Annotated in this window: 93 protein-coding genes and 1 riboswitch (2 of these 94 cut by a window edge); of the genes, 70 read left to right on the forward strand and 23 right to left on the reverse strand. The window is 42.7% G+C overall.

The genetic code is table 11. The annotated features are described in order from the left end of the window. The 4 genes from NST24_RS01570 to NST24_RS01585 form a co-directional block, all read left to right on the forward strand. Positions 1 to 651, forward strand: the 3' end of a protein-coding gene (locus NST24_RS01570) for an AMP-binding protein (RefSeq protein ID WP_056703083.1). 858 nt of this gene lie to the left of the window's left edge; only the last 651 of its 1509 coding nucleotides appear in the window; its start codon lies beyond the left edge, outside the window; its stop codon occupies positions 649 to 651. A 67-nt stretch (positions 652 to 718) separates the two neighbouring features. Further along, entirely contained in the window at positions 719 to 2101 is a 1383-nt protein-coding gene (locus NST24_RS01575) for an amino acid permease (RefSeq protein WP_017358611.1), read from the forward strand. A gap of 100 nt (positions 2102 to 2201) precedes the next feature. Further along, positions 2202 to 2567: a VOC family protein gene (locus NST24_RS01580; protein ID WP_008342155.1), complete on the forward strand. Its 366-nt coding sequence runs from the start codon at positions 2202 to 2204 to the stop codon at positions 2565 to 2567. Between the two features lie 113 nt (positions 2568 to 2680). Further along, on the forward strand, positions 2681 to 3541 hold the full coding sequence (locus tag NST24_RS01585; protein ID WP_017358610.1) for an alpha/beta hydrolase: 861 nt from the start codon (positions 2681 to 2683) through the stop codon (positions 3539 to 3541). Positions 3542 to 3580: 39 nt separating this feature from the next. On the opposite strand, the gene NST24_RS01590 is transcribed toward NST24_RS01585, so the two are convergent. Then, positions 3581 to 5008 carry an alanine/glycine:cation symporter family protein gene (locus NST24_RS01590; RefSeq protein WP_017358609.1) on the reverse strand — a complete coding sequence of 476 codons (1428 nt, stop codon included), beginning with the start codon at positions 5006 to 5008 and terminating at the stop codon, positions 3581 to 3583. A gap of 33 nt (positions 5009 to 5041) precedes the next feature. After that, positions 5042 to 6022, reverse strand: coding sequence for a glutaminase (locus NST24_RS01595; RefSeq protein ID WP_008342152.1), 981 nt, complete (start codon positions 6020 to 6022; stop codon positions 5042 to 5044). A gap of 517 nt (positions 6023 to 6539) precedes the next feature. Here NST24_RS01595 and NST24_RS01600 point away from each other — a divergent pair. The 3 genes from NST24_RS01600 (at position 6540) to NST24_RS01610 (ending at position 10054) form a co-directional block, all read left to right on the forward strand. Continuing rightward, positions 6540 to 7826, forward strand: coding sequence for a sensor histidine kinase (locus NST24_RS01600; RefSeq protein WP_277519298.1), 1287 nt, complete (start codon positions 6540 to 6542; stop codon positions 7824 to 7826). A gap of 4 nt (positions 7827 to 7830) precedes the next feature. After that, complete coding sequence (locus NST24_RS01605) at positions 7831 to 8769, forward strand: response regulator (RefSeq protein WP_041508188.1); 939 nt, start codon at positions 7831 to 7833, stop codon at positions 8767 to 8769. Positions 8770 to 8962: 193 nt separating this feature from the next. After that, a complete protein-coding gene (locus NST24_RS01610; protein WP_024719014.1) occupies positions 8963 to 10054 on the forward strand; it encodes an SEC-C metal-binding domain-containing protein in 1092 nt (363 codons plus the stop codon). 48 nt (positions 10055 to 10102) lie between these two features. On the opposite strand, the gene NST24_RS01615 is transcribed toward NST24_RS01610, so the two are convergent. Further along, positions 10103 to 11143, reverse strand: coding sequence for a DUF4352 domain-containing protein (locus tag NST24_RS01615; RefSeq protein WP_135010205.1), 1041 nt, complete (start codon positions 11141 to 11143; stop codon positions 10103 to 10105). Positions 11144 to 11641: 498 nt separating this feature from the next. Between NST24_RS01615 and NST24_RS01620 the strand changes: the two genes are divergently transcribed. Beyond that, positions 11642 to 12571, forward strand: a complete 930-nt coding sequence (locus tag NST24_RS01620; RefSeq protein ID WP_007498377.1) for an aldo/keto reductase — start codon at positions 11642 to 11644, stop codon at positions 12569 to 12571. Positions 12572 to 12607: 36 nt separating this feature from the next. On the opposite strand, the gene NST24_RS01625 is transcribed toward NST24_RS01620, so the two are convergent. Both NST24_RS01625 and NST24_RS01630 read right to left on the reverse strand, forming a co-directional pair. Next, complete coding sequence (locus tag NST24_RS01625) at positions 12608 to 13573, reverse strand: GHKL domain-containing protein (protein ID WP_342462213.1); 966 nt, start codon at positions 13571 to 13573, stop codon at positions 12608 to 12610. Positions 13574 to 13584: 11 nt separating this feature from the next. Continuing rightward, complete coding sequence (locus NST24_RS01630; RefSeq protein WP_342462214.1) at positions 13585 to 14286, reverse strand: LytTR family DNA-binding domain-containing protein; 702 nt, start codon at positions 14284 to 14286, stop codon at positions 13585 to 13587. 160 nt (positions 14287 to 14446) lie between these two features. Between NST24_RS01630 and NST24_RS01635 the strand changes: the two genes are divergently transcribed. The 3 genes from NST24_RS01635 to NST24_RS01645 all read left to right on the forward strand — a co-directional run bounded on the left by NST24_RS01635 (position 14447) and on the right by NST24_RS01645 (position 16659). Further along, the gene (locus NST24_RS01635) at positions 14447 to 15187 is read left to right on the forward strand and encodes an ATP-binding cassette domain-containing protein (protein WP_007498365.1); all 741 of its coding nucleotides are present in this window, start codon (positions 14447 to 14449) and stop codon (positions 15185 to 15187) included. Then, on the forward strand, positions 15187 to 16368 hold the full coding sequence (locus tag NST24_RS01640; RefSeq protein WP_342462215.1) for an ABC transporter permease: 1182 nt from the start codon (positions 15187 to 15189) through the stop codon (positions 16366 to 16368). The genes NST24_RS01635 and NST24_RS01640 overlap by 1 nt, the downstream gene beginning before the upstream one ends. Positions 16369 to 16467: 99 nt before the next feature. Then, entirely contained in the window at positions 16468 to 16659 is a 192-nt protein-coding gene (locus NST24_RS01645; RefSeq protein ID WP_234799375.1) for a hypothetical protein, read from the forward strand. A gap of 380 nt (positions 16660 to 17039) precedes the next feature. On the opposite strand, the gene NST24_RS01650 is transcribed toward NST24_RS01645, so the two are convergent. Both NST24_RS01650 and NST24_RS01655 read right to left on the reverse strand, forming a co-directional pair. Further along, complete coding sequence (locus NST24_RS01650) at positions 17040 to 18395, reverse strand: IS1182 family transposase (protein ID WP_342461942.1); 1356 nt, start codon at positions 18393 to 18395, stop codon at positions 17040 to 17042. A 98-nt stretch (positions 18396 to 18493) separates the two neighbouring features. Further along, positions 18494 to 19555, reverse strand: a complete 1062-nt coding sequence (locus NST24_RS01655) for a DUF4352 domain-containing protein (protein WP_024719008.1) — start codon at positions 19553 to 19555, stop codon at positions 18494 to 18496. A gap of 539 nt (positions 19556 to 20094) precedes the next feature. Between NST24_RS01655 and NST24_RS01660 the strand changes: the two genes are divergently transcribed. Continuing rightward, the gene (locus NST24_RS01660; RefSeq protein WP_008342138.1) at positions 20095 to 20523 is read left to right on the forward strand and encodes a cell wall hydrolase; all 429 of its coding nucleotides are present in this window, start codon (positions 20095 to 20097) and stop codon (positions 20521 to 20523) included. Positions 20524 to 20635: 112 nt separating this feature from the next. Further along, entirely contained in the window at positions 20636 to 21418 is a 783-nt protein-coding gene (locus tag NST24_RS01665) for a glucose 1-dehydrogenase (RefSeq protein WP_342462216.1), read from the forward strand. Between the two features lie 19 nt (positions 21419 to 21437). Here the strand turns inward: NST24_RS01665 and NST24_RS01670 are convergent, their stop codons facing one another. Next, positions 21438 to 22478 (reverse strand): acyltransferase family protein, encoded by a 1041-nt coding sequence (locus NST24_RS01670; protein ID WP_017366554.1) that lies wholly within the window; start codon positions 22476 to 22478, stop codon positions 21438 to 21440. Between the two features lie 213 nt (positions 22479 to 22691). After that, positions 22692 to 23684 (reverse strand): LLM class flavin-dependent oxidoreductase, encoded by a 993-nt coding sequence (locus NST24_RS01675; protein WP_342462217.1) that lies wholly within the window; start codon positions 23682 to 23684, stop codon positions 22692 to 22694. Between the two features lie 417 nt (positions 23685 to 24101). On the opposite strand from NST24_RS01675, the gene NST24_RS01680 reads away from it, so the two are divergent. The 15 genes from NST24_RS01680 to NST24_RS01750 all read left to right on the forward strand — a co-directional run bounded on the left by NST24_RS01680 (position 24102) and on the right by NST24_RS01750 (position 39273). Beyond that, on the forward strand, positions 24102 to 24704 hold the full coding sequence (locus tag NST24_RS01680) for a TerD family protein (RefSeq protein ID WP_008342134.1): 603 nt from the start codon (positions 24102 to 24104) through the stop codon (positions 24702 to 24704). 20 nt (positions 24705 to 24724) lie between these two features. Then, the gene (locus NST24_RS01685; protein WP_008342133.1) at positions 24725 to 25306 is read left to right on the forward strand and encodes a TerD family protein; all 582 of its coding nucleotides are present in this window, start codon (positions 24725 to 24727) and stop codon (positions 25304 to 25306) included. Between the two features lie 41 nt (positions 25307 to 25347). Then, positions 25348 to 25926 carry a TerD family protein gene (locus tag NST24_RS01690; protein WP_007498343.1) on the forward strand — a complete coding sequence of 193 codons (579 nt, stop codon included), beginning with the start codon at positions 25348 to 25350 and terminating at the stop codon, positions 25924 to 25926. Between the two features lie 140 nt (positions 25927 to 26066). After that, positions 26067 to 26846, forward strand: a complete 780-nt coding sequence (locus NST24_RS01695; protein WP_008342130.1) for a TerC family protein — start codon at positions 26067 to 26069, stop codon at positions 26844 to 26846. Between the two features lie 82 nt (positions 26847 to 26928). Further along, on the forward strand, positions 26929 to 28122 hold the full coding sequence (locus tag NST24_RS01700; protein WP_282746507.1) for an HpcH/HpaI aldolase/citrate lyase family protein: 1194 nt from the start codon (positions 26929 to 26931) through the stop codon (positions 28120 to 28122). After that, on the forward strand, positions 28106 to 29437 hold the full coding sequence (locus NST24_RS01705; protein ID WP_342462622.1) for a phosphoribosyltransferase family protein: 1332 nt from the start codon (positions 28106 to 28108) through the stop codon (positions 29435 to 29437). The genes NST24_RS01700 and NST24_RS01705 overlap by 17 nt, the downstream gene beginning before the upstream one ends. Continuing rightward, positions 29430 to 30539: a cysteine protease StiP family protein gene (locus NST24_RS01710; protein ID WP_284564859.1), complete on the forward strand. Its 1110-nt coding sequence runs from the start codon at positions 29430 to 29432 to the stop codon at positions 30537 to 30539. Before NST24_RS01705 ends, NST24_RS01710 begins: the two co-directional genes overlap by 8 nt. Continuing rightward, positions 30536 to 31351: an HAD family hydrolase gene (locus NST24_RS01715; RefSeq protein ID WP_034647502.1), complete on the forward strand. Its 816-nt coding sequence runs from the start codon at positions 30536 to 30538 to the stop codon at positions 31349 to 31351. Before NST24_RS01710 ends, NST24_RS01715 begins: the two co-directional genes overlap by 4 nt. 70 nt (positions 31352 to 31421) lie before the next feature. Next, a complete protein-coding gene (locus NST24_RS01720) occupies positions 31422 to 33038 on the forward strand; it encodes a YceG family protein (RefSeq protein ID WP_039166379.1) in 1617 nt (538 codons plus the stop codon). Between the two features lie 14 nt (positions 33039 to 33052). After that, a complete protein-coding gene (locus NST24_RS01725; protein WP_024719000.1) occupies positions 33053 to 34147 on the forward strand; it encodes a toxic anion resistance protein in 1095 nt (364 codons plus the stop codon). A gap of 400 nt (positions 34148 to 34547) precedes the next feature. Continuing rightward, positions 34548 to 35813, forward strand: coding sequence for a glycine/proline betaine ABC transporter ATP-binding protein OpuAA (gene opuAA, locus NST24_RS01730; RefSeq protein WP_017358586.1), 1266 nt, complete (start codon positions 34548 to 34550; stop codon positions 35811 to 35813). Positions 35814 to 35823: 10 nt separating this feature from the next. Continuing rightward, on the forward strand, positions 35824 to 36669 hold the full coding sequence (gene opuAB / locus NST24_RS01735) for a glycine/proline betaine ABC transporter permease subunit OpuAB (RefSeq protein ID WP_024718999.1): 846 nt from the start codon (positions 35824 to 35826) through the stop codon (positions 36667 to 36669). Further along, entirely contained in the window at positions 36669 to 37550 is an 882-nt protein-coding gene (locus tag NST24_RS01740) for a glycine betaine ABC transporter substrate-binding protein (protein ID WP_072367522.1), read from the forward strand. The genes opuAB and NST24_RS01740 overlap by 1 nt, the downstream gene beginning before the upstream one ends. A 39-nt stretch (positions 37551 to 37589) precedes the next feature. After that, the gene (locus NST24_RS01745; RefSeq protein WP_342462218.1) at positions 37590 to 38465 is read left to right on the forward strand and encodes an alpha/beta hydrolase; all 876 of its coding nucleotides are present in this window, start codon (positions 37590 to 37592) and stop codon (positions 38463 to 38465) included. Between the two features lie 85 nt (positions 38466 to 38550). Beyond that, positions 38551 to 39273 (forward strand): SDR family oxidoreductase, encoded by a 723-nt coding sequence (locus NST24_RS01750; RefSeq protein WP_017366560.1) that lies wholly within the window; start codon positions 38551 to 38553, stop codon positions 39271 to 39273. Between the two features lie 47 nt (positions 39274 to 39320). Here NST24_RS01750 and NST24_RS01755 read toward each other — a convergent pair whose 3' ends face one another. Continuing rightward, the gene (locus NST24_RS01755) at positions 39321 to 40448 is read right to left on the reverse strand and encodes a M20 peptidase aminoacylase family protein (RefSeq protein ID WP_281215641.1); all 1128 of its coding nucleotides are present in this window, start codon (positions 40446 to 40448) and stop codon (positions 39321 to 39323) included. Positions 40449 to 40601: 153 nt separating this feature from the next. On the opposite strand from NST24_RS01755, the gene NST24_RS01760 reads away from it, so the two are divergent. From NST24_RS01760 to NST24_RS01770, 3 genes are all read left to right on the forward strand, one after another. Next, a complete protein-coding gene (locus NST24_RS01760) occupies positions 40602 to 42032 on the forward strand; it encodes a YfcC family protein (protein ID WP_007498311.1) in 1431 nt (476 codons plus the stop codon). A gap of 217 nt (positions 42033 to 42249) precedes the next feature. Further along, positions 42250 to 43197, forward strand: coding sequence for an L-lactate dehydrogenase (locus NST24_RS01765; RefSeq protein ID WP_007498309.1), 948 nt, complete (start codon positions 42250 to 42252; stop codon positions 43195 to 43197). 43 nt (positions 43198 to 43240) lie between these two features. Next, a complete protein-coding gene (locus tag NST24_RS01770) occupies positions 43241 to 44863 on the forward strand; it encodes an L-lactate permease (RefSeq protein WP_342462219.1) in 1623 nt (540 codons plus the stop codon). A gap of 51 nt (positions 44864 to 44914) precedes the next feature. On the opposite strand, the gene NST24_RS01775 is transcribed toward NST24_RS01770, so the two are convergent. After that, a complete protein-coding gene (locus NST24_RS01775) occupies positions 44915 to 45904 on the reverse strand; it encodes a LacI family DNA-binding transcriptional regulator (protein ID WP_342462220.1) in 990 nt (329 codons plus the stop codon). 109 nt (positions 45905 to 46013) lie between these two features. On the opposite strand from NST24_RS01775, the gene NST24_RS01780 reads away from it, so the two are divergent. The 6 genes from NST24_RS01780 to NST24_RS01805 all read left to right on the forward strand — a co-directional run bounded on the left by NST24_RS01780 (position 46014) and on the right by NST24_RS01805 (position 51726). Next, positions 46014 to 47339: a DegT/DnrJ/EryC1/StrS family aminotransferase gene (locus NST24_RS01780; protein ID WP_342462221.1), complete on the forward strand. Its 1326-nt coding sequence runs from the start codon at positions 46014 to 46016 to the stop codon at positions 47337 to 47339. Beyond that, positions 47314 to 48180 carry an HAD-IIB family hydrolase gene (locus NST24_RS01785; RefSeq protein WP_326111454.1) on the forward strand — a complete coding sequence of 289 codons (867 nt, stop codon included), beginning with the start codon at positions 47314 to 47316 and terminating at the stop codon, positions 48178 to 48180. Before NST24_RS01780 ends, NST24_RS01785 begins: the two co-directional genes overlap by 26 nt. After that, a complete protein-coding gene (locus tag NST24_RS01790) occupies positions 48177 to 49223 on the forward strand; it encodes a Gfo/Idh/MocA family oxidoreductase (RefSeq protein ID WP_007498302.1) in 1047 nt (348 codons plus the stop codon). Before NST24_RS01785 ends, NST24_RS01790 begins: the two co-directional genes overlap by 4 nt. A 57-nt stretch (positions 49224 to 49280) precedes the next feature. Further along, positions 49281 to 50468 carry an MFS transporter gene (locus NST24_RS01795; protein WP_342462222.1) on the forward strand — a complete coding sequence of 396 codons (1188 nt, stop codon included), beginning with the start codon at positions 49281 to 49283 and terminating at the stop codon, positions 50466 to 50468. 125 nt (positions 50469 to 50593) lie between these two features. Beyond that, positions 50594 to 51223: a LysE family translocator gene (locus NST24_RS01800; RefSeq protein ID WP_024718986.1), complete on the forward strand. Its 630-nt coding sequence runs from the start codon at positions 50594 to 50596 to the stop codon at positions 51221 to 51223. Between the two features lie 119 nt (positions 51224 to 51342). Then, on the forward strand, positions 51343 to 51726 hold the full coding sequence (locus NST24_RS01805) for a UPF0715 family protein (RefSeq protein WP_024718985.1): 384 nt from the start codon (positions 51343 to 51345) through the stop codon (positions 51724 to 51726). On the opposite strand, the gene NST24_RS01810 is transcribed toward NST24_RS01805, so the two are convergent. Then, a complete protein-coding gene (locus tag NST24_RS01810) occupies positions 51721 to 52002 on the reverse strand; it encodes a DUF2651 family protein (protein ID WP_024718984.1) in 282 nt (93 codons plus the stop codon). The two genes, NST24_RS01805 and NST24_RS01810, sit on opposite strands and share 6 nt — an antisense overlap. A gap of 229 nt (positions 52003 to 52231) precedes the next feature. On the opposite strand from NST24_RS01810, the gene NST24_RS01815 reads away from it, so the two are divergent. Beyond that, positions 52232 to 52990 carry a YqcI/YcgG family protein gene (locus tag NST24_RS01815; RefSeq protein WP_024718983.1) on the forward strand — a complete coding sequence of 253 codons (759 nt, stop codon included), beginning with the start codon at positions 52232 to 52234 and terminating at the stop codon, positions 52988 to 52990. On the opposite strand, the gene NST24_RS01820 is transcribed toward NST24_RS01815, so the two are convergent. Then, entirely contained in the window at positions 52985 to 54334 is a 1350-nt protein-coding gene (locus tag NST24_RS01820) for an amino acid permease (RefSeq protein WP_024718982.1), read from the reverse strand. The two genes, NST24_RS01815 and NST24_RS01820, sit on opposite strands and share 6 nt — an antisense overlap. An 82-nt stretch (positions 54335 to 54416) precedes the next feature. Between NST24_RS01820 and NST24_RS01825 the strand changes: the two genes are divergently transcribed. From NST24_RS01825 to NST24_RS01865, 9 genes are all read left to right on the forward strand, one after another. Continuing rightward, positions 54417 to 55013: an urea carboxylase-associated family protein gene (locus NST24_RS01825; RefSeq protein ID WP_039166482.1), complete on the forward strand. Its 597-nt coding sequence runs from the start codon at positions 54417 to 54419 to the stop codon at positions 55011 to 55013. 195 nt (positions 55014 to 55208) lie between these two features. Beyond that, positions 55209 to 56030 carry an ammonia-dependent NAD(+) synthetase gene (gene nadE / locus NST24_RS01830; protein WP_007498287.1) on the forward strand — a complete coding sequence of 274 codons (822 nt, stop codon included), beginning with the start codon at positions 55209 to 55211 and terminating at the stop codon, positions 56028 to 56030. Positions 56031 to 56354: 324 nt separating this feature from the next. Further along, on the forward strand, positions 56355 to 57212 hold the full coding sequence (locus NST24_RS01835; protein WP_286068355.1) for a citryl-CoA lyase: 858 nt from the start codon (positions 56355 to 56357) through the stop codon (positions 57210 to 57212). Next, on the forward strand, positions 57209 to 58642 hold the full coding sequence (locus NST24_RS01840; protein ID WP_135010171.1) for an aldehyde dehydrogenase family protein: 1434 nt from the start codon (positions 57209 to 57211) through the stop codon (positions 58640 to 58642). The genes NST24_RS01835 and NST24_RS01840 overlap by 4 nt, the downstream gene beginning before the upstream one ends. 9 nt (positions 58643 to 58651) lie before the next feature. Then, positions 58652 to 59425, forward strand: coding sequence for a type I 3-dehydroquinate dehydratase (aroD, locus tag NST24_RS01845; protein WP_135010169.1), 774 nt, complete (start codon positions 58652 to 58654; stop codon positions 59423 to 59425). A 38-nt stretch (positions 59426 to 59463) separates the two neighbouring features. Then, positions 59464 to 61224, forward strand: a complete 1761-nt coding sequence (locus NST24_RS01850) for a thiamine pyrophosphate-binding protein (protein ID WP_047945860.1) — start codon at positions 59464 to 59466, stop codon at positions 61222 to 61224. A gap of 23 nt (positions 61225 to 61247) precedes the next feature. Next, positions 61248 to 61628: a cupin domain-containing protein gene (locus NST24_RS01855; protein ID WP_342462223.1), complete on the forward strand. Its 381-nt coding sequence runs from the start codon at positions 61248 to 61250 to the stop codon at positions 61626 to 61628. 87 nt (positions 61629 to 61715) lie between these two features. Further along, positions 61716 to 62918, forward strand: a complete 1203-nt coding sequence (locus NST24_RS01860) for a CoA transferase (RefSeq protein WP_017366576.1) — start codon at positions 61716 to 61718, stop codon at positions 62916 to 62918. Positions 62919 to 62963: 45 nt separating this feature from the next. Then, on the forward strand, positions 62964 to 64274 hold the full coding sequence (locus NST24_RS01865) for an MFS transporter (RefSeq protein ID WP_008342087.1): 1311 nt from the start codon (positions 62964 to 62966) through the stop codon (positions 64272 to 64274). A 241-nt stretch (positions 64275 to 64515) separates the two neighbouring features. Here the strand turns inward: NST24_RS01865 and NST24_RS01870 are convergent, their stop codons facing one another. Beyond that, positions 64516 to 65877 carry a hypothetical protein gene (locus NST24_RS01870; RefSeq protein WP_342462224.1) on the reverse strand — a complete coding sequence of 454 codons (1362 nt, stop codon included), beginning with the start codon at positions 65875 to 65877 and terminating at the stop codon, positions 64516 to 64518. Positions 65878 to 66020: 143 nt separating this feature from the next. Between NST24_RS01870 and NST24_RS01875 the strand changes: the two genes are divergently transcribed. From NST24_RS01875 to NST24_RS01895, 5 genes are all read left to right on the forward strand, one after another. Then, positions 66021 to 66794 (forward strand): IclR family transcriptional regulator, encoded by a 774-nt coding sequence (locus NST24_RS01875; protein ID WP_100325507.1) that lies wholly within the window; start codon positions 66021 to 66023, stop codon positions 66792 to 66794. 85 nt (positions 66795 to 66879) lie between these two features. Further along, on the forward strand, positions 66880 to 67437 hold the full coding sequence (locus NST24_RS01880; RefSeq protein ID WP_007498270.1) for a shikimate kinase: 558 nt from the start codon (positions 66880 to 66882) through the stop codon (positions 67435 to 67437). A gap of 403 nt (positions 67438 to 67840) precedes the next feature. Then, complete coding sequence (locus NST24_RS01885) at positions 67841 to 68788, forward strand: dihydrodipicolinate synthase family protein (RefSeq protein WP_045034606.1); 948 nt, start codon at positions 67841 to 67843, stop codon at positions 68786 to 68788. Between the two features lie 77 nt (positions 68789 to 68865). Beyond that, on the forward strand, positions 68866 to 69873 hold the full coding sequence (locus tag NST24_RS01890) for a LacI family DNA-binding transcriptional regulator (RefSeq protein WP_342462225.1): 1008 nt from the start codon (positions 68866 to 68868) through the stop codon (positions 69871 to 69873). 120 nt (positions 69874 to 69993) lie between these two features. After that, positions 69994 to 71370 (forward strand): MFS transporter, encoded by a 1377-nt coding sequence (locus tag NST24_RS01895; RefSeq protein WP_024718969.1) that lies wholly within the window; start codon positions 69994 to 69996, stop codon positions 71368 to 71370. 229 nt (positions 71371 to 71599) lie between these two features. Here NST24_RS01895 and NST24_RS01900 read toward each other — a convergent pair whose 3' ends face one another. After that, entirely contained in the window at positions 71600 to 72373 is a 774-nt protein-coding gene (locus tag NST24_RS01900; RefSeq protein WP_342462226.1) for a class I SAM-dependent methyltransferase, read from the reverse strand. Positions 72374 to 72491: 118 nt separating this feature from the next. Here NST24_RS01900 and NST24_RS01905 point away from each other — a divergent pair, with 118 nt between their 5' ends. Beyond that, positions 72492 to 73397 carry a LysR substrate-binding domain-containing protein gene (locus NST24_RS01905; RefSeq protein WP_342462623.1) on the forward strand — a complete coding sequence of 302 codons (906 nt, stop codon included), beginning with the start codon at positions 72492 to 72494 and terminating at the stop codon, positions 73395 to 73397. Between the two features lie 196 nt (positions 73398 to 73593). On the opposite strand, the gene NST24_RS01910 is transcribed toward NST24_RS01905, so the two are convergent. Next, on the reverse strand, positions 73594 to 74379 hold the full coding sequence (locus tag NST24_RS01910) for a carbon-nitrogen family hydrolase (protein ID WP_342462228.1): 786 nt from the start codon (positions 74377 to 74379) through the stop codon (positions 73594 to 73596). Positions 74380 to 74589: 210 nt separating this feature from the next. Between NST24_RS01910 and NST24_RS01915 the strand changes: the two genes are divergently transcribed. Further along, the gene (locus NST24_RS01915; RefSeq protein ID WP_098680996.1) at positions 74590 to 75552 is read left to right on the forward strand and encodes an acetylxylan esterase; all 963 of its coding nucleotides are present in this window, start codon (positions 74590 to 74592) and stop codon (positions 75550 to 75552) included. A 70-nt stretch (positions 75553 to 75622) separates the two neighbouring features. Here the strand turns inward: NST24_RS01915 and NST24_RS01920 are convergent, their stop codons facing one another. Next, positions 75623 to 75937: a hypothetical protein gene (locus NST24_RS01920; protein ID WP_008342068.1), complete on the reverse strand. Its 315-nt coding sequence runs from the start codon at positions 75935 to 75937 to the stop codon at positions 75623 to 75625. Between the two features lie 60 nt (positions 75938 to 75997). Between NST24_RS01920 and NST24_RS01925 the strand changes: the two genes are divergently transcribed. From NST24_RS01925 to NST24_RS01945, 5 genes are all read left to right on the forward strand, one after another. Continuing rightward, a complete protein-coding gene (locus tag NST24_RS01925; protein ID WP_342462229.1) occupies positions 75998 to 76801 on the forward strand; it encodes a nucleotidyltransferase domain-containing protein in 804 nt (267 codons plus the stop codon). Between the two features lie 160 nt (positions 76802 to 76961). Next, the gene (locus NST24_RS01930) at positions 76962 to 77879 is read left to right on the forward strand and encodes a proline dehydrogenase (protein ID WP_268430360.1); all 918 of its coding nucleotides are present in this window, start codon (positions 76962 to 76964) and stop codon (positions 77877 to 77879) included. 23 nt (positions 77880 to 77902) lie between these two features. Further along, positions 77903 to 79450: an L-glutamate gamma-semialdehyde dehydrogenase gene (gene pruA, locus NST24_RS01935; RefSeq protein WP_342462230.1), complete on the forward strand. Its 1548-nt coding sequence runs from the start codon at positions 77903 to 77905 to the stop codon at positions 79448 to 79450. 125 nt (positions 79451 to 79575) lie between these two features. Then, positions 79576 to 80808 (forward strand): helix-turn-helix domain-containing protein, encoded by a 1233-nt coding sequence (locus NST24_RS01940; RefSeq protein ID WP_008342058.1) that lies wholly within the window; start codon positions 79576 to 79578, stop codon positions 80806 to 80808. Positions 80809 to 80937: 129 nt separating this feature from the next. After that, on the forward strand, positions 80938 to 82236 hold the full coding sequence (locus NST24_RS01945; RefSeq protein WP_061417860.1) for an arsenic transporter: 1299 nt from the start codon (positions 80938 to 80940) through the stop codon (positions 82234 to 82236). A 31-nt stretch (positions 82237 to 82267) separates the two neighbouring features. Here the strand turns inward: NST24_RS01945 and NST24_RS01950 are convergent, their stop codons facing one another. After that, complete coding sequence (locus NST24_RS01950; RefSeq protein WP_096880980.1) at positions 82268 to 82945, reverse strand: amino acid ABC transporter permease; 678 nt, start codon at positions 82943 to 82945, stop codon at positions 82268 to 82270. A gap of 12 nt (positions 82946 to 82957) precedes the next feature. After that, positions 82958 to 83830, reverse strand: a complete 873-nt coding sequence (locus NST24_RS01955) for a transporter substrate-binding domain-containing protein (RefSeq protein ID WP_008347852.1) — start codon at positions 83828 to 83830, stop codon at positions 82958 to 82960. Positions 83831 to 84011: 181 nt separating this feature from the next. Here NST24_RS01955 and NST24_RS01960 point away from each other — a divergent pair, with 181 nt between their 5' ends. Next, positions 84012 to 84341: a YckD family protein gene (locus NST24_RS01960; RefSeq protein WP_024718960.1), complete on the forward strand. Its 330-nt coding sequence runs from the start codon at positions 84012 to 84014 to the stop codon at positions 84339 to 84341. Positions 84342 to 84387: 46 nt separating this feature from the next. On the opposite strand, the gene NST24_RS01965 is transcribed toward NST24_RS01960, so the two are convergent. Next, positions 84388 to 85152, reverse strand: a complete 765-nt coding sequence (locus NST24_RS01965; protein ID WP_342462231.1) for an MBL fold metallo-hydrolase — start codon at positions 85150 to 85152, stop codon at positions 84388 to 84390. Between the two features lie 115 nt (positions 85153 to 85267). Here NST24_RS01965 and NST24_RS01970 point away from each other — a divergent pair, with 115 nt between their 5' ends. Further along, positions 85268 to 85687: an Lrp/AsnC family transcriptional regulator gene (locus NST24_RS01970; protein WP_342462232.1), complete on the forward strand. Its 420-nt coding sequence runs from the start codon at positions 85268 to 85270 to the stop codon at positions 85685 to 85687. 24 nt (positions 85688 to 85711) lie between these two features. Continuing rightward, positions 85712 to 86518 (forward strand): AAC(3) family N-acetyltransferase, encoded by an 807-nt coding sequence (locus NST24_RS01975; RefSeq protein WP_342462233.1) that lies wholly within the window; start codon positions 85712 to 85714, stop codon positions 86516 to 86518. Between the two features lies 1 nt (position 86519). Here NST24_RS01975 and comJ read toward each other — a convergent pair whose 3' ends face one another. The 3 genes from comJ to NST24_RS01990 form a co-directional block, all read right to left on the reverse strand. Then, positions 86520 to 86906, reverse strand: coding sequence for a competence protein ComJ (gene comJ, locus NST24_RS01980; RefSeq protein WP_039166300.1), 387 nt, complete (start codon positions 86904 to 86906; stop codon positions 86520 to 86522). Between the two features lie 137 nt (positions 86907 to 87043). Further along, positions 87044 to 88741, reverse strand: a complete 1698-nt coding sequence (locus NST24_RS01985; RefSeq protein WP_342462234.1) for a methyl-accepting chemotaxis protein — start codon at positions 88739 to 88741, stop codon at positions 87044 to 87046. A gap of 126 nt (positions 88742 to 88867) precedes the next feature. Further along, positions 88868 to 89296: a NucA/NucB deoxyribonuclease domain-containing protein gene (locus NST24_RS01990; protein WP_007498233.1), complete on the reverse strand. Its 429-nt coding sequence runs from the start codon at positions 89294 to 89296 to the stop codon at positions 88868 to 88870. A 368-nt stretch (positions 89297 to 89664) separates the two neighbouring features. Here NST24_RS01990 and NST24_RS01995 point away from each other — a divergent pair, with 368 nt between their 5' ends. From NST24_RS01995 to NST24_RS02030, 8 genes are all read left to right on the forward strand, one after another. Further along, complete coding sequence (locus NST24_RS01995) at positions 89665 to 91734, forward strand: hydantoinase/oxoprolinase family protein (RefSeq protein WP_342462235.1); 2070 nt, start codon at positions 89665 to 89667, stop codon at positions 91732 to 91734. Continuing rightward, positions 91724 to 93709, forward strand: coding sequence for a hydantoinase B/oxoprolinase family protein (locus NST24_RS02000; RefSeq protein ID WP_342462236.1), 1986 nt, complete (start codon positions 91724 to 91726; stop codon positions 93707 to 93709). The genes NST24_RS01995 and NST24_RS02000 overlap by 11 nt, the downstream gene beginning before the upstream one ends. Continuing rightward, the gene (locus NST24_RS02005; protein ID WP_342462237.1) at positions 93706 to 94791 is read left to right on the forward strand and encodes an ABC transporter substrate-binding protein; all 1086 of its coding nucleotides are present in this window, start codon (positions 93706 to 93708) and stop codon (positions 94789 to 94791) included. Before NST24_RS02000 ends, NST24_RS02005 begins: the two co-directional genes overlap by 4 nt. An 8-nt stretch (positions 94792 to 94799) precedes the next feature. Further along, positions 94800 to 95891 (forward strand): ABC transporter ATP-binding protein, encoded by a 1092-nt coding sequence (locus NST24_RS02010; protein WP_041508232.1) that lies wholly within the window; start codon positions 94800 to 94802, stop codon positions 95889 to 95891. After that, complete coding sequence (locus tag NST24_RS02015) at positions 95891 to 96760, forward strand: ABC transporter permease (protein ID WP_285529083.1); 870 nt, start codon at positions 95891 to 95893, stop codon at positions 96758 to 96760. Before NST24_RS02010 ends, NST24_RS02015 begins: the two co-directional genes overlap by 1 nt. Further along, positions 96753 to 97556, forward strand: a complete 804-nt coding sequence (locus NST24_RS02020) for an ABC transporter permease (protein ID WP_008347828.1) — start codon at positions 96753 to 96755, stop codon at positions 97554 to 97556. Before NST24_RS02015 ends, NST24_RS02020 begins: the two co-directional genes overlap by 8 nt. A gap of 368 nt (positions 97557 to 97924) precedes the next feature. Then, positions 97925 to 98017: riboswitch (cyclic di-GMP riboswitch) on the forward strand. 147 nt (positions 98018 to 98164) lie between these two features. Beyond that, a complete protein-coding gene (locus NST24_RS02025) occupies positions 98165 to 108880 on the forward strand; it encodes an amino acid adenylation domain-containing protein (RefSeq protein WP_342462238.1) in 10716 nt (3571 codons plus the stop codon). A gap of 19 nt (positions 108881 to 108899) precedes the next feature. Further along, on the forward strand, positions 108900 to 115343 hold the 5' portion of the coding sequence (locus NST24_RS02030; protein ID WP_342462239.1) for an amino acid adenylation domain-containing protein. It continues 4251 nt past the right edge of the window; only the first 6444 of its 10695 coding nucleotides appear in the window; it begins with the start codon at positions 108900 to 108902; its stop codon lies beyond the right edge, outside the window.

The following is a 115343-nucleotide window of genomic DNA, read 5'->3' on the forward strand; positions in this document are numbered from 1 at the left end:
TTAATTAAAGATTACAAAGAAGTAGGCATTCAGATGATGCATGGCTATGGAAGTACGGAAGCGTGGGTTGTGAGTGCGTGGCATCCAGCGATGGGCGAGGATAAGATGGGCTCTGCTGGTAAAGTGGATCCGGATGTAGAAGTCAAAATCGTGCATCCTGAGACAGAGGAGGCGCTCCCAGCTGGAGAAATTGGTGAGGTCGTCATGAGAAGCCCATTTTATTTCTTAGGCTACTATCATCAACCTGAAGCGACAGAGAAAGTGCTCAAAGATGGCTGGTTCCATATGGGGGATGCAGGCTATCTGGATGAAGACGGTTTTCTTTACATCACGGGGAGATACAAAGATGTGATTCTATACGGTGGGGATAATATTTATCCTGACCAAGTGGAAGAGGTCATTGATCAAATTCCAGGTGTAATTGAATCTGCTGTCATTGGGGTACCAGATGACTTATATGGTGAAGTACCAAGTGCGTATATCGTAAAAGACGAATCTGTCGATTTCTGCGAAGAAGATGTGTTGAATTACTGTAAGGAACGTTTAGCAGATTACAAAGTGCCATCTATTCATTTCACGCAGGATCTGCCAAAAAATAAACTTGGTAAAATCATGAAGAAAGATTTACGTGAATTGGTTGTGAATGCGTAGGACCTATTCTGCTATAATGAAATTTGAATGATTTTTTTGTTTTTCTAACGTTTTGGAGGGAAAGGGTTTGCGACATATACTTCGTAAGAAACACATTCACGATTTGTTAGAACAGAGCAGACAGCAAAAGGTAAAGAAAACACTGGGCGGGCTCGATCTCACGCTCCTTGGCATAGGGGCTGTGATTGGGACGGGGGTCATGGTGTTAACCGGAATTACAGCAGCTAAAGATGCAGGACCGGCTGTTATTTTCTCCTTTGCGATCGCAGCGATTGTGTGCAGTTTAGCAGCACTTTGTTATGCAGAAATGGCTTCCGCGCTGCCTGTGTTCGGCAGTGCGTACATTTATTCATATACCACAATGGGTGAACTCGTAGGTCATCTCATGGGATGGACGTTATTATCTGTTTATATGCTGACTGCTTCAGCTGTAGCGAGTGGCTGGTCGAGTTATTTTAACAGCCTGCTGGAGGGGTTTGGAATCTCAATTCCACATCAATTTTTAGCTGGTCCAGAACAAGGCGGATATATGAATTTGCCAGCAATTATCATTGCTTTACTCATTGCGTGGATCCTATCTAGAGGAACGAAAGAAAGTAAAAAATTCAATAATATCATGGTGTTTGTGAAACTTGGCATTATTGTTCTTTTCATTGTAGTAGGTGGTTTTTATGTAGAGCCAGCCAATTGGCAGCCGTTCATGCCGTTTGGTACGGAAGGGATTATTGCTGGAGCCGCTGCTGTGTTTTTTGCCTTTTTAGGATTCGATGCCATTTCGGCTTCTGCAGAAGAGGTGAAAAATCCACAGCGGAACCTGCCAATTGGCATTATTGGTTCATTGCTCATTTGTACGATCATTTATATTGTCGTTTGTTTGGTCATGACAGGCATGGTGCACTATACGAAGTTGAATGTGACAGAGGCGATGTCTTATGTATTGCAAAGTGTCCATCAACATAGCGTGGCTGGTATTATTTCTGTCGGTGCTGTGATTGGATTGATGGCTGTGATTTTCGCCAATAATTATGCGGCAACTCGAATTGCTTTTGCGATGGGGCGGGACGGGCTCTTGCCTAAAGTGTTTTCTAAAACAAACAAAAGTGATACACCTGTTGCAAGTATATGGGTGATTGGCGGGATGACAGCTGTTATTTCAGGGTTTATTGATTTGAAGGATCTGTCCAACCTAGCCAATATCGGTGCATTATTAACGTTTGCGATGGTGAGTTTATCCGTACTCATTTTGAGAAAGACACATAAACAGCTGGAAAGGGGATTCCGGGTTCCGTTTGTACCGGTTTTGCCAATTATCTCGATGGGCTGTTGTGTGTTTCTGATGCTCAATTTACCAGGCCGGACATGGCTGTACTTCGGGGTTTGGCTGATGATCGGTGTCGTCATGTACGCAGCATATTCTAACAAACACAGTGAATTAGCGAAATCTGCTTGAGAAAAAGGTGCAAATCCATTGACGATTTGTGCCTTTTTTCATACGATTTGGGATAAGCTATATAAGAGATAATGAACGGAACAAGAGGAGGATGAGGGAAATGATCAGCGTTAGTCCATATATTGTTGTAGAAGACGTCAAAGAATCTCTTCAATATTATCAAGGAATTTTTGGCGGAGATATTCGTATCTTAAATGAACATCAAGACCGTGTATTGCATGCTGAGCTGCACCTTGGAGAATCACTGCTCCACTTTTCAGATACATTTGGCCGCACACCAAAACCGGAGAATCTTCGATTGATCATGCAGTTTGACAATGAGGAAGAGTTAAAGGCTGTATACGAGGCGCTTGAAGCTGACGGAGATGTCCTTGTGGAATTACAGGATACGTTTTTTGGCGCACTTCATGGACAAGTACAAGATCGGAAGAATGGTCTGATATGGGTGCTGAATTATATGAAATAAATAAAGACCTTCACCCTTGTGAAGGTTTTTTTGTGAGTGTTTTTATTTTCTGAAAAATGGAAAATATGCTATGTTGGAAGAATGATAAGACATGGGGAAAGGGTGGAAAAGGAATGGATCAAGTTGAGTTTCAATATATTCAAACAAACGGCATAAAACTCCATACGGCAATGGCTGGTCCTGAAGATGGCCCACTGCTGGTTCTGCTGCATGGATTTCCTGAGTTTTGGTATGGTTGGAAAAATCAAATCCGCCCCCTGGCTGAGGCAGGGTATCGTGTCGTTGTTCCTGATCAAAGGGGATACCATCTGAGTGACAAACCAGAAGGAGTCGAATCATACGTCTTAGACAAATTAAGAGATGATATCGTGGGATTAATTAAGGCGCTGAGCCCAAATCAAAAGGCTATTGTCGGCGGACATGATTGGGGCGGAGCGGTTGCTTGGCACCTTGCTTCAACCCGTTCTCAATATGTAGAGAAATTAATCATCGTCAACATGCCGCATCCTCGTGTGATGATGAAGGTCCTTCCGTTTTATCCGCCGCAGTGGAAGAAGAGCTCTTATATCGCGTTCTTTCAGCTTCCAAATGTACCAGAGGCAGCCCTTCAAGAAAATCACTTTCAAAGACTGGATGAAGCCATTGGACTGTCTGCTAGACCTCATTTGTTCACGAAGGAAGATGTCTCAAGCTATAAGCTGGCATGGACGCAGCCTGGAGCCATTACGTCCATGTTGAATTGGTATCGAGCGATTAAAAAAGGCGGCTTTGAAAAACCGATTTCCAAACGAATTCTCGTTCCTGTCCGCATGATCTGGGGAATGGAGGACAAATTTCTAAGCAGAAAGCTCGCAAAAGAAACGATCAAGATTTGCCCAAATGGACAACTGATTTTTGTCGATGATGCGACTCATTGGATCAATCATGAAAAACCAGATGTCGTGAATAAGCTCATTCTCGAATTTTTAGCATAAAGGAAAAAGCTCTGATCATATGACCAGAGCTTATTTGTTTTATCCGATTTGATTCTTTTTCAAGGAAACAGGTTCGTCGTCCCAGCATTCAATCTCTTCATTGTTTGGAACGGCATTTTTATAGAAAACAGGATCTTTGCCTTCTTTTTTCTGTCGCATGTAATCCTTCAGTGCTGCAAAGGCGACTTTGGACAACATGGTAATGGCAATGAGGTTGACGATGACCATGAGACCCATGAATAAGTCAGCTAGACCCCAAACGAGAGGAACAGTGGCAACAGCTCCGAATAGAACCATGCCAATGACAGCAACACGATAGATGTTGAGCCAAATTTTATTCGCTCCCAAGAACTCAATGTTCGTTTCACCATAGTAATAGTTACCGATTAACGTACTAAAAGCGAATAAGAAAATCATAATGGCTAGGAATCCAGAAGCCCAAGGTCCAATGTGCTGGCTTAATGAAGCCTGAGTTAGCTCAATTCCTTCCAGATTGGTTGTTTTATACGCATCAGAGAACAAGACGAGAAAGGCTGTACTTGTACAAATAATTAACGTATCTGTTAACACACCAAATGCTTGGATTAACCCTTGTTTGACTGGGTGGCTCGTGACAGCAGTTGCTGCTGCGTTAGGGGCACTACCCATACCGGCTTCGTTTGAGAAGAGACCGCGTTTAATCCCTTGTAACAATGCTCCACCTAATGTACCGCCGGCAAACTGTTCAAATCCGAAAGCGTGTTTCACAATCGTACTGATGACACCTGGTAGTTCAGTGATATTTGTGATAATGACAAAGAAAGCAATCCCGATGTAAGCAACGGCAAGAAAAACGACAATATATTCAGATGCTTTTGCAATCGCTTTGATCCCTTTGAAGATAATGAACGCAAAAATAACAGCCATAACGATTCCGACAGTTAAACGATCTAGGCCAAAAGAGTTTTTAAAAGCGACGGTGATTGTATTTGATTGCACTGCGTTAAAGACAATCCCAAAAGAGATCGTGATCAGGATGGCAAATAAAATCCCCATCCAGCGCTTATTTAACCCTTTTTCCATGTAATAAGCAGGTCCACCGCGGAATCCTGTTTTATCTTTTACTTTATACACCTGAGCTAGTGTACTTTCAACAAAGCTTGAAGCAGAACCGATAATTGCGACGATCCACATCCAGAAGATTGCGCCAGGTCCACCGATCGCAATAGCGATGGCAATCCCTGTGATATTCCCTGTTCCTACACGTGCTGCCATACTGATGGCAAAAGCTTGGAACGGTGAGATCCCCTCTTTTTCTTTTCTTCCTTCTTTTAGAACACGCAGCATTTCTTTGAGCATTCTGACTTGCAAGAAGCGTGATCTATATGTGAAGTAGACCCCTACTCCAAGTAACAGAGCAATGATTAGATAAGTCCAAATAAAATCATTTGTAGTTGTTAAATAAGATAGCAAAGCTTTTTCGTTCATAACATCACCTCTTCGAATTCATCACTGTTCTTTTTAAAAAATACTGAGATCCCACTCTTTGGCGAGTTTCTTCAGCATCATGACACCGGTAATACTATTTCCACAATCGTCAATGGCAGGACCATAAATGCCGATACCGCAGCCTGTCTGAAATGGGAATTCTCTTCTTGCGCTTGGCGGAACGCAAGCCATGATTCCTCCAGACACACCACTTTTGGCTGGAACGCCTACGAAAGCGGCAAAATTACCAGACGCATTGTACATGCCGCATGTCAGCATCAATGCCTTTGTTAGTCTTGCGATATCTTTTGGGATGACTTGGACTTGTTTAAAGGGATGGTAGCCATCACTTGAAATAATCAGTCCAATCAAGGCGATGTCCTCTGTTGTGACCTCAATGGAACATTGCTTTAAATACACTTCTAACGTGTCCTCGACATCTGATTCTAAGTAATTGGTTTCTTTTAAATAATAAGCAAGTGCCCGGTTGCGGTGTGCAGTTGCCCATTCTGATTGATAAACCTCTTCATTAACAGAAGGACGCTTCCCTATTAAGTTTTCGATTAAATCGAAAATATATGCTAGCTTTTCTGTAGAAGTCTTTCCAGGAAGGATGGAGGATACGGTAATAGCTCCAGCATTAATCATTGGATTAAAGGGCTTCCCTGGTTTATGCATCTCAAGGCGGTAGATGGAATTAAATGCATCACCAGTTGGCTCTACATCTACCCGATCCAAGACGTACGGAACGCCTCTTCCTAAACAGGCAGCTATAAAGCTGATGACTTTTGAGATACTTTGCAGGGTAAAGGGAACGTCCCAATCACCATAACGTACAGATGATCCATCTGGGCCTATCACGCTGATACCAAGTTGAGAGGAATTTACTTTTCCGAGTGCTGGAATGTAGCCAGCGTTCTGCCCGTTTTTGTAATACGGACGTATTTCTTCTGCCCATTGATCAACAGAAGACTGGCATGCGTGTTGTGTATTATTAGAAATTGCTGTTTTCATACGATTCCTCCAATCAAAAATCAAAAAGTACCCTATTGAATTGGCGGATGACAAAAAATGCGATCAAATAGGCACGAAAACATGTTACACATCTTCAAAGAACTTGTCATGCGCTGCTTGTACCACTCCTTTACACCTAAATATATGTTCAAATGAAGGCTTTGGCGGCGAAACAACAAAAAGGGTTTTTAGTGAAAATTCAGAAAACGCTTACATATAGTTTCACTAAAATTGTTCATTCAATTTATCTTGGAAACTACACAATCTGACGAAAATCTACAGAAAAACTTATAAATAAAAATCAGTCTGCATGTAATTGTCTAAACAATTCCTATTATTGTAGACAATCTCCAAATCGTAGAATAGCTGAAAGGTCACCATGCCTTCTCGGAGAATAGTCATAAAAAATGATTTTGAAGAGAGAAGTAGCCGTGAAAATAATTTTTTTGCTCATTGTGAAGCAAAGAGTCTCCTTGTATACTGTGGCTATGTAAACAGGGGAAGGGATGTCAGTCATTTGAGTTTAAACCAGCTTGTCAAAAAAGACGCATTTATTTTGATTTTTATGATCGTCATTGTGCCGCTTGCGGGAGAGCTGAAGTTTTATCCTGTGAATGAAACATTTCGTATTAGTTTTGGGGCACCTGCGTTTTTCTTTTGCTTATTACTTTTAAGAAAATCAAGACCATTGCTGCCAGGGTTTTTAACAGGCGCAGCCATTGTCCTATTTCGGGTAGGTTTAGATCTTATTCAGCAAAAAGCTGATCTGGCTCTGTCATTTTATCAGCAGTTTCCGAGCTTCTTTTTTTACTTTACTTATGCTTTTCTTTTCTTTGTTGTCCGTACAGGCCGTTTCAAGCAGCGTTCCATTTTTATTGGGCTGATCGGACTGATGATTGAACTGCTGGCTGATTTTGTTGAGCTGTTTGTACAATTTTTAGTGTTTGATACAACCATGACTTTCTCAAAGCTGAGTGATATGATCCTCATTGCATTTGCTCACAGCTTCGTGGTCATCAGCTTTTTTAATATGATGAGGCTGTATGAGGCACAATCAAGAGAGAAACAAATCATGAAGCAAAATGAGCATATGATGATGGTCATTTCAAATTTATATGAGGAAACAGTTCATTTAAAGAAAACGTTAAATCATACAGAGCACATAACGCAAGAATCCTATCGGCTCTATCGTCTGCTGAATGAACATGAGGCAGGAAAGAAAGTGAGTCAGGAGCTGCTGAAGCTTGCAGGGGAAATACATGAAGTTAAAAAGGACAATCAGCGTATTTACGCTGGGCTTTCAAAGCTGATTTCAAAGGAAAACATGCAAGATTATATGAGGGCAGAGGATCTTGTTCAAATCGTGATTCGCATTCAAGAGAAATATGCGCTATCTCTCGGGAAGAACATTTCCTTTACATCTAATATAAAAGGCATTCACTTGCATGAGTATCATGTTTTCATTTTCTTATCGCTGATTAATAATTTAATGGCAAATGCAGTTGAAGCAATCAAGGATGATGGAGCCATCTCACTCGTATTAAAAGGGAGTCATGATAAAATAGAGATTCGGGTCGAGGATGATGGACCGGGTATCCCTGAGAAATTGAGAGAGATTGTATTTGATCCTGGATATACCTCAAAATTTGATGCATATGGAACACCGTCAACTGGGATTGGCTTATCCTATGTGAGAGAGCTGGTTCAAGAGCTGGACGGTCAAATCCAGATTGAGCAGAAAGAAACGAAAGGAACAGCTTTTCAGCTTGTTCTTCCGATAAAAAATTTAATACAGAGAGGGTGAGTGTATGCGATTTTTCATTGCAGATGATGATCGTGCAATACGCTCGATTTTAGGTCAGATCATTGAGGATGAGGATCTAGGAGAGGTCGTGGATGAAGCTGATGACGGCATTGGATTAGAAGCGCATTCATTGAACCTGAAAAAAGTAGACATCCTTCTGATTGATCTTTTAATGCCAGCTAGAGACGGCATTCAAACCATACGTCATATTCACCCTGAATTCAAAGGAAAGGTCATCATGATATCTCAAGTAGAAGCAAAAGAGATGATGGCAGAAGCCTATGAACTTGGAATTGAATATTATATTCATAAACCCGTCAATCGAATTGAGATTGTCAGTGTCATTCGAAAGGTCATGGAGCGGATCAAGCTCGAAAAATCAATTTACGATATTCAAGCTTCTCTTCGGCATGTGCTGCCATTAGAGCCAGTGATTTCTCATGAGACAGGTACTGGATCAAAGCGAAGAACGATGAAAGAGGCAGGGGAATTCCTCCTATCTGAATTAGGAATTGTCGGAGAGAGTGGCTCTAAGGATTTACTAGAGATATTGATCTACTTACATGAAACGCAGACAGCCAATTCTCATGAGGTGAATTTTCCGCCATTAAAGCAGCTATTTATCAAAACGGCGGAACGAAAGCTTGGTCGTGGTGCGGTGGATGTGGAAGTGATGCGGGAAGTGAAAGCAGCAGAGCAGCGAATTAGACGAGCCATCCATCATTCCTTAAATCATTTCGCATCACTTGGGCTCACAGATTTTTCAAATCCTAAATTTGAGCACTATGCGTCGAAGTTTTTTGATTTCACTGATGTCAGCCAAAGGATGAAAGAAATGCAGAAGACTTCTTCATCTGCAGGGTCAACAGGCAGAGTCAATACGAAAAAGTTTGTGCAAATCTTTTATTTTGAAGCAAAGCAGCTATTCGAAGGGATGAGCTGAGGGAAATCTATTGGAATGATTGGAGAAAATAAACAGATACAGAGTGCTTTTGACTATGAGCCGCCTTGCTCTTTTAGACGTCTTTGTTATTTATCTGATCATTCTGATTTTTCTTTTTTCTTGAAAATAAAACTCTCCTGTGCAATCGTTTGTTAAAATAGTGAGGTTAGACTAGAATGTCGGAGGTTTTATTTTGGGAAAAATTAAACGAAATGCGCTCTGCCCATGCGGAAGCGGAAAAAAATATAAACATTGCTGTGGTCAAAAGTCAGGCGGAGAACAAACGTCTGAGCTTGTGTTTAAGGAAGCTGTACAAGTTCAAAAGGATTTAATGAATTATGCGTTCTCTAAGCATCAGAGAGCGATCAATCAATTCATTAATGAGTTTTCTTTCCTAGCAGATATGGATAAAGAAACGCAACAAATCTCAGTCTTTCATTTGAGTGTATGGGGCATTTTCTTCCGCCCATTAACAGATAAGAAAGAGACTATCTTCCAAGAATTCCTGACAAAAAAAGCAGAAGATATTACCCGTCCTAAAACAAGACAAGTGGTTGAATCTTGGACAGACATGGAGCCATCTTTGCTTTTATTAAATGAAAAAACGGACGAGTCTCTTTACTTTGAGAATATGGTGACAGCTGAGAAGGTTGAAGTTGATGTGAAGCCGGATCAAACCGTGCTGCCAGAGAAAGGTAGTCTTGTTCTAGGTTTCCCTGTTCAGTTTGAAGAAAAAGCAGAGTTTTTCATTCAATATACGATGTTCGCGAAAGAGTTTACTGATACGCTTCTTCTTCAGGTTCGCCAGCTCGTTGAAGCACATGAGGCAAACGGAGGAGCACGTAGTACATTTATGAGAGAAGCCTTCCCTGAAGTGCTGAAGTGTATGTTTGCGAAGCAAGAAGTTGAAGAAACAGAAGCGCCTGCTCAAACAGAAGGAAGTACAGTAGGACTATCAGCAGATCGGATGGACTGGGCTAGTGACGTTCAGCTGGAAACAGCCAAGCTGATTGAAGACGGGATGAAAGAGCACGGTGACCAAAGCCTGACAGATGGCGCTTTAACAGTTTGGAAAGCTTACTGTGATCAGAAAGCACCTGTGATCCGTAAAGCGGCGTCATTTGCTGCTGGAATCGAATATTATATTCATTCACTTGCAAGCGATGCCCCGCTTTCTCAAGCACAAGTTGCTAAAAAGTATGGCATTAGTGCGTCCACTGTATCGAGCCGATTTAAAGACATTGAAAAAGCGGTCAAAGAAGAGCAAGAGACGACTGTATCATAGCATGAAAAAAGACGCGGCACCTTTCAAGGAGCCAGCGTCTTTTTTTCATCATCTTGTTTTAATAAAACCACTCATGTATTGCTCTGTATTATAATCATTGAGGTCAATTTTCCACTGACCATCTCCGTTACGTTTCATTTTCACTTCATACTCAGCAGGGCTTGAGACTGGAGGAAGCTTTTCAAACTCAGATGCGTACATATTCAAGCTTTTCTTATACAATTCTTCTTTCGAACGGATTTTGCCGTTGTAAAACTCATCTCTTTGTTTGTCTAGTTTGTCTTTTAAGTTAGAAGCATCAATACCGGTTACTTGAGCGACAACCTTCGCTTCGTCATCTGAGATGGTTTTCACACTTGTTTCCACTTTCGCTTTATCCTTCATTGTATTTTGCATGCGTTTGTACATGGATAAAATATCGCGGTCACTGACTTCGTTTCCATATATGCCTGCACTTCTCTTAAAGTCTTTCACAAACATTTCGTGATATTTATTAACGACATCTGATTGATTGTCACCTGTTAATTCTGAGAATTGATCATTCTTTTTGTCAAAAACAATGATATCTGTATAAGCAGATAGTGCTTTTGCTGGGTTATCTAGCTTTTTCGCTGAATCCAGTATCTTTTCGCCATCTAGTTCCATTTCGATCGAATCGCTGTTTTTCTTGATGCTATCTTGGTACACGAACTGATATTTTTTGCCTTTATCTACTAGGAAATAAAGCGCTCCTGATAGTGATTTCCCTTTGTTCAATGACCCAAGATCAAGGCGGTCTTTACTGCCGTAGAATTTTAAATCAGAGACTTTGGCATCGTCCTGATAAAGGGTGAAATCAGAGTTGTATAGTGAAAGGGCTTTGTCACCTTTGTTGGTGATCGTCAGGTTGACTTTTAACACCAATTCATTGTCTCGCAAGGTAGTTGTTGAGTCTTCTGGTAACGTATATTCGTAGCTATTCACTTTTACCTCTGCTGTTTTTGTTGATTTTTGGTCAGCCTTTGTTGATTTTGCTGAGCTCTGGCAGGCTGCAGAGATGATCATCACGAATGAAATCATGAGGAGTGCACTTATTTTTTTAAGATTCACAGTTGATGCTCCTTTGCTTTTCTTTCGTCATTTTCTTCCCGCTATCTGACTGAGAAAAAAGAAACAGATAGAATGGTATATTCGGGTGTTAAAGGGGAAAATCTCCTAATGACGATTTGCACTATTCATTCTATCGAATTTCATTCGTGATGAGGAATAGGTTGTATTCCCTATCTTTGATAGATTTTTACACAAATACCTATAAAAAACGGAATTTAATAAGTAAAATATACTAGTTAATAAGAATTAATTTATCCATTTATCATGAGTTTTAAATGTTTTGTGTATAAAAATCTTGAAATGGAGGTAGTTTTCATTTCAAAAGATGTGTTAATATTCACATCGCAAAGCTTTTCGTTTAAGTATATCTTCATCATACGAATCTGTTTCTTTCAAAGCGTCCACCTCCAGATTGATTTTCAGAGAGCAGAATACTTGAATGTTGAAAATGATTCATGGGAAAATAAGGATGATTAAGCAGATAAGGGAGATGAGCTTTTGAAAAAAGTAACGCTTGGACGAACTGATTTACAGGTGAATCCGATAGGGCTTGGAACAAATGCAGTAGGTGGCCATAATTTATTCCCGAATCTGAGTGAAGATGCAGGGCGGGAGCTAGTAGAAACTGCTCTTGATCATGGTGTCAATTTCTTAGATTCTGCTTTTATTTATGGGCTGGGCCGTTCAGAAGAATTGATTGGCGAGATCATTGCCAAAAGAGGCGGCAGAGACGAACTTGTTCTTGCGACAAAAGGGGCTCATAAAGAGGTAAACGGGCAAATTGAACTGGACAATAGCCGTGATTTCTTAAGACAGCAGGTCGAAGACAGCCTGAAGAGGCTCCAAACCGATTATATTGATTTGTACTATATGCATTTCCCAGACGGCCGCACGCCGCTGGATGAAGTGGCAGGTACTTTAAAGGAATTGAAGGATGAGGGGAAAATCCGGGCAATTGGGGCATCAAACCTTGATTTTGAACAGCTTCAAACCTTTAATCGAGATGGATACCTAGACGTGCTTCAATCAGAGTATTCTCTGCTGAAACGTCAGGCCGAGCAAGACCTTCTCCCATACTGCGTGGAGCATGGGATTTCCTTTATCCCTTATTTTCCATTGGCGTCAGGCCTGTTGACTGGGAAGTTTACAAAGGATGCGACATTTGATGATATTCGAGCAAAGGACCCGCTTTTCCAAGGAGATGCTTTCCTTCAAAACCTCGAAAAAGTAGACAAACTGAAGGCCATTGCGCAATCAAAACATGCCGAAACAGCCCATGTAGCGCTGGCGTGGCTGTTGGCGCAGGATGGCATTGATGCCATTATTCCTGGTGCAAAACGAGCCGAGCAAGTCTTACAAAACTTGAAAACAAATGATGTTCAATTAACAAAAGAAGAAATCAACGAAATCGATCAGATCTTTTCATAATATAAAAAATAAGGTGCCAAGTAGCACCTTATTTTTTTATACCATTGTGAGAGGAATCTTGATCACGAGCCTCAGGTTTGGAGAACGATACGTAAAATCAAGCGTGCCGTCTGCCTTTTCAACAAGCTGATGAATGATATAAGTACCCATACCTTGATGATCACCGCCTTTTGTCGAGCAGCCAAACGTCTTGAACAGATGATCTAATACGTGTTTTTCCATGCCCTTAGTACTGTTTTCACAATGAATCAAAAAGAGCCCGCTCCGGATGGAAGTCGTGATCGAGATGCTTCCCTCGTTCCCAGCTTGCTTCGCTTCAATAGCGGCGTCTAATGCGTTATCAAGCAGGTTGCCAGTAAAACTCACCTGATCCGCCTTAGAAAAAGGAAGAGAAGAAAAGGGTGCTTGAAGATCTAGTGAAAGGGCAATGTCCTCTTTTTCAGCCCGCTGGAAAAAGGAATGAAGGGTGGAAGCCAAATAAGCATTTTCCCCTTTGATCCAAGGGAAATGTTTCACGTATTGCTGAATCAAATCTTTGATCTCATGCTCGTCATTCGATGCGGAAAAGGCATTTAAATGTCTAGCTGTTTCATGATGTTTACTTCGCAGCTCAAGCAGCAAGTCATTGGTCCTCGACTCAGCATGAATCAGCTCTTGAAGCCGTCCATTTAATCGTTGCTCCGTTTGCATCATCTTGAAGGAAAGGAGATCGGCTGTCAAAATGATGATGACAGTTAAAAGATGGCTTAGTCCATTTCCGTGCGTGAGAAAAAGTGAAATGCCTGAACAGGTAATGAGCACAAAAGCGCCTAATATCACGTAACCACTCATACCTAGCCAAAACCTTTTGTAAATGAAAAAGGTGTAAAGGCACATGATGCAAAAGGTCAGAAGCCACACCATGCTTGATGACAAAGGCAGAACAGCTTTAGCAGCAGCTTGAACTGCAAGACCGAGCCAGATGAGCGTATATATGCGAAATCCAAGATAGAAAGCGTTCACGTTCGTTCTCCTTAAAAGTAGTATTTCTTAAAGTATTCTAATTGCTGCTTCGTCATCATGGCTTTTTTATCAGTCCCTTCAAAAGACACGATAAATGAATTTTTGGCATACGCCGAAAAGTTCTTAATGTAATGAATATTGATGATAAACGAGCGGTGGGAGCGGATAAAGTCTTTCTCAGCTAAATCACCTTTTAACTCGTTGAGAGTTTGGTATGTTTGAATATCTCCTGTTGTTGTGACAATGGTCGTCGACCTGCCAGTACGTTCAACAAAGATGACATCCTTTTTTTGCAGTACATGGATATCTGATTGCTGCTTGATGAGAAGCCGTCCGTGAATGCTTTTCTCCTGCTTGGTGGACATGTAGCGCTCTAAGGATTTGGCGATTCGATCAGCTTGATAAGGCTTCATAATATAATCATGGACATTCAAATCAAAGGCATGGACAGCATACCCACTGTTTCCCGTCACAAATACAACATCCACATTCAGTGCATGAGAGTGAATAAGATCTGCTAATTCATAGCCTGACATGCCAGGCATCTCAATGTCTGCAAACAATAGATCAATGTCGCCCTGTTTGACCTTATCATATGCATCCTCCGCTGACTGCGTCACAAAAACGATGTCAACGGCATCCATTCTGCCGACAATGGCATGCAGCTTTTCTAAATCCACTCGGTAATCATCGACAAGACCTACTTTTATCATAAAAATCACCTATGACTCTTCTTATTATTTGTCTATTTTACCATTTGTTTTTTAAAATGGATCATTTCAAGACAGAAAAAGGACGTTTCACGACATTTTTATGTCAGACAGGCGGTATTTTTTCTATCATAGACGTAGATAGTCGAAAGGGGCGAACCAAATGATTACTCTCAGCGATTGTAGTTGCTGGTTTACAGATAAGAAAAAAGTCGTAAAGGCGATGAAACATATGACGTTCTCCGTGAAGGAAGGAGAAGTCGTCGGCATCTTAGGAGAAAATGGTGCGGGGAAAACCACATTATTACGCGCCGTTGCGACATTATTGGAGCCTACTCATGGAACAGTCAATGTTGCAGGCTTTGATACAGTCAAAGAAGCAACTGAAGTGAAAAAGCGAATTGGTGTCTTGTTTGGCGGTGAGACGGGACTTTATGACCGTTTGACGGCTCGTGAAAACCTTGAATACTTTGGGAAATTATATGGCTTGGATCAGCATGAGATCAAAGCAAGAATTGAGGATTTAGCAAAGCGATTCGGGATGAGGCAGTACATGGATCGCAAGGTAAAAGGATTTTCAAGAGGGATGAAGCAAAAGGTGGCGATTGCCAGAACATTGATTCATGACCCTGACATTATTTTGTTTGACGAACCGACAACAGGTTTAGATATCACATCGAGTAATATTTTCAGAGAGTTTATTCATCAGTTGAAACAGCAAAATAAAACGATTCTATTTTCAAGCCACATCATGGAAGAAGTCAGCCTGCTTTGTGACAGTGTCATGATGATTCATCAAGGGGAGCTCGTGTACAAAGGAACGCTTCCAGAATTATATGCACAGGAACAAAGTGAAGACTTGAATTACATCTTTATGTCGAAGCTCGCAAGGGGGAATGCATAATGTGGAAAACCGTCTTTTTAAAAGAAATGACAGATTCGCTCAGAGACAGGAAAACGTTGCTCTTAACAGTGTTGATCCCTCTTTTGACGATGCTCGGACTCGTGTTTTTCTACGAAAGCATGATCGCTGATCCAGGCGATAAAACGTATACAGTCGCAATCAATGAAAAGCTTCCGTCCGATATGAATGACATGATCAAAGAAGTGAAAAACCTGAAACTTGAAACATTTGATGACCCGCAGCAAGCCGTTAAAGACGGTGAGGCAAATGCTTATCTAGAAATGCCAAAAGATGCAGGCGACATGCTTCAGCATCAAACATCGTTTGCCATTAAAGTCCATGGGTATCCAACAGATGATGATTCCGTGATTGCGGTTCAAATGCTGCAATCATTGCTTGAACAATATCAAAATCAAGTCGTAGAAAAGCGTTTAGCACAGGATCAGATCAAATCGTCAGTGATTCATCCGTTTGAGGTGCAATCAGTTGATGTGCAAGAAGGAGAGGACGGGGATGGAGAAAACGGGGTGACCACCATGCTGCTGTCGATTCTCCTTCCAATGATTTTAGTGACGTCCGTGATCTCAGGTGCTTTGCCAGCTGCGCTTGATATCGTAGCAGGTGAAAAGGATAGAAAGTCAATTGAAGCTTTATTCCTGACACCGGCCAGCAGACTTCAGCTTTTAATTGGAAAATGGCTAGCTGTTTCTATGTTTGGTATATTAAGTGGCATTGTGGCGATTGGCATGCTGCTGCTCTCTACATTGCTCTTTACTGAAAAACTGAAACAAGCGCTGAACTTCGGAGATCAAGTGTGGAGCATCATCGGCGTTATGTTAGCGGCATTAATTATTTTCTCATTCATGGTATCAATGATTGAACTGCTGCTCAGTGTCGTTTCAAGCTCAGTGAAAGAAGCACAATCGTACATGTCCATGATCATTACACTAGGTGTGATTCCGATGTTTTTCACCATGAGAGCAGGCGCTACGCAGCTAGATACGTATTACTTTGCGATCCCATTCCTTAATATTCATGCACTATGTAAGCAATTGATGTTTGGCATCGTTGACCCAATGTCAATTGCCCTGACGCTCGGCTCTTCGGCGCTGACAGTGATGATCTTGTTTGTCATCGTGAGAAATTTGTTTATGAAAGAGAAATGGATGCTTGCGAAATAGAAAGAACATTTCATTGATAGAAATGAAGAACTTGTAGATTTTTTCTACAAGTTTTTTGTTTTGTATGTTTAAGTGAGTGATAAAAAAGGGCTGATAGAATTGAGAAATGCAATTGATAGAGCTTTAGGTTCTGTTGCACATTTATTCCAATCTGACTATGAAGGCGATGAGCAAAGGTTCGAGAAATTAATCACTCCTTATGTAGAGGAATACATACAAGAAGATGATGCAGTTGATCCGATTGACATCATAAAAGGATATGATGCTGAAAAGGGGAATTCATCTTCATAGTATATTGTATCCTTTTGTCAGTATACGCCTTACAATAAGGAGGTGCGAAAATTGCCCGCAGCTTTCAGTTATGGGATCACCTGTTTCATCGCTTTTCTACTAATCATTTTCGTTCTCACCCATAAAAAACTAGAAAAAAAACTAGATCTCACAATTTTGATCGTAGTAGCCACCACAATATTGATGGTGAATGTCTTGTGGGTGTGGGTCACCATTTTCTTCCTTACTTGCTTGTATGTCGGAATCAAATATAGACATCAATCAAAAAAAGACTAAAGAAAACCCCCGGGAACCGGGGGTTTCAGACCGTAGACAAACCCCACCTTTATTTCAAGTAAAAGTGGGGTTTTCACTTATTTTGATAAAATTGATAAGTTACTTTACGCTGGGCACGGCTCTTTCCATGTCCAGTTTGCTAATTTCTTAAGATTCATGGCAGCGAAAGTAAGCATCGCCTGCATCGAAACTTTTTTCAGTCCTCGAAGTTTCGTCCATCGCATTCCATGCTTTTCTTTTGCATCCGCAAAAACGCGTTCGATCGTTTCTTTCCGTTTTGCATAGATGTTCTTATTCATTTTAGTGAGTCTCAGATGGTCTGCTTCGTCTAGGTAGTCCTGCCAAATATGTCGGTGAATCTGTTTGATGTGATTTTGACTTTGTGTACAGTTATCTAAAAACGAGCAGGATTTACATACCTCTGAATCAGACGCATATTGCTTATATCCCTCTCTAGTTGTTGTACGATAAGAGAGAATTTGCCCGTTGGGGCAAATGTAACAATCAAAATGTGCGTCATATACGTATTCATTCTTTTTCAAGTAACCAACTTTTGTTTTCGGGCGAGTGTAAGGCATGACAGGTCTTATCTTTTGATCCATTAAAAACTTGGCGATATAAGGTGTTTTATATCCAGCATCTACTGCGACTACATTGGGTTTTCCGACTTTCTTTGTCACCTTTGATACGAGTGAATCTAACATACGACTATCATGAACATTTCCACCAGTGACCAGTGTTCCTAAAATAAATCCTTTTGAATCACAAGCCGTATGAAATGAATAAGCAAATAACTTTTCACGTTCATCCTTTACATAGTAGCCACTCTCTGGGTCAGTTGTACTGACCTTGATTTCTTTTTTCTCTTCTTTATTCTGTAGGGGTAACGGCTTTTTTCCATGTTCCTCACGATCAACATTGATCTCCTCATGAAGCAGATTTTGATAACTTCTCGTTTCTACTCGAACAATTTTCTTTTCAAGTTTTTTCTTATTGGCGTTCGCTTTTACATGAGTTGAATCAATGAAAGCAATAGAGGGATCAACAAGGCCTTTTTTCATCGCTTCTCTTAAGATTCGATAAAAAATTTGTTCGAATAAATCTGTATCATGAAAGCGTCTCACGTAGTTCTTACCGAAGGTAGAAAAGTGCGGAATTTTCTCAGAAAATCCATACCCAATAAACCAACGATAAGCAACATTGGTTTCAATTTCTTTAATGGTTTGACGCATAGAGCGGATGCCGAATAGGTATTGGATCAAAACCATTTTAATAAGAACAACGGGATCCACACTTGGTCTGCCGTTATCAGAACTATAATGATCTTTGACAAGATCATAAACGAAATCAAAATCGATCGCTTGATCAATTTTTCGTACGAGATGATCTTCAGGCACTAATTCATCTAAGGCCACGACTTCTAATTGATTTCTTCTTTCTTCTTCACGATTCGATAACATATTTATCCCCCACAGAAATGTGTTATTACCCTTATTATACAAAAAAGCTTGTAGACTTTGTCTACAAGCTGAAACCCCCGGGAACCGGGGGTTTTTCTTTAGTTCTTGATGAACTTTTCAACCAATGAGCTTGTTTTGTAGTCGTTCAAATCAAGTTTCCATTGGTCGATATCGTTTTTCTTCATGTTCACTTCTACTGTTTCTTCAGAAGATGATGGTCCTAATTTTTTAAATTCATCTGGATAGATAGAAAGTAGATATTTCTGTGCATCATCATAAGATGCTGTACGGTTTTTGCTGTAGAATTCAGTTGCTTTTTCTTTTAAACGATCGACAAGCGGGCTTGCATCAATTGGTGTAAGTGTCACAGTCACGACAGCTTTATCACCGCTGATTGATTTTGTTTTCGTTGATACCTTTGATTTTTCAGCTAATGTTTCTTTCACAGCTTTTAGAAGCTTATCAAGGTTTTCGTCTTTTGCTGAGCTAGATGAAATACCAGAAGAAGAAATGTAGCCTTGTTTGAATGATTTATCAAATTCGTTTACGACAGTTGATTTGTTATCACCTGTTAGTTTTTCGAAATCGTCATTTTTCTTACCAAAGATCATGACATCAATATAAGAAGAAAGGGCTTTTGCAGACGCTTGAAGTGTATCTGCCTTTTTCATCAAGTCTTTTCCTTTAATATCGAATTCTAGTGTTTTGTCATCTTTTTTCGATCCAGTACCAGGCTCTGTGTAAACCAATTGATAGTCTTTTTCTTTATCAACCACAAAGAAAAGTCCACCTTTTGATACTTTACCTGCATTTAGAGAGCTTGAAGATAATACTTCGTTGTAGTCATCAGGAGAGATGGTAGACACCTGAGCGTCATCTTGGTAAAGCGTAAAGTTGCTTTTATCCACATTCAATGGTTCTTTGCTGATGTTTTTTACAGATACATTCACTTTTAGGACATATTGATCATCCTGAACAGATGTATCGTATTGAGGTGGTAAAGTGTACTCAGCACTTTCTACTTTTACTTCAGCTGCATCAAGAGATTTTTTTGTATCGCTTTCTTTCGCAGCAGTTTTGTCTTTTCCACCACTACAAGCAGCAGCGACAACAGTTACACACAAAATCAGAAGAAACAGGGATAATTTCTTTTTAAACATGAGATGTTTTCCTCCTCGGGTTTTATGGTGAAATTCATTGGAAAGCTTTAGTTCATATCGTTCTTTTTGCACAAAAAGAAAAATACTGTATGTTTTTTACTGTAGAATGAAGCGAAAGTACTGTCAATACCTCAGTGCGTTCGAAAGGTTCATCCACTTCAAGTAGTAAAAATGACACTATGTTGAGAGGAGAAATGTGTATTTTATTGTTTGAAATCTCCTGTAAAAACTCAACATTTTATATTTTAAGGTTTTGAGTCGGATTATTGAATAGGTTCAAATGACTGTTTTTGAAGAAGATGTAGCAAATAGAAGGATTTTTATGACTTGTAAACGAGTCGTTAGTAATGAATATTTTTTCCTGTGATGTGTATGATCACTAGGTTTGTGTGTTGTTGACATAGAGACACTTGTCCAGCGAAATGTTGAGGTATTTAGACAGGCTCTCGACACGGAATGTGTCTTTTCCCTTCAAAATGGCAGTCATCTACACAGAAACCCTACATAAAATAAAAGAGAAATGAATGGGAGGTGGATGTATGGCAGTGGTAAGAGCGACAAGCTCTGATATTGATTTAATGGCCAGACTGCTGAGAGCCGAAGCGGAAGGTGAAGGGAAACAAGGGATGCTGCTTGTAGGAAATGTAGGCATCAATCGTTTGCGTGCCAACTGTTCTGACTTTAAAGGGCTGCGTACGATTCCACAAATGATTTATCAGGAGCATGCGTTTGAGGCAGTCACGCATGGCTATTTTTATCAGCGAGCACGAGAAAGTGAAAAGACACTTGCACGGAGGAACATTAATGGTGAACGATTTTGGCCTGCGAAATTCAGTCTTTGGTATTTCAAACCGCCTGGAAATTGTCCATCCACTTGGTACAATCAGCCGTTTGTGGCAAGATATAAGTCACATTGCTTTTACCAGCCCACAGCTGAAACTTGCGAGAATGTTTATAACACCTTTTAGCTTGATGAACAGCACAATCCTTTGTATTCAAGAGGATTGTGTTTTTCTTTTTTTCAAAATGGGTAACCATTGTGTATCAACAAGATGAAGCACGTGATTGGAGGAAATGAAGATGTATCAAGATTTAAAAGGGAAAACAGCCATTGTGACAGGTTCTTCTAAAGGGATTGGACAAGCCATCGCCTTGAGGTTTGGACAAGAACAAATGAACGTGGTTGTGAATTATAAAGGTGATGAAGAGGGTGCTGAAGAAACAGTACAAGCCATTCAACAGCATGGAGGTAGGGCGGTGAAAGTACACGCAGATGTCTCCAAAGAGGAAGGGATTCAGGCGTTAATGGATGCCGCGCTGGAGAATTTTAACGCACTAGATGTGTTCGTCAATAATTCGGGATTTAATGGTGAAGAAGCAATGCCGCATGAAATGACGTTGGAACAATGGCAAAAGGTCATTGATGTGAATATCACAGGCTCATTTTTAGGAGCAAAGGCAGCGATTGCCTATATGATGGAGCATGATGTGAAAGGATCAATCTTGAATATATCCAGTGTCCATCAAGAGATCCCGCGTCCGTTCAATGTTCATTACTCTACTTCTAAAGGAGGAATGAATATGATGACGAAGACGCTGGCTCTTGATTATGCCGAAGCGGGTATTCGGGTCAATGCGATTGCACCAGGTACGATAGCAACGGAATCAAATGACGACCTTCAAGATGAACAAAAAAAACAAAAGCAGCTTGAGAAAATTCCAATGAGAACGTTTGGTGATCCGAAGGAGATTGGATCCGCCGCTGCATTTCTCGTATCGAAAGAAGCTGCCTATATTACAGGTACTACATTATTTGTTGATGGAGGAATGACACTTTATCCATCTCAATTAAATGATGAATAATAGAAAAACATCCGCCCCATTAGCCGGCGGATGTTTTTTCTTTGTAGCGGTGTGCTGACTTTGCTGGTTTGCCGAGCAGCATAGGATACTTGCTCAAGAAAGAGATACATGGCACCATGAGCAGCAATGTACCGATCGTATAAAAGAGCGTCCAAGAAAGCTGCGTTGTATCAGAGATATTGATGCCTAGTCCGTAATAAACAAATGCCTTCATGATATCGATACCGGCAAATTGCAGGACGAGAATCACAATGGAATGACGTCCGAGATACGTCAATATCGTGGACGTTTTCAATTTGAAGCTTAAATAAATAACAGCAGCTGAACCGAGCAGTGCACAAGCATAAAAAATGAATAGATCCCCATAGTCATTGACCCGCATATCAATTCGTGAATTAAAGCTTTGCATATATGCAGTCAGTACAAGCAGACCTGTACATAACAGAAGGGTAGGGTCTGTTTTTAATTCCACAAACCATTGTTTTGCTAAAAATCCGATTGAATAAAACACAACAGCCGTTAACGCAACGTTGGCATTCCAAGGGAGACTCTGGTTTAACAATAGCGTGGAAGCATATCCGGCTCCGCCGCAAAGGACGGTCAGTAAAATCAATACAGCTGGTTTTCCTTTTGTCAGACGATGCATCAAGAAAAACAACATTTCCACTAAAAAGAGCGTCGTTAAAAACCAGATGGCTGGGTTATGCGTCAGTCTTGCTTCATCGGCATTTGAAATGAAAATTCCCGTAAATGGAACGAAGGGATCAATATCTGTTTGCCCCTTAAAGGCGAAAAATCGGGTCACCGTGAACCAGAAAACGTACGTAATAATGGAGAAATAGAGATAAGGTAAGAGCAAGCTTTTCGCTTTTTTCTGTATAAATGACATAGCAGGTTGTGAGGATGATCGAAACATCATACCTGATAGTAAAAAGAAGAGTGGCATATGAAAAGAATATATAAATTGCTTGAATGAATCAGGAATGGGTACATGTGCCATAACGACGAGCAGAATGCCGATTCCTTTAGCCGCATCCACCCAGTCGAGTCGCTTATTCAAGGCCAGTCATCTCCTTCCTTCTCAGCATTGTAAACCGTTACTTCATATGTACCTCTACTATATAAAAGGTACACCTACCATGCGTTTACAGTTCGCTAACGATTAGAAGACACATTTGCGATCAGATGACAGAAGGAAGCGTTTTGACATCTCGATGTTACATTTCCCATTTTTTATGACAATGTAAAAAAAGAAGCCAATGTAAGATTGGCTTCAAAATAGTTCTGCGATTCGTTCAAAGGAACGCTGTTTTTCCATTGGATCAAATGAATTGTTTAATATCATGATCTCGTCCGTTTGATAGCGGTCCATTAAGATTTGTAGCTGTTCTTTCACTGTTTGCTTTGAGCCAACAATCATTCGCTGGCGGTTTTGTAACACTTTTTTCTTTTCTTGCTCAGTGTAATGATAGTTCTCTGCTTCTTCTATAGAAGGAATGCGGCTGTCCAGCCCTTTTTCAACCCGAAGTAGCCATAAATCTGTACTGGTGGCAATGCGGCTTGCTTCCTCGTCTGTGTCTGCGCAGATCACAAAGACAGCAAACATAGACTGAGGCTGACGTGAGAAAACGGATGGAGAAAAGTGTGACCGATACGCTTCAAAAGCTTGCCTGCCTCGTGCAGGATGAATAAAATGTCCGAAAATATAGTTGATTCCAAGTGATGCCGCCTGGATGGCACTGTTTTCCCCGAGTCCAAGCAACCAGACTGGCGGATAAGAATCAACGAGCGGAGCCGCTTTCACTCCTGCATGCCGATGACCAGAAGGCAGGCTGTCAGATAAGTAAAAAAGAAGGTCCTCCAGCTGGCGGTCAAATTGAGATAGTTCTTTCTTCACGCCGTCTGTCAAAGCAAGTCTCGTCCGTTCAATTCCGCCTGGGGATTTACCAACCCCGATCTCAATCCGCCCAGGGTAAAGGGCTTCAAGCTGGCGGGTGACTTCTGCTACTTTAAAAGGGCTGTACTGCGGGAGTAAAATCCCCCCAGAGCCTGTACGCAAAGTCGATGTGTGTGAAGCAATATGTGCCATTAATATTTCAGGCGCTGTACTCGCGAGTCCTCTCGTGCTGTGGTGTTCAGCAAACCAATACCTCTCATACCCCAGTGTTTCCGCAAGCTTGGCCAGCTCTGTCGTATGAACCAATGTTTCTTGTGCGGATTGGTCTTTAGGGATGGCGACTTGATCTAATATATGAAGTGATGGCATCATCAACACCCTTTCATCAATACGTTGAATTCTATCCATAAGTATAAAGAAAGTCATGAACGGAAGGAAATGAAAGGGTTTATCACAGCTATGTACATGAATTTTCTATATCAACATATGAAGTGGATGCGCGCCCTGTTTTTAAGCGAGAGGCTGTGTAACGGGAACATTCGACAATGTTTCACATGAAACACTTCTTTTACGACATGAATCATTTTTGTCATGGATCTTTCTTTAAAAAAATATCATCATATTGAAACCTCTTTTATACATAGATCGTATATACTAGTAAATAGAAAAAAGAGTAAGAGGCTCCAATGTCATTTCATGAATTTTGTCGAATTTTCATGTATGATGATTTTAATAGGGTCCATCGCTTAATAAATAGATTTTTATTATGCTGGAGGAGTGATTGATTTGGCGATTACATTAGAAAAAGGTCAACGTATTGATTTAACAAAAGGAAAAGCAGGACTAACCAATATTCTAGTTGGACTTGGCTGGGACCCTGTGTCACAAGGCGGCGGTTTTCTTGGAAAGCTGTTTGGCGGCGGAGGCGGCGCTGATATTGATTGTGACGCTTCAGTGCTGATGCTGAAAAATGATAAGTTTGTTGAAAATAAAGATTTGATTTACTTTGGTAACTTGAAAAGCAAATGCGGTAGTGTTGAGCATACAGGTGACAACCTAACAGGTGAAGGAGACGGAGATGATGAACAAGTCCTCGTCAACTTAAGCAAGGTGCCAGGCAATGTGAATAAATTGGTGTTCGTTGTGAACATTTATGATGCACTTAGAAGAAACCAACACTTTGGTATGATTCAAAATGCTTACATCCGAATTGTTGACCGTTCAAACAATCAAGAATTAGTGAAATATAATTTGAAAGATGAATATGCAGGTAAAACATCATTAATCGTTGGAGAGCTTTATCGCCACGAGAATGAGTGGAAGTTTGTAGCTGTAGGAAATGGTACAAACGATGCGAAGCTTGCCGATATTACGAGAAACTACATTTAATTAGAAGGGAGAGGTTCCTAGTGGGAATTTCTTTAGCGAAAGGTCAAAAAATTGATTTAACAAAAACGAATCCAGGTTTAACAAAAGTAGTCGTAGGTCTTGGCTGGGATGTAAACAAGTATGATGGCGGACATGACTTTGATCTAGACGCAAGCGTATTCCTTTTAGATGCAGCAGGGAAAGCAAACTCTCCATCTGACTTTGTCTTCTACAATCAAACAACTGGCGGTGGCGGAAGTATCGTACATACAGGCGATAACCGTACAGGTGAAGGAGACGGAGATGACGAGCAGGTCAATGTTGATCTTTCAACTGTACCAGCAAGTATTGAGAAAATCTCCTTCGTCATTACAATCCATGATGCAGAAGCACGCAGCCAAAACTTTGGACAGGTGTCTAACGCTTACGTCCGCATTTTAAATGCGGCATCAAATGAAGAGCTCATTCGCTATGATTTGGCAGAAGACTTTTCAATTGAAACAGCGATTATTGTAGGTGAATTATACCGTCATGGCGGAGAGTGGAAATTCTCAGCTGTTGGATCAGGCTATCAAGGCGGACTTGCCCGCATTGCAACAGACTTCGGCTTAGATATCGGGTAACGCCCGTTTTCATATTTTCAGGAGATAGGAGAGATACGAATATGGCGATTCAGCTTTCAAAAGGACAACGTGTCGATTTAACGAAAACCAACCCAGGGCTGACAAAAGTGATGATCGGACTTGGCTGGGATACGAATAAATATTCAGGCGGAGCCGAATTTGATTTGGACGCTTCGGCTTTCTTAGTAGATGCAAACAATCGTTGTCAACAAGATACAGACTTTGTGTTCTATAATAATCTGCAGCATCCAAGTGGCAGTGTCACTCACACCGGTGATAACCGTACGGGTGAAGGAGATGGAGATGACGAGCAAATTCTCGTTGATTTCTCGAAAATTCCTGCTAACATTGATCGTATCGGAATTACAGTTACGATTCATGATGCAGAGGCACGCAGCCAGAATTTTGGACAAGTCTCTAATGCATTTGTTCGTGTTGTAAATGAAGAGGGCGGGGAAGAATTGATTCGTTTTGATTTAGGCGAGGACTTCTCAATTGAAACAGCTGTCGTTGTATGCGAACTATATAGACACGGCAGCGATTGGAAGTTTAACGCAATCGGAAGCGGATTCTCTGGCGGACTTGCAGCTCTTTGTCAAAATTATGGGTTAGAAGTGTAAAGAGAAGAAACAACTTCATTCAAGAGGCGCTGCCAATGACTCATATGAGGGTATTTTCCAAAGTGAGAAAGAAACAGCGATCAAGAATAACAGCAGGCGAAAGCCTGCTGATGCTTCTACACTTATAGGAGGAAAACCAGTTGGACATTTTGAAACATATGTTGGACACGTATGCCTCGTTTTTTGATTGGCATATGTGGGCAGAGGTATTAACAGACCCTGTCTCTTGGGGGCTTATTGGGACCCTTGTCGTGCTTGAAGGTTTGTTGTCAGCGGATAACGCACTTGTATTAGCTGTTATGGTGAAACATTTACCTGAAAAGCAGCGTAAAAAGGCATTAACCTACGGATTAATTGGCGCTTATTTCTTCCGTTTTCTATTTATTGGCGTAGGGATGCTGCTTATTAAGTTTTGGTGGATTAAGGTACTAGGCGCTGCATACTTAGCTTGGCTGGTCATTAAGCACTTCTGGTTAGGTGACGGAGATGACGAAGCGAAGGAATTGAAAAAAGAAGGCTGGATGATTCGGGTATTTGGCGTCTTCTGGGCAACTGTTATTTCTGTAGAAATTATGGACCTTGCCTTCTCGGTAGACAGTATTCTTGCTGCATTCGCTGTATCTGAGGAAGTATGGATTCTTCTTTTAGGTGGAATGCTTGGAATTCTCATGATGCGTACAGTGGCACAATTATTCCTTGTGCTCATCGACCGTATACCAGAGCTTGAGAATACGGCATTTATTCTCATTGGAATTATTGCCATCAAAATGGGCTTAAGTGCTGCTCATATTGAAATCCCGCATCTTGCATTCTTTGCGATTATTATCCTAGCGTTTATCGGAACGTTTATTGTTCATAAAATCAATAAGAAGAAGCATCAAGGTGTAACAAACGAAGCTGCGGCTTCAAAAGAAGAATAGGACGATCAAAAAGGAATGGAGTTGACTAGCGGCTCCATCCTTTTTTGAATCATCAAGTCATTACAACAGGAGGTGGCACTGCATGCGATATTTTCGTTTTTTATCAGAGACGAGGCAGCACGATATTTTTTTTAAGCGGCCGGCGGCAGTTCATTCATTGACGCCAAGGCATGTACTTGCGCATGCATTAGGTGCTACTTTGTATATGCCTGCGACAAGACAGGATGTAGCAGACATGCTGCTTTCGCAGAAATATGAAGCGCTTTGCTCTGTTGTGTTTTGCTTGGAGGACGCCATTGGTGATCAGGAAGTGGACATGGCTGAACAGAATATAGTGGCACAATTGACCTGCCTTTCTGAGACAATTCATCACTCTCCAGAAATAGCTGAGCATTTGCCGCTTTTATTTATTCGGGTTCGTTCGCCCAAACAGTTGCTCAAAATGGCAGATTTGCTCGGTCCCTCTCTTCATTTACTGACTGGTTTTGTGTTTCCAAAGTGCTCCGTTCACAATGCAAAGGAATATGTGGACAGTTTGAAACAGGCTTCAGCACAAACTCAGAAAACACTATACGGAATGCCCATTTTAGAAACACCAGATTTATTAGAAAAAGAAACGAGATATCAGGTGTTGTCTGAATTAAAGCAGATCATGCTGAATGATGAGGAATATATTTTGAATATTCGCATTGGGGCAACGGATCTGTGTGGATTATACGGCATTCGCCGTGATCGCGAGACCACCATTTATGAGATCAGAGTCATTGCTGAGTTGATCACAGATATCATCAATTATTTTGGTCGTTCTTTTGTGATATCAGGAGCTGTATGGGAGCATTTTGGACCGGCACGAAAAGAACAAAATCCATTCATCCGTGCAATTTCTAAGAGCGGTGAATCTTCCTCATCTGAACTCGATCATATGCAAGGTCTGCTCAAAGAGACAAGGCTGGATGTGGTAAATGGTATTCATGGCAAGACAGTCATCCATCCAACACATCTCAAGCCAGTTCAAAGCATGTACGTTGTCACAAAGGAAGAGTACATGGATGCATTAAGTATTTTAGAACATGCAGATGGTACAGTCGGTGTGATGAAGAGTACCTTCTCTAATAAAATGAACGAAACGAAGCCGCACTATCGCTGGGCGGAAAACATTTTAATGAAGTCAGACATTTACGGGGTGTTTCATGAAAATAGAAGCTATATCGACATACTCACAGAATCAGAAGCCGCATACGCTGAACATCTTGGAACATATGGAGGTGGAGCTTAACCTCAAAGAGGGTACGCTTCAGCTTGAAAAAGAACATCTTTTTGACATGGCGGCACGGGTGAACAAAAAGAGAGCCTTTTTATTTGTTAGTAAGGTGCTCGGGAAACATATGCCTGTTCACCCGTTGAAACCACTCCTCGTCTCAGGTCTTTTGGCAATGGCTTATGCAAAAGAACAAACAGGCAAGACGCCCCCGCATCAAGACGATATAGTAGATGCACTAAAAACGAATGATCATGTTAAGTTAACCGAAGCCTATGCTGTGCTCAAAAAAGAGAAGCTTTCTGCGGTAAACGAGCCGATTGTGATCGGCTTTGCTGAAACGGCAACTGCGCTTGGTCATGGTGTGTATGACGTCATAGAAGGAGCATCTTACATTCATACGACACGTGAACAGCTGTTGGATCTTGATCCTTCACTCGTATTTGAAGAGGAACATTCTCATGCGACAGATCAGCTTTGCTACGCAGACGACGCCTTACTTCGGACGGATCGCCCGATTGTGCTAGTAGATGATGAGGTCACGACAGGCCGGACAAATATGAATATCATTCGGGATCTGCACGCAAAGCACCCTAGATCCTCTTATACGATTCTATCCATTTTAGATTGGAGAACAGAGGAGCACGAGGAAGCAATGCTTCAGCTTCAAGAGGAGCTAGGTATAAATATCACATCATTATCTTTATTAAAAGGGCAGATGATGTTTCGGGGGACAACGCTGGATGAGCCTGCTTATTCGTATGAAATTGCTGCGCAAGAGAAAAGACCTGAACTCTCTTTTCATTCTCTTCAATCATTCTTTAAGCAAGTGCCATATTCACTTTCCCATGCAGTCAATCCGGCAGGGCATTCGCCGTATATCCATGAAACAGGTCGTTTCGGTTTAAGCGCAGCGGACACGGACGCCATTGATCAAGCAGCTGCTGAGGCTGGGCTGAAGCTTCAGCGAAAACGAAAAGGAAAACAGACACTCTGCTTAGGAACAGGAGAATTGATGTATGTGCCGATGAGACTTGCAGCTCATATGGGCGAAGGTGTCCTTTTTCATTCGACGACAAGAAGTCCGATTCATCCGGTTGAAAAGGAAGGGTACGCCGTTCAAAACGGATTCGCATTTTTGAGTCCGGAGGATGCCCGCATTCAGCACTATGTGTACAATATCCCTAAAGATCAGTACGATGATGTCTTTTTGTTTTTTGAGAAAAAGGTGTCTCAAGAAGCTTTGATGCCGCTGATCCACTTATTTGCTGAGCGGCATGTGAAGCATGTGCATATTGTGACTTTATCAGATGAGGTGAAGGTGAATGGCTAACGTGTATACAAAGATGGGAAGCTATCCAGAGCAGGACGTAACCTTCTTACTCAAGGATTTATCGTCGATTGAGATGGAGAAAAGTACTGAGGAGCGGGAGCGCTCTATTCAGAGCGGTGCCCATTACTCAGAAATGCTGCCAATTGAATATAAGCCGACGGCATCTTATATGGACTTATTCTATCAATCTCTTGAAGAAAGTAAGCAAAAGGTAGCGGAAGCCGTAGCGGTTGTCGCAGAACAAATTGTGAAAAAGCGAGGTTTTCAAACCGTTCTGTGCAGCTTGGCACGGGCTGGGACACCAATCGGGGTGCTCATTAAACGGTATATCAGAAAGACGTATGGTCTCGATTTGCCGCATTATAGCATCTCTATTATTCGTGACCGCGGAATAGATGAAAATGCGCTACATTATATACTCAAAGAACATCCAGGTTTTGAGATTGCCTTTATTGACGGTTGGACTGGAAAGGGTGCTATTTCCAAAGAGCTTCAAAAAGCGGTGCTTGATTTTGAACAGAAATATGGAATTCGTCTTTCGAGTGAGCTAGCTGTGCTTGCTGATCCTGGTTATTGTACGAGTGTTTACGGAACGAGAGAGGATTTCCTCATTCCAAGTGCCTGCTTGAATTCAACCGTCTCTGGCCTAGTTAGTCGAACGGTGCTAAACAACCGCTGGATCCATGCCGATGATTTCCATGGGGCCAAGTATTATGAAGAGCTCATTGATGAGGATGTCTCTAATCTGTACGTGAATACAATTGAAGAAGCATTTTCTGAACTTAAGGCAAATATACAAGAGAAAGCAGAGACCCTGCTCGCACAAGGAACGCCTCCTGACTGGCGGGGGATGACCTCCATTGAAGCTATTGGTCAGGAGTTCCAGATTGACAATACGCATTTGATTAAGCCGGGTGTCGGTGAGACGACCCGTGTGTTGCTCAGAAGAGTCCCTTGGAAAATACTTATTCAGCCTGGATCTCGGGAAAAGCTCAAGCACATTTTACTACTCGCAGAGGACAGAGGCGTGCCCGTCGTTGAATATGCCAACATGTCCTACACATGCTGCGGACTCATCCGCCCGATGGAGCAATCGTCATGAAGAATATCGCATTTGCCAGTGATTTAGACCGGACACTGATATACTCACATCGAATGCTTGAGCAGTATGCATACAAGGGAGCATACGAATTAATTGAGGTGCTGGACGACCGGCCGCTTTCCTACATGTCTATTGAAACGAAAGCATCCTTACAGGCAATTCATCAAGCAGGCTGGTTTATCCCAGTGACGACAAGAACGACAGCACAATTTGAACGAATCACTCTCTTTCAGCAAGAGATCAAACCAGAGTATGCCGTCACGACAAACGGCGGCTGTATCCTTCATCACGGCAAGCCACTTGAGGAGTGGCAGGCGATTGTAGATGAGAGACTGCAAGAGTGTATGCCGGTGAGAGATATGCTGCGGGCGATCTCTGAACTTCCGGTTGCCGCTTGGGTGAAACGTACTCGAACAGCTGAGGGAAGATTTCTTTATTTAATTATGAAAGACGAGTTTCTTTCTCATATTCCGCTCGCTGAATTAAGGCTGTGGGGTGAGGAGAGAGGCTGGCAAGTTTCCCTTCAGGGTCGAAAGCTGTATTTTATTCCAAAGCCGCTCAATAAGTGGGCTGCTGTTGCTTTTCTAAAAGAAAGGCTACACCTTGAATATGTATATGGTGCGGGCGACTCCTTGTTAGATGCTGATCTCATACGTCAAGCGGATAAAGGCTTCGCTCCGAGTCATGGGGAAGTCTTAGATGTTGATCTATCGCTTGAACCGACGACAGCCTCTGGCATGGCGGCGGCAGACGAAATCGCCGCTTCTGTCGCAAAGAAGATGAACACAGCAAAAAAGCCTTCGATTCGATAGCAGAAGTAGAAGGCTGAATGATATGATAGTAGTAGCTTTCGAGAAAATATAGGAGAAAGGAAGGAGCGGCGTGAGCTATAAAGAAATCAACGTAACCCAGACACGGGCGAAACAGGAAGCCTGGAAAAACCTGCTGAAAAAGCCGCTCCCTGAACGAGACGGCTACGTCAAGGACGAGCACACCTTATCCTTGCCGCGTCTCGCCGCCCGTGTCCTTGGAACTCCGCATGATGCAACCGATTATTTTATTTATTTGCATGAATTATACGAAACTGACGGCATGCATATTTTAAGTGAAACCCTCAACCGGCATATTGAGCCGGAGCACTTTCAAGCGCTCCAGCGGATTCATATGATCAATCAGGAAGAAAAGGGATTGTCCGTGAATCGATTTGTGGCTTTCTTAGACGGTGAACAGCTCATTGTCCGTCATCCAAACCCAGTGATGAACCGGCATATCCGCCTTTCGTTAATCCAGGTGTTTGAACATTTCAAGCAGCTGCATGAAGGGGGATTCCAGCATCCTGATTTCCGCCGTGTGTTGCTAGATGTGGTGAAGTTTTCAAATAATCATCTAGGACCATGGCTGAAGGAAGGCAATATGGAAGAAAAAATGCCAGCTGTCATTTGGTATGGAGAGGCGAATAAAAGTCAGCTTTATTTTCTTTACTATGTCATGCTGATTGGCTGTGATGTGGTGCTGTTTCATCCAGAAGGCAAGGATCAATTTCGTGAATTAGATCCAGAAGAAAAGCTGACTTTTATTGATCAGTATCCAGGGACGTCAAAGCTTGAACCGTTCCCTACTGAAAAGCCTGAGAGGAAATCAACGGTGGCGTACCGTTCGACAAGAGAGCTTGAAGAGGTACTTCACACAGAAGATTCCATGCTATATAAGCCATGGCAATTCAGAGATCATACCCCTCATTCTATTACGCTAAAGACAACGTATGATGAGCTGTTTTTAATTGCAAAGGAACGGTCGTTTATCCGCCCGAATTTCAAAGCAGACCGTGACACCATACAGATTCCGAATCTTTTTGCGAAGATGATGGGGGTGACGAGAGACAAGCGAGAATATTGGGACCGTATCCATACGCTAATGGAGGGGAAAGAAACGAAAACGATCCGTCATTTCCCTTTCACACAAGAAGTGTCTTCGAATTATCAATTTCATTATCAGCATGCACTCTCTAAAGCAGGAGAGGTTGACCCTGGTTTGTTAATGAAAAGCAATGTGTGGCAGTTCTCGCATTTATATGAGGGCACGCAGCGTGCGATCGCAGAGGCCATTTCTCGAATTTGTCAGCATCCGAAGCTGTTAAAAGAAGGTCATGAGACCGAATTAGATGTGCGTATTTATTTATTCAAGCAGCTTTTGCATATGAACCAAGATGTAATTGAACTCATTCAAACCTTTGATTATGCCCAGACTGTACCGAAAGTGATTTTATACCATACGGAATATAATGGTGAGCTGACTCGTTCTGATGCGGCTGCCCTGATTTTCCTAAATGAAATGGGTGTGGATCTCTTCGTCTATCATCCCGCCGGCTATCAGTGTATAGAGCGGTATATAGACGATCAATTATTTGATACACATTGGCTTGATGAAATGGTCATGAACCAAGAGTTTAAAGAGCCGTCCATTGTGAGAAAGTTATTTCAATCCATTAAAAACCGATAAGGAGATCAAAGCTTATGACAAATACAAACGGAAATGACATCATTTCAATTGATAAAGAGGAAATCACGATTGAAAAGGCAGACGATATTCGCGTTCAGCTGCGCAATGAACCAGAAGTCCAAAACATTGCGAGACAGATTGATGCCAAAAATCAGCTTGAACTGCTTGAATACGGAAAACAGCCGGCTGTCGAAATCTCTAAGTTTTCTGACCGTATCCTCTCTATGATGCGTTCAACAAGTGTCACAGACTCTGGAACGATGCTTACACAGCTTGGAAAGATCATGGATCGTTTTGATAAAAATGATTTTGACGAGCCTAAGGGCGGTTTGTTATCAAAAATCTTTAAACGCGGTGGCAGCATGATCGAGAAGATTTTCAGCAAATATCAAACGCTCGGTGCAGAAATTGAAAAAATCAATGTGGAAATCAGTAAATACAAAGATGAAATGACCAAATCGACGGTTACGCTTGAAGAAATGTATGAGCATAACATTCAATACTATATGGAGCTTGAAAAGTATGTCGTCGCAGGGCAAATGAAGATCGAAGAATTAAAACAATTGGTTCCTTCTTATGAAGAAAAAGCGGCGGGGGGAAACCAGCTGGCACAAATGGAGCTAGATACGCTTCGTAATGGGATTCAAGCGCTTGAGGAACGTGTATATGATCTTGATATGGCACGGATGGTGGCACTTCAAACGGCACCACAAATCCGTTTGCTGCAGCGTGGTAATACGAAATTAATCGGGAAAATTAACTCTGCCTTCATCATTACGATTCCAATTTTCAAAAATGGAATCATTCAAGCGGTAACAGCGAAGAGACAAAAGCTTGTGGCTGATTCCATGAGTGAGCTGGACAGAAGAACGAATGAAATGCTGAAACGAAATGCTGAAAATATCTCAAGTCAAAGTGTTGAGATTGCTAAATTATCAGGTCGTCCAAGCATCGACATTGAAACGATCGAATCATCCTTTAATACGATTGTACAAGGGATGAAAGAGACGAAGCAGATTGAAGAAGAAAACAAACGATTACGTGAGGACGGAACAAAACGTATGCTTGAACTTCAAGATAATATTAAGAGAGCTGCCCTAGAGTCCTAAAAAAACAGGCTGTCTGTAACGAAAGTTGCAGGCAGTTTTTTCATGAATTTGATTAAAATTTGAGAAAAAAGGTTTTTATGTGACCTTTTTCGGGTAAATCCTGTTCAGGGGCATGGTTCACCCATGAAAGAAAAAGCCCGCTACCACAAGGATTCGACTTATTTTTTAGCACAATAAGGGATTTTCAGTAAAATATTGTCTGGTGAGAGGAAATACCCCGTAAAATATGTAGTTTATGAAGCATTCTATAGGATTTACGAGTAATACGGCGTATAAACTGTAATCACCAGACCTCTATATGGAATTCATACATATTGTACGGAAATAAGCGAATTCTAAAGATTGTTCGCATCATAACGCTTATGTTACGGTTATAAAGATGCTAATTTGGAGGGAAAAAATGAATTCTGAAGAGAGAAAGATCAAAATCAAGATAAATAATGTATCTAAAATTTTCGGTAAAAATGCTAAAAAAGCATCTCAAATGCTTGAAAAAGGGAAGACAAAAAGAGAAATCCTAAAAGAGACCGGCGCAACAGTTGGTGTCAATCGAGCAAATTTTGATGTGTATGACGGCGAGATATTTGTCATCATGGGGCTATCAGGGAGCGGAAAGTCCACACTTGTGCGGCTGCTGAATAGGTTAATCGAACCAACCTCCGGCGAAATTTATATTGATGGGGATATGATAACAAATATGTCAAAGGATCAATTGCGTGAAGTCAGACGGAAAAAGATCAGCATGGTCTTCCAAAACTTCGCATTGTTCCCGCATCGTACCATTCTGGAGAATACAGAATACGGGCTTGAATTGCAAGGTGTAGAAAAAGAACAGCGCCGCTCTAAAGCGCTTGAATCTTTAAAGCTTGTTGGACTTGAAGGTTTTGAAGAGCAGTACCCAAATCAATTAAGTGGCGGTATGCAGCAGCGTGTTGGATTGGCACGTGCACTAGCTAATGACCCCGATATTTTGTTAATGGATGAAGCATTCAGCGCACTAGATCCATTAATTCGTAAAGACATGCAGGATGAATTGCTTGAGCTTCATACGTCTGTAGGAAAAACAATTATTTTCATCACGCATGATTTAGATGAAGCGCTTCGTATTGGCGACCGCATTGTCCTCATGAAAGACGGGAATATCGTTCAAATCGGAACACCAGAAGAAATTCTGATGAACCCATCGAACGAGTATGTTGAACGTTTCGTTGAAGATGTAGACCTTTCTAAAGTATTAACCGCTGGTCATATTATGAAACGTGCAGAAACAGTTCAGATTGATAAAGGGGCACGTGTTGCGCTCACACTCATGAAGAACCTTGGTATTTCGTCTATCTATGCAGTAGATAAGAAAAAGCATTTATTAGGTGTTATTTCTGCACAAGCAGCGAAAAAAGCGGCAGAAACGGGTGCGTCGCTAGAAACTGTTCTTGATAAAGAATTTACGACAGTATTGGAATCAACGTATTTAACAGAGATCTTTGACGCGGTGTCTGATGCGAACATTCCAATTGCCGTTGTAGATGAGAAAAACAGAATGAAGGGTATTGTGGTCAGAGGTGCATTGATTGGTGCATTATCAGGTAATGATGAATATATCAACATGTCTTCTAACAAGCTAGAGGAAATTAAAGCACAAGAGCCTTCTGCACAGGAGGTAGAATAAGATGTTTAGTATGAGTGATTTACCTAGAATTCCGTTCGCGGATTATATCGATCAATTTGTTGACTGGTTAACATTAACCTTTGGTGGTTTCTTTGATGGCATCACAAATGGATTAGCTGGAACAGTAAATGGTATTGTAGCTGCACTTGGCGTCATTCCATCCATTATTTTAACGCTTATCTTTGCCGGCATTGCTTGGTGGATCAGTACAAGAGGAGTTGCTCTTTTCACACTTATTGGATTCTTACTGATCGACTATTTAGGCTACTGGCAGCCAATGCTGCAAACACTTGCGCTCGTTCTGACAGCTGTGGTCATTTCTATCGTGATCGGGGTTCCGATCGGTATTTGGGCATCACAGAAGGAAACAGTGCGTAAAATTGTCACACCTATTTTAGACTTAATGCAGACAATGCCTGCATTCGTTTACCTTTTACCAGCGATCTTCTTCTTTAACATCGGAGTAGTACCTGGCGTTGTGGCATCGGTTATTTTCTCTATGCCGCCAACGATTCGTATGACCATTCTCGGGATTAAACAAGTACCATCTGATTTAATTGAAGCAACAGAAGCTTTTGGTTCAACGACATTCCAGCGTTTGTTCAAAGTTCAGCTTCCACTTGCTACAAAAACCATCTTAGCTGGGATTAACCAAAGTATCATGCTTGCTCTATCCATGGTCGTCATTGCGGCAATGGTTGGTGCACCAGGACTTGGTTCGGAAGTATATAGTGCAGTAACGCAGCTGAAAACAGGGATTGGTTTTGAGGCTGGTATTGCCATTGTTATCGTAGCGATTACACTGGATCGTATTACACAAAACATTAAAACGAAAAAAACCAGGGGGAATGCTTAATGTGGAAAAAGTCTCTCTACATTGGGATGACCGCCCTGCTTGTCTTTTTACTAGCCGCTTGTGGTGCACAATCAGATTCAAATGCAAGTGCAGCACAGCAGGTCAATAAAACGATTATCGGGATTGATCCGGGTTCAGGTATTATGGCGCTGACGGATCAAGCGAAAAAGGATTACGGTTTAGAGGATTGGACGGTTGTATCTGCCTCAAGTGCAGCGATGACAGCGACATTGAAGAAATCGTATGACCGTAAAAAACCGATTATCATCACTGGCTGGAATCCTCACTGGATGTTTTCCCGCTACGATTTGAAATATTTAGATGATCCGAAAAAATCATATGGTGAGGAAGAAGAAATTCACACCATTTCTCGTAAAGGATTTGCGAAGGATCAGCCGGAAGCAGCCAAAATGCTCAGTCAATTTAAATGGTCTCAAGATGACATGGGTGAAGTGATGCTTGATATTCAAGATGGCGTCAAACCAAAGGATGCTGCTGTTAAATATGTGAAAAAACATAAAGATCAAGTAGCGAAATGGACAAAAGGCGTGAAAAAGTCAAACGGTGACAAAATCAATCTTGCCTACGTTGCGTGGGATAGTGAGATTGCAAGTACCAATGTGGCCGCAGAGGTATTGCGTGAGCTTGGTTTTAAAGTGACCTTGACTCAGGTTGAAGCAGGCCCAATGTGGACAGCAATTGCAACCGGAAGTGCTGATGCATCATTATCTGCATGGCTTCCAAATACGCATAAAACGTATGCAGCGAAGTTTAAAGGAAAATATGATGACCTCGGTACAAGTATGAAGGGTCTTCGCATGGGTCTCGTTGTTCCGACTTATATGAAAAACGTCAACTCAATCGAAGATTTGAAAAAATAGCCAATTGTATAACAGTTCCCTTATAATAGAAGGGAGCATATGGAAAAAGCAGTCTGCTCAAAAAGCGACTGCTTTTTCTTATATATAAGGATGGTGGATGAGTTGTCGATGGTGGAAAAACCAATGATGATTTTCCTGCACGGTGGAGGCGTAAGCAGCTGGATGTGGCAGGAGCATATGGAAATATTCAAGGAAACGTATGAATGCTATACCCCTGATTTTATCGGTCACGGGACAAGAGCAAATGAAACGTCGTTTTCCATGCGAGAAAGTGCTCTTGAAATCATTTCATGGATAAAGGAACATGCACATGGTCGTACAGTCATTCTAATTGGCTTCTCTCTAGGTGCTCAGGTAGCCGTTGATGTGTTATCGAGAGAGCCAGACATCGCAGACATCGCCATCATCAATAGCGCCCTTGTGTTGCCATTACCATGGCTCTATTTGATGGTAAGGCCCATTTTACCTCTTACATATCCGTTATTAAAGAAAGATTGGTTCATCCAGCTACAAGCAGAAAAGATGGGACTACCAAACGATGTACTGGATCATTATGCAGCGGATTCCAAACAATTGCAGAAGAAGACGTTGCTTACGATGTTTCAAGAAAATCTTCATTACAAGCTCCCTGAGACGTTTCAACAAGCGAAGGCACGGATTCTTGTGACAGTGGGAGAAAAGGAAAAGAGCATTATGACTAGGTCAGCAGAAAAAATCACGAATGCACACCCGAATGCAGCCGGGTTCATCGTTCCTGACATTGGACATACGTTTACTTTTGAAAAGAAAGAACTTTTTGTCAACATGATCAAAAGCTTTATAGAAGAGCGTGCGTTACCAGCGGAATTAAAGGAAATAAGGAAGCTAGGCCATTTAGAAAGTGAAGATGAGCATAAAAGGGGCAGGCATGTATAAGACATTGTATGATATAGGTATAAAACGCTTACAGATGAATGGGTGTATGGATGGAAGCTCGTAAGTGAGCCATGAAGGAGGAAGCATGAGTAAAAACTATATCATATTTGGTGCGAGTCAAGGATTAGGGGATGCCTTTGTAAAAGGTCTTCCTTCAAGTGGAGATACAGTATGGATTGTGTCACGAAGCGAACCAAGCAGTTTGAACATAGACGATGGAGTGCGTAGAATTTGGCTGAAGATCGATTTATCAAGCCAAACCCATATCCCTTTTATGCTCGAAGCATTGAAGAATCAGACAATTGATGTACTCATTTATAACGTAGGTTTATGGGAGAAACGCGGCTTTGAAGATGATTATTCTTTCGATCATGATCAACCGGAGGATATCGCTCATTTAATCAATGTGAACGTTACCTCAACGATTACCTACATCCAAGCTCTGCTTCCGCACGTAAGGACATCTGAGAATGGAAAGATCATCGTCATTGGTTCTACTGCGGGACTTGACCATACGAATTTGTCTCAGGTGTCTTTTGTTGCTTCTAAATTTGGGCTTCGTGGTATTGTGAACGCACTAAGAGAGCACGTAAGGAAAGATAAAATATCCGTTACCTGTATCAATCCAGGAGAGTTGGCGGCAGAAGTTCCGTACGAAGATGGCGCTGAAAAAGCCATTGCTCTGTATGATGAAACGAGAATACCTGTACAAGATATTGTCGAGCTGGCAAGGTGTGTCATTCATCTATCCAGGGTGTCCTGTGTGAAAGAAATCAATGTACCGGCAATGACAGATGTGAATGCGTAAAATAAAGGAGACCACCCGCTTCAGGAAAGACGGGTGGTTTTTTTATTTTACGATGAATGCTGCTGAAGTGTTTTGTATACAGCTTCCGTCAAAATCTCAATGCCGGTAAAAATGGCAGAGCGATCGAATGTCATATAAGGGTGATGAAGCCCAGGTTTTAAATCACAGCCTAAACCGAGCATCGTCGATTTCATATGAGGAAGCTTTGCTGCATAAAAATGAAAGTCCTCTCCACCTGTCGTCACGATCGGTGGATCGAGCTGTTCTTTGCCTAGCACTTGCTCTATAGCATGTGACATGATCTCCACAGCTTCTTCATTTAATGTCGCAGCTGGAAGACGATGATCAGTTGAAAGTGTGATAGAGGCGCCAAAAGCATCCGCTACAGAATGGCATGCTCTTTCAATTTCCTTTTCTAATTCATCCATCACTTCATTTGTCTGTGCCCGAACGTCGAGTGTAAAAGAGGCCTTGCCAGGGATGATGTTGGAGCTGCCGCCGCCTGCATTTAAATTGGTCATTTTCACAGAATGGGCGACTCGTGGATCGACATGGATATGTGCCAGTCTCTGCACAAGCGTAGATGCAACTTCAATGACGTTGACCCCAAGGTGCGGGCGTGCACCATGTGCTTCCTCCCCTAGAATGGTTCCGACGTAATGATTACTTGATCCGTGCAAAATGGCAGGAGCGCAGCGTCCGTTTAAGGTTTCTTGTATTGGGCGCACATGCACCCCGTATAAATAATCGACGTCAGCTAACACACCTTTTTCGATCATCTTTAAAGCGCCGCCTCCTCTTTCTTCGGCAGGCTGAAAAATGAATCGGATCGTGCCACTTGGAAGTTCTTTTTCTTTCAATGCCATGAATGTCCCAAGTGCCATCGTCATATGTGCATCGTGTCCGCATGAATGGTTGGCTTGAAATACGCCATCTACTTCCTGCCACAGTGCGTCAATATCGGCTCTCACAGCAACCACTGGTGCGCCTTCCCCAATTTCACCGATTACCCCTGTACAGTCTTCAAATGTTCTCGTTTTACAGCCTAATTTCTTTAATAGAGCTTCAATATAAGCTGTCGTATTTGTCTCTTCCCAGCTGATTTCTGGATGGGCGTGCAGATGTTCAAAGATGTCTGTCACGGTTTGTTTCATCTCGTTTGTCAAAGTTGTCATGAGAAGCCTCCTTGCTGACAGATAATCTGCCAAAACATTCTTTTAGTGAAATAATATTGATCTTAAATATCATCAGTGTTTATAATATAACACATCATTTGATTATTCAGAAAATTAAGTGAAATTCCGATCGGGACAAAGGGGTTTTGACAGATGAAAACAGCAACAGTATCAGCACCTGAGAAACAAAAAAGAAAACTTCAGATGCCGGATGCGTATGTACTCTTATTTATGATTGCTTTAATTTGTACGATCGCAACGTATTTTGTACCAGCCGGTGAATTTGATCGGAAAACGTCAGGAGAGATCACAACAGCTGTTCCTGGCAGTTATCACCGTATTGATCAATCACCAGTTAGTCCGGTTGGTTTTTTTACAGCGATTCAAGAAGGGATGGTTGGTTCATCCTCTATTATTTTTCTGATTCTTTTTACTGGCGGAACCATTGCAATTTTGGAAAAGACAGGTGCCATTAACGGGATGATTCACAATGTCATCAGCCGGTTCCAAACGAAACAGCTATTGTTTATTTGTATTGTTGGCGGATTGTTTTCTGTACTTGGGACGACCGGAATTGTGGTGAACTCGGTCATTGGCTTTATTCCTATTGGGATCATTGTGGCACGTTCTTTAAAGTGGGATGCAGTGGCTGGAGCGGCGGTTATTTACATCGGCTGTTATGCAGGTTTTAACGCAACTATTTTGTCTCCATCTCCATTAGGTTTATCACAAACGATTGCAGAACTGCCGATTTTTTCTGGTATTGGGCTGCGTGTCATCATTTATCTTTGTTTTCTCCTATCTAGTATTGTGTACATCTATTTATATACAAAACGCTTGAAAAATAAAGAAAAGGGAAGCCTGCTTGGTGACGAGTGGTTTCCAGCTAAAGGGCTAGGAGGAGCTGATGCGGAATCTGTGGACAAGCCTGAATTCACCGGTAGACATAAGCTGATTTTAGCGGTGTGCGGTTTGTCGCTTGGGGGGTTCTTATATGGTGCGCTTCAGCTTGGCTGGACCGATAAGGAAATGGCTGGTGTGTTCATTTTCATGGCAATTGCTGCTGGCCTGCTTGGGGGATTAGCTGCCAATGATATTGCAAAAACGTTTATTGTCGGCTGTCAAAGCCTTGTATACGGCGCACTCATTGTCGGCATGGCACGCTGCATTTCAGTCATTTTGGAAAACGGCAAGCTGCTTGATACTGTGGTGAATGGGCTTGCGAGTATGCTGACAGGGTTTAGTCCAATCGCTGGTGCGATCGGCATGTATATCGCCAGTGCGCTCCTTCACTTTTTGATTTCATCAGGATCAGGAGAAGCGGTTGTCTTTATACCGATTCTTGCGCCGCTTGCTGATTTAATGGGTATCACGAGACAAGTAGCGGTAGAAGCAGTGATGCTCGGTGAAGGGGTGGTCAACTGCGTGAATCCGACTTCAGGTGTGTTGATGGCTGTCTTGGCTGCAAGTGGGATTCCTTACGTGAAATGGCTGCGTTTTATGGTGCCGCTTGCGCTCATTTGGTTCGTCATCGGCCTTGTCTTTATTTGTATCGGTGTCATGATCAATTGGGGACCTTATTAAATAAGAGAGAAGCTGCCAAAGAGTGTTTGGCGGCTTTTTTCTTATGAGAAAATGTATGGGGACAGCGGTTTAAAACCACAATAAGAGTGTTCACAAAATGGCTACATTATTTTTTTGAGCAATCCCCTTGCAAAAATTTGTGAAGTATTGCACAATAAGAATGTGAAATACTTCACATAAGAAAAACAACCTAGTTTTACTCAGGAGGATGAGATAAATGACAAACGAAAAAGTAAACAAAGTAGCACTTATTGGAGCAGGTTTTGTCGGCAGCAGTTATGCCTTTACATTAATAAATCAAGCGATCACAGATGAATTGGTAGTCATCGATTTGAATCAAGACAAAGCAATGGGTGATGTCATGGATTTAAACCACGGGAAAGCATTCGCCCCGCATCCTGTGAATACTTGGTATGGAGATTATGAGGATTGTCAGGATGCTGACATTGTATGTATCTGCGCTGGTGCAAACCAAAAGCCAGGTGAAACGAGACTTGATCTTGTTGAGAAAAATTTAAATATATTTAAAGGCATTGTAGACAATGTGATGAAAAGCGGATTCGATGGTATTTTCTTAGTTGCTACGAACCCAGTTGATATTTTGACATATGCGACTTGGAAATTCAGCGGACTGCCAAAAGAACGAGTGATTGGTAGTGGAACAACGCTTGATACGGCAAGATTCAGATACATGCTTAGTGAGTACTTTGAAGCAGCGGCGCACAATGTGCATGCGTACATCATTGGAGAGCATGGGGATACAGAGCTTGCTGTTTGGAGCCATGCGAATATCGGAAGTGTACCAATCACAGAATTAATGAAGAGAAATGATCAATACAAACAAGAAGATTTAGACGATATCATGGAAAATGTCCGTCATGCTGCTTACCAAATCATTGAGAAAAAAGGCGCGACTTATTACGGCGTAGCGATGAGTTTAGCCCGTATTACTAGAGCTATTTTACACAATGAAAACAGCATTTTGACTGTCAGCACTTATTTAGATGGAGAATACGGAGCAGAAGATGTCTACATTGGTGTACCTGCCCTTGTGAACCGAAATGGTGCAACAGAAGTAATGGAGCTCGCACTGAACGACACAGAAAAAGAAAAGTTCGCACACAGTGTGAATGTGTTAAAAGAGATTTTAGCTCCTCATTTTTAATCAATCAAAGGCAACCTATCTGAGCAGAAAAGGATGAATCACTATGTGGCAGCAAATATATGATCCGTTTGGTAATGAGTTCGTCAGTGCATTGGTGGCCATGCTTCCAATCTTGTTTTTCCTACTAGCATTAACTGTATTTAAGTTAAAAGGGGTATTAGCCGCTTGTTTTACCTTGATCGTCAGTTTTGTAACAGCTGTTTTCTTCTTTCATATGCCAATTGAAAAAGCATTATCTGCTGTGGTGCTCGGTGTATCTAATGGGCTGTGGCCGATTGGATATATCGTCATCATGGCCGTATGGCTCTATAAAATTGCTGTGAAGTCTGGAAAGTTTGATGTCATTCGTTCTAGTATTGCAGGAATTTCTCAAGATCAACGGTTACAGCTCTTATTAATTGGTTTTAGTTTTAACGCATTTTTAGAGGGAGCCGCTGGATTCGGTGTACCGATTGCGATTAGTGCCGCTCTTTTAACAGAGCTTGGGTTTAAACCACTGAAAGCCGCCATGCTCTGCTTGATTGCAAATGCTGCGTCTGGCGCTTTTGGTGCAGTAGGTATTCCAGTTATTACTGGAGCACAAATGGGAAATATGACGCCGCTTGAGCTGTCTCAAACCCTTGTGTACACCATTCCGTTTATTTCTTTCTGTATCCCGTTTCTGCTTATTCTCATTGTAGACGGCTTTAAAGGGATCAAAGAAACACTTCCAGCCTTGCTTGTTGTAAGTGGAAGCTATGCGATTCTACAGGCTGTTACAATGGTCACGATGGGCCCTGAGCTTGCCAATATTATTTCAGCTTTAGCGAGTATGGGAATTTTGGCTTTATTTCTACGAAAATGGCAGCCGAAACATATTTATCGTGAAGAAGGGGCACCAGCCATTGAGAAGAAACAAACGTATAGCGGGGTTGAGGTGCTGAAAGCATGGTCTCCGTTTTATATTTTAACTGCCGTCATTACTGTATGGAGCCTACCAGCTTTTAAAGCATTATTTGCTGAAGGAGGACCGCTCAACTGGACAACCATTTTAGTGAAAATGCCGTTTCTACATCAGCAAATTGTGAAATTACCACCTATTGCTCAAACAGAAACACCGATTGATGCGAACTTTAAAATTGATGTTATTAGTGCAACAGGTACCGCCATTCTAATTGCAGTGATGCTAACAGGATTGTTCAGCAGACATATTACATTAAAAGAAGGGGCTGCCTGCTTAAATGCAGCGGTCAAAGAGCTTTGGGTTCCTGTTCTTACGATTTGTTTTGTCATGGGCTTTGCCAACTTGGCGAACTTTGCAGGTCTAAGTTCTGCTATCGGACTAGCGCTTGCTAAAACAGGCGATTTATTCCCGCTTGTCAGCCCAGTGCTTGGCTGGATCGGCGTGTTTATTACGGGATCTGTTGTGAGTAACAATGCCTTATTCGGCAACCTTCAAGCAGTCACCGCTTCTCAAATCGGCTCTCAGGCAGGTTTGTTAATCGGGGCAAATACGACCGGTGGTGTGATGGCGAAATTAATTTCTCCACAATCCATTGCCATTGCAACAGCAGCTGTTGGAGAAACAGGTAAAGAATCTGAGCTCTTCCAAAAAACAGTGAAGTACAGCTTCATTTTGCTCGGCATCGTATGTATATGGACATTTATTCTTGCTCAATTTATATAGGTTGATCGATTGATTGAAAAATGGAAGACTGAGAGATTTCTCAGTCTTTTTTTATGTGGATTCTCGTGTGACAAGCCGAGTAGGTAGCTGAATATGTTCACGTTGTAATGGTTTTTGATCTTGTAGCAGCTGAATCATTTGTTTTACAGACTGCTGGCCAAGCTCGACGATGGGGATGTCGATGGTCGTGATCGTTGGTGCTGTCACCTCGCAAATGTCTTGATTGTCATAACCGATCACCGCTAAATCCTTAGGAATGTGATATCCATATGAAATGGCTTGTTTAATGAGGCCTGCTGCCACTTGATCATTGCCGGTGAAAATCGCATCCGGCGCATCCGGCATCCGGTGGATTAAGTCCATCAAACGAAAGCCGTCCTCAATGGTAAAAGCCTCGCCAAACAGCCAATCTTCTTTAAGCGGCAAATCGTGATCAGAAAGCGCATCAAGATAGCCTTGCTTTCTTTGTTTTTGCGCTTCACTGCTTTCTGTATCAAAGCAAAATCCAATGGATGTACGCCCTGATTGAATCAAGTAGTCAACCGCTTTATAAGCAGCTTCCCGCTCATCATATCCGATAATCGGAATGTCTGCTGTTTGATGAAATTCATTTGCCATGACGATCGGGCCGTTTGCTAAAAATGGCTCGATTGTTTCCCACTTATTTTCTAACGCCCCCAATATGACACCATCTACTTCTTTTCTTTTTAATAATTGAAGCCCTTCAAGTTCTGCTGATTCTTGATAAAACGTCTGGAGCACGATGGCTTTATACCCTTGATCCAGCGCTTCCTTTGAAATGCCTTTAATCAATTGTGCAAAAAAAGGATGGTCCACAGCTGGAACAGACACAGCAATGGTTTTTGTCTGATGTGACCGAAGGGTGCGGGCTGCTGAGCTTGGTGTATACTCCATTTCCTTCATCACCTGTAAAATGTGCTGGCGTTTTTCTTCGGATACATATGGATGGTTGTTCAGCACCCGAGAAACAGTGGTCGTTGAAACCCCGCAGCGTTTGGCAATTTCATAAATTGTACACATATTAACAAATCCTTTACACAAAGTTATTGTTCTGAAATCGATAACATCATTTACAATGTGAAACAAGTTAAATATTAACAAATGGAATTGATTAATTGGAGGGAATGGAATGCAAATATTGACGAAGATATCAGGTAAAAGCAAGGATTATCTACCGTTGCTGGATATGATCAATCAAGGTGTTCAAGTAAAGGCTGATTCAGTTGAAAAGAATCTAGCGAATGATAAGCTTGCTGCGTTCCTTGAGCAAGATATTGCGCGTACAGGTTTGGAAAAAATTCTCTTCCATTATAAACAAAATAAGGAAAAAAAGATACCGTTCCTGCCGGTCGATAAACTGATTTCGGAGGATGAGATCGATGACATTATGCAGGTGCTGAAAGAAGTATTAAGTTCAGGTCGTTTTACATCAGGCCCTTATATTCCAAAGTTTGAAAAGACGCTCGCAGCATACTTAGGGAAAAAATATGTCATTGCCACATCAAGTGGAACAGATGCCTTGATGATCAGTTTAATATCAGCAGGCGTCCATCCTGGAGATGAGGTCATCCTGCCTGCCAACAGCTTTGCTGCAACAGAAAATGCAGTGCTTGCGATTGGTGCGGTTCCAGTCTATGCCGATATTGATCCAGACACCTACTGCCTAGCGCCGAATGAAATAGAAAAGCATATCACAGATAAGACAGTATGTATTCTCCCGGTTCATTTGTATGGAAAGCAAGCGGATATGAAGGCCATTTCGACAATTGCGAAACGGCATGGTCTATCGATCATTGAGGATGGCTGTCAGGCGATTGGCAGTAGCGAGCTTGGGGCATTTGGGGATGGACTTGTTCTCAGCTTTAATCCTTACAAAAACCTTGGAGTTTGCGGAAAGGCAGGAGCCATCGCGACAAATGATGAAGCCCTAGCCGAAAAATGCATGGAAATCAGCTATCACGGCTTTGAAGCAGGAAAGAAAAACGTGAAGCGCAGTGACTATGGCTTTAATTCTAAGATTGATAACTTACAGGCCGCAATCGGGCTAGAACGAATGAAATATTTAGGTTTACAAAACTTTAAACGCTTTTACTTGGCAAAGAGATACATAGATCAGCTGCAAACGCTGGAGGACGAAGGCTACATAAAGCTTCCGAAGCTAACAGAGGATCATGTATGGCATCTATTCCCGATCAGAGTGGTGAAGGGAAGCCGAGATGAGCTGGCAGAGAAATTACTGGAAATGGGCATAGAAACAGACGTCTATTACCCAATTTTATCGCATCAGCATCAAACGAATCTTGTTTCTCAAAAGTATAAACAAACGGCACTTCCACATACGGAAAAAGCCGTACAGCAATTACTCCATTTGCCGCTTTACCCAGGTATGCCGCTGCAAGATCAGGAGAAAGTCATCGAGGGGGTCCATCATGTTATCAAATCTTCCATTCAATAAAAAGCTTGTGCATCAACCACAACATCCGCAGTGGATCGTCTTCTGTGATTTCGATGAGACCTATTATTCTCACGGAATGACCGAGGAGCAGAGAGAGGATGTAAAACGGCTGGAAGCTTTTGTGGCAGAAAAGAGCGAAGCCGGCCAGCTCATGCTGGGCTGGGTGACGGGAAGCAGCCTCGATTCTGTTACGAGCAAAATGGAGAAAGGCGGTTTCTATCAATTCCCGCATTTTATTGCGTCGAATTTAGGAACTGAAATCGTGTATACATCAGATGGGAAATTTGGACAGCCGGATGCAGAATGGATGAAACGGCTTGATGCACAGGGCTTTTCAGACGAAAAAATTGAAGATATTCTGCAAGCCGTGCGTGAAAAGGGGATCACCCTTAGGCCGCAAACGCAGCTAGGCAGCTCTGGGTATAAAAAGAATTTCTATTATCAGGAGCAGGATGAACGAACAGATCTCCATCATCTATCGTTCATCCAAACACTTGCGAAGGAGCGGGGAGTGGCGGTGAACATCAACAAATGCAACCCACTTGCGGGTGACCCTGCGGATTGTTATGACGTTGATTTTTTACCAGTGGGAACAGGGAAGGATGAAATCGTTCGGTTTATGCTGAATCAATATAACCTGTCAAAAGATAAGGGCTTTGCTTTTGGTGATAGTGGGAATGATCTGCGGATGCTTCAATCCGTCACGCACGGCTTTCTTGTCCAAAATGCAACAGATGAAGCCAAACGGCACCATCATCAAATTTGTCATCATGGGTATGCAAAAGGAATCTATGAAACATTGAAAACAGTGATGTATAAACATGAGGAGGCACATTCATGAAGAAAATTGGAATTGTTGGAGCAGGGAATATTGCAAAAGCACATGCTAGAGCATTATCAACGATCAAAGGTGCAGAATTATCTGGGGTCTATGACTTGCACGAATCCGTCGCACAAGGATTTATTAAACAGTACGGCGGACGGGTGTATGCCAGTATCGAAACACTAGCGGATGCATCAGATGGATTGATCATTGCTTCCCCTAACTTCTGTCACAAGGACCATGCCCTTCAGGCGCTTAGAGCAGGACAGCCGATTTTATGTGAAAAACCGATGGCTGTATCGTTAAAAGAAGCGAAGGAAATGGTGGAGACAGCCAAACAGTTCCAGGTTCAAGCCAGTATGGGCTTTAACTATCGCTATTTATCCTTTGTGAATATTTTGAAGAACTTGATCGCCAATGGTGAATTAGGACGCGTTTTGACAGTACGGACACATTTTAAGAAAAATAGTGCCCTTAGAAGAAAGACATTTTCGTGGAGAGACAGCGGCGAAAGTCTGCGTACAAGCGGTGCATTAGGAGATTTAGGGATTCATTTGATTGATATGCTGTGGTACTTATTTGGCAGTGAAATGAAAAAAGAATCCCTTAATACGAAGATGCTGACACATGTAAAGGAAAAAGAAGAGAAAAAGGTACAGGTTGATGACCATACCGAAATTTTTGGGCAAATGGAGAATCAAGTGTTCTTTCATTTGGTGACGTCCAAAAGTACGCAGCCGGAGGAATGTGGATTTAGTGTAGAAGTGGTGGGGCATGACAAGGTTTTTAAATACCATACAAACATGAAAAACGAATATGAGATCAGTGATGGCTTGTGTGTAGAGCGTCATCAAATGCCGCAAACATTGCTGACAGATCCGCCGAATGAATTTTATGGATGGTCTGATACATTCCGTGATCAGCTGATGCATTGGGTAAATACAAACTCATATCCATCTCATATGAAGGTAGCTGATTTTGAAGATGGTTATCGCGCGCAGGCTGCGCTGAATACGTGCTTCGAGAGGGAAGAGGCTGTCGTCTCTGCCCGCGCATATTAATGAAGAGGTGGAGCGGAGGATATCATGACTCCGCTCCTTTTTAGAGGAAGTGAAAAGATGAAAAAGGTGTTTTATTTTGGCTGTATCTTTTATTTTTTTATTGGGACCATTCATGTGTTTTTTGGCAGTTTAACGCCTTATTTGCTGTCTAGTTATGATAAGGGTCCTGGGGAATTATCTTCTTTAATCTTCTTTCAGTTTATTGGCTTTTTGACAGGCGTTCTTTTGTCGCCCATTCTTGTGAGGAAAAAAGGTTACGGCGCTGTTCTGACGATGGGATTGCTGCTGATGATCGGAGCGCTTCTTCTTGGCCTTTTGGTACCAGGTTGGACGATTCTTGTGGTGGCAGGTTTTTTCCTTGGGAGCGGTGCTGGCAGTCTTGAGACAACGGCCGGGGCGTATGTCATTTCAATGGCAAACAGTGCAAAGCGAATCAGCATCATGGAGGTCTTTTTTGGATTAGGTGCATTATTATTTCCACTATTGATTCTGCTGACTGTGACAGAGGAAACGTGGCATTATGTATTTTTATTTCAAGTCGGTGCACTGACTTTTTTCCTTATGCTGTGGCTTACTTTTATGAATAAACTCCCTCACGGACAGATGGCAGCTCCTTCTCAAGACATGAAGAAACCATCTTTGCTGTTTGATCGAGGGAATCGAATGATTGTGGTGATTATGATCTGTTTTGCGTGTTTCTACGCAGGAATTGAAACGAACTTTGCGAACTTTTTACCGTCGATCATGCTAGAAAAAGGGGGAGACAACTGGGGTCTTTTTGCGGTCTCTACTTTTTGGACAGCGATCGTCATTGGCAGAACTGTCATTGCGAGAAAAGCCGATCAGCTGCATCCGCTTCGTTTTTTAAAGTTAAGCGCAGCGCTGATGATTGTGCTACTCGCCGTATTTGCTCTAGCCACCCACATCGCCGCGCAGCTAATTCTTATCTTTTTCATCGGTCTGTGCGCAGCTGGCATGTTCCCCATTGCCTTGACGGCTTCTGCATTAATGATTGAAAATGCCATCGACGAGGCCACGAGTTATTTTATTGCCGCCGCTAGTTTAGGTGGAGCTTGTTTGTCCTTTTTGATTGGGTTTAGCCTTGAGTGGGCAGGTGCGGCAAGCGCCGTCTTTGTTTTCGCCTTTTTAGCTGTTCTCCTTTTTGCGGCTGCCATTCAAATGAATCGATCTCGGAAAAAAGAAACCATACCCACACAGCCGCCGGCGATGAAAGCCGATCGATAAGCAGCTGCTCTGGTGGCTCCTCCTTTTGTATAGCATATCTTCAGAAAAGGTGACGAAGGACTTGTACTAAAACAACGAAAGCGTGAATAACATGTACAAGTCAGCATCAAAAGGAGGACGTCTATGTGGCGGTGTTTTTTGGTTATATCTTTTTAGGGTTGTCACTTTCAGCGCCTGTTGGGCCAGTCAATGCAGCCCAAATCGACAGAGGGATTAAAAGTGGATTTTGGCACGCTTGGATTTTTGGTGTGGGGGCTATGGCTGCGGATATTGTCTATATGCTCCTCATCTATTTTGGTGTCGCCCAGCTTTTGACTGCACCTCTTGTGAAAACCTTTTTGTGGCTGTTCGGCTTTTTCGTTCTAACCTATACCGGTATTGAAAGCCTTCGTAAAATCAATTTGCAGGAAAGTCCAAAGAAGGATGGAGGAAACACGTCGATCGGGCATTCATTCATGACGGGCTTTTTCATTTCTCTTTCCAATCCGCTTAGCATTTTATTTTGGCTTGGAATCTATGGCAGTATTTTAGCCAATACGATCGAAAAGTATGGAGCATCTCAAATGCTGATGTATAGCGTGGCTATTTTTATCGGCATGCTCTTATGGGATTTCTGTATGGCGCTACTCGCCAGTACGTTTAGACGGTATTTAAATGAACGAATGTTGCACGGCTTATCCGTTCTGGCAGGTCTCTCTTTACTTGGCTTCGGTGCCTATTTTGGATATCAAGGGATCATGGCGCTCATTGGATAGAATGGTTGATAAGAAAAAGGGCTAAAATCTAAATCATTTTAGCCCTTTTTCATATTTGACAGAAATAGGACACTCTTCAATAATGATGGAAGATACATAAAATTGAAGGAGTTTTTGCCATGCGTATGTTCCTGCCAGCATTCAACTATGTGTGTATGCTGATTTTGTCTGTGATCACAGCGACATTTGTTTATACCATGTTGTTTGCCCCACCTGAATCCAGATTCAGTTATGTGGAGGTCACCAGTCTTTTCATTTTGATCGCTTATGTCCTATTTGCTACACCTATCCAAATGGTTTTACACCGTCATCCTGAGAAGTTTCGACGCCGTGATTTATTGGTTTATTTTATCGGGGCGTGGGTGGTTTGTACGGCGCTCGCATTATGGATTGATTATGGTGTTGTCGTCTTTATTAGCTACAAAGTTTATCTATTTAGCTTTTGTGCGGCCTTTATTTATTGGCTGCTTGATTCCGTCTTTTTAAAGAAGAAACAATCATAAAGGCTTTTCCCGTTTTTTCTCTTGAACATGAACGTGTATGACCTTCGAGAGTCCGCTTGATACAAAAGCAAGAGCCGTCATCAGAAGGACCCAATATAGATTGCTAAGGTCAAATCCAGTATAAGCGAAGATGAAAATCATCGAAATCACGGACGTTAATATGAGGACAGGCCATATCCGTTTAAATAGCAGATAACCAACAAATCCCCAAAGGAAAGCCATCACTGGTAGTGTAAATAAGATCAGATACATCGGATGGAGAAAAAGAAGACGCATGTCATTCACCCATTTCTTTTATAATGACCAACTCTATTAGATAGAGGCGGCTAAATGATGATATGCAGAAGCATACTCATACATGATTAGATAAATGGAAGTGAATTCCTGCTTCATCCGGCAAATCAATCACCTTGTGAATGTCCAGTGAAAGTCGTTGAAGGACAGTCACCACAGCTTTTTCCTCCTCATAGGCTATGGAGAAGACGCTAAAACGAGGTGGAAGAAAATGGCCCAGCTGTATGCAAAAAGTTGCCTTGATCAAAATCTACGATCACTGGAAGAATGGAAGCAGGATGCCTTCACGCAGTTTGGAGAGATGGTAGGGGATGAGGCAGATACATTTCCGTGTGTACCAGGCAGACAAGGATTTTTTCTCGATCATTTGCGTTATGGATTTGTCGGTGATCCGCGGGGAGAAGAGGCCGTGAATGAATTAGCAGAGCTTTTAAGGGAATACCAAAGCTGCTCTAGGGAAACCGGTCAATATGCTTCGTTCATTTGCTTTTTTGAAACACCGCAGGATATGAAGGAGTATTCGCTCGAAGAGTATGAGGAGCAGTTTTGGTCGGTTGTTCAGCAATTACATCAAAAGGATGAAATGAAATGGCCAGAGGAAATTCCATCAGATCCTGAAAATCATGAATGGGAATTTTGTTTTCATGGGGAGCCTTATTTTATTTTATGCGCGACACCAGCGCATAAGCTAAGAAAAAGTCGTCACTTTCCTTATGTGATGTGGGCCTTTCAACCAAGGTGGGTGTTTGAAAAGATGAACGGTTCCACCACATTTGGTCAAAAAATGAGTAAACTCGTTCGGAAGAGGCTGAAGGCGTATGATCAAGTAGATGTACACCCAGCATTAAAATGGTACGGGGATCAGAAAAATTTAGAATGGAAACAATATTTTCTCTCAGATGATGAGGCGGAGAAACCAGCCTCCGCCAAATGTCCATTTACTGCTTTAAAAAACATGATGAAATTATGATGCGGCCTGATCCTGTTTCCACTTTTTTCTCATAAAGAGTACCATGATGCCAATCACGGCGATGATCCCAAGGCTTATAAAAAAGCCGGGTCGTCCGCTTGCCTCTGTCAGAGTGCCTGTAACGGCCGCACCGATTAAGAGCAGGGCAAGAACCGTTTCACACGTTTGACGAGTAGATGGTTTTGACAGCTTTTTACTTGATAGCAGAATAAACACCCATGTGTATAAAAGAGTTAAACCGGCTGCTGTTGTGAGATGCTCATATATGTGTTTGGACAAAAAGAGTGCCAGCAAAATCGAGACAATCAATCCAGCAGCAGTTAACAAGATCGAAGACCATCTGACATGAGATGGTTCTTTTTGTTTAAAACAAGCAGGTGCATCGTGATGTTCCGACATCGTGCCAAGCAGCGTCGTGACTGCATAGAGGGAGGCAACCAATGTGGAAAACCCAGCAATAATGAAAATGCCATTAAAGATATGAAGGAAAATCGATAAATGAAATGGCTCCAGTGATGTAATAAATGGACTGCTATTCTCGTTAAAGGCTGTCACTGGAACAAGCAAAAGCGCAAGTCCGATGGAGACGATATAAATGACAGCAAGAATGATCAGCATCACACGTCCAGATTTTGCGGCGTCTTTCGGGTCTTTTAAATGAACCGCCATCAGCCCCATGACTTCAATTCCCCCGAAAGCATAAAACGCATAAATCAGCCCATTCCATAGACCGAGCGGGCCGAGCGGCATCCATTCATGGTCTTTATTTGGCAGGTGGAGGGTGGGCCTATGCTCTGTGAGAATGCCGCATAAAACAAGAACGGCAAGGACGACAAACAATAGGATCGCCCCGGTTTTCAGCACGGCAAGGACATTTTCCGTCTTTTGAAAAGAAGAAAGCCCAATGATAATCACAAGCAGGGCAAGAGCGGAATAAATCGCTGAAAACACCCATAGTGGAATGGATGGAAACCAGTGACGAGTAAAAAGAGAAATCGCCGTCAGTTGACTCCCTGTGATCAGCATTTCTGAAAACCAATACACCCAGCCATTACTAAAACCCGCCCAGCGCCCATAGGCTTTTCGGGCATAGGAACAAAATGATCCCTTATCTGGGTTCTCGGCTGTCATCGCAGCCAGGTGTTTAAAGACGAGATATGTGCCGACTGCCGCAAGCAAAAATGAAATGCAGACGGAATAACCGGATTTTGTAATAGCGATGCTGGAACCAAGGAAGAAACCAGTGCCGATTGTACAGCCGACTCCGATAAGTGAAAGCTGCCACCAAGATAAAGATTGTTCTTCTTTCAATGCATGTGCAACACCTTTCTGATTCAATAGCATTAGCTTGTGACCGCCTCTTTTTTTTATACATGATCAAGAGGACGTTTTGGGCATACTGTCAACATGGAAAGGAGTGCATGTGATGAACGGAGAATACGTGATTTTACCAAAGGATGGGCTTGGTTTTCGGTTAGGAAAAGGACAATGTATGCGAGTGGTTGATGTCGAAGGGCAGCAAGTAGCAGACGTGATGGCCTATCATGAAAAGGATTTTTATGAAAAATTTGATCAAGGCGCTACAATGGACAGCCTATTCTCTTCCAAGGTGAAAAAGGGAGATCAGCTTTATTCTAATTTATATAAGCCAATGTTTACGGTCATTGAAGATACAGTCGAATGTCATGATTTATATATGCCTGCGTGCCGGCAAGAAATGTATCAGCTCTTATACGGCAGGACGCACCTAGAGGTCATGCATACATGCTACGATAATCTCAGAACGGCTTTTGAGCCATTCGGGATTCCAAAGGAAGATATGTATTATCCTTTTAATGCGTTTATGAATACAGTCATTGATGAAAAAGGAAAGCTGTCTGTCGAGCTGCCAAAATCGCTCTCCGGTGATTACATTCGTCTGCGTGCAGAAATGGACCTCATTGTCGCGGTGTCTGCATGTCCTGCCGACATTGGAAAATGCAATGGCTCAAGCTGTACATCCATCCGGGTGGAGATTGATTGAAAAGGAAAGACCAGTCAAAACGGCTTGGTCTATTTCGTTTGTGAATGTTTGATCATTTATGAAAAAGGGGAACGTCTAAAAAATATCTTTTTTCAAAACATGATATAATAAAGTGGCTAAAATCGTAGGTAAATCAATTGAAATGGAAGTAAAACCTGTTCTCTTCATGTAGAGGATGCTTAGGAGGAAAAGTGTATGAGTTTGCAGAAAAAAATCAGCCAAGAGTTGCATGTGCAGCCCTCAATTGACCCAAAGCAGGAGATCGAAAAACGGGTTGGATTTCTAAAGGCTTACTTGAAAAAGACCGGTGCAAAAGGATTCGTTCTCGGTATTAGCGGCGGACAGGATTCAACGCTTGCCGGCCGTCTCGCTCAGCTCGCTGTAAGTGAGCTTCGTCAAGAAGGAAAAGAGGATGCTGTCTTTATTGCAGTCCGCCTTCCGCATGGCACGCAGCAAGATGAAGACGATGCGCAGCTGGCTCTATCATTTATTCAGCCGGACAAGTCTTGGAAATATGATATCGCACCTGCCGTGACGGCATTCAGTGAACAATATCAAAAGGAAACAGGCGGTGCGCTGTCTGATTTTAATAAAGGGAACGTCAAAGCACGCATGAGAATGATCGCACAGTATGCCGTCGGTGGACAGGAAGGCTTACTTGTCATTGGAACGGATCATGCAGCTGAAGCTGTGACGGGCTTTTTCACGAAGTATGGTGATGGCGGTGCAGATGTTCTTCCGCTCACAGGTTTAACGAAACGCCAAGGACGGTTGCTGCTTGAGACCCTTCAGGCGCCGGAGCGATTATACTTAAAGAAACCGACAGCCGATCTGCTAGATGACAAGCCTCAGCAAACGGATGAAACAGAACTTGGTATTACGTACAATGAAATTGATGATTACTTAGAAGGAAAACCAGTTTCAGATCAAGCAGCAGAAGCGATTGAAAAACGCTATGTTCAATCAGAACATAAACGTCAAGTACCAGCTTCTATGTTTGATGACTGGTGGAAATAAAATAAGTGACCTCTCCAGTAGATGGAGAGGTTTTTTTATGTCAAATTTCAGCTGAATTTGACAGAATGAAACGAAAATGGTTCATTAATTAGTAGAACGATCTACATAAGTCTGTTTGACTAAATAAAGGATAAATTGAAGAAGAAGTGGTGAAATAATTAGTTCGATTCACTTAATTTCTCATCAAAAGACAGTATTTTCAGAAAAAATGATTGACGATAAAAACGAATGCGCTTACAATGAAAACACATTCCAAAAAGTGAAATTGAATTCCACTAGACGGAATAAAAGGAGTCGTTCATCTCCAAATAAGTGGCTAAAGGAATGATTCACACAATGAAAAATCGAAGTGCACTGGAAATATACAAAGAAGGAGGCGCTTGGTGGGAGACTGAGATTAGTCATATTCAAAAAAATTCAATTGAACTTCGGGGCTATCCAATTGAAGAGCTTATTGGTCAATTATCGTATCCACAGATGCTTTATCTACTGCTTGTTGGTGAATTACTAGATGATTCGAAGGCAGCTCTTTTTGAAAGTGTTCTTGTCGCAGGTGCGGATCATGGGCCAAGAGCACCGTCTATTGCAGCGGCAAGAATGGCGGTTACGTGCGGCATTTCGTTTAATTCTTCTGTTGCAACAGGGGTGAATCTATTAGGTGATATTCATGGCGGAGCTGGTGAAAAGGCGATGCGTATGTTATACGAAGCCAAAGCGGTTTATGATGCACAAAAAGATATGAAGTATGCTGCAAAGCAAGTATGTCAGACATGGTTAGCTCGCAAGGAAAAAATTCCGGGAATCGGTCATCAGCTGCATGATGATGATCCTAGAGTGAGACGGCTGTATGAGCTGAGTCAAACATATGTGCAGCAAGGTGATATCAGCGGAACGTACTTACGGTTAGCTGAGGCGATTAGACATGAACTTGAACAATTAAAAGGGAAAAAAATCACGATGAACATAGATGGTGTATCTGCTGCGATCCAATGTGAATTAAACATTCCAGCTGAAGCGGCAAAAGGCATCTTTTCCTTATCCAGAGGAATGGGCATCGTGGCGCATGCATATGAAGAGCTGACAAAAGGTGCCCTAGTGAAAGGTCCTTGTCCGAATGAAGAAAGACTTGTTCGTTATGCGGGGGTCGGGACGCGTCACTTGAAGGAGGGTGAGAGAATTTGAGTGAATTGAAAGCGTTGTCATATATAAACGGCGAATGGCTGGATGCAAACCATGTCAAAGAAGACATTATCAATCCATACTCTGGGGAAATGATCGGTACATCCTATCTTGCATCCTCAGAAGATATAGAACAGGCGCTTTCTATTGCGCAGCAAGCTAAAAAACAATTAGCGGCAATATCAGCATTAGAACGCTCAACGCTTCTAACAAAGGCAGCTGCCTTATTGGAAGAACAAAAAGAGCATTTTGCAAAACTCATTTCTTTAGAATTAGGCAAACCGCTTAAAAATACAAGAGATGAAGTCTCACGATCAATTGAAACGCTGGCGCAGTCAGCCGAAGAAGCCAATCGACTAATCGGTGAGACCATTCCTGGCAATGTATCTTCCCGTGGACAGAGAGCAATGGCGATGACATTTAAAGTACCGGTTGGGGTTGTGCTGGCGATTACGCCTTTTAATGCGCCTCTCAACTTAATTTGTCACAAAATCGGTCCAGCTTTTGCGGCAGGGAATGCCATTATTTTAAAGCCAGCACCGCAAACATCAGCTGTTGCCACAGCGTTTGTTAAGCTCCTGCTTGAAGCAGGGTTTCCAGAAAAGAGCCTGCAGCTTGTGATTGGAGGAGTAGACGCCGGCAGACAGTTAGTCACTGATGAAAGAACCAATCTTGTTTCTTTTACTGGCGGTGCGGTGGGCGGAGAACATATTTCAAACTCTGCTGGATTAAAAAAGGTACTGCTGGAACTCGGAGGAAATGGAGCGACGATTGTTCATCATGATGCAGATATCGAGCAAGCCGCATCTCTTTGTGCCAAAACGGGCTTTAGCAACTCTGGTCAAAGCTGTATTTCTGTTCAAAGAATTTATGTTCACAAGCAAATTATGTCGACATTTACTGAGACACTTAAACAAAAAGTAGAACAGCTCGTCGTTGGAGATCCGCTGTCTAGTGAAAGTGATATCGGCTGTATGGTTGATGTACAGGCAGCAAAACGTGTGGAGGCTTGGATACAAGAGGCAGAGAAAATGGGTGCCGAGCTTCTATCTGGAGGACAACGAAATGGCGCAAGCATCACACCGGCTATTTTGCTAAACCCGCCAAAACAAGCCAAGGTCGTCTGTGAAGAAGTGTTCGGTCCAGTTGTCAGCATTCTCCCATATGAGGAGCTGGATGAGGCAATCAAAGAAGCAAACGATAGTCGATATGGTTTGCAGGCAGGTGTCTTTACGAATCAGCTAGATATTGCGTTACACGCAGCAAAAGAGCTTGAAACTGGCGGCGTAGTCATCAATGGGACATCGAATTTCAGACTAGATCACTGGCCATATGGCGGGATTAAACGAAGCGGTATTGGAAGGGAAGGCCCACGTTTCGCCATCGAGGAGATGACCGAAACCAAAATGGTTGTGCTGCCAAATGGGCTATAAAGGGGGCAGATGGATGTGAATGTCTTTCAGCAAAAGTTAAAAAATGTGCAAAATGGCGGTCAGCCAATGATTTGTACGCCGCTCATTGGACAAACAAAGGAAGAATTGTTTCTTGAAGTTGAGGTGTTAGCTGAGAAAAAGCCTGATGTGATAGAGTGGCGAGCGGATTTTTTCAATCACCTCAATGACAAGGAACAAGTCATCGACACCCTAAAAGGGATGATCGAAAAGGCAGATAACATCCCATTTTTATTCACCATTCGTTCTGAAAAAGAGGGCGGCGAACGCATCTCACTCTCAGAGGGTGAAAAGGTTTCCCTGCTTGTTGAGCTTTGTGCCACTCAGCTTGTGGCTGCCGTTGATTTTGAATTAATGCATGATGTCTCGCATATCCAGCAAGTCAGTCAGGCGGCTAAGAGAAACGGGGTCATCTTGATTGTGTCGTACCACGATTTCCAGCGTACCCCTGCGGCGGATCGGCTTGTGGAGCTATTCACCCATGCAGAATCGGTTGGCGCCGATATCGCAAAGATCGCCGTCATGCCGCATTCCTATGAGGATGCATTGACACTGCTTTCTGCGACGGGCAAGGCGAACAAGCATCTGTCCATCCCCGTTATTTCGATGGCGATGGGGGAATATGGCGCCTTCACAAGAATGGTAGGTGGACTCTTTGGGTCTATCATGACCTTTGCTGTAGGGAAAGAAAGCTCAGCACCTGGACAAGTTGCGATACAGGATTTGAATACCGTTCTATCGATTGTGTTTTCAAAGAATCAGTGAGTAGCAGATTCATAGCTGCACCGTGAGAGGAGAGAAACATGAAGAAGAATATATCTACACAGGTCATTCAGTATTTAGAAAATCGAGGAGTTGAGCATATCTTCGGTCTGTGCGGTCATACGAATATTGCTTTTTTATCAGCGCTAGAAAAAAGCCGTATTCAATTTGTGAATGTCAGACATGAACAGATAGCGGCGCATGCAGCAGACGGTTATGCACGAGCGAAAAAACAGACGGCTGTTGTGCTCAGTCACTTAGGTCCTGGACTCACCAATGCGGCAACAGGCGTAGCGAATGCTGCACTCGATTCCATTCCAATGGTTGTCATTGCAGGAGATGTTCCAAGTCATTACTACGGAAAGCACCCACACCAAGAAATCAATCTTCATTCCGATGCTTCTCAATACGAAATTTATCGCCCGTTTGTGAAAAGAGCATGGCGAGTCGACATTCCAGAATTATTTCCAGAAATTTTATCAAAAGCGTTTCAGTTAGCTGAAAGCGGCCGCCCTGGGCCAGTCCTGATTTCAGTTCCGATGGATGTGTTCTCAAAAGACTTAGATGTGTCGTTATTTGAACAAATCGCTCATCATACACACACCGTTGAAAAACCATCTATTGATGATCAAACAGCGAATCGGATATTAGATCGATTGCTGCAGGCAGACAAACCGCTCTTATATGTAGGGGGAGGCATTTTACTAGCCGATGCAGCAGAAGAGTTAAAGGCATTTTCTGACCATTTGAGTATCCCTGTTGCCCATTCTTTGATGGGGAAAGGGGCGATGCCAGATGATCATCCAATGACCCTTGGGATGACAGGGTTTTGGGGGACGAAATTTATCAATGATCAGTGTAAAGCAGCGGACTATATATTGGCTTTAGGCACCCGTTTTGCTGAAGCAGATGCGAGTTCGTGGGAATCGGAGTATACGTTCAATTTCCAATCAACCAAGCTCATTCATATTGACATTGATCCGAATGAAATTGGCCGAAATTATCCTGTGGAAATTGGAGCGGTAGCAGATCTCAAGCAGGCGTTGACCGTACTCAATCGTGTGGCGAAAGAAAGGCTGCCAGAAGGTCTGGATCGCCCTCAATTGAAAAAGGACATTGCGGTATATCGTGAGGAATTTCAGAAGAGCAATTTGACGAATATTCAAGACGAGTCTTTCCCGATGAAACCACAACGTATTTTGCAGGAAGTGCGGGAAGTATTGCCGCCTGATGCCTTCATTACAACCGATGTTGGCTGGAATAAAAATGGGGTCGGACAGCAATTTCCTGTATTCACCCCAGGCACTATTTTAACCCCAGGTGGTTTTGCGACGATGGGATTTGGCGCTCCCGCTGCACTTGGAGCAAAGATTGCCCAGCCTGACCGTGTCGTTGTATCACTTGTCGGGGACGGCGGATTCGGTCAAAATCCATCTGTTCTCGCAACAGCTATGGAAGAAAACATTCCTGTCGTGTGGATTGTGATGAACAACAGTGCGTTTGGGACGATCGCCGGCTTGCAAATGGCACACTATGAAACGACATACGGCACTGTTTTTAGAAAAGATGGAGAAAGCTATTCGCCTGATTTTGCAGCCATTGCAAGAGGTTATGGGATGAAGGGAATCAAAATTACGGCGGCTTCTGAATTCAAAGAAGCTTTGGCTGAAGCGATTGCTTCTCAGGAACCATGTGTCATTGATGTAGCGATGAAAAATGATCCTGTGCCTACTGATGGACATTGGAACATTAATGATATTTATTCACCAAATACAAAACGTTCACATGTCAGTGTGAACTAAACATGACTAGGGAGGAATCAACAATGAAAATTAAAGTGTTAAATCCATTTCAAGACGGTCATCCATTATGGTTAGGTTTAGATCATCCAGAAGAGAACATGATTCGGAAGGTGTTTCAAACGATCACACCAGATACCGTTGGATCAGAGCATATGATGGCAGGTCTCACTATTTTTGAGCCGGGAGAAGCAAGCTCGGTGCACAATCACCCAGGTTCAGAGGAATTTGATTATGTGATTAAAGGGTCTGGCGAAGTCATTTGCGATGGAGAAAGAAAATCATTTAAACAAAATGATTTTATGTTTATTCCAGACGGTGTCTCGCATCAGCATGTGAACACAGGGGACGAACCTTTATGGCTGATTTGGCTCTATACACCGCAAGGGCAGCTGCCGAAGGACTAAAGAAACCTTGCACGAGAGAAAGAAGAAAAGGGGCTAAAATAGAAAGCATTTTAGCCCTTTATCAATTGAACGAAAGGGAGTCAAGCAATGAATAAGAATACACCACTTGAAGGAATCAAAATATTAGATGTTTCAACGATGATTGCTGCACCATACGGCGCGGTGCTTCTAGGAGATTTCGGTGCAGAGGTCATTAAAGTCGAGATTCCTGGAAAAGGGGATACACTGCGGCATGTTGGCCCTTTTGCAGATGGTGAACCTTTGAGATGGTCAGGGCTTTCAAGGAATAAGAAATCTCTTACACTCGATCTACACAAAGAAGAAGCAAAAGACATTTTTAAAAAGCTTGCAGCGCAGGTTGATGTGATCATTGAAAATTTTCGTCCGGGCACACTTGAAAAATGGGACGTTGGGTACGATGTATTAAAAGAAATCAACCCTCGTTTAATTATGATTCGTGTTTCGGGTTATGGGCAAACCGGTCCATTTAAGGACAAGGCGGGGTTTGGTACACCTGCGACGGCATTTAGCGGCTTTACATATATTCAAGGGTTTCCAGATCGGCATCCAGTCAGCCCTTCCTTTTCCCTTACGGATTATATCGCAGGAATCTATGTGGCGTTTGCCACTGTGACAGCGATGTATTACCGTGACACACATCCAGAAGGAACAGGGCAAATGGTGGATTTGGCTCTCTATGAATCTGTGTTCCGCATGTTAGAATTTTTGGTTGCTGAATATGACAAGCTAGGGAAGGTGCGTGAGCGTTCACCAGGGTTAAGCGGTCATTCAAGCCCTGCCGGCACCTATGAGACAAAGGACGGGCATTATTTGGTTCTTGTGACGAGTACAGATTCGACCTTTAATCGATTGGCAGAGGCGATGAATCGATTAGATTTACTAGAGAACGAGAAATTCTCTGTGAATGCAGCCAGGCTGAAGCATAACGATGAAATGGATGCGATCGTCTCGCAGTGGATTGCATCCAAAACAAGAGATGACGTCCTAGACATTCTAGATACACATGGTGTGCCTGTGAGTCCGATTCTAAGCATTCGGGATATCTTTGAGCATCCGCAATTTAAAGCACGAGAAAATATTGTCGAGGTGCATCATCCGCGTCTTGGAAAAGTGAAGGTGCCTGGAATCATTCCGAAGTTTGAAAAAACCCCCGGCCGTATTCGCCATATTGCGCCTGATTTAGGTGAACATAATTATGACATTTTAACGAAAATGCTTGGCTTCACAGAAGAAGAGTGTAAACAGTTAGAAGAAAAAGGGGTCATTTAAGACACTCAACCGATCCGCACGCTGCGGAAACAAAGGAGGATGGTTATGAAAGTGCATTCAGAACTGAAGGGGAACGACTTGCGGCCTGCTTATGCGAAACCAACAAAAGCTCGTTTCGGCATCTTGATTCTGTTGTTTTTTATTACCGCTATTAACTATATTGATCGAGCCAGTGTATCCATTGTTGCACCTGCGATTCAGTCTTCATTGCAATTAAACCCTGCCTTATTAGGCCTCATCTTTTCAGCATTTAGCTGGACCTATACAGCCATGCAGATCCCTGGCGGCTTTATTCTTGATAAGTTTGGATCAAAGGTAACGTATGGAATATCACTCATTACTTGGTCTATTTTCACCGGTTTACAGGCGTTTGCGAACAGCTTTGCCTTCTTATTTGGCTGCCGTTTGTTTATCGGAATTACAGAATCTCCCGCATTTCCTGCGAATAATCGCATTGTGACCACATGGTTTCCAAGGCGGGAACGCGCATTTGCAACAGGGGTATATACCGCTGGAGAGTATGTGGGGCTTGCATTTGCGACACCTCTTCTTTTTTGGATCATGACAACTTTCGATTGGAGAACCGTCTTTATCACTGCTGGTGCGCTCGGTATTATATTTGCTTTCTTTTGGTACAAGTATTATCACGAACCGAAAGAGCATCCGAAGATCAATGAAGATGAATTAGAATTGATCCGTCAAGGCGAAGGACTGACTGTGGCATCACAGGAGAAACTGAAATGGGCAGACTTTGCCGCACTTTTAAAATATCGTAAATTGATTGGACTCTATATTGGTCAATTTTCTGTTGCGTCTACCCTCTTTTTCTTTTTAACATGGTTTCCGACCTATTTAGCAGAGGCGAAAAATATGGCCTTTCTCAAAGTGGGTTTTGCGGCATCCCTGCCATACATCGCTGCATTCTTTGGAGTGCTGTTTGGAGGCTATGTGTCTGACTGGCTGCTTAAAAAGGGTGTATCGGTCAATGTAGCGAGAAAGCTGCCGGTTGTGGTCGGTCTGCTTCTGACAAGTACCATTGTTTTAGCGAATTTTACAACGAATATCCCGCTTGTGCTGACTATTTTATCCATCGCGTCCTTTGCGCAAGGACTGTCTAATATCTCCTGGACTATGCTGTCTGAGGTAGCACCAAGAGAAATGGTCGGGCTGGCTGGCGGCGTATTCAACTTTTTTGCTAACTTATCCGGCATCATCACCCCGCTGATTATCGGATTCATTGTATCGGCGACAGGCTCTTACAACGGCGGTATTTTATTCGTCAGCTTAGTGGCATTAGGCGGAGCGTTGTCGTATATCTTTATTGTAGGTAAGATTGAGCGGATTCAATTAAAATAATAGAGAGCAAGAAAAAGAGAACTCATTGGGTTCTCTTTCAGCGTGTAGACAAACCCTCGCATTCGGTGTCAGTTCTGTGTGCCGGTGCTCACGAATGTCAAATTCGCTCCGCGCCGGTACTCGTCCTTCCTTGACTGCAAAGGTTTTCTATCACACTGAAAAAAAGACAAAGGGCTAAAATCAAGTTCATTTTAGCCCTTTGTCAACAATCTTGAAAGAGAACTCATTGGGTTCTCTTTTTCTATGAATAAAAGATGACGGTGATGATCGTTGCACATGCGATACCCATGCTGATATAAAAACCAGCAAACCAGATATTCCATCGAGTGATTCGGTAAGGGTTGACCTTCATCAAATCGGCTAATAGGGAGACAGATACATTATATGGGCTAAACATGACCGTTGAGGTTCCAGCGATAATGAGCATGATTGCGATGGGAAGGGCAGGCAATTCATGAATGACAGGTGCCATCAAGCTCACTAATAGAGCAAGCGAAACGAGCGGGTGGAAACCGCAAAGAGCGGTGATGAGAAAATACAACCCGACGACCCCATAAACCCAAATGGCATGATCTGATATACTGACGATAAATGCTTGAATCGGCTGCAAGCTGTTTGTGACAAGCAGCATATCGACAAAGAAGCCCGCGCTTAAAAATAGACACATATAATTGGAGAGCTGGCGGGTTCGTTCTTTCCAATGGGGAATAGAGACGGCTACATATTGTTTTCGTTTTTTGATGATAGACGAGAATAATAGAGCGAAAGGAATAATCGTCAGCACAACAGCGAACAGATAACCTTTCCCAATCCAGGCGTCAACAAGCGAAACGACTGTCATAAAACTGAGCAGCATGAAAGCAAGCTGAATGGTTTTTCTCTTGATGCGATGAGGGTTGGAGTGAGCTTCTGCCGGCTGGATGATATGCGGCAATCGTTTGCTTTGACGAGAAAACAGCAACCAGTCCGTCAACAGCACAAGCACCATTAAACAAAAGGTAACGGGTGCAATCTGATAATATTTCAATTTGGTTGCATCAATGGTGACACTCACCAGTACTTCGACAGGACTCCAGCTAAGACATAGCGCATATGACCTTAAAAGATTGCGCGTATAAAGGTGCTGTTTGACTTGTTCCTGAAGGGCGTTCAGCGACGGTTTTAAGGATGTATATAATAAGGGAATCGTTGCGATATTTAAAAACATGCCAAGAACATGAGTGACAAATGAACTCTTGCGATAAAGCTGATTTGTACTCGTTGTATGTAAGGTAAGCAGTTTATTTAATTGAGTATCGAAATGTCCAACATGTATGAGAGAATGAATAAATGGCAGCATGAAAAATAAAGAGAGCAAGCCTAGCATGGAATGAAAATGAAGAAAAAGCGTATGCAAAGGCTGTTCTGACCAGAAAAATAACACCAATCCAATCAAGAGAAACATAGCACCCGTTTTCAAATAAAGCCCATTGGCCTTCTTAAAGGAAATGGTAAGCGAAGCAGCCGCCAGCAGACCAACCAAATAGGAGAGAATGGGAGCAGGGAATAGTTGATGAACGATGTATAAGCTAATAAGAAGTGTGAAAATGAGCAGGTAGATCATGATATCTCCTCCATCAAAACATCTATCGGTTTTATTCCGTACAGTGGAATTTGTTTTCTTTTAATGGAACATTTAAAATGGATTATAGCAAAATTGGTTAATCATGTCGATAAGAAATCAAAGGGGAAAAGGAGAAAGTGAACATGGCTGACAAAAAGTCAAAAGAAGAATCAGGATTGCGTACCGTTCAGCGCGCTTTGGATATTCTTTCTTGTTTTAGCGAAGAACGTCAAGAGTTGACGCTAACGGACATTTCAAAAGAGATGAACTTAGCAATGTCTACCACAACGAGACTGCTCAAGGCACTTGAAATGAATCATTTTGTGGAAAAGAACCAAGAGACAATGAAGTACCGGCTCGGTCAAAGACTTTATCTTCTCGGTTATATTGCTGGGAAGTCCATCAAATTGAGGGAACTGGCAAAACCGCTCATGTACACACTTCGTGATGAAACAAAGGAAACCGTCAACCTGTATGTGCTCGATCACAAAAGCAGGGTATGTATTGAACAAGCCGAAGGGCTGCAATCGATTCGGCATCTTGTGAAAATCGGTGAGAAGCTGCCGTTATACGCTGGTGCTGGTGGAAAGGTGCTGCTTGCTTTCCAAAGCGAAGAGTTTCAACAGCAAGTTTTCGCATCTGAGGCTGATCACATGACGATGGAGGAATGGCAAAAAGAATGTCGTCATATTCTTGAAACGTATACCGCTTGCAGTATTGATGAACGGGAAGTCGGATCGGCGGCTGTGGCGGCACCGATCTTTAACATTCATGGGGAAGTGCAGGCATGTTTATCCATATCTGGACCGACCCAACGATTTACTGAAGATGTCATCCCTCAGCTGCAGCAAAAAGTGAAAGAGCATGCCGAGAAGCTCTCCGAACAGCTCGGTTACGTCGTCAAACACAATTTTTAAGAATGCCTATCTTTTCTCAGTCCATTTATCATATAATAGAAACATTATGTAGCATTCCTTGTCGTAAGGAGGACGTGTCACGAACATGAAAAACAATAGAGAGATTCCTGTGAGACAGCGAAATATTGTCCTCATTGGCTTTATGGGCGTTGGGAAAACAACCATTGGGCAGCTCGTTGCCAAAAAGTTATATAGAGATTTTATTGATGTTGATCAGGAGATTGAGAAAAAGTACAACATGACGATTCCAGAAATGTTTCAGCAAAAAGGAGAAGCGTTCTTCAGACAGGCTGAAAAGGACTATATCGTCGATTTATGTGAACATACTCAGCTAAAGATCGTGTCTCTTGGAGGCGGTGCGTTTAAACAGGAAGAAATCAAACGATCTTGCTTAAAGCATTGTACGGTTCTTTTCCTTGACCTATCTTGGGAGAATTGGAAACAGCGGCTGGATATTTTAATTGAAAACCGTCCTGTTCTTCATAACCGCACGCTTGACGAGATGAAAGAACTGTTTGAAGAGCGCCGGGAAATTTATTCCCTTCATAACTCAAGAGTGGAAACAGATCATCTAGAAGCTGAAGAAGTCGCCAATTATATTGTCGACACACTCAAGCTTGGCTGGGATCTATATTCGAAATAAAAAAGTCTATCCTAAGGGGGTAGACTTTTTCTATTAGATCAGGAGTAGTCAAAGAAATCACAGTCTGATGGATGAAAAAAAGAAGAAAAGATGTTTTTTCCTTCGTCATTATATCAAAATGTATGCATCCTTTATGTGGTGTGTCTAGCCGTTTGAAAAAAGTGGTGATCAGACTACAACTAGGTCAAGATGATGAGGTTTTTTGATTGATGTGGGAAACGAAATATATCTCTCATTTTCTTTTTTTGAAAAAATAAAATAGTATCTAAATTCTAATAATCGTTTTTTGAATTATTATAATTTTTAAAAATATTGTTGACACCTTTGGTTAGATCATTCTATGATTATTAACGTAAACGCTTACCGTAAACGTTTACTATAACGGATGGGGAGGAATTTGTTGATGAAAAATAAAGAAAAATGGAGCGGTGTATTCCCGGCAGTCTTAATTCCTTTTAAAGATGACTATTCAATTGATGAACCTGCTTTTCGTAAGCTTGTTCGCTGGGTGGCGGAGCACGAAGGGATTAATGGGATCGTTGTCAATGGACATACTGGCGAGATTATGACTTTGCTGCCACATGAACGAGCTGAAGCTGTGCGTATTGCAGCCGACGAATTAAAGGGAGAAATTCCTGTCATTTCTGGGGTTTCTGCTGAAGGGACAATTGAAGCGATCCAGCATGCAAAAGCAGTGGAGGAAGCTGGTGGAGAAGGTATTCTTCTTATGCCGCCACATTCATGGCTGAGATTCGGTATGCAGCCTGAGTCACCTGTCCAATTCTTTCAAGATGTTGCAGAAGCAATTGATATTTCAATCATCGTCCATCAATATCCAACATGGACAAAAACCTCTTATACAACCAGTCAATTATTAGAAATGTCGGAGATTCCAAACGTTGTCTCATTTAAAATCGGTCAAAGAGACATGGCGCAATATGAAGTCGATGTGCGCGCACTGAAAAAGCATGCACCAGATGTATCATTGCTCACATGTCACGATGAATATTTATTGCCAACATTAGTTCAAGGAATTGATGGGGCGCTTGTAGGTTTCGGCTGTTTTGTCCCAGATTTGATTGCTGAGCTTGTGAAATGTGTGGAAGAACAAGACCTTGTAGCGGCTAATAAAGTGTACGATAGAATCTTTGAATTAAAGCATGCTGTGTATAAAATGGATGAACCTTCTTCTACCTCTCATCTGCGAATGAAGGAAGCGATGTTCCAGCGAGGTTTGATCAGCAGTTCGCTTGCGAGGAAGCCAGTATTACCTTTAACTCAAAAGGAAAAAGAAGAGATTCGTCAGGGCCTTCAAAGTGTTGGTTTACTTAAGGAAAACGTTAGTAAATAACAGACCATTGATTTCATGATGAAGGTGAGTCAGGTTATAATAGAGTATAAAACAACAGACTCCCGGAGGTATGAAATGTGTCAGTAAGTATTAAAGATGTCGCATTGAAAGCTGGAGTATCTATCGCCTCTGTTTCCCGAGTATTAAGTGGCAAACCAGGAGTAGGTGCTCAAACGGCTGAAAGAATTAAACAAGTGATTGATGAATTAGGCTATCGCCCTAATTTAGGAGCTAGAGGGCTCGTTAAAAGAAAGACTGGCAATATTGCTGTCGTGGTTCCTCGTGGTTCATATATTTTGAATAATCCATTTTTTTCGACGATTTTAGATGGGATAGCGAAGGAATTAGATGAGACTGAATTTAATATGTTGATGTCATTTACATCTGTGCAGCAGCAGCGATTACTGGAAACGCAAGCTGTAGATGGTGCCATTTTATTTTCTCCAAGAAATGAAGAATTGAGCATGGATTGGTTAAAAAGTTTAGCTATTCCCATTATCGTTGTCGGAAGTTACTTAGAGGATTCTCCATTTCCATGTGTCAGGCCAGATGATGAGGAAGGTGTGTGTCAATCTGTCACGGCCTTATTTGATAAAGGTCATCGAACCATTGGACTGGTCAATGGTCCAATGAGTTCGATGCATAGTGTGAGGTATTACAAGGGGTATGAGCGTACACTGAAAAGTTTAGGATTAACAATGAACAAAGAGCTTGTGTTTGAGTTAGATGAATTTGATGGGGGAAAAGTAGTAGAAGTGGTTTCTCAATTTCTCCAAGGAAACCAGCACATGACTGGAGTTGTTTGCTCTTCAGATTTTTTGGCGATAGGGGTCATGAAAGCGGCAGATATCGCAAATGTGTCAATACCTCATGATTTGTCTGTCGTTGGTGCTGATGATGTGCCCATTGCAAGTTTTCTAACCCCTTCTTTATCTTCTGTTCATGTTGATTTAGTTGGAATGGGAAGAAAAGCGGTTTCTTTACTAACGCAGTTAGTAGAAGGAGAACAGTTAAAGAAGATGGAACATATCTTCCCGATGTACTATGTAGATCGTGGCACCACGGGAACGCCAAAAAAGAAATGATAGATGCTGAAAACTCATATGATCGCTTTAGAATGTCTCTTCATTTAAAATGTAAGCGATTTCTTTTGTGCTCATCAGCATGTACTTTTGCATCATTTCCTCTATTAAGGAGGAGATATCATGACGTTAGAACTCAGCGGAAATTCAAATTCTCATGATGAGCAAGTTGTTGATAGAGCTTCACAACTATTGACTAGGATGGAAAGTGTACCTTTTTCGAGATGGCATTTAAAACCTCGTATCATTATGGGATCTGCTACCTTTTTTGATGCTTTTGATGCACTATCTTTAGCGTTTGTTCTCCCAGTTCTCATCGGCATGTGGAATTTATCACCTGCTCAAATTGGTCTTCTTATTGGGTCTGGTTATATCGGACAAGCGATTGGTGCTATTTTCTTTGGGTGGTTAGCAGAAAGACGTGGCCGAGTATTTAGTGCAAAGTGGACTGTGTTTCTCATGTCTATTATGAGTATCGCATGTGTATTTTCAGGTAACTTTATGGCCCTTTTTATTTTTCGTTTTATACAGGGGATTGGAGTAGGAGGAGAAGTGCCAGTAGCGGCCTCATATATCAATGAGTTGTCCCGGGCCCAAGGCAGAGGGAGATTTTTTATGCTCTATGAGATGATTTTTCCATTAGGATTAATGATCTCAGCTCAAATTGGTGCATTTGTTGTACCTAGCTTTGGGTGGAAATGGATGTTCTTGATTGGTGGAATTGGCGGTTTAATCGTCTTTGTCTTCTTTTTCATGTTACGCGAGTCTCCAAGATGGCTTATTTCAAAAGGCAGGTTAGATGAAGCCGAAAGAATCATTGAAGAGATTGAAGCTAGTACAGACAAACGAATGCCTGTTGCAAAGCAAGTGTCCAGCAGCACTGAAAAAGGCGACTGGAAAGAGCTCTTTTCTACTTTTTATCGTAAAAGAACATTGATCGTATGGGGACTATGGTTTTCTGCCTACTTTGTATCGAATGGATTAAATAACTGGTTACCGAGTCTTTATAATACGGTTTACAATTTGCCAGTTGGAGATTCATTAAGGGCAGCCTCTCTCACAAATATTTTACAGACCATAGGGGTATTCGCTTGTGCATTTTTAATCGATAAAGTAGGACGGAAGCGCTGGGCAACCATTGCATTTATCGTAACAGGTGCTTTATTAACGGCTTTATGGATCAGCGGAGCAAATTCTCCAGAAAGCGTTATTTATTTAGGGTCCGCTGCCTACGGAATGATGGGGACAATTACAGTTCTTCTCTATTTATATACACCTGAAATCTATCCAACCCGTATGAGGGTAATTGGTACGGCATTTGCTACAGCGTGGCTTAGGCTGGCCTCAGCGATTGCTCCTATTATGATAGGTTTTATTTTAGAGGTGAGCGGTGTTTCAACTATTTTTATTCTTTTTGCAAGTGTGACTGTAGTGGGAGCAATTCTTGCTTTTAAAATGATCGAAACGAGAGAGAAAGTATTAGAGGATATTGCACCGTAAGTGATGCATGCAATGAAGAACTTATTCTAAAGAGGGTAGGTTCTTTTTTTATTCAGAGGATTTACGTACACTTTTGAAAAAGCCTAACCTACCTCAGTTCAATTATCTTATAATAGAAACATTATCAGCACTCCTTGTCACGAACATGAAAAGTAATATCTATCAGATAGTGGAAATGTATATTCATAATTTAAAAGTCTACCGGCTAGGGTAGACTTTTTCGATCAGTTTAATGTTTGATCCCTTGAAGCAGTGCAGCTTTTAGGCAAAAGGATGTTGGCTGACGATGTTCGTCGAATTGCAGTTGAAACAGCTGTTTCGTTTCATCGTCTGCAGCATGAAGGTGGGCAACGATTTCCTTTTGAACATTTTCTGGTGTACGTCCTCGTATGATCCAGTCCTGATAATCAATATGCAGATCCCAGTAACGGATATCTTCTTTCGTCAGATGGTTGTCAGCGAAAAGCTCTTTCCATTCTGATAACGAGCTTTCTCGCACATGGGAGGGATCTCTCAGTCTATTTAAATGATTAATAAAGTCATCCTGTGCTTGGTTTTCAGGTGCATAATGATCGACAAGTAGAAATTTGCCGCCTTTCTTTAAGACTCGGCTGATTTCAGACATGGCTGCCGGGAGATGTGGGAAGTGATGAGCAGCAAATCGGCATGTGACGAGATCAAATGATGCATCAGAAAAGGGCAATGCGTCTGCGGATGCCTGCTCAAACGTAATGTGGTTCAGCTGTCGCTCTTCCGCAAGTGCTGTAGCAACCTCGATCATTTTGTGTGTGACATCAATCCCGATTCCTTTAGAGATGACGTCTGAAAAGGAGAAAACGGTATGACCTGCCGCGCAGCCGATATCAAGTAGATGCTCATCGCCCTTTGCCTTCGCCGCCGTTTTCATCCATTCAAGTTCTTTTCCAGCTGCAAAGATGGGTGAATCTCGGTAGTTCTCTGCATTTTGTGAGAATTGTTTCTCGGCTTTTGAATATGGATTCATTCCTTTACCCCCTTTTTGTTGTTTCTTTATCGTAGGGTTCTTCCCGTGATTTGTCTAAGACCTAAAAGATATGATATGAATAGTTAAAACCTATGAGGTGAGAGAAGTGGATATACGAATGATGGAATATGTCATGGAAGTGTACCGGCAGCAAAGCTTTACAAAAGCAGCGGAAAAACTTCACATTGCACAGCCCTCGTTAAGTCAGCAAATTAAAAAACTTGAGGAGGAATTAGATACTCCTCTGTTTATTCGGAAGTATGGACAAGTCACTCCTACACCTCAAGGAAACCGATTGATCAAAAGAGCAGAGATCATTTTGAAGGAACGAGATGATTTATTGCGTGAGATGGGGGAAGCTGCTTATGAGGTAGGGAAAGAACTGATGATCGGTGCGCCAGCTGTCACAGGGGGATATGTCCTGCCAAGTTTATTAAAAGCCTATTGTCAAACGTATCCGCACGTTCACGTTCATTTGATAGAAGAATCGCCTCGTGAGCTAGAAAGACGTTTACTCGCTGGGAAACTGGATCTGGCGATTCTTTCTCTGCCTGTCGAGCATGAATCATTGAAAACAAAACAAATGCTGACAGAGCCGCTTCTCCTCGCCATTCCGCAAACGGCTCAACCGTGGTTGACGGATGAACTGAATGAAATCATCAATCAAGCGGAACAAGAAGGGTCTGTCCCGTTTCATCTTCTGAAAGATGCCCCATTTATTATGCTGAAAGAGGGATATGGCTTTCGGCAAGTGGTCACGGAACTGTGCCGTCATCATGGCTTTCGGCCGAGGATTGCATTTGAAACAAGTCATATTCAAACAGCTCAGGCATTGGTTGAAAATGAGCTAGGTGTGACGGTGGTGCCAAAAATGGTGGCACAAGAGGAAAGGAAAGCAGTCACTTATTTACACATTGATTCATGCCCAACCCGTACTCTTGTGTTTGCATATGTGGAAGAAAGATATTTAACGAAAGCCGCTCAAGCCTTCATGGACCTTCAACAGAATCAAGGAAAAGCTTAAACAAACGTTTAATTAAACGTAAAAAGCAGGGGAGTCCCCTGCTTTTACCTTTTTTCAGCGTGATAGAAAACCTTTGCAGTTTAGGAAGGACGAGTACCGACGCGGAGCGAATGTGACATTCGTGAGCACCGGCACGCAGGACTGACACCGAATGCGAGGGTTTGTCTACACGCTGAAAGCAGGGGGCCCCTGCTTTCTAATATAAATCCAGCCGCTGATCTGTCATGACGGGGATTTGTTGTCTCACTTCATCTACGAGCTGAAGATCAATGTTTGCATAATAAATGTCTTCTTCATCATTTGTCTCAAGTAGAATGCGTCCGAGCGGGTCAATCACCATGGAGTGACCAGGGAATTCAGTGTCTCTGCTTGTGCCCGTCCGGTTCACCGCAATCACAAATGACTGATTCTCAATGGCTCTTGCGATGAGCAGACTGCGCCAATGGTCCACTCTTGCTGACGGCCATTGAGCGGTATTAACAAGCACCTTTGCCCCTTTGTTCACGAGCGTCCTAGAAAGCTGAGGGAAGCGGAGGTCATAGCAGATCATCGCACCAATCTTGACATCTTCACCATAGTCAAATAAACCAAGCTGATCACCAGCGGTTAAATAGTTATGCTCATCCATTAAGCGGAATAAATGAATTTTATCATAATCTAACAAAAGCTCACCTTGGCGGTTAAAGACATACATTGTATTGGTGATGTTTTCATCTTCTGTCCTCTTATTTAAAACACTGCCTGCGATGAGATACACTTGGTGCTTGTGGGCAAAGGAAGAGAAGAGTTGTTTTGTTCGCTCGCCATCTGCATCGGCAAGCTCATCCGCTTGCTCTAACGCATAGCCGGTATTCCACATTTCAGGTAGAATAATCAAATCAGGCTGTTGGCGGATGGCTTCTTCTAAACATGCTTCTGCTTTCTGAAAGTTTACATCAGGTTCTCCTATTTGTACGTCCATTTGAATCAGGGCGATGTTCATGTCGGTCTGCCTCCTTTATTCGTTTCATGCAATGAATGGTTCGGGTGATATTGCCTGAAGCATCTAGTCTTCAAGCCAGTTTCTTTATCATAAAGCTTTCCGCCATCTTTGCCAATAGAAATGTCAGAAGGTTTTGTTAAATGACTTTCTCAATCAAGAAATGAGTGGTATGATACTCATAACTAATAAAACAAAGGGGAATAGTATGATATGCAATTGTTCGATTTATCACTAGAAGAGCTAAAAAAATATAAACCAAAGAAAACAGCACGTCCTGATTTCTCAGACTTTTGGAAGAAATCGCTCGAAGAACTGCGCCAAGTGGAGGCAGAGCCAACACTTGAATCTTATGACTATCCAGTGAAAGGCGTCAAGGTGTACCGCCTGACGTATCAAAGCTTTGGACATTCTAAAATTGAAGGCTTTTATGCTGTGCCTGATCAAACTGGTCCGCATCCAGCGCTCGTTCGTTTTCATGGCTATAATGCCAGCTATGACGACGGCATTCATGACATCGTCAACTGGGCGCTGCACGGCTATGCAACATTTGGTATGCTCGTCCGTGGTCAAGGTGGCAGTGAAGACACATCAGTGACGCCAGGCGGGCATGCATTAGGATGGATGACAAAAGGCATTTTATCGAAGGATACGTACTATTATCGAGGCGTTTATCTAGATGCTGTTCGTGCACTTGAAGTCATTCAGTCTTTCCCCGAAGTAGATGAACATCGTATCGGCGTGATCGGTGGAAGTCAGGGGGGTGCGTTAGCGATTGCGGCCGCAGCCCTTTCAGACATTCCAAAAGTCGTTGTGGCAGACTATCCTTACTTATCAAATTTTGAGCGTGCAGTTGATGTTGCCTTGGAGCAGCCTTATTTAGAAATCAATTCATACTTTCGCAGAAACAGTGATCCAGAAGCTGAAGAAAAGGTATTTGAGACATTAAGTTACTTTGATTTAATCAATTTAGCCGGCTGGGTGAAACAGCCAACATTGATGGCGATCGGTCTGATTGATCAAGTGACACCGCCATCCACCGTGTTTGCGGCATACAATCATTTAGAAACAGATAAAGAGCTGAAAGTGTACCGATATTTTGGGCACGAGTTTATTCCTGCTTTTCAAACAGAGAAGCTGTCCTTTTTACAAAAGCATTTGCTTCTATCAACATAAGAGCATGACAAAGAGCTAAAATGACATTCATTTTAGCTCTTTGTCTTTTTCAGCTATTGGAGCGATCAGCTTAATAACTGGTGTTCTGTCTTGTTTTTTCATCAGGCACTAATGCTGTAACGATCAGTGCAAGGGCTGTGATGATGTGAAGGATGAATCCGAGAATCGGAATCCATGCAAGGCAGGATGTGACAATTCCAATGATACTTCCAATCATTGGTCCCTGGTCTCGCTTCGATAAGACGAGTGTGATAATATGCAGAATAAGCATGACCATGAGCGGTGAATAGCCATTGCTGATAACGAATAGACCTCCGATCACAGGGATAGCAAGGCAAGCTTCAAAAATCCCAGTGATCCATTTCATAATGCGAGATATAGACATCAGATCCAACTCCTTTTTCATATATGTCTTATTCGTATTTTCCCAAAAGGTGAAGAAGTCATGCAGAATTCTATAGAAAGAGTTGATGGACACTTGAGAGAGAGAATTAAGGAAGAGCTGAAAATCATCGAAGAAACGCATGACGTCAAGATTTGTCTTGCCGTTGAATCGGGCAGCAGGGCATGGGGTTTTCCCTCGACCGATAGTGATTATGATGTTCGCTTTTTATATGTTCCCCGGAAAGAATGGTATTGGGCGATGGAAGAGCATCGTGATGTCATAGAACGACCGATTGATGACATGCTTGATATCAGCGGCTGGGAGCTTAGAAAGGCACTGCGCCTATTCAATAAATCAAATCCGTCCATTATGGAATGGCTGTCTTCTGATATCATCTATGCTGAATCTTTCTCTTTGGCAAAGGAGCTAAGAGAATTAAAGGATCGAGCGTTTTACCCTGCGGCTTTGATGTATCATTACCTCAATATGGCGAAGCGGAATGAGAGCCGGCATTTACGAGGAGAGCAGGTGCGAATCAAGAAGTATTTCTATGTGCTTCGTCCGCTGCTTGCCTGTCAGTGGATTGAACGTTACCGAACAGTTCCACCAATGGACTTTCATGAATTACTCAAGGAGCTAGTGGAGGAAGGTCCGCTGTTAGCAGAAATTCACGAACTGCTCAAACGTAAAATGGACGGAGAAGAAATGGATGTAGAGAACCGTCTCGCTCATGTCCATCCATTTATTGATCAAGAGCTGGCGCGTTTTGATGAATTGGTGAAAAGCTACAATCAGCCTAAAGACAATCTGATGCAAGAATTAAATGAGCTTTTGCAGTCTACCCTTGATGAGGTGTGGGCGTAGGAGGGGAGAGTCAGCCGGTTAGCGGTAGGCTCTTTTTTATCTCTTATTGTGATAAAACCACAAAAAAAGTCAGAATTTTTGTCATCTTCAAATATTGTAGTGGACAGCTCATGAGCCTTACAATAAAGACATAGCTTACAAAGAGTGGGAGGTGCCCTTTATGGAGTCGGTCACAAGAAATTTCTTCTTGTTTTTGTCAAAGAGCAGTCTCTTGAACCATATTGCTCGTAATTGGGGAAGTGCTGTTGCATCAAAGAAAATCATCGGTGGGAAGGATTTTGAGAGCGCTATCCCTGTCATCAAACGATTAAACGATCAAGGTATGGCCGTAACGGTTGATCATCTCGGTGAGTTTGTCACAAAGGCAGAGATTGCAAATGAGCGGACGAATGAGTGTATTCAAACCATTCAGCGAATTGCAGAGGCGGGACTCAATTCCCACGTGTCACTTAAAATGACATCGCTTGGCTTAGATATTGACGATGACCTTGTGTATCGCAATATGAAAAGCATTTTAGATACGGCAGAGAAACACCGTATTATGGTGACAATTGATATGGAGGATGAACAGCGCTGTCAAAAAACGCTGGACATTTTTAAAGAAATGAAATCTCAATATGAGTATGTCAGTACGGTTTTGCAAGCGTATTTGTACAGAACAGAACAAGATCTTGATGACCTAAATGAGTTGCAACCATTTTTAAGACTTGTAAAGGGTGCCTATAAGGAATCCGCCGAAGTGGCGTATCCAAACAAAAAAGACGTCGATCAGAATTACAAGAATCTGATCGAAAAGCAATTACTCTCAGGGAACTATACAGCCATTGCGACACATGACGATCAAATGATCGAATTTACGAAACATATTGTGAAAAAACACAATATACAGACAAGTCAGTTTGAATTTCAAATGCTGTATGGCATGAGATCAGAAACGCAGCAAGCACTCGTGAAGGAAGGCTATCAAATGAGGGTCTACACCCCGTATGGACGAGAGTGGTATGGCTACTACATGAGACGTCTTGCAGAACGACCGGCAAATATTGCATTTGCTTTAAAAGGGATGACGAGAAAATAATTTGAAACGGGAGCGTGACAAAGATGACAACACCTTACAAGCATGAACCATTCACGGATTTTAGCCAGGAAGAAAATCGCCAAGCGTTTGAACAAGCATTAGCCAAAGTAACAGAATCACTTGGGCAAACCTATCCGCTTGTGATTAATGGAGAAAGAATCGAAACAGCAGACAAGATTGTCTCGATCAATCCGGCGAAGAAGGAAGAAGTCGTGGGTACCGTATCAAAAGCTGGGAAAGAAGAGGCAGAGCAAGCGATTCAAGCTGCGGCAAAAGCGTTTGAAACATGGCGCTACACGTCTCCGGAAGAAAGAGCCGGCGTCTTATTCCGCGCTGCGGCAAGCATTCGCCGTAAAAAGCATGAGTATTCAGCCCTTCTCGTAAAAGAAGCAGGGAAGCCTTGGAATGAAGCGGATGCAGATACAGCAGAAGCCATTGACTTCCTAGAGTATTATGCCCGTCAAATGCTAGAGCTTGCGAAAGGCAAACCGGTGAACAGCCGCGAAGGGGAACGCAATCAATATGTGTACACACCAACTGGCGTGACGCTTGTCATTCCACCATGGAACTTCTTGTTTGCGATCATGGCAGGAACAACCGTTGCACCAATCGTCACAGGGAATACAGTCGTATTAAAGCCAGCAAGTGCGACGCCTGTCATTGCTGCCCGCTTTGTAGAAGAACTGGAGCAAGCAGGTCTTCCGAAAGGTGTTGTCAACTTCGTGCCAGGTAGCGGAGCAGAAGTTGGAGATTACTTAGTAGATCATCCGAAAACAAGCCTTATTACATTCACTGGATCAAGAGAAGTGGGCACACGTATTTTTGAACGTGCGGCAAAAGTACAGCCAGGACAACAGCATTTAAAGCGTGTCATTGCTGAAATGGGCGGTAAGGATACAGTCGTTGTAGATGAGGATGCAGATGTCGAATTAGCCGCTAACGCCATTTTCACATCAGCCTTCGGGTTCTCAGGTCAAAAATGTTCAGCTGGATCTCGTGCTGTCGTCCACGAGAAGCTGTATGACCAAGTCGTTGAGCGAGTGAAAGAAATCACAGAAACGAAAACAACAGCGAATCCGTTATCAGCTGATGTGTACATGGGACCTGTCATTGATCAAGCTTCCTTTGACAAGATCACGGAATATATCGAAATTGGTAAGCAAGAAGGCCGTCTAGTCACTGGCGGAACAAGTGATGATTCAGAAGGGTACTTCATTCATCCAACCGTGTTTGCAGATCTAGAGCCAACATCTCGTTTAATGCAAGAAGAAATCTTTGGACCTGTCCTAGCTTTCTCAAAAGTCTCAAGCTTTGATGAGGCGCTTGAAGTAGCCAACAACACAGAATACGGGTTAACCGGTGCGGTCATTACAAATAATCGTGATCACATCAACCGTGCGAAGCAGGAGTTCCATGTCGGGAACCTTTACTTTAACCGTAACTGTACGGGAGCGATTGTGGGATACCACCCATTTGGCGGCTTTAAAATGTCAGGAACTGATTCAAAAGCAGGCGGACCAGATTATCTTGCTCTGCACATGCAGGCCAAAACGATTAGCGAAATGTTTTAATATGGAAAAGCATGAACTCGTGCAGGCGAGTTCATGCTTTTTTTACCTGTCTACGACTTGTTTCTATACAAATATGACTGGAAAGAAGTATGATAAATGTATCACTTATTCAGGGAGCTATCGGGATGGAAGAGATATTAGAAAAGCTTCATACATTTTTTGATGTCGATAAATTAATTGCATTTATTAGTGGGTATTTAAAAAAACCAGTCATTTTAGAAAGTACTGAATGTCAGCTGCTTGCTTATAATTCTTACAGCATCCAGCAGTTCGACCCAGTCAATCAGCAAACCATTTTCTCAAAGGAATGTCCGGGAGCTGTGGTGGATTGGTTAAAAAAAACAGGGGTCATTGAGCAGCTATATACAGATTCAAATCCTTTTTATGTGAATGGTCATGAGGAGCTCGGGTTTAATCGACGAGTGGCTGTGAGCGCCAAGCACAAACAAGAGGTTGTCGGCTTTATTTGGGTGCAGGACATTGAAGATTCTCTCTCTCAAGAGGAGCTGCAATTTTTACACGAGGCATCGTTTCAAGTTGGAAAAGTTATTTATAAAAATAAGAAACAGTTGGAGAAAAAGGAAGGCAAGATTGAAGAGTTCTTCAAAAAGGTCATGGATGATCATTTTTATACAGAAGAAGAGCTGAAATGGGAAGCTGAGAATTTAAGCATTCCACTGCCAGCTGTCTTTACTGTGATGGTTGTTCATGCCGCCGATAACAAAAGTGAGACGGCAGAAGATGTGAAGGATATGATTAGAACCTATTTACAGCTAGAAGACAAGGTCAATCACGTCTACTCTGTGCAAGCAGACATCGTCGTGATATTAGGCAGTTTGTCAGATCGCCACTCACCAAAAGCGACCGCTGCGGATGTCGTCGCCCATCTTCAATCGAAAACGCATACACACCCATCTCCTTTATATATTGGGATGGGAAGAGAATATCGAGATGTCATGAAAATGAGCACAAGTCGATTTGAAGCGATAGAAGTCGTGAAAGCAGTGAAGATTGTCGGCGGACAGGAATTGATTCCATACGATTACGAGCATTTGGGGGTCTTCCGGTTCTTAGACTCGATTTACAGTCACCAAAAAAAGAAAAACGACTTTAATCCAGATTTGTTGCGCCTAAAGGAAAAAGACCGTGACAGCCAAACATCATTTTTAAAAACCTTAGAGGTCTACTTATTGAATAATTGCAAGCTAAAACCAGCTGCAGAGCAGTTGTTTATTCATCAAAATACACTAAATTATCGAATGAAACAAATTTTTGAAATGACGTCTATTGATTTAAGTCATTTTAGCCAGCGATGTGAGTTATTTATTGAATTGATGCTGATGAAAAAAGATCAATAGGCGTGGACTCCGCAGGTGCAAAGGATGACCTGCGGATTTTTATGCGAGATCATAAAATGGCATACAATTGCCTTATTTCGTTGTATGATAGATAAAGATTTTATGAGGAAAGTGAAAGGAGGGCCACCTTTGGGATCAGTCACCTTGGCCATTTTAATTTTCATCATGACCCTCGTCCTTGTCATTTGGCAGCCAGGACGTTTAACCATTGGATGGTCAGCGTGCGGGGGAGCGATTCTTGCTCTTGTTTTTGGGGTCGTTCATTTGGGCGATGTATGGGAAGTTACCCAAATTGTCTGGAACGCCACCTTTGCATTTATTGGAATTATCATCATTTCATTGATTTTAGATGAGATTGGTTTTTTTGAATGGGCGGCACTTCATATGGCAAAAGCCGCAAGAGGGAACGGGGTCCGCATGTTTATTTATTTAACATTGCTCGGCGCTGTGGTAGCAGCTTTTTTTGCCAACGATGGAGCAGCACTTATCTTAACCCCGATCGTTTTATCTGTGGTCAGAGCGCTGAAGTTGGATGAGCGTATGATCCTGCCATTTGTCATGGCAAGCGGCTTTATTGCAGATACGACGTCTTTGCCATTTGTCATTAGTAACTTGGTCAATATCGTATCAGCCGATTATTTTCATATTGGCTTTCTTGAATATACAGCAAACATGTTCGTCCCAAACCTTGTATCGCTTGGCGCTAGTATGCTTGTGCTGTATGTGTTTTATCGGAAACTCATCCCGAAAACGTACGATGTTTCGCAGGCGAAGGAACCAGCTTCGGCCATTCGTGATCTGCGCATGTTCCGGTTATCTTGGTATGTGTTAGGGTGCTTGCTTGTTGGATATTTTGCTGGGGAATTGGCAGGCATTCCGGTGTCAATCATTGTAGGAGGCATTGCCATTGCTTTCTTATGGCTGGCGAAACGGAGTCCACAAGTAGCGACAAAACGAGTCGTCAAAGAAGCACCGTGGTCGATTGTGTTTTTCTCTATCGGCATGTATGTCGTGGTGTATGGGCTGAAAAATGTCGGCCTGACGGAAATTTTAGCGGCGTGGATTGAACAGGGGGCGTCACACGGTTTACTTGCGGGAACGATGTTTATGGGGGTTCTGGCAGCAGTGCTATCTTCTGTCATGAACAACCTCCCAACCGTTTTAATTGATGCGATTGCCATCGGTCACACAGATACAGCAGGTGTGATGAGAGATGCACTGATTTATGCCAACGTCATCGGCTCAAACCTTGGTCCAAAAATGACCCCAATCGGTTCATTGGCGACATTGCTGTGGCTTCATGTCTTGAAGAAAAAAGGTGTGCATATTTCTTGGGGAGCATACATGAAAGCTGGAATCATTCTAACCATACCGACGCTGATCATCACGTTATTGGGGTTGTATGTGTGGTTATGGTTGATACATTAAAAAGCAGATCCAATGGATCTGCTTTTTGTTGTTATAGATATTTTGCATAGTGTTTTTCCAAAAAGTCTTGGAGCAATGAGACCACACTGCATATGCCCCAGTAAATCAAGGCAACCAATATATACATGGTCATATAATCGAATTCTCGTCCACCCACAATTTTTGCTTGCTGGAAGAGTTCGGGCACAGTAATCATTGCCGCTAGTGAGGAAGCTTTGATTAAATCAAGCATGACGTTGGTCAGGGGTGGCAGTGCAATGCGCACGGATTGAGGCAAAATGACTCCACGCATCGTTTGCCAATAGCTGAGACCGAGTGATTTGGCGGCTTCCACTTGACCACTTGGAACAGAGGAGAGAGCCGCCCGGTTAATTTCGGCAATGTATGCAGCACTATTGAAGCTGAATCCAATAATAGCAGCAGTGACAGCTGTAAATTCAATGCCGATGTAAGGGAATCCGAAATAAAGGATAAACAAAATGACCAGAATGGGAACCCCTCGCATGAATGAAATATACAGCCGTGCAGGCAGCCGAAGGAACCACGTATTTGCCATTCTAGCAAGGGCAATAAAAAAACCTAGAATCGTACCAAAAAACATGCTCACAAAAGAAATGAGCAGCGTCAGCCAGATGCCTTTCATCACAAACGGAAATGACGCTTTTGCCAGTGCAGGATTAAAGATATATTCTAAATGAATATCTCCCACGTCTGCGGCTCCTTATTTAGAAATGTCGACATCTTCGACATCAACATCAATTTTTTTTGAGACGTCAGCATGATTAAAGAATTTCTCTGAAATCTTTTTCATGGTTCCGTCTTTTTTCATCTCTTTTAATACACGATTTAATTCTTTTTGAAGCTCTGTATTGTCTTTTTTCATCACAAACCCTTGTTCATTCGGCATGTATTTTAAGTCTGGATGGATCGTAATATTTAGCTTAGGGAATGCAGCAAGCGCCAGTGTTTGTAAGTAGTAGTCATTTAAAATGACATCTGTACGGCCATTTGCGACATCCTTTAAATATTGCTCGTTTGTGGCATTATCATAAATGACTTCTTTTGCACCATACTTACGGGCAACATCCATATAGATGGTCGTTGCAGCACCTGCTGCTTTCTTTCCTTTTAAATCCTTTAGCGTTTTAATACCTGACAGATCATCTTTTCTGACGATAGCGGTTCCATAGGAGTATTTATAAGGTGTTGAAAAGGCGAACTTATCTTTCCTGTCATCTGTGATGTCGATATCGTTTGCAGCGGCATCCACCTGACCTGAATTAATGGCACTGAGCATACCGTCATAACCCATTTCTTTAAATTCTACTTTTACGTCAAGGCGCTTAAATGCTTCTTTGACGACTTCCACTTCATAGCCAGTCAATTGATCCTTGCCGTTCGATGTATCATGGTAAGACGTAGGATACAAGGTGCCTGAAGTAGCGACCACGATTTTCCCTTTCTTTTGAATCTGATCCCACTTTGATTCTCCAGACTGAGATGAGCCTGATTGATTGCAAGCAGACATGACAAGCATGAGAGCAGACACAACAAGCAGCACCCATATAGGTTTTCTATGATAAAAACGACTCATTTAAGAATCCTCCTCTATTTTTTATACAAAACAAAACATAGCACGCTTTTTCAGTTAGGACAACGTTTTCAGATGAAAAGCGAAAAAGTAAGAATATTATGTGCAATTTGATGCTGTGAATAATGTATAAAAAAGGAAAGAGTGTGCAAATTAAAATCGAATAAAGGAGGGAACGACAGTGATGAAAAAAACAAGTGGTTTGATCTTACTAACGATGGTGCTATTATTTGGTTTTCAGGTGAATACGGCTCATGGAGAAACACCCCAAATGGAAAAGCGCCCCGTCACGCATCAAGTAAAATTAACGACAGAGCAACAAAAACAAATTGAAGTACTTGAACAGCAAATTTTATCTAAACGAAAAGAAGTGATTGAAAAATACGTTCAGTATGGTGTGTTAACGAAGGAACAAGGCACGCACATCACAAAACGAATGGATGAACATTACAATCACTTAAAAAATAACGGGTTTGTTCCATTACTAAAAAAACCACAGCACCATCGACCATAAGTTGAAGAAAACCGGCAGCAAGGTGCCGGTTTTTATTGTTTATGTGTTAAAAGGTCAGCGTCTCGCCATCTTGAGGGACAAAAATGGCCTGATCTGCATGATTCTCTTGAATGTAAGATGTTAATGCGGCTCTTGTTAATAAGCAATGATTCACGGCTTCAAGGTGACAGGCGATGATTTGAGCTTGTGGTTGAGTATGGTGAATGTCTACAATCTCTTCCTTTGTCATCGTAATTGGGTCTCCCTCTAAAAATTGGGCAGCTCCACTATTGACCACAATAATATCTGGCTGGCATGTATTCACAACCTCTTTCGGCTCATCACACCAAATGGTATCTCCTGCAATATAAAGAGTAGGCTCATCAGGATGAGAGAAAACAAAACCGCTCACTTGTCCCATCCGTTTAGCGGTTTCTCCTGTCCCGTGCTGCCCGCCAGTTCGTTTCATATGAACACCGCAAACATCCATTTCATCTTCAATGCATGTAACATGTTGAAATCCAGCTTCTTTCACTTCCTTGCGATCTTTCTCTGATTGAGTATAGATCGGCAAAGTTTGCGCTAATCTCTTTTTTGCCTCGTCGTCAAAGTGATCTACATGTAAATGAGTGAGGAGGACAGCATCAGGCTGTAATATCTTGTCCAAATCAATGTTTGCAGGCAGCTCCACAATTGGATTGTTTACATGTTGATTGGCAGTATGCGGGAACGGTGGATAGGTTCCTTTTGCTGCTAAAAAGGGATCGATTAAAAATGTTGACGGACCATATTGAAGGTATAAAGTAGCATTACGAATGAGTGTTATTTTCATTAGAAGGCCTCCTTTTTTTCTCATTAAGTTTACAGTATATTAAAAGAGCTTCATGTGACAGAGGATCATGAAAGTCTTTCAGCGGAACGACTTGATTTTTGAAAGAGGTGAGCCAATGCTAGACAAAACAGATATGGATATATTAAAAGAACTCTCAAAGAATAGCCGATTGACGATGAAAGCACTTGGTGAAAAAGTCCATTTAACCGGTCAAGCTGCTAAAAATAGAGTTTCAAAGCTTGAAGAAGAGGGGGTTATTGAAGCCTATACCATTTCAATTAACTGGCGGACACAGCAGAACATCCAAACATTTTTACAGCTCTTTACCCGAAGTCATGATCATAAACCGCTTTTATCGTTTCTCCATCAAAAGGAAGAAATCAAAAACCTGTTTAAAATAAGTGGAGAGGGCTGTTATATGGCTGAAGGACATTTCTCCAGTCATGATGAGCTTGATCAATTTTTAACGGAGCTAACAAAGCATGCAAATTATAAATTGTCTATCGCTGTGAAACGTCTCACTCATCAAGAATAGATGAGGCGCAGGAGGAAATAACCGATGAAAAGATTAATTGAACATCAGGCTGAACCGATCACAAAGGAAAGAATCAAAGCGGATTTGGTTCAACTTGGTGTAAGGAAGGGCATGATCTTATGTGTCCACTCATCCTTGTCATCTATTGGCTGGGTGAATGGAGGAGCTATAGCCGTTATACAAGCTATGATGGATATTTTAACAGATGAAGGAACACTGATTATGCCGGCACAAACATTAGAGCTGTCGGATCCTGCTGATTGGATCAATCCGCCTGTTCCTTATTCTTGGTGGAAACCGATCAAAGACACGATGCCTGCATTTGATCCGGCTTACACAGCTCCAACAGCAATGGGAAAGGTAGCGGAGACCTTTTGGAAATACCCAGGCGTAGAAAGAAGCAATCATCCTCATTTCTCATTCACCGCCTGGGGGAAAAGGAAAGATGAAGTGTTGAAACACCATGCGCTTCCTTATGGTTTAGGAGAAAATTCACCTCTTGGACGTATGTACGATCTTGATGCAAAAGTGCTGCTAATTGGCACGTCATTCGAGAGTGTGACAGCTTTTCACTTAGCTGAATATCGAATCTCACAGCAAGACCTCATGACACGAGGGGCCCCCATTTTAGAGAATGGTTGGAGGGTGTGGAAAGAGTATCAAGATATCATCACAAGAGAAGAATTATTTGAACAGATTGGTCGTGACTTTTTACAATCAGAATGTAGTTATAACCACAGTCGAATTGGGCTAGCCAATTCGTATTTATTGCCGATGAGAGAATCGGTCGATTTTGCGGAAAAATGGCTTGAACAGTACGACCAGGCGTGATCTAAGCAGTCTGAAAATCAAAATAATAGAGATCTTGATCAGGGTGCTCAGATATATAGCAGGTGAGCTGATAGTCTCCTTTTGGAATGGAGAAAGACAGTACCTGTGCCATGACGCTTGTCAGATAAACATGATCACTTGAATGAGTAAATGGCACTGTGATGACTCTATCAACGGATGATGGAGGCTCATGGCTGTTTAATGTCACGATAATAGAAGCCTTTCCGTTATTGATGCCTTCAAAAGAAATACCTCGATCCCCGGTTGCGAATCCTTGAAGAATATCGTCATCTGTCCAATCAATCACAGGTGGCGTTGTGCTTCCAGTGTATACGGTGATTTGGTGATAGGAGATAGATAGGGGATACGTTTGATTTAAATCATTCATAATAGATAACTCCTTTATTCATAAAATTTGTCCAGCTTGGAATCATGTTGAAAAGTGAATGTTTGAAAGTAAGATAATTGAAGAGAATGTTAGACAGCAAGACGATTGTCGCCGTCTTGCGCTACTGTATGAGGGATCTAGATGTGAAATTGCGAAACCATTTCTTTTAGGTCTCCTGCTAAATGGGCGAGAGCCTCTGATGAAGCTGTTACTTCTTCCATTGCTGCGAATTGTTCTTCTGTTAAACCTGCTACTTGTTGTGAATGTTCACTCGTCAGTTTAACGCCTTCTGTGATAGAGGCAAAGGTTTGCTTCGCATCATTTGTATAAGCTGCGATTTTTTGGGATGCATCTGATAAATGTTTAATGCCATCTGCCATTTCCTTCATTGACTGCTGAATGTCGATAAATGATTCCTCTGTATGAGAAATAAGAACAGCCCCTTGAGCCGCTTCCTCTCGTACTCGTTTAATGGCACTCGTCGAATGATTCATCTCTTTTTGTATTTCGGAAATGAGATGTGAAATCATGTTGGATGATGTTTGCGATTCTTCTGCGAGCTTCCTCACTTCGTCTGCCACAACGGCAAAACCTTTTCCATGTTCACCTGCGCGTGCTGCCTCAATGGCCGCATTAAGAGCAAGTAGATTTGTTTGGTTAGCGATATCTGTAATCACTTTGGAAATCTGATCAATCTCGGCTGAACGTGTTTCTAGCGCTTGAATTGCTGTGCCGTTCTCTTCAATTGATTTTGCAATAGATGTCATTTGTGAATTGACTTCACCGATATTTTGTACACCTTTTTGGGCCATTTCTTGTGCGGATTGGCTTCTTGTTGCCATTTGTCCCGCATTTTCAGTGATGTTTACTAGCTCATTAGATACTTGTCTCATCGTGTGCTCACTAGCTGTCATTTGGGCTGATTGCTGTTCAGACGATTGAGCGACTTCTTGAATGGTATGGGTAATTTTTTCTGATGCTGCACTCGTTTCTTCTGCGCTAGCTGACAGCTCCTCAGAAGAGGTGGCTACTAATTCAGATGTTTTAATCACATTTAAAATGGTTTGATTTAATTTCTCACGCATCTTATTAAAATGACCTGCCAACTCAGAAAGTTCATCGCCTGTGTGATCTGTCACGTTGATGGTTAAATTTCCTTCGCCTGCACTCTTAATAGCAGATGCCATATGTTTGAGACGTGTCTGAATCCGCTTTGTGAAAATAGAAATAATGATAACAGAAACAATTAAACTTAACAGTAGAACCGTGACAAATTGAATAAAGAAAGACTGAAGCATTTGTGAAATCATGCTTTGATTTGCACCGGTATAGAAAATACCAATCGTTTCCCCTGTATCATTTTTGATGGGCATATAAGCTGTTTGGTAGTCTTTACCCGCAACATTGGCTGTTCCGTAATAATTCTCGCCTTTATCCAAAACAGCGGTCTTTACTTCAGGTGAGACTTCGGTTCCTACAGCTCGTTTCCCGTTTAACATGACATTTGTGGCAACACGGGTATTTCCTTGGAAGATCGTGATTGTATCACCAGTATATTCGGCTAATTGATCAACCAATGTGTCATGGTTATTGATTTGAGTATTTCCTTTGTAAAGCTTGCCATCTTTTATCTGCCACGAGCCAGCAACCTTTTCAGTTAGGTAAGCGTATCCTAGCTTTAGATCGCCTTTTGCTTTTTCGGTGGCCATTTGCTTAATGTTCTCTGTCATTTCGCGGTTCACTACATAACCAACCACTGCTGAAAATACGATGAGGACACTTAAAAAGATCAGCATTATTTTGGCGCCAAGCCTCAGTTTTCCTTTTTTCTTCATGCTTTTTACTCCTTTAGGTATAAGGTAGGGTATCCCTCCTTAAAGATTATCGGCATGAAAAAAATGTTTGATATACGTGAATGCACTTACACAGAAATTTTTGTTGTGAAAAAAGGAAAGATCGTGCTACTCGATAATAAATTGGATTCTTGTGCCATCAGGATCATCTGATAATTGATGACTTACCCAAGAGCCTGCACCCCTATTATCCGAAGGACGTACATATTTGACAGAAGCCCCTGCTCCACCTTCTTTACACATCGCCATTGGCCATTCATCACGATCATAACCACGCTTTGTTGGAATGCCATGAAGTGATTTGTCTCTTTGCTCATCACTATTTTTCCGATCAATGGTGCAAATGGAAGAATGCCCTTCATCAATTGCTTCTTCTATGTGCTTCGCAGTTTCTGGATATCGATCTGATGGAAAGTGAATGGTTTTGTCATAAGAAGAGTTTGTCGTCTCTTGTTTATGTTGCCCTAGTTGGACATAGCCTGTCGCTATACCAATGACAATCAATAAAAGCAAGAGAATGGTTTTAAGAAGTTTCATAGATGCTAGCTCTCTTTCTCTTTAGCGTATTTTGTAAACAGAAGTATAGCAGAATTACTTACCAATTTCTCCTCGTTTTGAAAAAACGTCTTTTAAAGTTCGAAAAACGTTTTTTCCCTGTTTATTCTCTTTTCCTATTTGAACAAAAATCACAAAAAATTTAATTTTGCTGCTCATATTACAATTCTGCTTATTTAAAATGGCTTTATCAAAGGTTTTTGGGCTAATTTCAAGATTTTAACACACAGAAATTTCAAAAAAATAAAATTGACTAGACCGATATGCTTTAATAATATGGAGTCAAATATCAAAAAATGTCGTAATTTATCAAAATATGATTCCATTTACATGACAGGAGGGAAGTACAAATGGCGGATGTCTCTTATCGGCTCGGAATAGACATAGGTGGAACATTTACTGATTTATCGCTGATGAATGAAGCAACAGGGGAGCTGACTGAACTCAAGACACCTACAGTGACAGATGACCCAGCTCAAGGAATTATCAATGGGCTAAAACTTCTAAAAGAAAGAGGTGTCGATTTATCCAAAATCCAATATCTCGTACACGGCATGACAATCGGTCTTAATACATTATTGCAGAGAAAGGGAGCAGATTTAGCCCTTTTTGTAACGGAAGGTTTTCAAGACATTTTGTCATTACAGCGTTTACGTCTACCCATTCCTTATGACTTCAATTCTCAATTGCCAGAACCATTGATACCACGAAAACATGTATATCCAATCTCTGAAAGGCTCATACACGATGGTTCGATCAAAAAACCTCTCCAACTGCAGCAATTAGATGATGCTGTCCAGCAGGTCATCTCTAAAAAACTAGCAGGCATTGTCATTTCTTTTTTACATAGCTATCAAAATCCAGTTCATGAATTACAGGCAAAAGCCTATATTCATCATCATTACCCACAGTTAGAAGTCCTGACATCATCAGAATTATGGCCACAAATGAGAGAATATGAGCGGACAGTGATGTCTGTTGTCAATTTGTACATTCAACCAAAGGTGAAACAATATTTACAAACGTTGAAAAACCGTTTGAAAGAAGAAGGTGTACCAATTTCTCCATACATTACCCAATCAAATGGTGGTTTAATGGATGCAGAAAGTGCAGCCACTTCACCCGTTAAAACACTTTTTTCTGGCCCGGCAGCTGGTGTAATTGGTGCGGCAAGAATTGCAACATCTGCAAATGAACCCAATTTAATTACGTTTGATGTTGGTGGCACAAGTGCAGATATCTCGATCATTCAAAATGGGCAGCCTACAATGGCTCAATCGAATCAGCTTTCAGGATTTCCGATCATTCTTCCATCTGTTGCAATGTATTCGATAGGGGCTGGCGGAGGTTCTGTTGCATGGCTTGATCAAGGCGGGCTTCTTAAAGCAGGACCGGAATCAGTTGGCTCGCAGCCTGGACCTGCTTCGTATGGAAAGGGAAAAAAAGCTGCTTTAACCGATGCATTTCTCATATGCGGTTACCTCAATCAAGATCGGTTTGCCGGAGGACATTTACAATTGCAGCGGTCTGCAGCGGAAATAGCCTTTCAGCCAATTGCTGATCAGCTTCATAAAACGGTCGAACAGGCGGCTGACCAGTTGATTCAAGTGGCTGTTGCCAATATGTACACAGAATTAAGCAATGTCATGGAGCAGCAAGGGTTTGATCCTAGAGATTTTAGTTTGCTAGCATTTGGCGGGGCAGGGCCTGTTGTCGCGAATTTCCTTGCCAGAGAAATTCATGCGAAAAATGTGGTCGTCCCTCCAAGTCCAGGGACATTATGTGCGCTAGGTGCACTTACAGCCGATTTTATCCATGATGCTGTGTTGTCTAAGAAAATATGCTTACAAGACTATACGATGGACGAATTAAAACAAGATTATGAAATGCTTTCTCGCAAAGCAACGGATTGGTTCAGCCAGCAAAACATTCAACATATCAAACAAACGTCCATTTTGTTATTAGCAGATGCCCGCTATCAAGGACAGGCATTTGAGATTGAATTGCCATTATCGGTGGATTGGCTAAAGCAGGAACAAGACGTCTATCATCTGATTGAAGCTTTCCACAGCCTGCATGAGCGTCAATATGGCCATAGAGATGATCAGGCGAACATTGAATTTACTCATTTGCGAGTTCGGGTTATAGGTGAAACGCCTCCACTGCCTTTCTCTCCTGTTGATGAAAGCGGCGGACAGCCTTTAATACCACAATCATACAGACGAATCTTTATAGAAGAAAAAGAGTACGAAGCATCTGTTTACAATCGGAGTACTTTGTCATTAGGTGCTGTTGTGAATGGACCTGCCATCATTGAGCAAGATGATACGACAACATTGATTTTGCCAAACTGGGCAGGCAGCATAGACCATTCAGGAAACTTGGTGATTTCAAGGGAGGCGGCTTTACATGGGAACTGATCCAGCAAAGCTTGAGATGATGAGGAGTTATTTTAATGCGATTGCATCAGGCATGGGACATGTCATTGAGCGGACATCCTTTACAACATTCGTAAAAGAATCGGCGGATTTTGCCACAGCATTAGCCACGCCTTCTGGAGATTTCTTTGTTTACCCAAAAACAGTCGGTGTCACGATCTTTTTAGGGCTGAGTCTCAAAAAAGCGATTGTAGAAAGCGGACCGATGCAGCCGGGTGACATTATCATCACAAATGATCCTTATACGACAGACGGTTTAGCGACTCATTTGCCAGATGTTCATATCATCAAACCCATTTTTATAGCAGATGAAATTGTCAGCTATGCCTGGTCTTTTGTTCATGTAAGTGATGTGGGCGGTCTTGTCCCTTCAAGTATTTCTCCAACTGCCACGGATGTTCATCAAGAAGGATTAAGAATTCCGCCAGTGAAAATCTATGAAGGTGGAAAAGAGAATCAGGTTGTTCGTACCTTTTTAAGAGCTAATAGCCGGGCGAGTCATTTAAATGATGGCGATATTAATGCGATGATTGCCGCTGTTAATACAGCAGAAATCAGACTAAAAGAAATGATCGAGAAATTTGGAAAAAACGAAGTGAAGCAAGGAATGATTGATCTGCTGAAGCAAGCAGAGGATCGCGCAGGAAAAGTAATTGAAGCCATTCCTGATGGAACGAGTGAATTCGCTGATTACTTGGATGATGATATGATTTCGGACGTGCCGATCCGATTAAAGATCAAGCTGACGGTCAAAGGGAAACAGCTGACACTGGACTTCTCTGAGTGTGACCCGCAAGTTAAGACAGCTTTTAATCTTGTCACCAATGGTCAAAAGCACTCCTTCTTATATCAAGGATTGATTAATTACATCATTAGTAAAGATCCTTTTATTCCGATTAATGGTGGGATTACGTATCCGATAGACGTGATTTCACCTAAAGGAACGCTTGTCCATCCAGAATATCCGGCTTCTGTCGGTATTCGGCATTCCATTACAATGAGACTGTATAATGTCGTGCTAGGTGCTATTGGTAAGCTGTTGCCTGAAGCAGTGCCGGCGGCAGGTGCAGGTCAATCCGCTATCGTCGTTCTCTCTGTTCCTGATGATCAAACAGGAGGCAGAAAAATGTCTGTGGTCGAACCGTTAGGCGGAGGCGGCGGTGCTCAAAAAGGGACTGATGGAGTAGATGGAATTGATCATTCGTCAGGCTTTTTAAAAAATACACCCATTGAGAGCTTGGAACAGCATATTGATATTCATGTACACCGATATGAACTGCTGCCGAACACAGGTGGAGCAGGGGAACATAGAGGGGGACATGCGATTGGCTTGGAATTTGAAATGATCAAGCCAGAATCGATGGTGACAGCACGAGGAATGGAACGAATGAAGTTTCAACCTTGGGGGTTAATGGGCGGCCGAGCAGGAGCAATTGGTGAGGTGAAATTGACCAAACCAAATGGGGAGACACAAAACCAGCCGAAAATTGATGTCATGCGTCTTGAAAAAGGCGATATTGTTCAATTGATTTCACCAAGTGGAGGAGGATGGGGGAATCCATTTGCTAGAAAGAAAGAAAAAGTCCTTCATGAAGTGGAAGCAGGGCTATTAAGTGAAGAAAGAGCACTGCAGCAATATGGCGTCAAAGTCTATCGAGACCATAATGAATGGAAAATTGATGACGAACAGACGAGCAGGCTTCGTGAAAAGATGAATGATGCTGATGCTGTCGCTTGGGATTTTGGAGAGCAAAGAGCAGCTTATGAGAAAGTGTGGACGGACGAAGCCAGCAGTGAGCTTGCTGTGCAGCTTCGTTCATACCCAGCAAATGAGCGTACGCACTATAAACATGCGGTTCATTCTCATTTTGGTCATAGACAGGAACCGTTAACAAAGATGGATATTATTCAAGCACTTCATCACTTGAATCAACAAAAAGGGGGAAATGAATCATGAAAAGAAGAGTAATCGCCATATTTGCAGGTATCCTATCCGTCGTGTTACTGCTGTCTGCATGCGGTGGAAATGGGCAGGACCAAAGTAAACAGCAGCAGACTGTGATCGTTGGTGTCTACGGAGGGGATTGGGAAAAGAATATTAAGCCAATCCTCGAAAAGTTTGAAAAGGATACAGGCATTAAAGTACAAACGGTCTCTGGGGCAGATTCTGAATGGTTTACAAAATTAAAAGCATCTAATGGTAAAAATCCACCGTATGATTTGCTTATTTTACAGCCTGATACGATTCAAAGAGGTATTGCGGCAAACGTTCTTGCGCCTATTGATGAAGATCAAGCGCCAAATGTGAAAAAGCTTTATCGTTCTGTTCAAAAGAAACTCACTGTTGATGGAAAACAATATGCAGCAGGCTTTAGTATGGGACAGCTTGGAATTGCTTATAGAAAAGATCTTGTCAAACAGGAGCCAAACAGCTGGACAGATTTATGGAGCGATCAGCTGAAAGGGAAAGTGGCGATTTCTTCCCCAACTTATTCAGCGGGCTTACAATTTTTCTCTGCACTTGTCCATGCTCAAGGAGGGACAGAATCAAATCCTAAGGATATTGATAAAGCATTTAAAAGCCTCGCACAATTAAAAGGGCGTGTAGCTGCTTTTCCTGATAACCCAGGGTCTATTCAAACGCTGTTAGAACGTGGTGACGTGACGGCAGTTCCATATTGGGATGGCCGATCATTTGCACTTGAAGAAGAAGGGATGGATATTGGATTCTCATATCCGAAAGAAGGCGCTGTGGCAGCAGTTGCGAGCTGGGCGTTAACAAAGGGAAGTCAGCATGAGGAAGCGGCTTATAAGCTATTAAACTACCTTAGTGGGAAAGAAGCTCAAGAAGCCTTCTCAGAAAAATCTTACTATGGCATGTCGAATTCTGATGTGAAATACGGAGACAAAATTAAGGGGAAAGTGAAGGTTGGCGAAAATTATTATAGCAAGCTGACTTGGGTAGATTACGAAACAGCGACTTCAGAGCTCGGTCAATGGACGAATCGATGGAATGAAGTATTAGGCGGAGGAAAATAGGTGATCGCATGAGTGGAATCAATTTAGAACATATCAGCCAGCATTTTGGCGAGCAGATTGCTCTTGATGATGTCAGTCTTACGGTAAAAGAGGGAGAGTTTTTCTCCCTTCTTGGCCCTAGTGGCTGCGGAAAATCAACTTTACTCAATATCATTGGCGGGTTTTTAGAACCGACAAAAGGAGTCGTCTATATTGGTGATCAGGATGTGACGACTTTACCTCCTTATCAAAGAAAAACGGGGATGGTCTTTCAAAGCTATGCACTTTTCCCACATCTCACCGTATTTGATAATGTTGCATATGGGTTGAAGGTTCAAAAGAAAAAGAAGGCGGAAATCAAGCAAAAGGTGATGGAGAGCTTGTCTCTTGTGCAATTAGAGTCATTTGCCAAACGTATGCCGCACCAATTAAGTGGTGGTCAGCAGCAACGGGTCGCAATTGCAAGGGCACTTGCTATCCAGCCGGCTGTTCTCCTTCTGGATGAACCACTCAGTAATCTAGATGCAAAGCTAAGAAAAAATATGCAGACGGAGCTGCGAAATATTCAACGGAATGTCGGAATTACGACTATTCTTGTGACGCATGATCAGGAGGAAGCCTTAAGTCTTTCCGACCGAATTGGGATATTAGGTGAGGGGAAAATTCAGCAGATTGGGACACCTTTAGAAGTATATCGTCAGCCAAATAATCGTTTTGTTGCTGAATTTATCGGACAGGTCAATCTATTTGAAGCGGAGTATGATGAAGTTACTTCCACATACACTGTTCCACATTTCACTCAATCAAACGGGAAGCAAGTTCAGCTAAAAGCTGCCGCATTTAAAGAGAAGAGCGAGAAGCATTTACTCATGCTGCGTCCTGAGAGAATCAAGTTATCTTCTGGCGGGGAGGAAGTTCAGCCAAATCATGTCACAGGAATGTTGGCAGATGTCAGTTATATTGGGCACTCTTTACGTTTGGTCGTGGGCCTTGATCAAGGTGAAATCATTGTCCATGCATCAGACGCAGCATTTCCCGAGCTGCCTCAAGTTGGAGAAACTGTGCATATTCATTGGCAGCCTGAAGATATTGTTTTCTTAGATTCGAAGGTGCATGCGTGATGCGAATCAAAAAAAAGAATCAGCGCTTTCATTGGTTTATGCTGCTGCCAGCTTGTTTGTTTCTAGTTGTATTCCTTCTTGCTCCGCTTGTGATGATGTTTGTCCTCAGTTTTCGTGATGTGGATTCGATGATGAATACGTTACAATCCTATAGTTTGTCTCAATATTTACATGTATTTACGACAGATGCATATGTGAAAGCAATTGGAAGTACTGTGTGGGTGGCCTTACAGACAACGGTGATTTGTTTATTGATGGCATATCCTGCAGCTTATGTGCTAGTGAAAGCACCTCATCCAAGATTGCGGGCTCTTTTCTATATCTTACTTGTATCGCCGCTTTTGACGAGTGTCGTCATTCGGACATTTGCATGGATCGTTCTTCTTTCGCAAAATGGCTTGATCAATGGCATGCTGATCGATTTACATCTGATTGAGAAACCGCTATCGATGCTGTGGAATATGAATGCGGTCATTATTGCTTATGTTCAAGTGATGCTGCCTTTTGCAGTGCTGCCTATTGCAACGAGCTTAACTGATATGGACCGTCACTTAAGACCGGCTTCTATGAGTCTTGGTGCTGGGCGTATACGGACATTTTTTCATGTGACCTTGCCGCTTACGATTCCAGGCATGATCACCGGAGCAATTATTGTCTTCTCACTTGCAGCAGGAAGTTATATTACTCCTCTGCTAGTCGGCGGACGGATGCAGCCGCTCTTGCCACTGTCCATTTATCAGCAGGTCATGCAGGTGTATAATTTGCCTCTTGCCGCTGCGATGTCCTTTACTTTATTGATTTGTGTGCTAGCGGTCGTCAGTCTATTAAGCTATCTATTGAAGCGATGGGAGGCGAGGATGCATGCGTAAAAAATCAATAAGTGACCGTTTGCTTTCGGTTCTGATATGGACCGCAGGCTCACTCGTTTATCTCTTTTTAACCGTACCTGTTCTTGTCATTGTTCTTTCTGCTTTTAGCCCGAATGCCTTTCCTGAATTCCCGCCGACTTCATTTTCCGTTCGTTGGTTTCATGAGGTCGTGTCGAATCCAGAATGGATGGAATCTTTGCGTATCAGCGTGATTCTGTTATTGATTGTGACGCCGCTTACTGTTCTTTTAGGAACGATGGCTTCTTATGCTTTAGCAAGGCTTTCTTTTAAGGGAAAGGAAGCTGTTCAAGCCTTTATTTTGTCACCTCTTATGATTCCTCAGGTGGTATTAGGGATTGCGATGCTGTATTTGTTTACGGCTATGGGTTTTACAGGGTCTTTGTGGGCATTAGTCATTGGGCATGTCATCATTGGTTTTCCTTATGTGGTACGAACCGTGGGTGTCAGTGTTTCAAATCTTGATCCACGCCTTGAGCTAGCTTCCATGAATCTTGGTGCAGGGCCCATACGTACTTTCTTTCGTGTGACACTGCCCTTGATCAAGCCTGGCATTATCGCAGGTGGGGTGTTTTCTGCTGTGACATCATTTGGTGAAATCTCGATTAGTTTGTTCGTATCTTCACCTCAAACCATTACGATTCCCGTGAGGACGTTTAATTACATTGAGCAAACTTTTGATCCGAGTGTCAATGCGATATCTGTCATATTTATTATCATTTCTATCATTGCGTTGCTCATTATTGAGAAAACGATTGGTTTGTCTAAGGTGATGTAAATATAATGAAGAAACAAGGAGCTGTCATTTGAAATGACAGCTCTTTTTGTATTGTTTTTTATGGTAAAAATATTCAAAGTTTTAGGGAATATAGTTCTTAAGATTTAAGAAAATGCGAGGCGTGATAGGAGACCTCTCTCCTACATTTTCGGTCATATTTGCAAAATTTAAGGAAAAACATGAAATTTTTGCGGTAATTGGTCATTTATTTTCGGTGGAACGCAACTATTATTAGTTATTTTCGGTAAATATCGTAAATTATGATGTGATCCCTTCGGCATAACGCATGAATCTTTACACCCATTTTTCGGTGAAAAAAACAATAATTTCATATAAAGTGGACGTAAATAGAAAATATCTAAAAGAAAAGAAGAAAAAGGCAAATCTATGGAAACATAGAGACGCAAAGCCATGTCCTAAGGTAAAAGTTTCTTTTTTACTATGGTCGGCAGGTTACCGAATCAAAATGGGAGTCCCTCCGTTTTATTCGGGGTGGGCTCCTTTTCTGTTATTCCGTCTATTTTAATGAAATAGACTTGGTTCTTTTGATATAGAGGGTGCAGGGTATCACATTTGGTGGAGAAAACATAGAAGAGCGGAGGATAAGAATGAGTACAGTTTATTACCCCTTAACACATGCGCAAAAGCGAGTATTCTACACGGAAAGATTTTATCCAGGCACAAGTATTTCTAATTTGGGTGGGTTTGCCAAGTTGAGATCGGTATCAGGTCTAAATCCTTCTTTGATCGTTGATGTGCTTCAAGCGTACATTCGTGAAACTGATTCTCTTCGTTTAAGGCTGGTGTATCAACATGAGCAGGAGGAGCCCGTTCAATATATCAAGCCATATGAAAAACAGCCGATTCGTTTGGTGAAAGGATGGAGTGAAAAGGAAGTCAGGGCGTGGGCGAACGAGGAGATTCGTGAGCCGATGGAACTGATTGACCGCTCCTTAATCGAATTTACGGTCTTTCAAATCAGTGATCAAGAGTGCTGGTTGTTCTGTAAAGCACATCATATTGTGGCTGATGGTATTTCAATTATCTTGATGGGAAACCGAATCATTGATCTATACCATGACATGCTGCAGGGGACAGACATCTCCCCAATTGAAGACATTTCCTTCGTTGATCACATCATGAGTGAGCAAACGTATGAATCTTCTAAACGTTTTCAGAAAGACCAAGCTTTTTGGAACGAGCAATTTGCCAATATTCCAGATTTCGCTTCTTTAACACCGCATAAAGGTTACGAGATGAGTTTACATGCGGAGAGATTTTCAGGGGATATTCCAGATGCTTTAAAGGAGAAGCTTCGCGTTTTTTGTGAAAAAGAGAAAGTCAGTATGCTTTCTATGTTTATGTCCGCTGTCTATATTTACTTGCACCGATTTAGCGGCATGGAGGATGTGGTCCTTGGAACCTTTATGGGCAATCGGACAAATGCAAAGGAAAAAAAGATGATTGGGATGTTTGTGTCGACCATTCCGATGCGCGCATCTGTGCAAGGATCCCTCACGTTTCTTGATTTCGTGAAGCAGGTCATGGCGGATCAGATGAAGATCTTGCGTCATCAAAAATATCCTTACAATGTGCTCATGAATGATTTAAGGGAAAGAGATGGATTTACAGGACGCCTGTTTGATATTTCTTTAGAGTATCAGGTCATGCAGTGGCAGAAAAAAGAGAATCTTTCGTTCATTACGGAGCCGATTTTTAGTGGAAGCGGAATGAATGATATATCGATTCATGTGAAAGACCGCTGGGATACAGATACATTGACCATTGATTTGGATTACCGTACAGATCTATTTAGTGAAGACGATATGAGTAAGCTGTTTGATCGATTGATGATTTTGCTGGAGGCGGCAGTCTCTCAGCCAGATCAGCTGATTGGGGCTCTCTCTTTACTGCCAGCAGATGAACAAAAGCAGCTGCTTCAATTATCTAAGGGAGAAGCATTTGATTTACCAGGAGCGAAACCAGTTCACCACTTATTTGATGAGGTAGCTAAAAAGTATTCAGAACGAGCAGCTGCGGTAGCGGAAAATGGAACGTTCACTTATGGAGAGCTGTATCAAAAAGCGGACAAACTGGCACGGTTTTTACAGATGAAAGGTGTCTCGCGTGATGTACCAGTTGCCGTTTTAATGGAACGGACGGCAGATGCGATGGTTGCCATTTTTGGGATATTAAAAGCTGGCGGTGCATATGTACCGATCGATCCGGCATTACCTGAGGAACGCATTCGATTTATTGTAGAAGATTCTGGTGCTTCTATCGTTTTAACAGAAGAATCGTTTGTTCAGCGATATTCATCCATTGCCGAAAAAATGGTTGTCCAGCAGCATATGGAATTAGAAGATCGTCCGCTGCCTGAGCTGATCGATCAGACGACATCACAGGATTTGGCTTATCTCATTTATACATCGGGTACGACTGGAAAGCCGAAGGGAGTGATGATCGAGCATCTTCAGCTGCATCATTTGGTTCATGCCCTGCATCACGAATTGTATGAGGGGGCAAATCAGCTTCAAGTGGCGCTTCTTGCACCATTCCATTTCGATGCATCTGTTAAACAAATCTTTGCTGCTCTTTTATTTGGACATACGCTTCATATTGTGCCAAGAGAAATGACACGAAACGGTGTACAGCTAGCGGCTTATTACAAAGAACATCAAATCAAAGCAACAGATGGAACGCCAGCACATGTGCAGCTTTTACTTGCAGTGGATTTGGATGGGCTTGCACTGACTCACATGCTGATTGGGGGAGAAGCACTCCCTGCGAAAGCAGCGCAGGCGCTGATTGAAGCTGTCCGTGTCAGCCAGCCCGATTTTGCCTTGTGGAATGTGTATGGTCCGACAGAAACGTGTGTGGATGCGACGGTTCACCGTCTAGATCTCAGTGAGCTGCAGAAGTCACCAGAACAGCGCTATGTGTCAATTGGAAAGCCACTGGGCCATCATCGGATTTATATTTTAAATGAACATGAACAACTACAGGTGCAGGGAGCTGTGGGAGAACTATGCATTGCGGGAATAGGAGTGGGACGGGGCTATGTGAATCAGCCTGAATTGACGGAGAAGGCATTCAGACCAGATCCATTTTTTCCTGAAGACCGGATGTATCGCACAGGTGATGTAGTGAGATGGCTTCCAGACGGCACTATTGATTACCTTGGAAGAATAGATGACCAAGTAAAAATAAGAGGTTACCGCATCGAAACAGGTGAAATTGAGGCAGTCATGGAGCAGGTAGACGGAGTCGATCAGGCTGTCGTGCTTGTCGTGGATGAACCGGACGGTGGAAAGGCTTTAAGTGCTTACTATCAAGCACGACAAGAATTTCTTTCCGTGGACACCCTGCAAGCCGCTATCAAACATCAGCTGCCAGCTTATATGATGCCGCTTTATTTCAAGCAGCTGGAGGCATTTCCACTGACAGTTAGCGGGAAAGTCGACCGGCGTGCGCTTGCTGCTTTAAAAGGAGACAAGGCTGTCAGTGCTGTTTATGTAGCGCCTAGAAACGATGTAGAAACGAAGCTTGTTCGTTTGTGGGAAGACGTTCTTCATCAAGAGAACATAGGTGTGTACGACTCATTCTTTGACCTAGGCGGGCATTCACTCAAAGCGATGAAAGTTCTTACACTCGTTCAGCGGGCTTTTCAAGTGGAGGTCCCTTTATCGGTTTTATTTGAACAGCAAACAATTGCAGCACTTGCTGGTTATATTGAACAAGCGGAAAAGTCTTCACAAGTGGTCATACCGAAAGCACCGACTGCCGCCGATTATCCACTGTCACCAGCGCAGCAGCGTGTTTATATGGTGACTCAGCTGGAGCAGAGCATCGCCTATCATATGCCTGCCGTTGTGAAATTAAGAGGAACGCTGCAACGAGAGAAGTTGGAGGGAGCTTTTGAAAAACTGATCGCACGTCATGATATGCTGCGCACTTCTTTTCATACAGTCAAAGGAGTCCCTCGTCAGCGGGTAGCTTCATCCGTTCCATTTCAAATAGAACAGGTGACAGGCAGCACGATGGAAGAGAACATGCGTCAATTTGTCCGACCTTTTTATCTTGAGCAGGCTCCGCTTTTGCGTGTTGGGCTACAGTCTTTACATGATCAGGAGCATCTTCTCTATTTCGATATGCATCATCTGATTTCAGATGGTCTTTCAATTGATTTGATGCTGCGTGAGTTGTCTGACGCATATGAGGGATTAGTGAAAGCGCCATTGAAGCTTCAATATCAAGATTATGCTGTTTGGCAAGAACAACAGGCAGAGCAAGGCGGTCAAATAGATGAAGCATTCTGGCTGAAAGAATTTTCAGGAGATATCCCTGCTTTGCAGCTGCTAACGGATTATCAGCGTCCGGCTGTCCAGTCTTTCGCTGGAGATCGAGTTCTCAGAAACATCGATGAGACGTTAACAGGCCGTTTGCAGGAGCTTGCAGCGAATCATCATACGACGCTGTATACCGTGTTGCTTTCTGCTTACTATACATTGCTTGCGAAATACACAGGTCAAAAGGAGTTTGTGGTGGGGACGCCAACAGCAGGCCGGGTGCATGCAGATTTGAATGACATGATCGGCATGTTTGTCCAAACACTTGCTTTACGTTCAGAGGTAGATCCGAACGGTTCAATGACACAGTTGATTGAGCAAGTAAAGGAAAAGACGATGAGGGCGTTTGAGCATCAGCAATATCCATTCGAGCGGCTGCTTGAAAAGCTAAATGTGCAAAGAGATTTTAGCCGCCATCCATTGTTTGATACGGTCTTTACTCTGACGCCAGATCATTCAACAACCCAGCATATTGGAGAGATGAAAGTCGAAGTCGAGGAAACCAATTTCCATATTGCGAAGTTTGATCTCACACTTCAAGCGACGGAGTCAAGTCATGGTCTTTCTTTTGTTCTCGATTACAGTACGGCGTTATTTAAACGAAGTACTGCCGAGCAGATGCTCAAGCATTATGTTTATCTTCTGGAGCAGATGGTTGAAGTGCCGGAGCAAGCGATTCAATCATACCGCTTACTGTCTGAACAAGAGGCAGCGGCTCAATTGAAGATGTGGAACCCGTTACCTACGCCTTATCCTGCGGAAGAAACCATTGTGACGCAATTTGAATCACAAGTACAGCAGCATGGTCATCAGCCTGCTTTGCAATGTAAAGATGTGGTTCTTTCTTATCAAGAGCTGAATCGCAGAGTGAACCAGCTGGCTCATTATTTACACGAACATGGTTTTGAAAAAGGGATGAAAGCGGCTTTATTCTTTGAACGTTCCAATGAGATGGTGCTGTCGGTTTTAGCTGTGCTAAAGGCTGGCGGTGTCTATGTGCCAATTGATCCTGACTTCCCTGATGAACGTATCAAGCACTTTTTGACAGATAGTGGTGCACAGTTTGTCCTGACCCATCAGGTGCTGCGTCATCGTTCTGTGCTTACTGCATTTGAAGGGAAAATCATAGAAACAGAAGATCAAGCCGTTGATCAGCAGTCAGAGAGCAATTCAGTTGTATGTGTTTCGCCTTTGGACTTGGCGAATTTGACCTACACATCTGGTACGACAGGCAAACCTAAAGGGAACATGGTGACGCACCGGAACATTTTGAGAACAGTGAAGCAGTCGAATTATCTCACCATTCATCATAAAGACACGGTGATGAGCCTTTCAAACTATGTATTTGATGCATTTATGTTTGATGTGTTTGGCGCTTTATTGAATGGAGCGAAACTCATTGTTTTGCCAAAGGATAACATCTTAAATATGAATGAGCTTTCTGGCGCGATTGAGAAGGAAAAAGTCAGTATTTTAATGATCACGACCGCTCTATTTCACTTATTGATTGATATGAAAAAAGGCAGCCTGAAAAACATCAGAAAAGTGCTGTTTGGCGGGGAACGTGCTTCTGTGCCGCATGTTGTGGCAGCCCTTGAAACGGTTGGAGAAGATAAACTCATTCATATGTATGGACCTTCTGAAAGCACGATTTTCACAACGTATTATCCGGTGAATCACATTGAAGAACAAGCACTGTCGATTCCGATCGGAAAGCCGGTGAGTCAAACGGCTGTTTATATTGTCGATGAGTTTGGACATGTGCAGCCGCCGGGAGTAGCTGGAGAGCTTTGTGTCGCAGGTGATGGACTGGTCAAGGGGTATTATCACCAGCCAGAACTAACGAGCGAAAAGTTTGTTGAAAATCCTTTCCGACCTGGTGAAGTCATGTACAAAACGGGCGATCTCGCACGATGGCTGTCAAATGGAGATATTGAATTCATTGGGCGAATCGATCATCAAGTCAAGATTCGAGGTCAGCGTATCGAGCTTGGCGAAATTGAACACCAGCTATTGCAGCATCCGCAAGTGAAGGAAGCCGTTGTCATTGCGATATCAAATGATACATTGTGTGCATATTTCACAGCAGAAGGTGCTGTTCCGCTGTCGGATTTACGTGAGCAAGCAGGACGAGAACTCCCCGTTTATATGATGCCAGCTTTCTTCATGCAATTAGACGAGCTGCCACTAACGGGGAATGGCAAGGTAGACAGACGGGCATTACCGGTACCTGATGTAAGTGAGCAGGCGGCAAATGAATACGTCCCTCCTCAATCAGATACAGAGCGTATATTGGCACACATTTGGGAGGAAGTTCTTGAGGTGCCGAAAATCGGCAGACATGATCATTTCTTTGAATGCGGTGGTCATTCACTGCGCGGCATGAAAATGCTGAACAGGCTCTATGAAGAGATGCATGTGGAATGTACTTTGAAAACATTATTTGAATCACCCACTTTAGAGGCGTTTGCCCTTGCGGTGGATCAAACAGATCGAACTGAAATCAGGCGAGTGGAAAAAGCGGAAGAAGCGGCATTTTATCCTGTGACATCTGCTCAGAAAAGATTGTTTGTTCTGCAAAAAATGACAGATGCCGAGCAGAGCTATCATATGCCAGCTGCTTTAAAGCTTGAAGGTGTATTTGATGAAAAACGATTTAAAAAAGCCATTAAACAGCTTGTTCATCGTCATGAAGCATTCCGTACGAGTTTTGACTTCGTTCAGGGTGAACCTGTTCAGCGAATTGAAACGAATGTTTCTGTGAACATTGAAAACATCGAAGGGGATGGCCGAGACATTCAGCAATTAATGAATGATTTTATCCGTCCATTTGATTTAGGAAAAGCGCCGCTGCTCAGAGTGGGGCTTGTGTCTGAATCGGAGAGTGTTCATTATCTGTTGATTGATATGCACCACATCATTTCAGATGGTGCGTCTGTCGGTATTTTAATTGATGAGCTATCGATCTTGTATCGAGGAGACGAACTTGATGAATTGCCTATTCAATATAAGGATTATGCGGTTTGGTCAACAAGTGAAAAATTTCTTGCACAAAAAGAGGCTGAAGCGGCGTTTTGGTTGGAACAATTAAAAGGAGAACTGCCTGTTTTGGCGCTGCCTGAGGATCTCCCGAGACCAAAGGTTCAGACGTTTGAAGGGGGCCGCGTCGAATTCTCTATAGACGGTGCGCTTAAAGCGCAATTGGATGAGCTGGTTAGATCACTCAACGGTACAACGTATACAGTGCTGCTTGCTTGCTACAGTACGCTTTTAAGCAAGCTTTCGAGACAAGAAGACATCATGATCGGTTCTCCAGTGGTGGGCAGAACTCATCCTGATATTCAATCAGTCATCGGCATGTTTGTGAATACGCTGGCACTCAGAACAAAACCAGAAGGACATCAGACATTTTCTCAATTTGCGTCAACAGTTCATGAGCTTGTGTTAGCGGCAAATGAACATCAACTTTACCCATTTGAAGAATTGGTGGACCAAGTACAAACGGTTCGCGACACAAGCCGTCATCCAATCTTTGATGTGGTGTTCTCGATGGAAAATGCAGATATTCGTAACCTGTCGATGGATGGACTTGATATTATTCCACAGCCGTTCAATGAGAACATAGCAAAATTTGACTTGACCTTAACTGGAAACGAATCTGACGATCAAATCGAGCTTGTGTTTGATTATAATTCTTCTATCTTTGAACGGTCGTCGATTGAGAAGTGGAAGGAGTATTTCCTTTACTTGATCGAACAAATGGTGTCAGCACCAGATCAATTATTAGATCAGATGCAATTATTATCACCAGCGCAGCAGCAAAAACTGCTTGATGAATGGTCCGGACCTTATCTAAATGTCCCGACAGATCAAACGGTTCATGCATTGATTGAGGCAAAGTCACAAGAAGTACCTCATCAAAAAGCCGCATCCTTCTGCGGCACAAGCTGGACGTATGAAGAACTGAACAACCGGGCGAATACAGTCGCCGCAAGACTTATTTCCAGCGGCACAAAACCGGGAGACCGCATCGGCATTCTCACACGTCCATCGCTCGAGATGACAGCCGTTGTTCTCGGAGTTCTCAAGGCAGGTGCGGCATTTGTGCCGATTGATGCCGATTATCCAGCGCAGCGCATTGCCTACATGCTGGAAGATGGCGGGGCAAAGGTCCTTCTGATTCAGAATGGGCTCACTGCACCACCTTCATTCACAGGTCATACCCTCTTCATAGAAGAGGCAGTAGAAGGAGAAGCACACGAGATTCAGGTTCCTATCAAACCAACAGATCTCTCCTATATGATTTACACATCTGGAACGACTGGACAGCCGAAGGGTGTCATGGTCGAGCACCAGTCCCTTGTCAATCTTGCTTTTTGGCACAATGATGCTTTCCAGGTGACGAAACAAGACCGAACCGCCAAATATGCCGGCTTTGGCTTTGATGCCTCCATTTGGGAGATGTTCCCGACATGGATGGCCGGCGCAGAGCTCCATATCATCGACGAAGCGATTCGCCTCGATATGATCAAGCTCAATACGTATTTCAATGACGAAGGCATCACCATCGCGTTCCTGCCAACACAGCTATGTGAGCAGTTTATGTCGATGGACAATCATTCTCTCCGTTACTTACTGACAGGCGGGGACAAGCTGAAACAGGTGAAGCCCGTTCCATACAAACTCGTCAATAACTACGGCCCAACAGAAAATACGGTCGTGGCGACAAGCGGGATCATTGATCCAGATCAAGGCACGCTTCCTATCGGAACAGCGATTGCCAATACTCGTTTTTACATTATGGGTTCGTTATATGACCTCTCGCCGCAAGGCGTACCGGGTGAGCTCGTGATTGCGGGGAAAGGACTGGCAAGAGGCTACTGGAATCTCCCAGAGGAAACGGACAAACGGTTTGTCCCAGATCCGTTTTATCCTGGAGAGCGTATGTACCGTACAGGTGATTTGGTGAAGTGGACAGAGGATGGCGAACTGATCTATCTCGGTAGAAAAGACCATCAAGTGAACATCCGCGGATTCCGGATTGAGCTATCAGAAATTGAAGCGCAGCTCCTTGCGCTAAATGAAGTGAAAGAAGCCGTCGTGACAACGGTCAAAGACGCAAGTGATCAAGACGCTCTTGTCGCTTACGTCATCACAGATGAAGAAGCGGCCACTTTGAAAGAAGGCTTAAAGCGCACCTTGCCTGACTATATGGTGCCATCATGGATCATCAAGCTAGACCAACTGCCGATGACGGCAAATGGCAAAGTGGATCTCAAAGCACTGCCAGCACCTGATGTGGAAGCGAATCAAATAGCATACGAAGCGCCAAGAGATGAAGTGGAAGCACTGCTTTGCGGCATTTGGGAAGATGTGCTTGGCGTCAGCCAAGTTGGTATTCACGACCATTTCTTCTTCCTTGGCGGAGATTCGATTAAAGGCATCCAAATGGCAAGCAGACTCACGCAAGAAGGCTGGAAGCTCGATATGAAACTGCTTTTCCAATATCCAACGATTGCGGAGCTTCGCCCATATATCGAAGAAGCGGATCTTCTCACAGCTGATCAATCACCTGTGGAAGGAGAGGTTATTTTAACACCAATTCAGCGCTGGTTCTTTGAACGGAACTTCAGCAGCCAACATCATTGGAATCAGTCCGTTATGCTCCATGCGGCAAATGGTTTGGATGAAGTGCTTGTCAAACAAGTGCTCGAGCAGATGATGACCCATCATGATGCTTTGCGATTGGTTTATCCGATAGAAGAAGGACGCATCATCCAGCGTCATCGTGGAGTAGACGAAAACGATGTAGCGGTGGACGTGATAGAAGTACAAGGAGAACGATCACAGCAAATCCAGCAGGTAGAAAAGCTAGCCAATGAAGTGCAGGCGAGTATTTCTTTAACAGAGGGACCATTAGTCAAACCTGCGATTTTCCGTACGGATCATGGAGATCACTTATTGCTCGTTGTACATCACCTTGTCATTGATGGTGTGTCATGGCGTATTTTCCTTGAAGACTTCATGGCTCTTTATGAGCAGGCGAAGCGCGGGGAGGAGCTGACACTTCCTGAAAAAACACATTCATTCCAAGCATATGCCCAGAAGTTGACGGAATACGCAGTGTCAGATGAGCTGCTGGCAGAAAGGGACTATTGGAAAAAGGTACTTGGGCATTTAACTGCACCTCTGCAAAAGGATCATGTCACAGAGGATCAAAGAATGCTGCATACAAAAACCATTCGCTTTACGCTGTCTGAGGAAGAAACACGCAGCCTACTGACAGAAGTACATGAGGCGTACCACACGGAAATCAACGACATTTTGCTAACCGCTTTAGGATTGACCCTGAAAGAGTGGACAGGAGAAGACAGACACTTTATTCACCTTGAAGGACATGGAAGGGAAGACATCCTTCCGGCGGTCAATGTGTCGCGGACCATCGGCTGGTTTACGAGCATGTATCCTGTGCTGCTTGATTTGTCGCATGCGGAGGATCTTTCGTATCAAATCAAGCTTTTGAAAGAAGAGCTCAGACACATTCCGAACAAGGGAATCGGCTATGGCGTTTTAAAATACTTAACGCCTGACAAAATGAAGGACGGTCTCGCATTTGATATCACGCCAGATATCAGCTTTAACTATCTTGGTCAGTTTGATGAACAGATTGGCGGGGGTGAACTAAGTCGATCCACTTGGCAGGCAGGTCAATCATTAAGTCCAGAATCAGAGAAACCTCATGCATTAGATATTGTTGGTTTCGTAGAACAGGGCATGTTCCAGATGACGATGTCCTATCACCAGCTTGAATTTGAAGAGCAAACGATTGAACAGTTCAAGGACCTTTTAGAAAAGAACGTGAAGGCACTCATCTCACATTGTGTATCACAAGATGAAGCGCAAATTACGCCTAGTGATGTAGGAGACGATGACCTGACCATGGATGAACTTGAAAAGCTAATGGATATATTTTAAGCAAACGAAGAGGTGGACTATGAGCAAACAGAAGATTCAAAAGGTATATCCTTTAACACCAATGCAAGAAGGTATGTTATATCATGCCATGCTAGACCCTAATTCGTCCTCTTATTTCACACAGCTGGAGCTTGGAATAAGAGGGGAGTTTGATCTCGATCTTTTTGAAAAAAGTCTCAATGAGCTCATCGGCACATATGACATTCTCCGTACAGCCTTTGTCTATCAGCAATTACAGAAGCCGCGTCAGGTTGTACTGGCAGAGCGCAATCTAGATGTGTATAGAGAGAATCTATCTCACCTGAATCATCAGGAACAGCAAAAGGTACTAGATCAATATAAAAAGCAAGTGAGAAAGCAAGGCTTCCATTTAACGAATGATTTGTTATTGAAGGTCGCTGTTTTTCAACTGAATGAAACAAACTGGCATCTCATTTGGAGCAACCATCACATCATCATGGATGGTTGGTCCATGGGAGTTTTGATGAAAAAATTGTTTCATTACTACGAATCTTATCGGAACGGCAAAACGCCGGATCGCTCACAAGGAAAACCTTATGCAGATTATATTCAGTGGCTTGGCAAGCAAAATCAACAAGCAGCGGAAGGCTATTGGAAGGATCGCTTAGATGGTGCGATTCAGCATCAAGGGCTTTTGCAGCAAAAAGAAGCGAACGGACAATATGACCATCAGGAATGGACGTTCACATGGGATGCTGAAATGGTCAGCACCATTCAAGAGATCGCAAGGAATTGCCAAGTGACAGCACCAAATCTATTCCAGGCTGTTTGGTCGGTTCTTTTAGGCACTTACCATGCGGCACATGATGTCACTTTCGGAACAGTCGTATCTGGCAGGCCGCCAAGTGTGGCTGGGATAGAACAGATGGCAGGACTTTTTATCAATACAATACCGGTCAGGGTAGAAATGAATCAGGAAGACACCTTCAAACAGCTGTTTCAAAAAGTTCAGCAGCATGCGCTGGAAGCGGAAAACTATGATTTTATGCCGCTTTATGACATTCAGCAACAGACAGCTGCAGGAGGACAACTCTTCGATCACTTGGTCGGGTTTGAGAACTATCCTTTAGATCAAGAGCTATCTGGTGACACCATGTCGGAACGTCTAGGGTTTTCCATTGATGTAAAAGACGGATTTGAACAAACGAATTTCGATCTAAATGTCCTCGTATATCCAGGTGAAACATGGACATTGAAAATCAAATACAATGCGGTGGCTTTTGAAGAAGAGGTCATTGAAAAAATATCGAAACACCTGACCAACCTCATGAAGCAGATCATCGAGAATCCGGAAGTTCGCCTTCATGACGTGACGTGTATCACTGAAGAAGAAAAACAGCAGATTGAAGCATGGAACAAGACAGAACGAGATTATCCAAAGCATCTGTCTATTCCTGAGCTTCTTAAAGAACGCATTCAAACACAGCCAGACCATCTGGCGTTAGTCGAAAGAGAGCGGGCATTCACCTATGAAGAACTCGGCCAAGAAATCCATCGTGTTGCGGGATATTTGATTGATAGCGGAGTGAAACAAGAAGATGCCGTCGCAGTGTATATGAATCGATCTGCTGAAGCAGTGATCGCCATTTTAGCGATTCTTCAAGCAGGGGCTGCTTATGTACCAATTGATCCAGCCCAGCCAGAGGAGAGAATCCGCTTTATGCTTGAAGACAGCGGCGCATCCGTTTTGCTCTATGCGGACAGCCAGCCGCCAGTTCATGAAAGTATCCAAGCCGTTCGTGTGTCGGACATATCGAATCATTCCAACGGACCATTCGAAGTCGAGACCTCTCCTTCGCAATTGGCGTATATCATGTACACGTCGGGGTCAACAGGCCAGCCAAAAGGTGTTCAAATTGAGCATCAGCATATTGTCAGATTGGCATGTTCTCAGGAGACACTGGGCTTGAACAAGTCGGATCGTATGGCACATACAGGAGCAGTCAGCTTTGATGCCATTACCTTTGAAATTTTCACCACACTGCTGAACGGTGCAACGCTTTATCCTGTTGACCGTGACACGTTATTGGACATCAACCGGTTTGAACGCTTTATCCAAACGAATCAAATCTCGGCGCTCTTTTTAACGACAGGTTTGTTTAATCAACTCGCTCAGCAGCGGCCGCATATGTTTAAGGGATTGTCCAAATTGATCACAGGCGGTGATGTGATCAATGTGAAAAGTGCAGAGCTTGTGAAGAAGAATCATCCATCACTTGTTTTACTGAATGCGTACGGCCCCACAGAAAACACCACCATCTCGACCATTTATGAGGTGAGAGGGGATGAAACGGGCACGATTCCAATTGGTCAGCCGATCAATCATTCGTCCGCTTACATTTTAGATGACAATCAAAGACTTCAGCCAATTGGCGCGTCAGGAGAGCTGTATGTTGGCGGAGACGGTGTCTCAAGAGGATATCTCCATCGTCCAGAATTAACAAAGCAAGCATTTATCGCTGATCCTTTCAAGGCAGAAGGGCGTTTGTATCGAACAGGAGATTTGGCTAGGTACGGTTCAAATGGTCAAATCGAATTCCTCGGACGGACAGATGATCAAGTGAAAATCCGTGGTTTCCGTATTGAGCTCGGTGAAATTGAAACGATTCTTCAACAAGAGACGGGGATCGATGATGCGGTTGTGCTCATCCATGAGTCTCCTTCAGATGAAAAAGAAATGACCGCTTACTATACGGGAACGATCACGGAAGAAGAAGTGCGGGCTCTATTTAATCAAGCACTGCCAGCATATATGGTACCTCATCACGTCATGGAGCTAGATGCTTTTCCGCTTACCACAAACGGAAAGGTCGATCGAAAAGCTTTACCAACGCCTGACGAAGCTGATCGTGAAAAAATCAGGATCATTCCACCTGAAACCGAGACGGAAAAGGCGCTTGCTCAAATTTGGGAGGAACTGCTTGGGAAAGCGGTGGGAATAGATGAGCATTTCTTCATGACTGGCGGACATTCACTCAAAGCAATGATGATGTCAGTCAAAATCCAAGAAGTGTTCCAAAAGGAAGTTCCGATTCAAGTGATATTCGAAAAGCCAACAGTTCGATCGCTTGCGTCATACATTGACCAGGACGGTCAAGAAGAACAAGGACATCCGATCTTACCCGCAGCGAAGGCGGAGGACTATCCAGTGTCACCAGCTCAGCGGCGCTTATACATTTTACAAACACTTGAACCTAAGAGTACGAACTATCATATTCCGATCGTCTTAACGCTTGAAGGTACGCTCGATCATCAGCGGCTCACCTCAGCATTTGATGAATTGATTCAAACGCATGAAATTTTAAGAACGAGTTTTCATATGAAAGGCGAGAACATCGTCCAAAGGGTACATGAACGATCGGCATTTGACCTCCCCATCCATGATGTAAAGGAAGAAGAGGCCGAGGCATTTCTTGCTGAACGTCAGGCGCCGTTTGATTTGACAGCCGCTCCCCTCCTGCGGGCACAGCTGCTCAAAGTGAGTGACGACCGTCATCTATTAGTTCTGGAAGCACATCACCTGATTACAGATGGCAGTTCCATGAAGACGTTCATTCAGGATTTGGCGAAAGCCTATGATGGAGAGGCACTTGCAGAAAGAGCCATTCATTATAAAGATTACGCTGTCTGGCAGTTAAGTGAAGAAGAAACAGAGAAACAGCGTGCACATGAAGTGTATTGGCTGAAACAATTCCAAGGAGATGTACCGGTTTTAGATTTGCCGACAGACTTTCCGCGTCCAGTGGAACGTGATTTTTCTGGAGAACGGGTGATGTTTGGCTGTGATCAAGCGACAACTCAGCGTATTCATGAGCTGCTCAAGAAAACAGATACGACGCTGTACATGTTCTTGTTATCTGCATTTCAAGTGCTGCTCGCATCCTACAGCGGACAGGAAGATATCATTGTCGGATCTCCTGTTGCGGGGCGAACACATCCAGATATTCAGGACATGCCAGGGATGTTCATCAATACCATTGCGATGCGCGGAAAACCGGAACAAACAAAGTCATTTTTACAGCTGCTTGAAGAAATAAAAGAAACGAGTGTAGATGCTTTTGCACATCAAAGCTATCCGCTCGAAGAGTTAATCGCGCGTCTACCGCTTGATCGTGATACAACCCGAAGCCCGCTCTTTAGTGTTTCGTTTAATATGCAGAACATGGATGTTCCTGCACTAAAGCTCGGCGATCTGAACATTTCGCCTTATGCGATGCAGCACCGATCCGTCAAATTTGATCTGTCTCTAGAAGCATTTGAACGTGAGGGAGAAATAAAACTAAGCCTAGACTATGCAACGGCATTATTTAAAGAGGAAACCATCCGCCGGTTCGGAACACATCTTCTTGCGATTATTCGTGAGGCGGTCCAGCATCCGAATGAACAAATTGGCTTGTTCAACCTCTTGGATCAGCATGAGCAAATGGAGCGGCTGGAGAAAAGGGATGGAGAACAAACAGGTCATCATGAGCCGTACCATGTGCAATTTTCACGTCAAGCCATGGAAACGCCTGATGCCATTGCGGTGATGGATGGTGAAAGGAAGCTGACCTACCGTGAACTAGATCACATGTCCAATGCTCTTTGCAGTGAGCTGAAGATGCAAGGCGTAGAGAAAGAAAGCACAGTCGCACTTATTGTTGATCGCTCTGTCTATGTCATTGTCTCCATGCTAGGTGTAATGAAAGCAGGCGGTGCATTTGTACCAATTGATCCAGCTTTTCCTGCGGAACGTATTCGTTACACATTAAAAGATTCAGGGGCAAAAGTCATCGTGGCAAATGAGTCTCTTGGCGATTCGTATCAGCATCTCAAGTCGATTCAGGTCGTACATGTGGAGAAAGCCGTCCAACGAAACGATTCTCTAGACCTGCCAGACGTATCGGTTGATCAACTGGCTTATGTGATTTACACATCTGGAACAACAGGGAAGCCAAAAGGTGTACAGCTCACGCATCGTAATCTATCACACTACGTCAATTGGTTGACACATGAAGTGACTTTACAAGAATGTGATCGAACGGCACTCCTGTCTTCTTATGCATACGACCTTGGTTACACAAGCATTTTCCCGGTTCTAAAAGCAGGCGGGACACTCTATATTCCTCATGAAGACGTGTATACAGACCCTGTACGTCTCATGCGTTTTATTGATGAACAAGAGCTGACTTATATCAAAATGACACCATCCTTATTTCATATGATGGCAGATTCGAAGGGTCATACATTTGACGCTTTACGGCTTGTGGTATTGGGAGGAGAACCGATTGTCTCTGAAGATGTTGCGACATTTATGAAGCAGCATCCATGCGTGGCAGTGATGAACCATTACGGTCCGACAGAAACAACGATTGGTACAGTGAGCAAGCTAATGACACCGCATGAGCTGGACGCTTTAAAGGAGCGTTCTATCATCGGAAAGCCTATTGCTCATACAAGAGCGCTCGTATGCAATCGCGAGCAGCGCCTTGTTCCTTATGGTGCACCGGGGGAGCTTTATATTTCAGGTGATGGTGTTTCAAGAGGTTATTTGAATCAGCCTGAATTAACAGCAGAGCGTTTTCTTGAAAATCCTTATTTCCCTCAAGAGCGGATGTATCGAACGGGAGATTTGGTTAGACAGCATACAAATGGAGAGATTGAATTCCTTGGAAGAGTAGATGATCAAGTGAAAATTCGCGGCTATCGAATTGAGAAACAAGAAATTGAGCATGCCGCACGTGCCCTTTCTTCCATTCAAAAAGTATATGTCAAAGTGATCACCACAACTCGTTTACCGGAGCTGGCGTTATATTATACAGCACCTGATCACATTGGAACGCTGACATTTAGAGAAAAGCTTTCAGAGACGCTGCCGGATTACATGATTCCTACTTATTTTGTCAAAGTGGATCATATGCCGCTGACACAAAACGGAAAAGTAGATGCAAAATCTCTGCCGCTTCCTCATGAGGCACATATGAACCGCACGGCACACGCAGCACCTGAAACGGCGTTTGAGCAGACGCTTTGTGATATTTGGTCAGATGTTCTTGAGATTGAAAAAGTCGGCATTGATGACCATTTCTTTGAATTAGGCGGGCATTCTCTGAAAGGCATGGTGCTCATTTCGAAAATGCAAGCCAAACTGAATCAGCATGTTCCACTCAAGGTTCTTTTTGAAAAGCCAACGATACGGGCGATAGCTGCCTATTTGGAAGAAGCTGATGCTTCGCTCGTCACATCCATTCAGCCAGCGGAAAAGCAAGATTTCTATCCAGTCTCTTCCGCACAAAAGCGAATGTACGTATTACAGCAGTTGCATCCAGAATCCGTCACCTACCATATGCCAGCCGTTTTCATGATGGAAGGAAACCTTGATCTGAAGCAGCTAGAAGGAGCGATTCAAGCTTTAATTGATAGACATGAGTCATTGCGGACAGCTTTTGTTGAAATTGATGGC

Origin of the sequence: Bacillus sp. FSL R5-0286, from assembly GCF_038593245.1 — a bacterium.
Taxonomy (GTDB): domain Bacteria; phylum Bacillota; class Bacilli; order Bacillales; family Bacillaceae; genus Bacillus; species Bacillus altitudinis.

What these genes read in the sequence shown, in the direction of transcription:
- NST24_RS01805 (WP_024718985.1), top strand. Translation starts at nt 51,343, where the DNA reads ATGCGTATGTTCCTGCCAGCATTCAACTATGTGTGTATGCTGATTTTG.
- NST24_RS01820 (WP_024718982.1), bottom strand. Translation starts at nt 54,334, where the DNA reads ATGCTATTGAATCAGAAAGGTGTTGCACATGCATTGAAAGAAGAACAA.
- NST24_RS01790 (WP_007498302.1), top strand. Translation starts at nt 48,177, where the DNA reads ATGAAGAAAATTGGAATTGTTGGAGCAGGGAATATTGCAAAAGCACAT.
- NST24_RS02015 (WP_285529083.1), top strand. Translation starts at nt 95,891, where the DNA reads ATGCGAATCAAAAAAAAGAATCAGCGCTTTCATTGGTTTATGCTGCTG.
- NST24_RS01865 (WP_008342087.1), top strand. Translation starts at nt 62,964, where the DNA reads ATGAAAGTGCATTCAGAACTGAAGGGGAACGACTTGCGGCCTGCTTAT.
- NST24_RS01725 (WP_024719000.1), top strand. Translation starts at nt 33,053, where the DNA reads ATGACAAATACAAACGGAAATGACATCATTTCAATTGATAAAGAGGAA.
- NST24_RS01765 (WP_007498309.1), top strand. Translation starts at nt 42,250, where the DNA reads ATGACAAACGAAAAAGTAAACAAAGTAGCACTTATTGGAGCAGGTTTT.
- NST24_RS01955 (WP_008347852.1), bottom strand. Translation starts at nt 83,830, where the DNA reads ATGAGTCGTTTTTATCATAGAAAACCTATATGGGTGCTGCTTGTTGTG.
- NST24_RS01855 (WP_342462223.1), top strand. Translation starts at nt 61,248, where the DNA reads ATGAAAATTAAAGTGTTAAATCCATTTCAAGACGGTCATCCATTATGG.
- NST24_RS01700 (WP_282746507.1), top strand. Translation starts at nt 26,929, where the DNA reads ATGCGATATTTTCGTTTTTTATCAGAGACGAGGCAGCACGATATTTTT.
- opuAA (WP_017358586.1), top strand. Translation starts at nt 34,548, where the DNA reads ATGAATTCTGAAGAGAGAAAGATCAAAATCAAGATAAATAATGTATCT.
- NST24_RS01780 (WP_342462221.1), top strand. Translation starts at nt 46,014, where the DNA reads ATGCAAATATTGACGAAGATATCAGGTAAAAGCAAGGATTATCTACCG.
- NST24_RS01870 (WP_342462224.1), bottom strand. Translation starts at nt 65,877, where the DNA reads ATGATCTACCTGCTCATTTTCACACTTCTTATTAGCTTATACATCGTT.
- NST24_RS01960 (WP_024718960.1), top strand. Translation starts at nt 84,012, where the DNA reads ATGAAAAAAACAAGTGGTTTGATCTTACTAACGATGGTGCTATTATTT.
- NST24_RS02025 (WP_342462238.1), top strand. Translation starts at nt 98,165, where the DNA reads ATGAGTACAGTTTATTACCCCTTAACACATGCGCAAAAGCGAGTATTC.
- NST24_RS01975 (WP_342462233.1), top strand. Translation starts at nt 85,712, where the DNA reads ATGAAAAGATTAATTGAACATCAGGCTGAACCGATCACAAAGGAAAGA.
- NST24_RS01690 (WP_007498343.1), top strand. Translation starts at nt 25,348, where the DNA reads ATGGCGATTCAGCTTTCAAAAGGACAACGTGTCGATTTAACGAAAACC.
- NST24_RS01875 (WP_100325507.1), top strand. Translation starts at nt 66,021, where the DNA reads ATGGCTGACAAAAAGTCAAAAGAAGAATCAGGATTGCGTACCGTTCAG.
- NST24_RS02020 (WP_008347828.1), top strand. Translation starts at nt 96,753, where the DNA reads ATGCGTAAAAAATCAATAAGTGACCGTTTGCTTTCGGTTCTGATATGG.
- NST24_RS01745 (WP_342462218.1), top strand. Translation starts at nt 37,590, where the DNA reads ATGGAAAAAGCAGTCTGCTCAAAAAGCGACTGCTTTTTCTTATATATA.
- NST24_RS01675 (WP_342462217.1), bottom strand. Translation starts at nt 23,684, where the DNA reads ATGCCATCACTTCATATATTAGATCAAGTCGCCATCCCTAAAGACCAA.
- NST24_RS01900 (WP_342462226.1), bottom strand. Translation starts at nt 72,373, where the DNA reads ATGAATCCATATTCAAAAGCCGAGAAACAATTCTCACAAAATGCAGAG.
- NST24_RS01810 (WP_024718984.1), bottom strand. Translation starts at nt 52,002, where the DNA reads ATGCGTCTTCTTTTTCTCCATCCGATGTATCTGATCTTATTTACACTA.
- pruA (WP_342462230.1), top strand. Translation starts at nt 77,903, where the DNA reads ATGACAACACCTTACAAGCATGAACCATTCACGGATTTTAGCCAGGAA.
- NST24_RS01990 (WP_007498233.1), bottom strand. Translation starts at nt 89,296, where the DNA reads ATGAAACTTCTTAAAACCATTCTCTTGCTTTTATTGATTGTCATTGGT.
- NST24_RS01860 (WP_017366576.1), top strand. Translation starts at nt 61,716, where the DNA reads ATGAATAAGAATACACCACTTGAAGGAATCAAAATATTAGATGTTTCA.
- NST24_RS01970 (WP_342462232.1), top strand. Translation starts at nt 85,268, where the DNA reads ATGCTAGACAAAACAGATATGGATATATTAAAAGAACTCTCAAAGAAT.
- nadE (WP_007498287.1), top strand. Translation starts at nt 55,209, where the DNA reads ATGAGTTTGCAGAAAAAAATCAGCCAAGAGTTGCATGTGCAGCCCTCA.
- NST24_RS01930 (WP_268430360.1), top strand. Translation starts at nt 76,962, where the DNA reads ATGGAGTCGGTCACAAGAAATTTCTTCTTGTTTTTGTCAAAGAGCAGT.
- NST24_RS01640 (WP_342462215.1), top strand. Translation starts at nt 15,187, where the DNA reads ATGTGGAAAACCGTCTTTTTAAAAGAAATGACAGATTCGCTCAGAGAC.
- NST24_RS01630 (WP_342462214.1), bottom strand. Translation starts at nt 14,286, where the DNA reads ATGATAAAAGTAGGTCTTGTCGATGATTACCGAGTGGATTTAGAAAAG.
- NST24_RS01585 (WP_017358610.1), top strand. Translation starts at nt 2,681, where the DNA reads ATGGATCAAGTTGAGTTTCAATATATTCAAACAAACGGCATAAAACTC.
- NST24_RS01905 (WP_342462623.1), top strand. Translation starts at nt 72,492, where the DNA reads ATGATGGAATATGTCATGGAAGTGTACCGGCAGCAAAGCTTTACAAAA.
- NST24_RS01815 (WP_024718983.1), top strand. Translation starts at nt 52,232, where the DNA reads ATGGCCCAGCTGTATGCAAAAAGTTGCCTTGATCAAAATCTACGATCA.
- NST24_RS01650 (WP_342461942.1), bottom strand. Translation starts at nt 18,395, where the DNA reads ATGTTATCGAATCGTGAAGAAGAAAGAAGAAATCAATTAGAAGTCGTG.
- NST24_RS01710 (WP_284564859.1), top strand. Translation starts at nt 29,430, where the DNA reads ATGGCTAACGTGTATACAAAGATGGGAAGCTATCCAGAGCAGGACGTA.
- NST24_RS01595 (WP_008342152.1), bottom strand. Translation starts at nt 6,022, where the DNA reads ATGAAAACAGCAATTTCTAATAATACACAACACGCATGCCAGTCTTCT.
- NST24_RS01910 (WP_342462228.1), bottom strand. Translation starts at nt 74,379, where the DNA reads ATGAACATCGCCCTGATTCAAATGGACGTACAAATAGGAGAACCTGAT.
- NST24_RS01850 (WP_047945860.1), top strand. Translation starts at nt 59,464, where the DNA reads ATGAAGAAGAATATATCTACACAGGTCATTCAGTATTTAGAAAATCGA.
- NST24_RS01925 (WP_342462229.1), top strand. Translation starts at nt 75,998, where the DNA reads ATGCAGAATTCTATAGAAAGAGTTGATGGACACTTGAGAGAGAGAATT.
- comJ (WP_039166300.1), bottom strand. Translation starts at nt 86,906, where the DNA reads ATGAATGATTTAAATCAAACGTATCCCCTATCTATCTCCTATCACCAA.
- NST24_RS01740 (WP_072367522.1), top strand. Translation starts at nt 36,669, where the DNA reads ATGTGGAAAAAGTCTCTCTACATTGGGATGACCGCCCTGCTTGTCTTT.
- NST24_RS01755 (WP_281215641.1), bottom strand. Translation starts at nt 40,448, where the DNA reads ATGACAACTTTGACAAACGAGATGAAACAAACCGTGACAGACATCTTT.
- NST24_RS01665 (WP_342462216.1), top strand. Translation starts at nt 20,636, where the DNA reads ATGTATCAAGATTTAAAAGGGAAAACAGCCATTGTGACAGGTTCTTCT.
- NST24_RS01770 (WP_342462219.1), top strand. Translation starts at nt 43,241, where the DNA reads ATGTGGCAGCAAATATATGATCCGTTTGGTAATGAGTTCGTCAGTGCA.
- NST24_RS01795 (WP_342462222.1), top strand. Translation starts at nt 49,281, where the DNA reads ATGAAAAAGGTGTTTTATTTTGGCTGTATCTTTTATTTTTTTATTGGG.
- NST24_RS01715 (WP_034647502.1), top strand. Translation starts at nt 30,536, where the DNA reads ATGAAGAATATCGCATTTGCCAGTGATTTAGACCGGACACTGATATAC.
- NST24_RS01655 (WP_024719008.1), bottom strand. Translation starts at nt 19,555, where the DNA reads ATGTTTAAAAAGAAATTATCCCTGTTTCTTCTGATTTTGTGTGTAACT.
- NST24_RS01895 (WP_024718969.1), top strand. Translation starts at nt 69,994, where the DNA reads ATGACGTTAGAACTCAGCGGAAATTCAAATTCTCATGATGAGCAAGTT.
- NST24_RS01580 (WP_008342155.1), top strand. Translation starts at nt 2,202, where the DNA reads ATGATCAGCGTTAGTCCATATATTGTTGTAGAAGACGTCAAAGAATCT.
- NST24_RS01880 (WP_007498270.1), top strand. Translation starts at nt 66,880, where the DNA reads ATGAAAAACAATAGAGAGATTCCTGTGAGACAGCGAAATATTGTCCTC.
- NST24_RS01995 (WP_342462235.1), top strand. Translation starts at nt 89,665, where the DNA reads ATGGCGGATGTCTCTTATCGGCTCGGAATAGACATAGGTGGAACATTT.
- NST24_RS01920 (WP_008342068.1), bottom strand. Translation starts at nt 75,937, where the DNA reads ATGTCTATATCTCGCATTATGAAATGGATCACTGGGATTTTTGAAGCT.
- NST24_RS01885 (WP_045034606.1), top strand. Translation starts at nt 67,841, where the DNA reads ATGAAAAATAAAGAAAAATGGAGCGGTGTATTCCCGGCAGTCTTAATT.
- opuAB (WP_024718999.1), top strand. Translation starts at nt 35,824, where the DNA reads ATGAGTGATTTACCTAGAATTCCGTTCGCGGATTATATCGATCAATTT.
- NST24_RS01660 (WP_008342138.1), top strand. Translation starts at nt 20,095, where the DNA reads ATGGCAGTGGTAAGAGCGACAAGCTCTGATATTGATTTAATGGCCAGA.
- NST24_RS01760 (WP_007498311.1), top strand. Translation starts at nt 40,602, where the DNA reads ATGAAAACAGCAACAGTATCAGCACCTGAGAAACAAAAAAGAAAACTT.
- NST24_RS01825 (WP_039166482.1), top strand. Translation starts at nt 54,417, where the DNA reads ATGAACGGAGAATACGTGATTTTACCAAAGGATGGGCTTGGTTTTCGG.
- NST24_RS01985 (WP_342462234.1), bottom strand. Translation starts at nt 88,741, where the DNA reads ATGAAGAAAAAAGGAAAACTGAGGCTTGGCGCCAAAATAATGCTGATC.
- NST24_RS01590 (WP_017358609.1), bottom strand. Translation starts at nt 5,008, where the DNA reads ATGAACGAAAAAGCTTTGCTATCTTATTTAACAACTACAAATGATTTT.
- NST24_RS01785 (WP_326111454.1), top strand. Translation starts at nt 47,314, where the DNA reads ATGTTATCAAATCTTCCATTCAATAAAAAGCTTGTGCATCAACCACAA.
- NST24_RS02000 (WP_342462236.1), top strand. Translation starts at nt 91,724, where the DNA reads ATGGGAACTGATCCAGCAAAGCTTGAGATGATGAGGAGTTATTTTAAT.
- NST24_RS01965 (WP_342462231.1), bottom strand. Translation starts at nt 85,152, where the DNA reads ATGAAAATAACACTCATTCGTAATGCTACTTTATACCTTCAATATGGT.
- NST24_RS01775 (WP_342462220.1), bottom strand. Translation starts at nt 45,904, where the DNA reads ATGTGTACAATTTATGAAATTGCCAAACGCTGCGGGGTTTCAACGACC.
- NST24_RS01940 (WP_008342058.1), top strand. Translation starts at nt 79,576, where the DNA reads ATGGAAGAGATATTAGAAAAGCTTCATACATTTTTTGATGTCGATAAA.
- NST24_RS02010 (WP_041508232.1), top strand. Translation starts at nt 94,800, where the DNA reads ATGAGTGGAATCAATTTAGAACATATCAGCCAGCATTTTGGCGAGCAG.
- aroD (WP_135010169.1), top strand. Translation starts at nt 58,652, where the DNA reads ATGGATGTGAATGTCTTTCAGCAAAAGTTAAAAAATGTGCAAAATGGC.
- NST24_RS01605 (WP_041508188.1), top strand. Translation starts at nt 7,831, where the DNA reads ATGCGATTTTTCATTGCAGATGATGATCGTGCAATACGCTCGATTTTA.
- NST24_RS02005 (WP_342462237.1), top strand. Translation starts at nt 93,706, where the DNA reads ATGAAAAGAAGAGTAATCGCCATATTTGCAGGTATCCTATCCGTCGTG.
- NST24_RS01750 (WP_017366560.1), top strand. Translation starts at nt 38,551, where the DNA reads ATGAGTAAAAACTATATCATATTTGGTGCGAGTCAAGGATTAGGGGAT.
- NST24_RS01705 (WP_342462622.1), top strand. Translation starts at nt 28,106, where the DNA reads ATGGAGGTGGAGCTTAACCTCAAAGAGGGTACGCTTCAGCTTGAAAAA.
- NST24_RS01635 (WP_007498365.1), top strand. Translation starts at nt 14,447, where the DNA reads ATGATTACTCTCAGCGATTGTAGTTGCTGGTTTACAGATAAGAAAAAA.
- NST24_RS01915 (WP_098680996.1), top strand. Translation starts at nt 74,590, where the DNA reads ATGCAATTGTTCGATTTATCACTAGAAGAGCTAAAAAAATATAAACCA.
- NST24_RS01835 (WP_286068355.1), top strand. Translation starts at nt 56,355, where the DNA reads ATGATTCACACAATGAAAAATCGAAGTGCACTGGAAATATACAAAGAA.